This window comes from Acinetobacter sp. ANC_7635 (assembly GCF_056779945.1).
In genome coordinates, this window is record NZ_JBWYIS010000002.1 from 173,014 (window position 1) to 288,356 (window position 115,343).

Below are 115,343 nucleotides of genomic sequence, written 5' to 3' on the forward strand. Positions count from 1 at the left end.
GAGATTGATCTGCCGCATCCAATATTTTTGCAATGTCATTGTACATTTCCCCATTTAAAGCATTTTTTTGCTCGGGGTGATCAATTTTGATGGTCAGGATTCTATTCTCAATCGTGACATGAATAAAAGGGTTTAGTGAATCTAAATTTTTTAACATGGCGGCATTCCTTGTCGCAAATTAAAAAAGCTCAGTAGACACGATTGTATACTGAGCTTTTGTTCGTGCCTTATTGGCATTAAAGTCGATTTAAAATTTGCTCAGCATCTGAATAATTCATGTATTTTGGTACGGCATAAATTCCATGGGCTTCAGTAAAAGCAGATTTAATCATCTCTGGGAAATCTTGCTTTTTTAAATTCGGAATCTCAGTATCGATTTTCAAATCTTTGAGTAATTGCTTTACGCTTTGAATGAATATATTTGCGGCTTGTTCATCCGAAGTGTGTGACGAGCTTAAACCAATTTTCTTCGCTGCTAGTGCTAAGCGTTTTTCTGATGCTTTACGATTAAATTCTAGAACATGAGGCAAGATAATGGCATTAGCGCGTCCGTGTGGGATTTGATATTGAGTCCCTAATTGATGCGCCAAAGCATGTACATAGCCAATTCCAGCACTATTCATTGCCAAACCAGCATAATGAGAACCGAGCGCCATTGCTTCACGTGCTGCAATATTCTGACCATCTTCAAATGCAGTTTTTAAATTTTCCATGATCAATTTCATGGCTGCACTGGCGTAATAATCTGATTGTTTGTTGGCGAATCCGCTTACCCACGATTCAATTGCATGAGTAAGGGCATCAATACCAGTGTCAGCAGTGATAGCAGGTGGCATGCCTTTCATGATGACGGGATCTAAAGCAGTTGCTAATGGAACGACTTTGGGATCAATAACTAAGCCTTTAATATGAGTTTCACTGTCTGAAATAACTGCGGCAATGGTAACTTCAGAACCTGTACCTGCGGTGGTCGGAATCACGAACAATGGATATGCAGGTTTACGGCTTTTTAAAATTCCAAAAAGTTGTTTAGGCGATTTATGGTTTGCGGCTGCGAGCGCTAATACTTTTGCTGTATCAATCGTCGAACCACCCCCTATACCCAATACGCTATCGCATGCGGTATTTTTAAACAGTGCTAGAGATTTTTCGACAATTTCACAAGTTGGATCAGGTTTTACATCAGAGAAAATAACAACTTCAATCCCATTGTGCTGTAATTGATCTTGAATGGGTTGTATGACACCTAATTTGACCAATACTGCATCAGTCACAATCATCACTTTTTTCATGCCGAGCTGAGCAATATTGCCACACAATTGCATTGATGAATCTTTACCCGCAAATACGAGAGGATGTGATACTGGGATTGCAAGGGTGAGGGCTTTGACAGCCATGAGTTGAGTTTTTGCACGTAAAATAGTGGCAATCTGAGCCATAATGATCAATCTCTATCCATGAGTTTGATTTAGTTATAGGATAATCATTGTCCAAGTACATTGGCGATAATCATCAACACATTGGTCTTAAATTACAATTTTATCAAAAATATAGCGCTATTAAACTGAGCAAAATAATGGTTGGATTTTGATCAGAATTCATGATAGAAAATAGAAAATAATTCGAAAATTTAAATCGTAAAGCTGTAGTTTTTACTCGGCAATCAGGAACTCAGGACGAGTTTAAAACGATTAAATCAGCTTTCGGTTATGAGTCATTACATAACAACAATGATGCGTTATTGGGAGTCATTACACATGGAAGTAAATCAGAACAACAACCAATTTGAGTTTTTACCGACTCATATTCACTATTTAATGTATTGGGAAAAGAAATCGCCAAACCAAGATTTCTTGGTTCAGCCTTTACCAAATGGTCAGGTGATTAAATACACTTGGGGAGAAGTGGCCAGTCAAGTCAAAAAAATGGCTGCTTATTTACAATCTTTGAATTTGCCTGGTCGTTCTCAGATTGCAATTTTTGGTAAGAATAGTGCGCATTGGATTATGGCAGATCTTGCAATTTGGATGGCAGGTCATGTGTCGGTTCCTTTATATACGACTCTCAATGGTGAAGGAACCAAATATGTTCTAGATCATAGTGAAACTAAGGCTTTGTTTATCGGTAAATTGGATGGTATTGGAGACAGTTGGAACGATGTGAAACAAATCATCCCGCAAGATATGCATTGTATTAAATTGCCATTGGCACCTGACTATAATGCGCCAACATGGGATGAGATCACTGCGAAAACAGCACCAACCAGTGAGCCTTATTTTCCAAACGAGGATGAGCTTGCGACCATTATTTATACCTCGGGCAGTACAGGTCTACCTAAGGGCGTTATGCAAAGTTATAAGACCTTGCTCTCACCTGCGAGTGAGCTGAAATCTACGTTTGGTGTTTCAGAAAAAGATCGTGCTTTATCTTACTTGCCGCTAGCGCATGTTGCAGAGCGTGTATTTATTCAATCATCCGTCATGATTTGTGGTTTTACCGTTTATTTTGCTAATTCATTAGATACATTTATTGAGGATCTTAATCGTGCAAAACCAACGATCTTCTTTTCTGTGCCACGTTTATGGACCAAATTTTATTTGGGGATTAATGAAAAAATTCCACTTAATGTACAAAACGTGTTGTTTAAAATCCCATTCTTGGGCAATAAGATTAAGCAAAAACTCTTGGCAAAATTGGGTTTGAATCATGTTCGTTATGCTTTAACGGGTTCTGCACCTTTACCCGTAGATATTATTAAATGGTATCGTAATTTGGGCTTAGAGTTGCTTGAAGTTTATGGAATGACAGAAAACTGTGGATACTCGCATATCACACGTATGGGTGAATATATGAGTGGATATGTCGGACATGTTCAAGCACGAGTAGACTGCAAGATTGATGAGAATGGTGAGATTTTAGTCAGAAGCCCAGGAACAATGTTGGGTTATTACAAAAACCCAGAAAAAACAGCTGAAGATTTGACTGAGGATGGTTATTTAAGAACAGGTGACATGGGTGAAATTGATGCGACTGGCCGTCTAAAAATTACTGGACGTGTAAAGGACATCTTTAAAACTCAGAAAGGTAAGTATGTAATGCCTGTACCAATTGAACAAAAGATTGGTAATAACCAAATGATTGAATCTGTCTGTGTTGGTGGTGCAAGCCATAAACAGCCGATCGCCTTTGTGATGTTGGCAGAAGAAATTCGCAATAAATTACAGCAAGATAATAAACGTGATGATATCGAAGCAAAATTAATTGAGTTGAAGAATGAAATTAATGAAAAGCTTGAACCGCATGAAAAAATTGCATTCTTTGTGGTCATCATGGATTTGTGGACGATGGATAATGATATGTTGACGCCGACTATGAAGATTAAGCGTAATAAAATTGAGGCGAAGTACGAAGCATTTATTCCAACTTGGGTTGCTCAAAATAAAGAAGTAATTTGGGAAAAGTAATAAAAAAGCCCTTCAACTGAAGGGCTTTTTTACATTCAATATTCATTCTTTCAGATGACGTGCGCCTTCTAAAATCATTCGGATCATCGTCATCGTTTGTTCAGCTACAACTTTTCTTTCATCGTGTGGCATGTTGATTAATTTAGCACCCATAGTGAATACCAATTGAGTAATCGCTTTTGCAGCTAATTCTGGATGCTTGATTTTATGAGGGTTATTTTGCTCAAGGCGAACAAGATCATCCATGAGTTCTTGCTGAAAGTAATTGAGCTGTTTTTCAACCGCCTCTTTATAAGAGGCAGAACCAGTATAACCTTCACGTAACAACAAGCTCAGATTACCTTCGTCAGCATCTAACTGTTCAATAAATACTTCAACTGAACTACGCACAATACTTGAATTACGAACTGCTTTTAAGCGGGCTTGATGCAAGATTTGACGTAAAACAATACCTGAGCGATCAATCAATTCAATGGCAAGTTCATCGATATCTTTGAAATGTCTATAAAAGCTGTTGGGGGCGATTCCTGCTTCACGAGCAACTTCGCGTAAGCTTAAAGATGCGATGCTTTTTTGAGGTCCGATAAGGTTGAGAGCAGCTTGGAATAATTCTTCTTTCGTGATTGTGGCTTTTCTTCCGACTGTACGTGCAGTTGGATGCTCCAAAATGGATGCGGATTCACTGGCATGCAGAGGAGAAAGGGGAATCGTAGAGCTGCTCATAAATATCAGATGTTTACAGTTAGAGTTGCATTATATCGCTCTGTGTCAGGATATGGAAATCAATAGATGATATACAAGTGTCTATACAAATATATATACATGTGTATAATAATTCTAAACCCACTGTGATGAGCCCATAATGCAAGCAGTTAAGCAACCTAAAAATTTGATTAGATCCGCAGTAAATGCTGTATTTGATCCGAATGCTGCCAATTTTTGGTTGCAAAAGATCGATCCAATTTGGTCGGTGAATCAATCATTAGGCAAAATTGTTGAACGTACACAAGTTGCAAATGATACGGTCAGCTTAAAAATTGCGGTTAATCGAAAATTTCAGTTTGGTGAAGCAGGGCAACATCATCCAGTTATTGTCACGACACGAGGTCGTTGTTTTGAACGTACCTATAGTTTGACCAAAATCGACACTCAACATGTATTGTTGACTGCTAAGAAAGTCGATCAGGGTGTAGTCAGTTCTTGGATTAACGATATGGCTGAGGTAGGCGATATTGTTGAGTTTGGTGCACCCTATGGAGATATGACACTTGGAAGTGTAAATACACCTCTATTAATGCTGGCCGCAGGGAGTGGTATTACTCCAATGTACAGCTTAATCAAGGCATTATTGCAGCAAGAAAAAAAATTAGTTCAGCCAGTTAAATTGATGTACTGGGCAAAAAAAACAGAAGATTTAGCATTTCAAACAGAGTTGATTGCTTTGGCGAATCAACACTCAAATTTTAATGTTAAATTTTTTACCACTCAAGATGAAGTGGCTGATTCCCGTTTAGAAGATTCTCATTTAACTGCTATCGAATCCTTAGATCAATATACGGTTTATGCATGCGGTCCAGCAGGATTTGTGCAAGTTGCTGAACAACTAACTGATACTCGTGTTCATAAATTTAAAGGTGAAGCATTCAGTGTTGAACCATTCATTAGTGATGAAACTGGTTTTGTTCAGGTCACACTTACGAAATCAAATAAGGTCGTCACGATTCCAAAGGGACAATCAATACTTGCAAGTTTAGAGCAACAAAATATTCGCCCACAGCACGGTTGCCGCATGGGGGTATGTAATAAATGTGCATGCCATAAAGCGCAAGGTGCAACTAAAAACCTCGTCAATGGTGCAGAAAATACTGAGCCTGGAAATCTGCTCAAAATCTGTATCAATTCAGCTCAGTCTGATCTCACTATCGACCTATAAGCGAGAATAATCATGAATATGCCAGTTCAAGCACAATATTTCAAAAACCCAAAAAATCGTGAACTCACTGATGCACAACTTGATGAACTCGCACGTGAACTTGATGCAATTAAGCAGGAAGTTCTTGATGATTTAGGTGAAAAAGACGAAAAGTATATTAAGCGAGTGTATGCAGCGATTCGCTACAGTTCAATCCTTGGACGTGCATGCTTATTTGCTGGCTGGTTTCCTCCAGCATGGCTTTTAGGCACAGGCTTGCTTGGTTTTGCCAAAATCATGGAAAACATGGAGTTGGGCCATAATGTGATGCATGGTCAATATGATTGGATGAACGACCCTAAATTTAAAGGGACAACTTACGAATGGGATATCGTCGGCACATCTGATGATTGGCGCCAAACCCACAACTACAAACACCATACCTATACCAATATTAAAGGTATGGATGATGATATTGGTTATGGAATTCTTCGTTTGTTCCCAGAGCAACGCTGGAAAAAAGGATATTTATTACAACCACTTTACAGTATTCCATTCTGTTTGTTATTCCAGTGGGGTGTAGCGATTCAGAACTTAGAAATTGGTAAGCGCTTAAAAGGGCGCATGAGCAAAGAAGAATTTCAACAACGTTTGAACCCGATGAAAAAGAAAATGGGGAAACAGTTATTTAAAGATTATGTTTTTTTCCCACTCATTGCAGGTCCTGCAGCATTACCCGTTTTAACAGGTAATTTAGTCGCTAATAGTATTCGTAATATTTGGACATTCAGTATTATTTTCTGCGGTCATTTCACCAAGGATGTGGAAGTTTTCCCGAAGTCAGTTTTAGAAAATGAAAGCCGTGGCCATTGGTATATGCGTCAAATTCGTGGGTCTTCTAATCTCACAGGTTCTGAAGGATTCCATATTTTGACGGGGCATTTGAGTCATCAGATTGAGCATCATCTTTATCCAGATATTCCTGCTCGACGTTACCGTCAAATGGGGCCTAAAGTGAAAGCGGTGTGTGAAAAATACGGCTTGAATTATAATAATGCGAGTTTATTTAAACAATATGGTCAGGTTTTGGGGCGTATTGTGAAATATGCATTCCCATTTAAAAAGTAAAATCATTAAAAAAAGCCACTTATTGAGTGGCTTTTTGAACTTTAATAGCAAACTATTTTAATTGAATTGATCCATTTGCATTGACTGTGATTGTTGATTCTCCAGCAGCCATATTTTGTGAGTCTGCAACGGGTGCACTCTCTACAACCATTGCGGCACGTGCCATGGCCAATGGTCTTGGTGAATAATTATTGGTGTTCATATTCAAGTTAACCAAGTTATAACTAGAACGATTCCAAGCTTTAGTGAGAACCTGAGCGCGCTGTTGGAAATTTTGCGTGGCTTCAGTCAATAACTCATTTTCAACCTGCTTTCGTTTTTCAGTGGAAACAGTGAAATTAATCGATTGTGTTTGAAAATCTTGTTGTAACTCGCTAATTAATTGGCTCGCTGCTTTAAAATCTTTGCTTTCAATATTCACTTCAGCGCGGCCGCGCCATTCCTTCAGTTTTGTTGAATTGTTGTTGTCATAGACAGGGTAAGTGGTCTGAGAACCTGTTTCGACCTTAACTTGGGGGTATTTTTTACTGATGTTGATGGCCTGATTCATCAATTGGGTCATTTGTGTTGAAAGTTGTGCAGGCTGTTTATTACTTTTTTCAATAAATAGAATGGCGTGCATTTCGTCATTAGAGACTTGTTTAGAAGCGTCTGCTTGAAGATTAATAATATTAGTTTTAGGTTCTGTGTCAGCAAGTACCGAAAAGCTAATCCCGGTAGCTAAGATCAATAGTGGCAGTTTTAATAATTTCATTGTTATCTCTGTATCTTCACCTGATGAATATTCTACAGAATATTCTAATCTTTTTTGATGGAGAGAAAATGTGATTATTTGGTGATGAGATAGTAGCAATTGTAATATTCAACACCGATTTTACGACTTAAGTCGCCTTAACAAGGCTTTTAAAATGTATTTTAATTGAATTGTAGTTGAACAATAAAAGAATATAACTTGTCTTTGGATTAGTGCATTAATAATTTGTAATTCATGGATAATTCTATTATCAATGGTCTAATAAGTAGTATTAGAAATAGATTAAACATTCTGTATATTTAAATAATAAAATTTTAAAAACATGTAAAACAATAAGATAGTGTCTTCATTTGATAAATTATTTATAGTCTGAAACTATTGTCATAAAGAAAATAAGTATTGGCATATAGGTCAAGATTTTTCCATTCTAGCTCTCATCAGAGATGCAGGTATCTCTCTAAAAGAATTTGTCCTTTAGAAGGTTGTTTTCAAGCAATTTCCTAAGGTCAAATAGATCATCGAATGAAGTTGAAGGAAGTCTTGATGTCTAATTCTGCTGTAGTTGAATCAGTAGCACAAGCGTTACGAACTGCTGAATTATCACAAAGTGCAATCGCACCAATTCGCCCAACGTTGGGTGGTGAAGCTGCTGATGTAGATATCGCTTACGCTGTACAAGAAGTGAATACAGCGCGTGCCTTATCAGAAGGTCGTCGTTTAGTTGGGCGTAAAATCGGTTTGACATCAAAAGTGGTTCAAGCACAACTCGGTGTAGATCAACCTGACTTCGGTATGCTGTTTGCAGACATGGCTTATGGTGATGGAGAGGTGATTCCTGCAGGTCTATTGATCCAACCTAAAGTAGAAGCGGAAATCGCTTTGGTGATCAAACAAGATTTAACGAAAGAAAAACACACTTATGCTGACATTATCAGCGCGACTGATTATGCACTTCCTGCTGTTGAGGTGGTGGATAGTCGAATTGAAAACTGGAAGATCAGTTTGATTGACACTGTCGCAGATAATGCATCTTCAGCTGCATTTGTATTGGGTTCACGTCCTGTAAAACTCGATAACCTTGATCTAGTGAATTGTAAAATGATCATGACACGTGGTGAAGAAGTCGTGTCTCAAGGTGTTGGTAAGGCTTGCTTAGCAAACCCTTTAAATGCAGCTGTCTGGCTTGCTGATGAAATGGTACGTCGTGGTCGTCCATTGTTAGCTGGTGACATTATTTTAACAGGTGCATTAGGCCCTATGGTTGTAGCAAACCCAGGTGATGAATTCAAAGTTGAGATTGAAGGCTTTGGTTCAGTGACTGCTGCTTTCGCTGCTGAATAAGTCGGAATTTTGAGAGAGTACGTTAATGAAAAAGATTAAATGTGCAATGATCGGACCAGGTAACATTGGTACTGATTTGCTTTACAAACTTCAACGTAGCGAATGGTTAGAGCCAGTTTGGATGGTGGGTATCGATCCTACTTCTGAAGGTCTTGCTCGTGCTGCGAAAATGGGTTTAAAAACCACTGCAGAAGGGGTTGATGGTCTTCTTCCTCACGTCATTGAAGATGATATCAAAATTGCTTTTGATGCAACGTCTGCATATGTACATGCTGAAAACAGCCGCAAGTTAAATGAACTTGGTGTACTGATGATTGACTTAACACCTGCTGCAATTGGTCCTTTCTGTGTTCCACCTGTGAACTTAGAAGCTTTACTTGCAGAAGGTGAAGTGCCTAACGTGAATATGGTAACGTGTGGTGGTCAGGCGACAATTCCTATGGTTGCAGCAGTTTCACGTGTTCAACCTGTTGAATATGGTGAGATCATCGCGACTGTGTCTACAAAATCTGTAGGTCCTGGTACACGTAAAAACATCGACGAATTCACACGTACAACTGCGGGTGCTATTGAGAAAGTTGGTGGTGCGAAAAAAGGTAAAGCGATCATCATCATTAACCCTGCTGAGCCACCACTTATGATGCGTGACACAGTACACTGTCTTGTTGAAGGTGAGCCAGATCAAGCTGCGATCACTGAATCAGTTCACGCGATGATTAAAGAAGTGCAAAAATATGTACCAGGTTACAAACTTGTAAATGGTCCAATTTTTGATGGTAACCGTGTTTCTATCTTCTTGGAAGTAGAAGGTTTGGGTGATTTCTTGCCGAAATATGCAGGTAACCTCGACATTATGACAGCTGCAGCTGCTCGTACAGCAGAAATGTTTGCTGAACACGTATTCAACAAAGAAGAAGCTTAAGGAGCAACCGCATGTCTAAGATTATTGTTCATGATATGACTTTACGTGATGGTATGCATCCGCAGCGCCATCAAACGACTGTTGAGCAAATGATTGCAATTTCAACAGCACTTGATGATGCAGGCGTACCATTAATTGAAGTCACTCACGGTGACGGCCTTGGTGGTTCATCAGTAAACTACGGTTTTGCTGCTGCGACTGACGAAGAATACTTGTCTGCTGTTGTACCGCGTATGAAGAATGCAAAAGTTTCTGCACTTCTTCTTCCTGGTATCGGTACGGTTGACCACTTGAAAATGGCACATGAAATCGGTGTATCAACGATTCGTGTTGCAACTCACTGTACTGAAGCTGACTGTTCTGAACAGCACATCACCGCTGCGCGTAAATTAGAAATGGACACAGTGGGCTTCTTAATGTTGGCTCACATGGCATCTCCAGAGCGTCTTTTAGAAGAAGCGAAGAAGATGGTGTCTTACGGTGCAAACTGTATTTATGTGACTGACTCAGCAGGTTACATGCTTCCTCAAGATGTAATTGATCGCGTTGGACACTTACGTCAACACTTGGACCCAAGCATTGAGTTGGGTTTCCACGGTCACCACAACTTAGGTATGGGTGTATCAAATACTGTTGCTGCTGTTGAAGCAGGCGCGGTACGTGTTGACTTGGCATCTGCAGGTCTCGGTGCGGGTGCAGGTAACACACCACTTGAATTGTTCATCGCTGTTGCAAATCGTATGGGTATGGACACAGGCGTTGACTTGTTCAAAGTACAAGATGTTGCTGAAGATCTCGTGATTCCAATGATGCACAACCCAATTCGTGCAGACCGTGATGCAGCTACTTTAGGTTATGCGGGTGTTTACTCTTCATTCCTATTGTTCGCTAAACGTGCTGAAGCGAAATATGGCGTATCTGCGCGTGAAATCTTAATGGAGCTTGGTCGCCGTGGTACTGTTGGTGGTCAGGAAGACATGATTGAAGATCTAGCTTTGACTATGGCTAAAGCAAAAGAACTTAACGCATAATTTAAAAGTGATTTGAAAGAGCACTCTTAGGAGTGCTTTTTTTATGAATTTAGAAAAGATACATATAAAAAAACAATTGCGTGAGATGTTTGGGTGCTTATATTGAGTGATTTGGTGTAGAGCGTATCGTGATTGTTAAACTTAAAAACTATTAAATAAATGGCAAAATGCTTTTGGGTTAATTTGTAAGATATTAAAATATAATAAATTATCCATAGTAAAAGTTAATTTGCTTAGTTACTGAGCAATTATTAATTGTTTATAACAATGAGAGTTTTTAAAGTATTGTTTTTCATCGGAAAAGTCTAAATTTTTTTTAGACTCTAGTCTGATTTCTTCAGAGTGCACAATTTAGCAATATGCTCATCAACGCTGATTTGAGTATAGGATGAAGCCATGCGTCATCAAAAATTATGGCTAGCAATGATTGCTGCAACAACTCTAGGGACAACTGCTGCTCACGCGAATTTTGTGGCTGATTCAAATGTTCAGCTTAAATTTAAAAATTTCTATTTAGAACGTAATTACGATACAGCACCAAATCTAGATTATGGTAACTGGACGCAAGCAATCACTTTAGATGCTAAATCGGGTTATCACGATATTGGTGCAGGCATTCAAGTTGGTGCAGATCTCTTGGCTCAATATGCAATTGGATTGAAATCGCGTGATTCTGTAAATGACATTCATATGCCATATGATAACAGTCAAGGTCGTACAGAACGCGATAATGCTAAATTCGGTGCGACTTTAAAAGTTAAAGTTTCTGAAACTGAACTTAAAGTAGGTGATTTATTGCCGATGTCACCAGTTATTTTCTTCGATCCATCACGCCAATTATTAACTACTTATAGTGGTGCATGGTTAGAGTCGAAAGATATTCAGGATACTAAATTAACCTTAGCTTATATTGATGGTATTAATGCGCGTTACGATAATCAGTATCAAGATTTGACCTTATTCCCAAACAATGATTTTGCGAAGGCAGAAGCTCAAGGTCTCACAACTGATGATGGAATGTATATTGTTGGTGTTGATCACCAGTTTACATCAAAGATTGGTGGTAGTTATTGGTTCGCTGATTTAACTGACATCTTCAAGCAACATTATGTTGCTGCAAGCTATAAAACTAAACTTGATGAAAAAACGAATTTAGATGCACATATTCGTTACTTCGATAACAGTGAAACTGGCGATAAACTTTTTGGTGAAATTGATAGCCAAGCAATTTCTATGGGGGCGAAAGTCAATCATGGTATGCATACTGTTCAATTGGGTTATCAAGAGATGTTTGGCGAGCATGGAGATAAAGCGACACTATTCCCAACATTGGGTGGTTGGGTGCCACAACCTTATTTAGATAACTGGTCAGTCGCGAGTTTTATCCGTAAGGATGAGAAATCTTGGAGTGTAGGTTATACCTATAATTTTAAAGAAATGGGTGTACCAGGATTATCTGCCACTGTACGTCATTTCCAAGGTTGGAATATTGATACGGCAACACCAGGTCGAGGTCGCGAGAATGAAAATAACATCATCGTGAACTATGTTGTGCCAGAAGGTAAGTATAAAGGTCTTGGTTTCAACTATATGTTCATTGATACTAATTATAACAACATCAATGTTCCAGGTACCTTGAGTGATTTAGAAGAGCATCGTGTGGCGTTAAGTTATAGTTATAAATTCTAAAAAATGAAATTGATCTCGATATGATGAGCAAGGATCATATCGAGATCTTATCAAGTCATATTAGAGGGTGAATATTGATTTTAAAAAAATAAGAAAAAACAGTAATTTATTTAATTGGTAAAAAGATGGATGCAATCGTAAATTTGTATCAGTTGAAAGGTACAGAGCAGTTAATATAAGACTGTAAAACTATCATTTGTAAACATCAACTGATGATTGTTTCACAAATATATGATCAGTTATAGACAGTTAGAGGACTATGATGAGCACTGTTCAAATTCCAGAATATAAAACGGATTCATTCTTTGGTTTAGAAGATAAATGGATCGAAACTGCTGAAGGTGAGTTAACCCATTATCATGAAATTGGTGAAGGCACGCCTATTTTATTCCTTCATGGTTCTGGTACTGGTGTATCAGCAGCTGCTAACTGGTGGTTGAATTTACCTGCAATTGGTGAGCAAGCGCGTTGTATCGCAATTGATACCATTGGTTATGGTCAAACTGTCGTTGCACCAGGAACTCAATACGGTATCCGTGCATGGGTTGATCATGCAATTCGTACTCTTGATGCACTTGGTATTGAAAAAACATGGTTAGTAGGTAATTCGCTAGGTGGTTGGTTAGCATTCCAATTGGCACTTGATTATCCAGAGCGTGTACTCGGTATTGTTTCAATGGGTACAGGTGGTGCAAAACAAACTGCAGCCCTAAAAGCGCATGCAAACCCAGTTTTAACAGAAGAAGGTATTCGTAAGACACTTTCAATGTTCGTTGTAAATAAAGACTTAATTACAGATGAGCTGGTAAAAGTACGTTTTGATTCTGCGGCGAATGACTATGCATCTGATCGTTTAATGGATGTTGTGGGTGCGCGTGACCGTGATCGTTTCGAGTTCCCATTAGACTTTGAAAAAATGAAAGATATTACAGTTCCTGTATTATTGATTCATGGTACTCAAGATGTGGTGATTCCTGTGTCTCGTACTTGGGACATTTTAAATATCGTTCCTAATGCTGATGCACATATTTTCAGTCAGTGCGGTCACTGGTCACAAGTTGAAAAAGCAGAAGAATTTAATACGGTGATCAAAAATTATCTAGCAGTTCATGGTGTTAAATAATTTCAGATCCTAAAAAACTAAAAAAGAGGATGATTTAATCATCCTCTTTTTTAAAACTGAAAATACAGAACATGTGTTTAATACGTTTAAATCTGCATATTGATAATCAATATTGAGCATTGATCTGTTTTAATTCATTAGACTTAAGTGGTAGGGCAAGTCTAGTTAGTTAATGGGTTGTTTAAAAATTAGTCTATTCTAAAGCCTGAATTCATACAATTTATGATGATATTCGTAAAACTTTATTAGACTAAAGTCTAAGACTGATGGTTGAAATAAAAAATAAAAATCACCGCTATGTTTAACGGTGATCATTAATTTGAAAAAAAATTAATTAATGACGATTAATATCAAGGTAAAAAACAGAGCTCAATAAGTCCATAAATTTTTTGACGCCTTCTGAGTTAGTACTTTTTCTATAGCTTGCAAATAAATCGATTGAAGGTAATTCCACGTCTAGCGGGCGAATCACGGTGTTGTTCATCGTCAGTGGTGCGATATATCCAGGTAGAAAAGTACAGCCCAGGTTCATGCCAATAGAATTAATGTTAAAGAGGATATTGTCTGCAGTTTGAACAATATTTAAATTGATTTGATGGTATTTTGCAAAATCTAGAATGATCTTATTTAGGGTTTGAGATTGCTGTTCAGAAGGAATAATGAAATCGATTCCATCGAGCTCTTTTACTGGAATGCGATCGTATTTAGCGAGTGGATGATCTTTGGGGAGTAAGAAAATCAAAGGTTCTCGTAAAACAAATTGACTTTCGATTTCATCACTAAATAGATTTTGACGAGTAAAAGCGATATCAATTTCGCCTTTTTTTAACATTTTTGACTGATCGGAGTTGTTTAAGCTTAACAATTCAATCTTTAAATCCCGGTTTTGAACACGAAGATTAGGGAGAACGTAAGGAAAAATTTTCATTTCAACGACGGGAACAAAGCCGATACGTAACAATTGCTGTTTAGATTTGGCAATCTGACGAGTCATTGCGACTGCTTTGTCTGCTTGGGCTATCGTGAGGCGAGCTTGTTCAAGGAAGACTTGACCCTCCTCAGTGAGTTCTACCTTACGTTTTGTACGATAAAGCAAAGGGACGCCAATTTCATCTTCAAGATCTTTAATCTGCTGGCTCAATGATGGCTGAGCAGTATAAAGGCGCAAGGCTGCTTTGGTGAAGTTGAGTTCTTCTGCCACAGCAATGAAATATCGTAGGTGTCGTAGTTCCATAAAAAATCATCCAAAGATTGATTCATATAATGTCTAAATATGATCAAGTGCGAGTATAGTTCACAAATGGATATTCGGTGAAGTGGGGCTGAGCATATTGAAATATCAACGTTATTATTAAAATATGGTAAAATTCACGTATTCAGCGATTGATTAATTTATCGATAAAACATCTTGATTCAAACAAAAAAAATATTTCCCCAAAACTCGTTCAAAACTCATTATCTCTGCAAAGTTGAGTCTATTAGTTTGTGTCTAATTTAGTCACAGGAGAGCTTTTCATGAGTGGGAAAATTGATGTGCGCGAAATCGATGCTTTAGTCGATGCACAAAATGGACGTATCACGCCATCTATTTATACAGATCCAGATATCTATGAACTAGAACTTGAACGTGTGTTCGGTCGTACATGGTTATTCCTTTGCCATGAAAGCCAAATTCCAAAGGCTGGTGATTTCTTCAATACCTATATGGGTGAAGATCCGATCATCGTGGTACGTCAAAAAGACGGTTCAATCAAAGCATTGTTAAACCAATGTCGTCACCGTTCAATGCGCGTGAGCTTTGCTGACTGCGGTAACACTCGTGCATTTACATGTCCATACCACGGTTGGTCTTATGGCGTAGACGGCTCTCTTAAAGATATTCCTCTTGAAGATCGTGCATTCCCTCAAGGCGCATGTAAAGAGAAGTGGAGTTTGATCGAAGTAAACCGTGTGAAGTCTTATAAAGGCTTAATCTTCGGTTGTTGGGATGAAACAACTCCAGACCTTGAAGAATACATGGGTGATATCGCTTGGTACTTAGATGGCGTATTAGATCGTCGTCCAGGTGGTACTGAGATCATCGGTGGTGTTCATAAGTGGGAAATCGAATGTAACTGGAAATTTGCGGCTGAACAGTTTGCATCTGACCAATATCATGCATTGTTCTCTCACGCATCTGCGATTCAAGTATTAGGTGCTAAACCTGATGACGAATCTACTAAGAAATTAGGTGCTGCGCAAACTGCACGTCCTGTATGGGAAACTGCGAAAGACGCGATCCAATATGGTTCACGTGGTCACGGTTCAGGCTTCTTCTTTACAGAGAAACCAGATGCAAACGTATGGGTTGATGGTGAAGTAGCGAACTATTTCCGCGAAACTTACGAAGAAGTTAAAGAGCGTCTTGGTGAAATTCGTGCGTTACGTCTTGCTGGTCATAACACTATGTTCCCAACATTGTCTTGGTTAAACGGTACAGCAACACTTCGCGTATGGCACCCACGTGGTCCAAACAAAACTGAAGTATGGGCGTTCTGTATTGCGGATGCTGAAGCGTCACAAGAAGTGAAAGAAGCGTTTGAACGTTCTGCGACACGTGCATTTGGTCCAGCTGGTTTCTTAGAGCAAGATGACTCTGAAAACTGGATCGAAATTCAAAAAGTATTACGTGGTTACAAAGCGCGTCAAAACAAACTCATTATGGAAATGGGTCTTGGCAACGAGAAAATTCGTGAAGATGGTATCCCTGGTATCACCAACTACATTTTCTCAGAAACTGCGGCACGCGGCATGTACCGTCGTTGGGCAGACTTGCTAATCCATGAAAAATGGGAAGATGTTGAGAAAGCAGCTGACGAATATGAGAAGGAGCTTATGAAATGAGTCAAGTGAGTTTAGAACTTCACCATCAAATTAGCCAATTCCTCTATCGTGAAGCGAAATTGCTTGACGATTGGAAATTCCGCGACTGGTTAGATACGTTAGCTGAAGATATTTCTTACACGCTACGTACAACACCAAATGCTCAAACACGTGACCGTCGTCGTTCAATTGAACCACCTACAACTTGGGTGTTCAATGATACGAAAGATCTTTTAGAGCGTCGTGTTGCTCGTCTTGAAACAGGTATGGCTTGGGCTGAAGAGCCTCCATCACGTACAACTCATATGGTGAGTAACGTGATCGTAGAAGCTACTGAAGTGGAAGGCGAATACGATGTATACGTTACATATCTTTTGTACCGTACACAAAAAGAGAAAGATGTCACGATTTACTGTGGTAAACGTCATGACAAGATCCGTAAAGTTGAAGGTGGCCTAGGCTTCCAAATTTTCAACCGTAAGATCACGCTTGATCAAGTTACCTATAACTCTCACAACCTGAGTGTATTCTTCTAATGAATAAGATTTTTGTTTGCCAAGTTGACGAATTAGACGAAGGCGAAGCGTTGAAAGTAGATTGCGGCGTTAACGGTATCGATGCGCTTGCAGTGTTTAACAATGGTGGTGAGTTCTTCGCAATGAATGACCGTTGTTCTCATGGTAATGCTTCAATGTCAGAAGGTTATCTTGAAGACGATGGCACTGTCGAATGCCCATTGCATTCAGCTCGCTTCTGTTTAAAAACCGGTCAAGCATTATGTTTACCAGCGACAGATCCAATTCAAACTTTCCCAGTGATTGTTGAAGATGGTGCGTTATACGTTGAGATGGCAGGAGAGTAATCATGGGTTGGCTTAAAGGCGAAGTTGCACTGATCACAGGTGGTGGTTCTGGTTTAGGTTGGGCTTTAGTTGAACGCTTCCTTGAAGAAGGTGCACACGTTGGTGTGTTACAACGTTCACAATCTAAAGTCGATGCTTTAAAAGAACGCTTTGGTGATCAAATTGTTGCAATCGCTGGTGATGTTGCCAACTATGAAGACAATGTCCGTGCTGTAAAAGCAACTGTTGAGCGTTTTGGTAAGCTTGATTGCTTTATTGGTAATGCAGGAATCTGGGATCACTACGCAGATATCGTCAATTCTTCAGGTGAGCAACTTGATAAAGCGTTTGACGAAATCATGGGAATTAATACGAAAGCATTAATTCTAGGTGCTAAAGCTGCACTTGATGAGTTAGTAAAATCTGAAGGTTCGATAATCTTCACACTATCTAACTCAGCATTATATTCTGCGGGTGGTGGTCCAGTTTACACAGCATCTAAGCATGCTGGCGTAGGCATCATGAAGGAATTGGCGTACGAGCTTGCACCCAAAGTTCGTGTGAATGCTGTTGCGCCGTCAGGTATGAATGTAAACATTAAAGGTGCTGCATCATTAGGCCAAGAAAATCTAGGTCTTTTAGATGCGCGTGATCCTGAGAAAATCGCGCGTGGTATGCCGTTGAACTTCTTACCTGAGCCTGAAGAAATGACAGGTTCTTATGTGCTCTTGGCATCTCGTCAAAATAACCGACCTTTAACTGGTGTTCTGATCAATGCAGAATGTGGTTTGGGTATTCGTGGTCTACGTCAACCACGTGCTGGTTTCTTTGACGAATAAAATCTAGTCTAAAAAAATGGACTTATCGGCAGCCTGTTCTAAGGCTGCCTTCCTTTTAAGGAGTCTCTCATGGCCGTTAAACTTATTTGTGCTTCGCACAGTCCTTTAATGGAATTTGCTTCACCTCAAGATCAGTCAAAAGAGCAAAAAGTACGTGCTGCTTTTGAACAATTATCTGCTGAAGTAAAAGCTTACGATCCAACACTGATCATTACTTTTGGTCCAGACCATTTTAACGGTTTTTTCTACGACCTTATGCCAAGTTTCTGTGTCGGTATCCGTGCTACGGCTGCTGGTGACTGGGATTACGGTAAAATTGACAATAAAATCGATGTTCCTGAAGACAAGGCTTTGGCACTTGTGCGTCAAGTTCTAGATGAAGGTGTTGATGTTGCATACTCATATCGTATGCAGGCTGACCATGGTGTGACTCAACCATTACACTTCCTTTGTGATGGAAAACTTGATCGTTATAAAACGATTCCAATATTTATTAATGGCGCTGCCGCACCAATGCCAACCACAAAGCGTACCATTGCTTTAGGCCGTGCGGTTGGACAATATATTAAGTCACTTAATCTTGAAAATGAGCGTGTACTTGTATTGGGTACAGGTGGTTTGTCTCATGATCCACCAACACCTCAAATGGGTTCAGTGCCACCAGAAGTTGAAGAGTTTTTAATTGCTGGCCGTAATCCAACTGAAGAAGCACGTAATGCGCGTCAAGCGAAAATTATTGCAGTTGGTCAGAAACTTGCTGCTGGAGATACATCAGTTGCAGTACCGCTGAGCCCTGAGTGGGATATTGCATTGCTTGAGAAATTTAAACAAGCAGATTTTGCTGCAATGGAAGCGATGACTGAGGCAGAAATTCGTGTCGAAGGTGGTCGTGGTGGTCAAGAAGTGCGTTGCTGGATGGCAGCATTTGCTGCACTGAGCGAAGTTGGTGAGTATGAAATGACAACTCACTGCTATGAAGATATTAGTGAGTGGATTGCGGGCTTCGGTATCGTATCTGCGGAATTAAAAGGTTAATCCCATGAGCAATGTAAACAACATCGTCATCGTTGGTGCGGGTCAAGCAGGCGCAAGTGCGATCCTTGAGCTTCGTGCAAACAAATATGAAGGTAAAATCACATTAATTGGTGATGAAACGCATCTTCCTTATGAGCGTCCACCACTGTCTAAAGACGTGATTTTAAAACCTGAAGAAACCAAGATTGAAATTTTATCTGAAGAAAAATTAGCAGATCTTGGTGTGACAGCAATTCGCGGTAATGGTGTCGTGAAAATCAACGCTGAAGCCAAAACTGTCGAACTTCAAAATGGTGATGTTGTTGCTTATGACAAATTGCTGATTGCAACTGGCGGTGCAGCACGTCGTCTTCCAAACTTCGATGCACTTGGCAAACATGTTTACACGCTGCGTAATCTTGAAGATTCACAAGCCCTTGTATCAGTGTTACAAAAAGGTCAACGTATCATCCTGATTGGTGGTGGTGTAATCGGTCTTGAGCTTGCATCATCTGCACGTTTCAAAGAATGTGAAGTCACTGTCATTGAAATGGGACCAATGGTGATGGGGCGTTCATCGCCACGCATCTTGAGTGAATTCTTGCTTGAACAGCAAAAATTGGCAGGTGTGGATGTTCGTCTTTCAACTTCAATTGCAGATTGCAAGCTTGATGGCGAAGAAATTGTGGTGACTTTAGCCGATGGCGAAGAACTTCGTGCGGATGCTGTGGTTTACGGTATCGGTATTGTGCCAAATGCACAGTTGGCAGTTGATGCTGGTCTTGACGTTGATCTCGCGATCAAAGTAAACGAAAATTGCCAAACCTCGAATGCTGATATTTATGCGGCAGGTGATGTGGCAACTCAACTTCGTGACTGTGGTAACCACCGTCGTGTTGAGACTTGGGAAAATGCCAATCTTCAAGCAGGTATCTTTGCACGCCATGTGATGGGTGTAGAACATCCTACTCCTAATCCAGCATGGTTCTGGACAGATCAGTTGGACATTAACTACCAATTCGTAGGTGATATGGCAGCAGCTGAGTGGTTAGTACGTGGTGAAATCAATCCTGAGCTACGTGCAGAATCTTCATTTGTATTGTTCGGTGTGACTGACGGTATTATTGTTGGTGGTATTACGGTAAATGCGGCTAAAGAAATGCGTCATCTTAAAAAATTGATTAGCAAACAAGCTGCATTTGAAGCAGATAAATATTTAGATCTTAGCCAAGACCTTCGTAAACTTGTGAAGTAAACTTGGTGAGATTGTGCAACAGACCTAGGGTAACTTAGGTCTGTTTTTTATGTGCCTAAGAAAATATTGATTTAATTTTGAGCAAATTATGAATTCTAGTTCCTCAAATATAATGGTCGTTGCGAGTATATATGCCTTATTGGTATTGATATGGGCTGCAACACCACTTGCCATTGTATGGAGTGTTGCAGAAATTCATCCAATGTGGGTGCTCATCATTCGATACTTTGGTGCATCTATAATTGCTTTGGCGTTGCTCAAAATGATGCGTGATCCACTCCCGTTTGATCATGTATCGCTGAAAAGTTATGTGGCTGGTAGCCTAAATTTAATAGGTGCGCAGTTATTTATCTACTTAGCAGCAAATTATTTAACGTCAGGCTTAATGGCACTGATCTTCGGATTTTCGCCATTAATTGCAGGTCTCATTGGACATCTCATCCTAAAAACACATAAGTTGTCTATTTTACAATGGAGTGGAATGGTCATTGCCGTATTGGGTCTCACATTTGTTTTTGCAGAATCTGCAGATGAGCGAGTCAATCCTTGGGGTGTGGTTCTGATGCTGATCAGTATGGTGTCGTATATCAGTTCAATTTTTTGGGTCAAACAAATTAATGCACCTTTAAGCCCCATGAGTCAGGCAACAGGTTCATTAATCTTTTCAGCTTTAGGATCACTCTTAATCATTCCATTCATTTGGCAACAAATCCCAACTGTGCTACCAAGTACGCAAGCGATGGTGGGTTTTTTGTTCACAATGATCATGTCATCAATTGTTGCGATGCTGTGCTATTTTTGGTTAATCCGCCGCTTAGCAGCGTCGACAGTGTCTTTGAGTAATGTCATGACGCCAGTCATCGCCCTAGTTTTGGGGGCATCCTTAAATAATGAAATTATTCATAATGACGCCTTGTGGGGGATTGTCGTTGTGATGATGGGGTTGCTGATGTATTTTAATCGAGAGCTCTTGAAACTATTCTTAAAAAAATGAGTGAAAAAAGTGGTTTTAATCACACACGTACAACTACATGAATATATAAGATTCATAATGTTACAAAACTATGCTTTAGCCCAAGCTCGAATTTAGGAATACTGAAAAAGTCAGTTCAAATCAGCAAAAAAAATTGAACATTTTTTGCATAATTTGGACTGTTTTACTTTAGCTCAAGTTCAAACTTATCTAAAATAGAAGTGGTACAGTTTGAAATCTATACAAGTTATCAATTTGTCACATTAATATTTTAGAATCTGCTGGTGAAAACGATAGAAATCTATTTATTTTATTTCAAAATTCGTTATCATCGCGCCCTCTAGTTATAACTCTACACAATAGGCTAACTAGAACTCTATAAAGCACCGAGTCAAAGGACCGCAAGTCACCCGACTTATTTCTATTAACCCATATCAGAGATGGTAATTCGATATGAGCGTTTCTTCTGTAAATCCTGCACCTAATTCTACTAACGAATACTATTTGACTCGCCAAAGTCAGATGGAATCTAATGTTCGTAGCTATCCACGTAAATTGCCGTTAGCGATAGCAAAAGCACAAGGTTGCTGGGTTACTGATGTTGAAGGTACAGAGTACCTCGATTGTTTAGCTGGGGCAGGAACATTGGCTTTAGGCCATAATCATCCTGCGGTCATTCAAAGTATTCAAGACACTTTAGCGAGTGGTCTTCCATTACATACTTTGGATTTAACGACACCTTTAAAAGATGCTTTTACTGAAGCTTTACTTGCTGAATTACCGGGTGGTAAAGAAGAGTACTGCCTACAGTTCTGTGGTCCATCTGGTGCAGATGGTACAGAAGCAGCAATTAAACTTGCAAAAACATATACTGGCCGTGGCACTGTGATCAGCTTCTCTGGTGGCTACCATGGTATGACTCACGGCTCATTAGCAATGACAGGTAATTTGTCTGCTAAAAACGCTGTGAATGGTTTAATGCCAGGCGTTCAATTCATGCCGTATCCACATGAATACCGTTGCCCACTAGGTTTAGGCGGTGAAGCGGGTGTTGACGCGCTTACTTATTTCTTTGAAAACTTCATCGAAGATGTTGAAAGCGGTGTGACTAAGCCTGCTGCAGTTATCCTTGAAGCGATTCAAGGCGAGGGCGGTGTGGTTACAGCACCTGTGAAATGGTTGAAAAAAATTCGTGAAGTGACTGAAAAGCACAACATCGTTTTAATTCTTGATGAAGTACAAGCTGGTTTCGCGCGTTCAGGAAAAATGTTTGCCTTTGAACATGCGGGTATCGAACCTGATGTTGTAGTGATGTCGAAAGCAGTAGGTGGAAGCTTACCACTTGCAGTACTTGGTATTAAGCGTAAGTTTGATGCTTGGCAGCCTGCAGGTCACACGGGTACTTTCCGTGGTAACCAATTGGCTATGGGTACTGGTCTTGCTACGATCAAAACGATTAAAGAGCAAAATCTTGCGCAAAACGCACAAGAGCGCGGTGATTTCCTTCAAGCTGAATTGAAGAAATTAGCTGTAGAATTCCCATGTATCGGTAATGTACGTGGCCGCGGTTTAATGATCGGTATCGAAATCGTTGATGAGCGTAAACCTGCTGACCATATGGGTTCACTTCCTGCAGATGGTCAATTGGCTGCTGCAATCCAAGCAGCGTGTTTCAACAACAAATTGTTGTTAGAAAAGGGTGGGCGTAACGGTACAGTGATTCGTCTACTTTGCCCATTAATTATTAACCAAGCTGAATGTGAAGAAGTAATTGTGCGCTTTAAGAAAGCAATTTCTGAAGCATTAGTTGCGGTACGAGGCGCTTAATTCATGGTAGATTTTGCAGAACACCGTAAAGCTTTGCTCTGTAATGATGCTGCATCCATTGCTGACTATACGTCAGCAATGGATCAGGCAACTCAAGCAGTAGCAGCTTGGTTACAAAATGACAAAATGTACACAGGCGGTAGCATTAAAGAGCTACGCAGTGCAATTGCATTTAATCCTTCTAAAGAAGGATTGGGTGTGGAAAAGTCATTACAGCGTATGGTTGAGCTATTCCTTAATAAGAGCTTAAAAGTACATCATCCTCATTCTTTAGCGCATTTGCATTGTCCTACTATGGTGACTAGCCAAATCGCAGAAGTACTCATTAACGCAACTAACCAATCGATGGACTCATGGGATCAAAGCCCTGCAGGTTCATTGATGGAAGTTCAGTTGATCGATTGGCTTCGTCAAAAAGTTGGTTATGGTGCAGGTCAAGCAGGTGTGTTCACCTCTGGCGGTACGCAGTCAAACTTGATGGGTGTATTGCTTGCACGTGATGCATGTATCGCGAAAAACTGGAAAGACGAAAACGGCAATCCGTGGTCTGTTCAGCGTGATGGCGTACCTGCGGAAGCGATGCGAAACGTTAAAGTCATTTGTTCTGAAAATGCTCACTTCTCTGTGCAAAAGAACATGGCGATGATGGGAATGGGCTTCCAATCTGTAGTGACTGTGCCTGTCGACGAAAATGCGCGTATGGACATGGATGCACTAGAGAAAACCATGGCACACCTTCAAAATGAAGGCAAAATTGTGGCATGTGTGGTTGCAACTGCAGGTACTACCGATGCGGGTGCAATTGATCCTTTAAAGAAAGTCCGTGAAATCACCAACAAGTACGGCGCGTGGATGCATATCGATGCAGCATGGGGCGGTGCTTTAATCCTATCTAATAATCACCGTGATTTGTTAGATGGTATCGAGCTTTCTGATTCAATCACACTTGATTTCCATAAGCATTACTTCCAAACGATTTCTTGTGGTGCATTCTTACTTAAAGATGAAGCGAACTATCGCTTTATGCATTATGAAGCGGAATACTTAAACTCTGCTTATGATGAAGAGCATGGCGTACCAAACCTTGTTTCTAAATCTCTACAAACTACACGTCGTTTTGATGCGTTGAAATTGTGGATGACGATTGAAGCACTCGGTGAAGAGCTTTACGGCTCTATGATTGACCACGGTGTGACTTTAACGCGTGATGTTGCAGATTATATTAAAGCAACAGACGGTTTAGAGTTATTGGTTGAGCCACAATTTGCATCAGTCTTGTTCCGTGTAATTCCTGAAGGTTACCCAACAGAATTACTCGATACATTGAACCAAAACGTTGCGGATGAATTGTTTGCACGTGGTGAAGCGAATATTGGTGTGACTAAAGTCGGTCAGGTTCAATCATTGAAAATGACAACTTTAAGTCCAGTAGCAACTTTAGACAATGTGAAGAACTTGCTTGCGCTTGTACTGGCTGAGTCTGATCGCATCAAAGCTTCAATTGCTGATGGTACATATACGCCACCAATCGATTAATAGATTGTTTTAAAAAAAAAGCGCTCAATTGAGCGCTTTTTTGATATTAAAAATTCATAACTTTGACATATTTTTAGATCATGATTGAAAAAATCTTTATGCAGAATTAGGGAGATAATTATTAAAGAATAAGTAGGTAATAAAAACATCAGTATTTAACCGTAATTATTATAAATTGTTGAAATATAATTAAAAAATAAATAAGCAGGTTGGTGTAATAAAAATAATAAAATCGTAATAAAGCTGTAACCTTATTGTCATATTATCAAATCAAAATGCATGTATCGAAATAAGTACAATACTTCAATAAAAAGTAGCGTACTCCAAATTTGCATAAATTGAGAGATAACATGATGCGCTTTACAAATATTGCAATTGCATTAGCACTTTCTGGGGCAGCTGTAGCAACAACCGCAAATGCAGCACGTGACACAATTCAAATTGCGGGTTCTTCTACAGTATTGCCATATGCAAGTATTGTGGCTGAAGAATTCGGTAATAACTTCCCTCAATTTAAAACACCAGTAGTTGGTTCAGGCGGTTCGTCGGGTGGTTTAAAACAATTTTGTAATGGTGTTGGCGACAATACGATCGATATTGCTAACTCATCTCGTGCAATTAAATCGAGCGAATTGGCTGAATGTAAGAAAAATGGCGTTAACCAAGTATTAGAAATTAAAATCGGTTACGACGGTATCGTATTTGCTTCAAATGCTAACAAAGCAGCTTATAAATTACGTCCACAACATGTATTTGCAGCTTTGGCAGCTGAATTGCCTTCAAACGGTAAAATGGTAAAAAACCCATATACACGTTGGAATCAAATTGATAAATCATTACCAAATGAGCCAATCACGCTTGTAATCCCAGCTTCGAATCATGGTACACGTGAAGTCTTCCAGGAGAAAATGGTGGACGCTGGTTGTGAATCGTATGCTGCTATTAAAGCTTTAGATAAAGATGCCAAAAAGAAAGCTTGCACAACGTTCCGTAAAGATGGTCGTGTTGTGGAAATTGCGGGTGACTATACAGAAACACTTGCACGCTTAAAGACTTCTCCAAGTGCTGTTGGTGTGTTTGGTTTAGGTTTCTATGATCAAAACCGTGACCGTTTACGCGTTGCAACTGTGAACAATGTGGCACCGTCTGAAAACACGATTTTAAATGGTTCTTACCCTGTATCACGCCCATTATTCTTCTATGTAAAAGGTGAACACTTGAAATCAATCAAAGGTTTAGCACAGTTTACTGAATATTTCTTAAATAAGCGTGTTTCAGGTAAAGGTTCTAAGTTAGAAAAAGCGGGCTTAATTTCACTCTCTGACAAAGAACGCGCATCAATTTTGGCAAACTTTAAAGCAGGTAAAGCTGTTAAGTAATCAAACGACAAACTAATGGCAGGAATTATCCTGCCATTGGTTTTTTCATTGAAAAAAGTTTTTTCAAACCATGAAAATTGAAAAGACAGTGGAGAATACATGAATCTGCTACTTATAGGTGTGTTATTGGCGATCATCGCCATTGCCTATCAAATCGGATTACGCAAAAGCCGTAACTTAGCAGGTCAGGGAAATAACTCTGCCGCTTTGCATTCACGTCCTGGTTACTATGGGGCATTAGTTGCGTTGTGGTGTGGTATCCCTGCATTTTTAATTTTGATTGTTTGGAATTTGGTTGAGCCAACGATCTTGGAGCAGGTGGTACTTAATCATTTGCCACAGGATATTAAAGCAAGTCTAGATCCAGCAAGCCTAAACGTAGTTGTTGACCGTGTTCAAGCGATTGCGTCCGGATTTGGTGTCAGTGACACAGCAACGTCCTATGAAGTTGCAGCTGCAGAGCAACTGAGTAAATTTTCAACTATTGGCTCTTTTGCAAAATTAGCAGTTGTCATTTGCGCTGCATTGGCAGGGTTAGTATGGGCAAAAAAAAGAATTAGCCAAGATTTTAGAGCGCGTAATCAGGTCGAGAAAGTCATCAATGTTGGCTTAGCTTTATGTTCTGGTGTCGCAATTCTTACAACACTTGGAATTGTAATGTCGATGTTTGGAGAAGCGATGCGCTTCTTCAGCTTTGTTAATCCTTTTGATTTCTTCTTTGGAACAGAGTGGAACCCGGGTTTCAGTACTTCGGGGAGTGCAGAAGGAAGCTATGGTTTACTTCCATTGTTGTGGGGTACGCTCATGGTCAGTGGGATCGCACTATTGGTTGCTGTACCAGTAGGTTTAATGATCGCGATTTATTTGGCTGAATATGCTTCTCCTCGCTTCCGTTCTTGGGCAAAACCGACCATTGAAGTTTTAGCTGGTATTCCAACGATCGTTTATGGTGTATTTGCACTCATGATTATTGGCCCATTTATTAAAACTGTAGGGGCAATGGTTGGTATTGATATCAACGCAACGAGTGCGCTCACTGCAGGTTTTGTCATGGGAATCATGATCATTCCTTTTGTGTCTTCTTTATCTGATGACATTATTACTCAAGTGCCTCGAGCATTACGTGATGGATCTTTAGGATTAGGGGCGACCAAATCTGAAACGATTCGTAAAGTGGTCATTCCAGCAGCGTTGCCTGGCATTATTGGTGCATTTTTATTGGCTGCTTCCCGTGCAATTGGCGAAACTATGATCGTAGTTCTAGCAGCTGGTAACAGTCCTCTTTTACACGCAAATCCATTAGAAGCTGTTTCGACCGTAACGATTACGATTGTTAATCAATTAACAGGTGATACTGACTTTGCAAGTCCGCAAGCATTAGTCGCTTTCGCACTAGGACTTACATTGTTTGTGATTACTTTAGGTTTGAACATTGTTGCACTTTACATCGTGCGTAAATACCGTGAGCAATACGACTAATGAGTACTTCTAATCCTAATACTCTCGAGACAGTTGATTCAGCAACAGCTGAGCAGCTTAGAGAAAAGCGTAAGAAGACTATTCAGAATTCTTTAGCTAAACGTCATCGTAAAGAAAAGACGTTCCGTTTCTTCGGTTTTTCAGCAGTGATTGCTGGCTTATTCTTCGTAGTATTGCTATTCGGTAGTATTTTAGCGAAAGGCTTGCCTGCTTTTTGGCAAAGTAGCATGAATTTGCCAATCTATTTCGATCCAAAAATTATTGAAGTTGGTCCAAAACCTGTACTGGCTGAAGGTGAGAATCCAGCTCAGTATGAAGAACGCTTTATTGAGTGGCAGACTGAAGTTGGCATGGTGGATTGGGATGCATTGATCATCAATGCAATGATCAAACAAGATCCTCAACTTGAAGCACAACGTGATGATTTAAGCTATATCTATACGAGCTCTGAAGCATATCGTATCCGTGATATGGTGATGAATGATCCAAGCTTGGTTGGTAAAACAGTCGATGTAAAAGTCCTTGCTGATGCAAATATTGATGTGTGGCTTGCAGGTAATATTGATCGTTCTTTGCCAGATGAACAGCAACAACTTAGTCCTGAGATTCGTCAAATTGCTGATGAACTCAAGGCTAAAGGTGTCATCGAAAATTCATTTAACACGAATATTTTCACGAGTCCTGACTCACGTAGTTCACCAGCGACATCTGGTTTAGCTGGTGCATTCATGGGCTCATTGTTCATGATGTTGATTGTAATTTTTATTTCGATTCCAATCGGCGTTGCATCTGCGATCTATCTTGAAGAGTTCGCGCCAAAGAACTGGATTACAGATATTGTAGAAGTCAACATCAATAATTTGGCTGCTGTTCCATCGATTGTATTTGGTTTGCTTGGTGCTGCAATTTTTATTGGTTGGATGCATTTACCATTATCTGCCCCTTTGGTGGGTGGTCTTGTGTTAAGTTTAATGACATTGCCAACGGTGATTATTACGACACGGGCTTCTTTAAAAGCCGTTCCACCTTCGATTCGCCAAGCTGCATTAGGATTGGGTGCATCAAGACTGCAAACTGTTTTTCATCACGTCCTGCCTTTGGCATTACCAGGTATTTTAACAGGTGCAATTATTGGTGTTGCTCAAGCTTTGGGTGAGACAGCGCCGTTATTGCTGATTGGTATGAGTGCTTTTGTAGCCAGTGTTCCAGCAAGCCCATTCGATCAATCTACAGCGCTGCCTGTACAGATTTTCTTGTGGCAGGGTAATGAACTTCGTAACTTCTTTGAAGGTCGTACTGCTGCAGCCATTATTGTTCTCCTTGCGATGATGATTAGCTTAAATAGTTTAGCGATCTGGTTACGTAAGAAATTTGAAGTCCGTTGGTAGTCGGAGCAAAATATGAATACAGTAACTTCGCAAGTAACTCAAAATTCCTTAAAAAAGGATCAATCAGTGAATTCAGATCAAACACAATTTACATCTCAAGATGCAAATCAAAAAACGTCAACTTCGTTTGTTTCACAATTTGACACGCAAAGCGAAAATAAAAAAGAAGCAAAATCGGATGTTGTAAAACTGAGTACAACTGATGTTCATGTTTATTATGGTGAATCTGAAGCGATTAAAGGCATTGATCTTAATATTTATCAAAATGAAGTGATTGCTTTTATTGGTCCATCTGGATGTGGTAAGTCAACATTCCTACGTACTTTAAATCGTATGAACGACACGATAGATAGTTGTCGGGTAACGGGTAAAGTCATGTTGGATAATCAAGACATTTATGATCCTAATCTCGACGTAGTACTACTTCGTGCGCAAGTGGGTATGGTGTTCCAAAAGCCAAACCCATTCCCAAAATCAATTTTTGAAAACGTTGCATACGGACCTAAACTCCATGGTTTAGCACGTGACAAATACGATTTAGAAGAGATCGTTGAAAATAGTTTACGTAAAGCGGGTTTGTGGGATGAAGTTAAGGATCGTTTGAATCAGCCTGGAACTGGTTTATCAGGCGGTCAACAGCAACGTCTGTGTATTGCTCGAACTATTGCAGTTTCGCCAGAAGTGATTTTAATGGACGAACCTTGTTCAGCACTTGACCCGATTGCGACGGCTAAAGTTGAAGAGTTAATCGCTGAGCTTTCAACACAATATACTATTGCAATTGTTACGCACTCAATGCAACAAGCTGCACGTGTATCAGACCGTACTGCCTATTTCCATTTAGGTGATTTGATTGAAGTGAATTCGACAGAAAAAGTTTTTACGCAACCTGATCATCAATTGACTGAGGCATATATTACGGGTCGATTCGGTTAATTAAAAATTTAGCAACATAAATAGAAAGAGTCTTCGGGCTCTTTTTTTATTACAAAAATCTGTGGATATAATAAGGTTATTCTCTAAAATGGAATTCTTAATAAACTGATATCCACATGACAATGAAAAAAATACTTTGTTTAACAGCATTAATGACCAGTATTTTTATGTTGAGTGCTTGCTCACATACACCAAATCAAAATCAACAAGTAACTACTAAAAGCAATACTTCGAATTCGATCGAACAACGTCTCATGAGTCATCTTAGCGCCTTAGAAAATATTGCAGCAGCTCATGGCGGTAATCGCGCAGTTGGAACGGATGGTGGTAAGGCTACTGCAACTTACATTATTGCAGAGGCAAAAAAAGCTGGTTTACACGCTCAGATGTTGCCATTTGAAAATCGTAATAAGCTCGTAGGTCAAAATATTATTATCGAAATCAAAGGTAAAAATCCTGATTTAGCTACGATAATCGGTGCGCATTATGATTCTGTGACCACAGGGCCTGGGATCAATGATAATGGTACAGGTGTAGCCGTTCTATTAGAGCTATTACAACATTATTCAAAATCTGAAAATCATCCTCAAAATACAATTTACCTTGCATTTTGGGATTCTGAAGAAGATGGTATCGGAGGTTCGCAAGATTTTGTTGCTAAAATGACACCTGAACAGCTGAAGGGAATAAAGGCTTATATCAATGTTGATATGGTCGGTACAAAAAATCCGAATATTTTGGTTGCTGATGTAGATAAATCTTCATTAAAAGATTTAGAAGCCCAGTTTAAGTCTGCTGGATTATCTGAATCTGACTATAAACCAATGATTGATGGTTTAAAGTCTTTACCTAGTCATCAAGGGGATACTGCGCTTGAAGAACATTTAAAATCATTCTTTAAAGCAAAGAACTTAACCATCAAAGAAGACATTACCACTTTAACAGCAAGTGACACAGCACCATTTCTAGGAAAAGTGCCGGTCACATCGATCATTTTATTTAATGAACAAGAACGTCCAGGTGCAAACGAGGGCGAAATAATTTTAGATTTTGCACCATGTTATCACCAAGCTTGTGATAGCAAGGATTTAGTTGATCCAAAATCTATGATTATGGCTCTAGAGGCGATTCAACATCTGTTAAAAGTCACCAACACTCAATAGTTGAGATGACTAAAGAATTATTTAGGTGTATCTCATTTGAATTGCATCATAGGGTGCAATTCAATTTTTTTTACTGAATAAAAAAGATTTATTCGTAAACTCGATCGAAAATATGTCTTAAAGCAGTTTTGCTATCTAGCTGAATTTTGCAATACACAGTAGAATATGCGCTCTCTTCAAGTCACATTGTGGCATGGTTCAAAAGACCATCCCGTGGAGCCAAAATCAGCATGTTTATCGTGGCCGGTGCACCAGCACACTCTTCTTTTAAGCAAACGCAACTATTAACTCGTTTACAGTCAATTAGTTCGGTTCAATCAATAGAAAGTCAATGGGTTTATTTATTCGACCAAGCGCTCAACGAGCAACAACAGCAATCCGCTTTACAGCTTCTAAATGATGGTGCGTCATTTGAATTACGCCAAGCAGCCACAGATGAGATTCAAATCTTAGTCACTCCACGCGTAGGCACAATTTCGCCGTGGTCTTCAAAAGCGACCGATATTTTCGCGAACTGCAACACACCGGTTCATCGTCTTGAACGCGGTGTTTTGTTTACTTTGAAGGGTGTAAAAGACGTTTCAAATGAAATTAAGCAAATTCTGCATGACCGAATGACAGAAAGTGTTTTCAATCAAATTGACGATGCTGCTGCTTTATTCACTGAAACTGAGCCAAAACCGCTGAACTCGATTGATATTCTAGGTCAAGGTAAAGAAGCGCTCGTTAAAGCAAACTCTGAATTTGGTTTTGCTTTATCGGATGAAGAAATTGATTACTTAACTGATGCATTTATCAAGTTAGGTCGCAATCCGCATGACATTGAACTCATGATGTTTGCACAAGCGAACTCTGAGCATTGTCGTCATAAAATCTTTGGTTCAGAATGGACAATTGATGGTGAAGTCCAACCATTGTCATTGTTCCAAATGATTAAAAATACCTATAAAGAATCACCTACAGATGTATTGTCAGCATATAAAGACAATGCTTCAGTGATTGTTGGTTTTGATACGCAACGTTTTTATCCGAAAAAAGATGAAAACGGTCATTATGTTTATAAATATAAGAGCCAAGCTGCCCACATCTTAATGAAAGTGGAAACCCACAATCATCCTACAGCGATTGCACCATTTGCAGGTGCGGCAACAGGTTCGGGCGGTGAAATCCGTGATGAAGGTGCAACAGGTCGTGGTGGTAAGCCAAAAGCAGGCTTAACAGGTTTCACTACATCTAACTTGAATATTCCAGGCTTCGAACAGCCATGGGAAGAAAACTACGGTAAACCATCTCGTATGGCATCTCCACTTCAAATTATGATTGAAGGTCCATTGGGTGGTGCTGCATTTAACAACGAATTTGGTCGTCCTGCGTTAAATGGTTACTTCCGTACATTTGAGCAAAATGTAAATGGAGATGTAAAAGGTTTCCATAAGCCAATTATGATTGCTGGTGGTTACGGTAACATCCGTCCTGACCATGTTGAAAAAGATGCGATCCAACCGGGCGATTTATTGATCGTGCTTGGTGGTCCTGCAATGCTCATCGGTCTTGGTGGTGGCGCTGCTTCTTCTGTAGATAGCGGTACAATGGGCGAAAGCTTAGACTTTGCTTCTGTACAACGTGAAAACCCAGAAATGGAACGCCGTTGCCAAGAAGTCATTGATACTTGCTGGCGTATGGAAGACCACAACCCAATCGTGTCTGTACATGACGTAGGTGCTGGTGGTATTTCAAATGCGATGCCTGAACTGGTAAATGACCACGAATTAGGTGCAAAACTTGATCTTCGTAAAGTACCATCATTGGAGCCAGGTATGGCGCCAATGGAAATTTGGTCAAATGAAGCACAAGAGCGTTATGTATTGGCGATCCGTCCATCTTCATTAGAATTATTTGAATCAATCTGTGCGCGTGAACGTTGTCCGTTTGCCGTATTAGGTGAAGCGACTGAAGCGCGTCATTTAACGGTTGAAGATCCATTGTTTGGTAACAACCCAGTTGATGTACCAATGCAAGTGATCTTAGGTGGTACGCCACGTATGAGCCGTGCGTATGACTGTATCGAACGTCACGGTGATGACTTTGATGCGGCTAAAGTGACTGATCTTAAAGATGCGATTTACCGTGTGATTAAGAACCCAACAGTTGCGTCTAAATCATTCTTAATTACCATTGGTGACCGTTCAATTACAGGTATGGTTGCACGTGACCAAATGGTTGGTCCATGGCAAGTGCCTGTAGCGGATGCTGCGGTAACAACAACAAGTTTAGTGGGCTACACAGGTGAAGCAATGGCAATGGGTGAACGTCCACCTGTAGCATTGTTAAATCCTGCGGCATCTGCGCGTTTAGCAGTGGCTGAGTCAATCACGAACATCATGTCTGCAAAAATCGAGAAAATCAGCGACATTAAATTGTCTGCGAACTGGATGGCTGCAGCAGGTCAAGTAGGCGAAGATCAAGCATTATTCGAAGGTGTAAAAGCCATCGGTATGGAAATGTGTCCTGCGCTTGGTATCGCAATTCCTGTAGGTAAAGATTCTTTATCGATGCGTACCACTTGGAATGAAGATGGTGAAGACAAGTCTGTAACTTCTCCAATGTCAGGTGTGATCACTGCATTTGCACCAGTGACTGATGTGCGTAAGACATTAACACCAGAATTGAAAAACTTAGATTCAGTACTTGTGCGTATTGATTTGTCTAAAGGTCAATTCCGTCTTGGCGGTTCGATCTTGGCTCAAGTGTACAAAGCAATTGGTTCTGTGACACCAGATGTAGATAGCTTCGATGACTTCAAAGCATTCTTTGCATTGGTACAAGATTGGAACAACCGTGGCTTAATTAAGGCGTATCATGACATCGGTGATGGTGGTTTAATCGCAACTGTTGCAGAGATGATGTTCGCTTCACGCTTAGGTGTGGCTTTAGAAGATCAGTCTGTAGCAAGCTTATTTGCTGAAGAAATTGGTGCGGTATTACAAATTGCTAAAGCTGATTGGGATGCACTACAAGCTGAAGTCGCAGCATCAAGCTTAAAAGATGCGATCAGTGTCGTTGGTACAGTGAATACTACTGATACGCTAACGATCAATGGTTTAACGCTAGATCGTGTTGAACTGCAACAAGCGTGGACTGAAGTGTCACATCAGATTCAACGTTTACGTGACAACGTGGAAACTGCAGATCAAGAATATAGTCTAATTGCGAATAAAGATCATAAAGGTCTTATTGCAAAAGCGACATTCGATTTGAATGAAGAAATTGAAGCACCGTATATCAATACACGTCGTCCGAATATGGCAATCTTGCGTGAGCAGGGTGTAAATGGTCATGTGGAGATGGCAGCTGCATTCGACAAAGTTGGTTTCAATACGATTGATGTCCATATGAGTGACCTACTCGCTGGTCGTGTAAGCCTTGATGAATTTGAAGGTTTAGTGGCATGTGGTGGTTTCTCTTACGGTGACGTTTTAGGCGCTGGTGGTGGTTGGGCGAAGTCAGTATTGTTCAATCCTAAACTTCGTGATCAATTTGAGAAATTCTTTAACCGTCAAGAAACATTCTCACTCGGTATCTGTAACGGTTGCCAAATGTTGTCTCAATTGGCTCCACTCATTCCAGGTGCTGAAAACTGGCCACGTTTCCATCGTAACGTATCAGAAATGTTTGAAGCGCGAGCTGTAAACGTTCGTGTTGAAAAATCTAAATCTGTACTGTTAGAAGGTATGGAAGGTTCGATTTTACCAATTGCTGTGGCGCATGGTGAAGGTCGCGTTGTTGCAGCGGACAGCTCTATTGCTGCATTGAATGCGGGTAATCAAGTGACTTTACGTTATGTCGATAGCCAAGGTAATCCAACTCAACATTACCCATTGAACCCGAACGGCTCACCTGAAGCAATTACAGGTGTGACTTCAACTGATGGTCGTGCAACGATTATGATGCCTCATCCAGAGCGTAACTTCCGTGCGATTCAGCACTCTTGGAAACCTGAAGATTGGGATCAAGATGGTGCATGGTTACGTATGTTCCGTAATGCTCGTAAGTTTATTGGTTGATTAAATCAATAGATTGAAAAAGCCACCATAAGGTGGCTTTTTCATAAGTAAATTATTGTTTTGAAGATGTAGAATTGAGTTGAAAACAAATAAAGAGTTCTCAAATGTCTGGTTTAATTGAAAAAGTATTACACTTGCGTGAATTGCTAATAGCTAGGGCTACAGATAGTTATGAAAAAGGTGCCTCAGAGGCATTTAAAGAGCTTAGAAAAGAATTGCTGATAAAAAAAAACCTTTATGGATATATTCCATTTATTGTTAAAGATACAAATACCTTAGATGAGTTTGAAGCGAGAATTAAATGGGATTTTAAATCTTATGTGGAACGTGAGAATTATATTTATTCAGAATTTAAAGAGTTATTGAGTGTTTTAGAAAGACGAAATACTTCTCCCTTAGATCAAGTAGTGGAGTTGAGAATTAACGAATTAAGTTCTGATTATATTCATCAAATATGGCAGAAAGCATTAGAGCGGAGAGTAACTGATCCTGATGGTGCTATTACATTAGCAAGGACACTTTTAGAGTCGACTTGTAAATATATTCTTGATGAACATCAAGTTGACTATGGAAATGCACCTGATATTAATCAACTGTATAGATTAGTCAGTAAAGAATTAAATTTAGCGCCTTCTCAACACACAGAACAAACTTTTAAACAGATTCTTGGAGGATGTAGTTCAGTGATTGAAGGCTTAGGATCATTGAGAAACAAAGTAGGGGATGCACATGGTCAGGGCAAAAAGAATTTTAAGCCTGCATCGCGTCATGCTGAATTGGCAGTCAATTTAGCTGGATCAATGTCGGTTTTTTTATTTTCAACGTGGAGCTTAAAAGAAAAATAATGAATAAACTTATTAATAAAAAGCATTGTTAAATAGTATCTTAAATTTACCTTATGGAAAAATAAATGTAGATTCGCTAACATGAGCTTATTCGGCCACCATTTTGGTGGTTTTTTCTTTTATAGATTTGGTTTCAAAATCTTTCTCCCACTGGACTTGGTTTGGTTTTTGCTTTTATATAGAGGTTAGGACAAGTGTATTTATTGGACATATAGCTAACCATAATAAGTAAGAATTTAATGCGGTTCGTTTTTAACTCAGGTATGAGGTGACGATATGACCAGAACAATGATGATACTGAACAAACACGAGTTGAGGCAAAAAGGCTGGAAGCTATTTGCTTTTGTGGCCAGTCTTCAAATCCTATTTTTAATTGCAGGTTATTTCTTAACTGCGTAAAAAAAGCCACCTTAAGGTGGCTTTCTTTAAATTCGAATTTAAAGCTCAGTTAATGAATCTTTAAGTTGATGCTGATCGAATAAATGATTACAAGCTACGACATTGTCCTTCTTTGTCCCCCTTAACGCGGTTTTGTCCGCCTTTTGGAGTTTGGCTATTTGACTCACATTTTAAATTACCATCGACCTGATTTGCAGTAACCTGAATGCTTGAACGATTTTCTTTAAGTTCAATATTGCCATCTACACGGTTATTGTGCAGTTGGATCGTTTTACCTTTTTCAAGTTGAATATTGCCGTCAATGCTATTGTTTTTAGCCGTCACTTGACCAAAATTTCCTTTAGATTCGAGGTTACCGTCAATCGTGCTATTTAAAATAGTTGCTTGCGCATTTGAATAGAGCATTACATTGCCTTTGACCGTAACTTGATCAAGCGTACATGGTTGTTTCACTTTTATATTGTCATCAATGGTTTTATTCTTAATTACACCGTTACAATTAAAGTCAGCGAGCGCTGGAACAGACAAACCTAAAAGTAGGGATGATAAAATTAACTTATTCATTTTAAACTCCTTTCATTATAATATGTTCATAATTGAACCATGTCATGATATGAAAGAAATGTGACAATCCTTTGAATACTCAGCTAATTTTTTTGCTTTAATGATAATTTGTATAAATAAAACTTAATAATGACTATTTTGTTTAATAACGGAATATATCCAAACAGTCACTCACAAGTAGTGAGGCAGATTTTTATCAAAAGCCCTCTATAAGTTAATTCTACTATTTCAATAAACAATTAAATAAAGCATTTTGTAGAGTAAAATTTTTTTTAAATTGTAGAATTTATATGAATAATATATTTGGAGCTAAAAAATACCTAATTAAACTGAGTAACTATTATTTAACTTTAAAACTCAATCGAGTCATCAGATTGTTCGTGGTTTTAATGTTTTATAAATTTTAGATTTTAGAATAGTCACTATGAAAAAAATATTGATCTTAACAGGCTTGGCACTTATGTGCAGTCATGCTTATCCAACAAATATTACAGTTGATAAACTGATGAATTTAAATTCTTTAAACTGTCAAGCGTCAGCGCAAATCTTTCAAATTTCAAATGATTTTAATGAACAAAAAAGCGTGGAATTTAGGTAAATCAGACAAACCACGAATTAAAATTAGCCCATAATATTTATAAGGGTGTTTATGCTTATAAAAATTATAAAACCAAACATATGGTTCGAGATGATTTTGCTGTGAACTTTAAAAAGTATGGTGTGCGAGTCATCAAAATTGCATTTCAAGCAATTAAAACTTCAGAGAGTGAATCAGGCGCTTATTATTTTATTTTTGAAGGTTACCCATCGACCGTACTGTATCAACTTAAAAAATACTTTGGTGAAAAGTGGGAGAGTGAGCCGAGTTTTGATGAAACATCTCAAGGGAATACCAAGCTAAGCTGCGTTTATATCGGATAAAAAGATTCAAATAAACGTATCCAACAAATTTTGACTACCATCATAAAGTCCTTTCTTCACTGATGCTGATATTCGTATGAAATTTCATCCAAGTTAGCAAGCCACCGTTTGGTGGCTTTTATTAGTTAAATGATCAATTGAATCTGTTTCAGTACTGCTCTCAGAGTATTTTCAAAATCAAAAGATTCATTGGTACTGTCTTGATAACGCCAAGCAACATAGCCATCTGGACGTACTAAAACAGCACCAGACTCATGAATTTCAGACTTCGCATTCCATGTACCATAGACATCACGATAATCTCTTGAACCGATTTGAATAACATCTAAATACTCAAGATTAAGCTGTTCAGCAGCTTGTTTCCAGCCTTTGCCTGAGAGGCCTGTGAGTAAGGTAAAATGACCTTTGCCCGTAATATCTAAAGTTGAAACTTTTTGACCTTTAGCATTGATGAGCCAAGTATGCGGTACTTTTGCTCCTGGGCGTGTAGTGGCTTGAAGGTAAAGTTGTTCATCTTGTTTAAAGACTTCAGGTTCTGATTCAGAGATGACAGCGTTTGAGTTATAACGCTGATTCAGTTCAACACCTTGAGCATTAAATTCAAAATTTTTGATTGCTAATGCGTTGTAGAGTTTTGTACGTATTTCAGCGCCTTGCTCATTTTCTGCAAAAATACGTTCCAGCATTTGCTTTTGGGTCGTTACACCTTGATCAAAACCAAAAACTTCTTTGAGGTGTTTATAATCAAATCGTGATTGGTTGGCTCGCGCAACAATTTGCTTACCTACAGGCGCACGTTCAACGGTATAAGAATCGAGAAGCGTAGGTTGAGACCAACCTTTAACTGCATATGCAAGTTTCCAACCGATATTAAAGGCATCTTGCATGCAGGTGTTTGAGCCTAAACCACTTGATGGTGGGTGACGATGCACTGCATCACCACCACAGAATACACGACCTTTCGAATATTCAGTTGCCCATCTTTGGTTCACGTACCAATAAGACAATTTTTGAATTTCAACATCTTCAACATGCTCACCAACGAAGGCATCTAAACGTGCGCGAACTTGCTCTGCAGTTACTTGAGGCTCGCCTTTAGAAATATCGAAGCCCCAACCCATAATCCACTCATTCCATGGGGTGATGGCACGCAATAGTCCCATACCTAAATCACCAAAACTTGCTTCAGGATTGACAATCCATTGCAAAATCGCAGGGCGATGCTGTACGTATTTAGATAAGTCCGCCTTAAAGGTCACATACACTGTACCTGCCCGTGCCATCACGCCTTCAAGTGGTAATCCCAATTGTTCAATAACTTTTGAACGTGCACCGTCCATTCCCACCAAGTATTTTGCACGTAAACTAAATTCGGTATTGGTAATATGATTGAGGAATGTTGCAGTCACGCCGTGTTCATCTTGTACGTGAGATAAATATTCAGTATTGAAGTTAAAAATAGCGCCTCGCTCAGCCGCATTTTTAACGAGTAGCGCTTCCATTTTAGGTTGGATAAGATCTACTAAAGGGCATGGACTTCCTTTGATATAATCGCCATGACGTTCATCGCCTGTACCCCAAGCACTGATACGAGCAATTTCTTCACCGACTAAACTGGTTGTGATCAGGCTTTCACCCATGTGTTCCCAGGGCGTTGCGATTTGCTTCACCTGTTCTTCGATACCTAAATCACGGAGGACTTCCATGGCACGTTGATTAGTAATATGTGCACGAGGACTGTTGGCTAACCAATTAAACTGGGTAAACAATTGAACTTTGATGCCATAATTGGCAAGTGCAAGCCCCAGAGTTGAACCAGCAGGACCAGTACCAATGACAAGAACATCAGTGTCAAAATGTTGAGACATGCTTTTTCCTAAATGAATTGAATACATGGGGAGAGTTTTTGAATTGAGTCAGTCTAGAAAAAAAGTGCAGTGATCTATAGTCGTATTCATATAAACTATCGATCTATATAAAATTCAAAGTAATGAACGTGCACTTATGCACGATGGGCTGATTGAGATATGGAATTACGACATTTACGGTATTTTATGACTGTTGCTCAAGAGCAAAGCTTTACTAAAGCTGCCGAAAAGCTCTATACCGCACAACCATCACTCAGTCAGCAAATTAAAGATCTTGAACAGGAAGTCGGTGTTACTTTATTTGATCGGACCACTCGTAAAGTTAAACTGACTGATGAGGGGGAAGCATTTTTAAAATACGCAGCTTTGACGCTGGACAATGCCAAGCAAGCTGTAGCTGCAGCTAGACAGGTCGCTCAGCAAAAGAATAATCAGATTCACATTGGATTTTTGAATGTGGCTGAACTGAAACTGATGCCTAGCATTCTGGCGCAGTTAAGAAAGAATATTCCTAATCTTAAAATTCATTTACACAGTTTGACTTGTACTGAGCAAATACAAAAACTTAGAAATGCTGAACTTGATATATGTTTTACTCGATACAAAATGGATCATTCAGATTATGAAGATATCCATATTTTGACAGAACAAATTTATTTGGTGGCTGCAGACAATCTTCATCCTTCAGAACGGACATTGAAACTACAAGAATTAAAAAATTCATCAGTCATTATGTGTGAACAAAATGCTTCACCAATATTCTATGACAAATTAAATGTTCTAGTTCCCTTCGAAAAGATGGATGATCAAATGCTGTGGGTGACTAATGTATTACAGCATATCAATCTGATTAATTTGGGAATGGGATTTAGTTTTGCTCCCGAATACCTCCTGAAGTTTTTAAATCATAATATCAAAATTGTGAAAACAGATGAGCAATTACCACAGCTTGGTCTATATGCGAATTATCATCGTCATTCAAACAATATTGCATTGAAAATGATTACGGAAGCCCTTATGCAAATGACAACAGAGCGGAATAGAGTGGAAGAGGTTATTCATGCTTAAACTGATCTATTTTGTACCAGAATCACATCTAGAGTTGACGAAACAGGCAGTATTTGAAGCAGGTGCAGGCGGGATCGGTGATTATGAGCAATGCGCTTGGCAGGTCAAGGGCTTAGGTCAATTTAAACCTGTCAATGGGGCTCAACCATTTATAGGTCAAGTCGGAGAGCTTGAACAAGTTGAAGAGTGGCGTGTAGAAACTATTGTGCCTGAAGATAAAGCCATAGAAGTGGCACGTGCATTAAAAGCCAGTCATCCTTATGAAGAACCAGCTTTTGAATTCTTACACATTATTTCTATTGACCCATGATAGGTTGAATTTTGTATGCGCTGACGATACGAGGATGGAGATTCTCCTGTCCAATATTTGAAGGCTCGAGAAAAGGCTGATGGCTCTGAAAACCCTGTTAAATAGACAATTTCATCATGTTTGAGTGCGGTTTTCGCTAGTAACTGACGAGCAAGTTTTTGTCTGAATGACGTTAGAACATTCTCGTAATTCGTTCCAATATCTTTGAGTGAAATTTGGATTTTACGCGGGGAGAGTTTAAGAATTCTTGCGATATCTTCTAGAGCGAATTGTCTTAATTTTAGTTGTTCGCCTAAAGCCTCTTCAATTTGAATGACTAGTTCATGTTTATCTACAAGTTCAATGTGCTTCTCAATGATAGCTTGATGTAACAGAAATAAATCAGGCTGAGCAGACGGAGAGGCATATTCTAGAATTTCTGCTTTGAATTTTATACAACCATAAGGCTGATTAAAATAAACTGGGCAATGCCATAGCTCATGATATAAGTCCTGAAATTCTGTATTGTCGTAGCTGAGCCAAATTTCTTGTGCTTGAAATTTTCCCTGACTGATATAATCAAAAAAAGATAAAACAATGGTAATCGTACATTCTAAATAATGACGGACAGGGTGATGAAAACCTTTTAGGGTAACGGTGTCATCTTCTATGTGAAGTTCAATGTCCAATCCTGTAGTGAAATATTGATAGTATTTCATTGCTATTTTTAATGCATCGCCAAAATTTGCACTACTTAAAAAAATGTATTCAAAAAGTTGACCACGAAAAGTGGGGAGATGGTGACCGACAGTTAAACCAATATTGGAATTTTGTGTAATAACTTCTGTGAGTTCCCAGAATTTTTTTTGAACACGATTGTCATATCTTAAATCGCGTTGAGGATAGTCGATTGGATGTTGTAACGCATTTAATTGCGAAAATATTAAATCCACATCAACGCCCATATTTTGCATTGTCTCGTATACCATGCTTGGAAAAATACCAGCATCGGTTCTGATTTTACTTTTTCTTGCGCTCATACCGATATTCAAGACTCAAGTCATGCATTGGAAAAACTAAGGATGCTCTATCCTCAGTTTAAAATGCTGAAATTATAATGTTGAAATGAGTTTAGAAATAATTTGAATGAATGAACATGTCTTTAAATGTCAAAGCCCCATCTCATGAGGCTTAATTATTGAAAGTTTATTTTGAAGCGCTTAATTGCTTATAGGATCAATATACTCAATATAACCTCGACCCTGAATATGCTGACCTTTGAATTGACCTGAATATTGGTAACTACCTGCATAACCGCCAGCCATACCATATTTAAAGTCGCCATTAGCCTTGCCATAAATAGAAATCAGAAGATTGCCTTGATCATCATTGACTTTCCATTCAAAGACTCGAGGTAAACGCATTTTAATGCCATTTGGTGTAGTTACAGGTTCAGGCTCATATTCATGCACCACAGATTCAAGCCCTCGTTCGTATATTCCTCCATGATGATCTACAGAACGAACGTAAACACGACTTTGCAAAACTAAGCCCATTGGACCATGAGTGTCCACAAATAAGACTTGAGTGTGGTTATTAATATTTAAGATTTGATAAGTAAAAAATCGAATGGGAATGTTGATATTGACACCACGTGCATATTCGAAGGTGCATAGACCTTGAACTTGAGTTTTCTGTCCATCGATTTCTAAATATCCTTGGTACTCACAAAGCAGTGACCAATGTTCATACATGCTTCCGGCGAGTTTAACGAAATGTGCGATTTTATCAGTCGCTTTTAATTTAAGTTCATAATTGAAAGCATGACCTTGGCGAGTTGCTTTAATGTCTGGGTAGTTAACCTCTATAACTAAGTCATTACCGAATTTGAGATATTGACCATTAGTCGCCAGTAAACATTCATGCTGTATACTATATCCAGAAAATAAATTAGGCTGCGTTGCAGCAGTACCAATTAATAGATTTGCGGTATCTAAATCTGAAGTTTTTATTAAATGAGAATTTCTGAATATTTTAACGAGAGGTTGTCCTGCAACCACAATCATATTTAAGAAGTTGAATGGGGCCGGTAGATTGGGAATCATGATCCCGTAGTGTACACAGGTATATTTTCCGAGAGGTGTGTGGATCGCAGTGTTTGGATCAAAAGCTTGACCATTTACTAGAGCTGAATGATCTATATGTTTAACAATGCTTGAGGGAAGTTTAATTTTCATCTTATTCTCAATTAATATTTTGGCTTAAAATCATTTTTGGAAAAATACAATCAAAAATATAAATCGAGATAAAAGAAAAAAATTGACACTACAAACAGTAAGCAATTGTTTGAAGTGTCAACACGAAAAATAAGTCATCAAAAATGTGTGATATTACATTTAAACTTTTTGAATAAATAAGTCTCGATCGAAACGATATTGTGGGAAGAACACACCATCTTCAGCACGCTCTCCCGCACCAATGACCATAATTGGAAACTCTTTAGCATTGAGCCCCAATGTTTTACATACTAAAGGTTCGTCAAAACCTTCCATCATACAACTGTCGAATCCATAAGCTCTGAGCGCGAGTACAAGATTTTCGCAGGCTAAAGCTGTTGTCTTCGCTGCCCAAAGTTTGGCATCCGCAGGTGTAAAAGCGGTAACAGGCATTTGTTTGTCAAAAGTACGTGCTACTTTGAAAGTTACTTTCTTAAAGTTACCAATTGCATTTAAGTAACCCGTTTTATAATTCAGTGGAATATAGGTGTAATATTTTTTGACGAGTGGAGGAATCTCAGGAAATGGAAATTCTTGAATATTCAGCTTTGCCATTTCATTAATTCGATCTGTACGTGCGACACAGACAATCAATTCAGCCGCTGTGCGCGCAGCCCATTGATTTAGACACGCTTTTACAATCTTTTGTTTCTTTTCAGGATTTTGGACAACATAAAAAGTCCAAGGTTGTAAGTTAGATGAATTAGGGGCCAAGAGTGCTAAATCTAAACATTGATCGAGGATATCAGACGGTATAGGTTTTTCTGTAAACTTCCGAACAGATCGACGACTGGTCACGACCTTTTTGAAATTTTCAACATCAATGCCTTGTGGTGCAGGTTCGTAGTAGCGTTTTTTTTCAGTCGTCATGATCCATTCCTTAGATAGAGAGTATTCACCGAGCCGTGAGACTCGGATCTTTTAGCTTAATTAAATTGTGTGAAATCAGGTTTACGTTTTTGCATAAAAGCTTGTACAGCTTCCATCATTTCTGGAGAACCGACGCGCCCCATAAAGATTACTGCTTCATGATCAATCCAGGACACGATCTCATCAACATCATGTTTCATTAAGGCTTTAGATTGCACTAGAGAAGCAAGTGGTAGTGAAGCCAGTTGAGTGGCTTTTTGAGCGGCAATTGCATAAACGTCAGATTCAATACTGTTGATCAAGTTTGCAGCCAATGCTTTTTCACTGTCGAATTTATCAGCAGTTAATAAAAGTTCTGCTGCTTTCACATGACCTGCTTGACGTGCTAGTAATTTACTAGATGCGCCTTCAGGTGAAAGACCTAAGCTTACAAATGGAATTTGGAACAAAGCAGTGTTATCTGCATAAACTAAGTCACAATGCAATAAGATCGTTACGCCAATACCAATTGCGACACCACGTACCGCAGCAATCAGTGGTTTAGAAAATTTAGCAGCAGATTTTAAAAGCACAAAAGGAGGACCATCTTCTGGACGAATTTGATCTTTCATCGCCGCAGATTTCATGAAGTCTTGCATATCATTACCAGCACTGAAGTCTGCATCTTCGCCACGTAAAATGACCACACGAACGGATTGCTCTTTGTCTGCTTCATCAAAGGCTTTGGCGATCCATAGGTATAATTCGCCGTATAATGCATTTTTGGCTTTAGGACGATTAATCGCCAAGGTCAGCACACCATCTTCTAATTTTGCATTTAAATGCTCATGAGGTTGTTGAATACAACTTAATGACATCGTACTATCCTTGCTTTCAATTAATATAGATTTTATGAAATCTATTATGTCGTATTCTGGCGAAGAGTGACATAACTGATCAGTTCATAAACGTGACTTGGCGATGAATTATAAATTTGATTATTTGGTTTATATCGGACGTTTTCAGCCTTTTCATTTGGCACATATGGAAACCATTAAAATTGCGCTAACGCATAGCCAGAATGTTATTTTAGCGCTTGGTTCTGCTCAATTAGAGCGGAATATAAAAAATCCATTTTTAGCTATTGAACGTGAACAGATGATTTTGTCTAACTTTTCTCCTGATCAACAGGCAAGAATCAAATTTGTACACGTCATTGATGTTTATAATGATAAAAAATGGCAAAAATTGGTCAAATCTTTAGTGGCGAGTGTAGTACAGCCAAATGATCAAGTTGGCTTAATCGGTCACTTTAAAGATGACTCATCCTATTATCTAAAATTTTTCCCAGAATGGGAGATGTTGGAACTTGATAGTTTAAAAGGTGCAATTTCTGCAACACCACTTCGCGAAGCATACTATCGGGGGGAAATTATGGAAAAAGAACTTCCCCACGGAACCATTCAATTTTTACAAGCGTTTCAAAATTCAGAAATTTACCAACAACTTAAAACTAAATACCAACGTCAAGACAGTACAAGTTTGAGTGCATCAATTGAATGATTGTGTTTAACACAAGAAAACCGAGGGAAATCGTGCGTACTATTACACAAATGAGTTTGGCCACAGTGCTATTGTCTGCTTCTGTTTTTGCTCAAGCGCAAACATGGACACTATCACCTAGCAGTAAGATCAGCTTTGATATCCGATCTGCAGGAATGTCGATTGTAAATGGGCAATTTCAAAAGTATCAATCACAGATGAATTTTGATCCGGCACAGCCTAATCAAGGTTCAGCTAAATTTGTGATGGATGTGAATAGCCTTAAACTGAGCAAAAACTCTTTAAAGGATATGGTCTTTGGTGACAGTTTCTTTCATGCAAGCAAATATAAAACTGTGACCTTTCAAAGTAATCAAATTCGTGCTTTAGGAAATAATAAATACAAATTTGATGGACAACTCACTATGCGTGGTGTGACACGTCCAGTTTCATTTGAGACAACTTTAACTCCAAATGCATCGAATCCAAATGTGTTGAATGTACAATCTTCAACAGTCATCAACCGTAGTGATTTTGGTATGCGCAAAGCGATTGGTGGAATTGGCGAAAAAGTGAATATCAAGCTTGAAGGGCAGTGGAAAGCCAACTAAATCGATGAAAAGAAAGCAGTGATTCACTCACTGCTTTTTTAGTGTCATGAGTATGTCAGTAATATGTTTGAGTTGTGGGGACTGCTGTTTCCAATGATGCCAATATAGATCAACGTCTTGTGTTGCCTCAGGCAACAAACAAATCAATTGTCCTTGATCGAGTAAGTCTTGAATTTGCAGTTCAGGCACCATGCCATAGCCTAAACCGAGTTGGATTGCATCGACAAATGACTTTGAGGAGGGGACATAATGATATGGATAACTAGATTGCGGTAATCCAAATTGATTGAGTAGAACCGTTTCATGTAAATGATCTTTATCATTAAAGATGACCGCAGGCGCACAGCGAAAGGAATCGCGATTTAGTCCGTTTTTAAACCATGCTAATTTGAATTCTGGCGTACACACCATTTGATAACGCATCGTGAACAAAAATTCTGAGTGGCAACCTGTCATGGGTTGGGATTCAGCGCTTATACATGCATTTACATAGCCTGATTCCATTAATTGATGCGTATGATCCTGATCATCTATTCGAAGTTGTATTGTGATTTTATGCTCTATTAACTTTTCAGCAATCGCAGGCAAAAGCCAAGTTTCTAATGAATCTGCATTCGTTCCAATGATAATTTTATAAAACTCAGAATTTTGACTTTTTCCCTGAATAAGCTGCAGAACATTTTCTTCTTGACGCTTTTGCCTTAATAAATGTTCAAGCAATATTTCACCTGAATGTGTCACACGACAAGGTCGTTCTCTCAGGATTAATGTTTGCCCAATCTGCCGTTCTAATTGTTGGATTCGAAGAGTAATTGCAGCCGCAGAGAGACAAAGCTTTTTAGCAGCCAGATCAAAACTTCCAGTTTCCGCCACGGTGATAAACGCGACACAGTCTTTATAATTGAAAATCATGATTTAATAAAACTTAATGAACTTAATATTAATTTAATAATACTCAATTTAAGATTGAATTGTTCATAATCCGCCTAATGATAAATATTAGGTGTTTTATGTCTTTATTCGTACTGTTTAATGGCTTTGTAACGAGTTTAAGTTTGATTATGGCGATAGGTGCTCAGAATGCTTTTGTGCTTAAACAGGGCTTAAAAAAAGAATATGTTTTATCCATTTGCCTCATTTGTGCCTTTTCAGACTCACTTCTAATTTTGGCTGGCGTATTTGGATTTGGGAAGTTTATCTCAGGCCATCCACAAATAATGACGTATGCACAATGGGGTGGTGCCGCATTTCTAGTGGTATATGGTGCCCATCATTTTTATCAAGCATTTTCGACCAAAAAATCGATGTGTCTTGATCATCATACGGCTGTTTCATGGTTTAAAATTATTCTCTTTTGCTTGGCATTCACATGGCTGAATCCCCATGTGTATCTAGATACTGTCGTGCTTGTAGGCGCAATATCGACGCAATTTGAAGATCACTTATTATCGTTTGCCATAGGTGCGATCACGGCATCATGGTTATTTTTCTTTAGTTTGGGTTTTGGTGCGCAATATCTATCAGCTTACTTTCACAATCCCCGCGCATGGCAAGCCTTGGATATTTTGATTGCTCTAATCATGTGGTACATCGCCTATAACTTAATTATATGAATATTGATTAAATAAATTCCTCTAAAGCTTGTACGTCGTTAGATAACAACATTTAATGAACAAAAACTCACATAAATATAATAATGAGAATCATATAATAATGATTCTCATTATTATTAATTGTTCCGAAAATGAAAAATTACAGTATCAAATTACTCTCTCAATCTGTAAGTGTTCTTATGATGAGTGGCGGTATAGCGACTATCACATGGGCAAATGATCAAAACCAACTTCCTACGATTACAACACAAGCTGAAGCGATAAATGCATATGCAGATGGAAAATTAAGCAATGTATCTAAGTTGGGTGCTTTAGGTGAAAAAAAATTAATCGATACACCATTCACTGTAACGCAATATGAGGAGCAATTAATACGAGAAAGACAGGCATCCACCGTAGGTGATGTTTTAAAAAATGATGCCAGTATTCGACTGACGACAAATCAAGGTCATTTAAACGAAAACTTCAAAATTCGTGGTTTTGACTTAAATCATGAGGATATGAACTACAACGGATTTTATGGTGTTGCACCATACGGAAAAGTGCCGACTGAATTTTTAGAATCAGTGACAGTTTTGAAAGGACCAAATGCAATTGTCGCTGGTATGGCACCGAATGGAGGCGTTGGTGGTGTGGTCATTGCCAACTCTAAACGCGCTGACAAAGACATCACAAGACTAAACACAGAATACCAAGATGGCGGCTACTATCAATCAGGTATTGATGTCTCAAGACGATTTGGTGCAAACCGTGAGTTTGGTGTCCGGGTCAATGGTACATATGGTGATGGTGAACATATCATTAATGATATGAATGATCGCCTAGTTCTTGGTTCCATCGCTGCGGATTACACTACGGATAAACTTAAAATTAATTTTGATAGTTATGCTATTAAGCAAAATCGCGATGGTGGGTCACCAACAATGGTTGCACTGGGTGGAAAAGATACAGTTAACAAAGTCATTGCACCGCCTAAAGGTGGCCAAAACTATTTTCCGTGGTTAGAAGGGAATTCTGACAGTAAATTTGCTAGCTTATCAGGTGAATATCAATTTACTCCCTATTTGAAAACCTTTGCTGGTCTAGGATATGCTGAAAAATCATATGATGGTCATTTATTCGGTACACGAATGATCGTAAAGAATGAGGACGGCGATGCCTCTTCCCAATATTACCGAGTGGGTGCAAATGAAAAAAATAAAACAGCACACATTGGGGTTGAAGGAAAATTTGATACTGCTGGAATACAGCATAATGTTGGATTGCGTGCAGATTATTTAAATAAAAAATCGGATCAACATAAAGGACGTGGAGCTCCTCCTGTAGATTTTAACACCAATCTTTATGACCCAAGTAAAAAAGGCAATATGCCTTTACAGCGTCCAGAAATTGCACCTTTAGCAGATAATAAGTACATCAGTTATACATTGACTGATCAAATTTCATTATTGAATGATCAGCTTCAATTGATTGTAGGCGCTCGTTATCAAGATATTGAAACGAATAATTTACAGACCAAAAAAAATTACCAAGAAGACCGTATTTCACCAAGTTTAGGGATCGTCGTTAAACCTTTTGGTGAAGACTTGTCACTATATGCAAGCTATGTAGAAGGGTTATCAGAAGGATCGACCGTTGATAATGTCAATGATGCAAACGACAAAGTCACTTTTGCGCCGTTTGTGACAAAGCAATATGAGTTAGGTGCAAAACATCAGCATGGAACTTGGCTGAATACGCTGGCACTTTATCAAATTGAAAAACCAAGCACGATGAGCAAGTCGATTGAACCTTATACAGAAAATGGTGTAACAATTAATCAAATTACAACAGATGGTGCTGAAACTCGATCACGCGGCATTGAGTGGTCATTTTCTGGAGCGATTACTGAAGATTTAAACCTAATGGGAAGTATGGCTTATATTGATGCAAAATATTCCAAAGCTCAAATGAATCAAGGAAATCAAGTTTTTGGTGTACCTGATTTTACTGCAACGCTTGGGGTGGATTATGATGTCCCACAACTCGAAGGATTAAATTTAAATGCCAGAGCAAGTTATGTCAGCGAACAGTATTTAAATGATACCAATACCTTGCAACTTCCAGATTATACCGTCATCGATCTAGGTGCACGTTATAAGACCAAGCTTGGTGGCGTGAATACGACGTTCTTAGCTAATGTTGATAACATTACAGATAAAAAATATTGGGAAGGTGCTTTTAACTCGAATTATGCGCTGATTGGTGGATCAAGAACTTATAAACTTGGCGTAAGCTTTGATTTCTAATTGTAGTTAAAAAAAATTATAAGTAGATGAAACCCACGTCAATCGTGGGTTTTTTTATTAGTTTTGCAAAGCTTTTAAATCTTCAAGCACTTGTTCAGCATGCCCTGCAGCTTTGACTTTACGATATTCTTTAACGAGTTTTCCTTGTTGAAAAATAAAAGTTGAGCGCTCAATCCCCATCACTTTTTTTCCATACATATTTTTCTCTTTAATCACATCAAAGTGTTGGCAAAGCACTTCTTCTTTATCGCTAATCAAATCAATTGTTAAAGATTGCTTTTCGGTGAAGTTTTGATGGGCTTTCACTGAGTCCCTAGAAACACCGAAAATAGTGGTATGAAGCGCATCAAACTGATCTTTCAAACATGAAAAACCAACAGCTTGCGTTGTACACCCAGGCGTTGAATCTTTTGGATAAAAATAAATGATGAGCCAATCTGTATTCAACTCAGTTAAATTCACAGAACCTGTAGTCGTTGGGAATGTTTGATTGGGTAAACTAATCGTTTCCGTAGACATTATCTTTTCCTCAAAATTTGTCACTACATTTATAGGGGAATTCAAAAAAAATAGCCACACGAGGTGGCTATCTTATGTAAACTGCGATTATTTTTTAGCTTGTGCTGCTTTCATTGCTTCCTCTGTTAACGACTGTAGCTTAGACGTTAACTGTGGGCCGAAGCATGCTTGAAGATCAGCGTTCTGTTTCTTCACGATAGCTAAAGTAGAAGGGCTTTTCTTTTGGTTAATCGCACTTTGGATTTCCCATTTTTGAGCATTAGTTAGCTTGCCGTCTGCTTCAATTGCACATGTACAATATTTGCTGACTTCAGTAGCAGAAAGCTTGTTCCCTTTAGCAGTTTCTTCCTTACAAACATTAATCAGTGCAGATTTTACGTTAGTACTTTTGTAGGCTTGCTGCATTTTATTATTCGGCTCATTTGCTTGAGCTGCAGAACCGAAAAGTGCTGCAGCAGAAACAATCGCTGAAAGAATAATGTTTGATTTTAAATTTTTCATATATGGCACCCTGTTATTACGGTATATAACGAGTTGGGTCTTCAACGCCAGCATCTGCAAAACCTTGTTTACGCAAACGACAGCTGTCGCATTTTCCACAAGCTCGTCCTTGGTCATCTGCTTGATAGCATGACACCGTTTGACTGTAGTCTACGCCATGTTCGATGCCTAAGCGAATAATATTTGCTTTGGATAATTGTAGTAAAGGTGTTTCAAATTTAAGAGGTTTTCCTTCCACACCTACTTTTGTCGCTAATCTTGCCATATTGGCAAATGCTTCAATAAATTCTGGTCGACAATCTGGATAACCCGAATAATCTACCGCATTAATTCCAATTACGATGGCTTCTGCGTCAAACACTTCTGCTGCTGCAAGTGCATAAGACAGGAAAATCGTATTACGTGCTGGAACATAAGTGACAGGGATCCCTTCTTGTTCTTGATCAGGAACATCAATGGAATGATCAGTTAATGCAGAACCACCTAAATTACCCAAATCTATATTAATCACGCGATGTTCAACGCCTGCTTGTTGTGTCAGTTTACGTGCAGCATCCAATTCAGTTGTTGAGCGTTGACCATACATAAAACTTAAAGCGATACATTCATAGCGTGCTTGCGCCCAAGCCAAGCAAGTCGTTGAGTCTAAACCACCTGATAACAATACAATGGCACGAGGGCGCATAGGAGAACTCCAAAAAATTAAAGTAAATAAAAAATGAATTATAACTGATTATATAAAGAATAATGGGGTATAAATTTTTTGAATATATAGATCTGCATAAGTCACAAAACTAAATGAGATCATTATAAAGAACACGAAATGTTCGTTTTAGAAGATGAGATAAAACTCTCTTTTGAGTCGAATAAAGTTTAAACAGTTGTTGTTTTTGTTTAAATATTAAATATAATTTAACAAATACTTGATTAAAACTTACAAAAATAATTTTTACGGAATGAAAATGAATCAAATTAATACTTTAATTTTAACCACTGCTGCGTTGATCAGTACAAATTCTTTTGCATTTGAGGAGCTTTCAGATCAAGAATTGTCAACATATGCAGCACAAGATGGTATTACGATTAGCCTTTTACCAGGTGGACCCATTCAAGCTGATTTGATTTGGCACGATAACAGTGGATTCGGGCCAGATTACAACGAAGGAAACACAAAAGCAGGTGCCTTAATTTTCGGTACAGCGAATGGTCGTAGTAAGAATCCATTATCACTTTCTTCTGGTTCGGCAGATATTAGTATTACCTTAAAAATCGATGCTCAAGGAGGGAGTAGTACTACAGGCCCTTTTCTGAATTTAGGTGTATTTGTTCCTGAAGATATTATTATTAATACCGGTGATATTTGGGTGGGTAAATCGGGTCAAGTTAGTCCAACAGGACGAGGCTATAGTGACCCCGTTAAAATAATGGATAATATGAAATTTTATGTATCTAATCTCTCTACCAATATTCAGCTCGGTTCAGCACCTCAAGGCAGTCTTTTAAAACTGAATGGAATATTTAAAGACGGCTTACGTTTAGAGGGCTTCAAAGTCCACGATCATGATGGTGGTGGCGCATTCGGAATAGAATTTATTAATTTAAAAAATACTCAACCAGGGCGTTTCGGCATCAATAATCTTGATTTCGATGTTGCAGGTTCGATACGTACAGATGGACTGGAACTCAAAATAAATCGTCTTGGAGATCAAAATGGTTTTAATGCCATGTTATGGGGGGTAGGCGTTGGGGATGCATCAACAATAAATAATAAGATTGGGGATATTTCAATGAAAGGGATTAATTTGAATGGCACGACCATTAAAGTGTCAGCACACTAAAAGATCATTTTGTCTCAAACAACAGTACAGAAAAGTGCTGTACTGTTTTAATTTGAGCTATTTTTTTACGTTTTAACGACCTGTTTCGTCATTCCAGAGCAACTTATGTAATTGAAGCTGGAAACGAACTGGTAAGTGATCCTCTAAGATCCATTGTGCTAAATCACGCGCAAGTTGCGGTAACTTTGCAGCACCTTTTTCTACAGCAAACGCAGGTGAGAACCAAACGGTACTTACACGCTTGTGCAATTCATATTGATTCACTTGTTGTTTAGACCATTCATAATCTTCACGATTGCATATGACAAATTTAATCTGATCATGTTGAGTTAAATGGTCTAAATTACTCATTAAATTACGTGAGTCTTCACCTGAAGTTGGTGTTTTTAAATCTAAGACTTTAGAAACTCTACGATCCACTTTTGAAACATCTAGCGCTCCACTCGTTTCAAGTGAAACTTCACAGCCTAAATCTGCTAGACGCTCCATGAGCGGTAATGCATTGGGTTGGGCTAATGGTTCACCACCAGTAACACAAATATAAGGTGTTTTAAAATCAAGCGTGGTCTGGATAATATCCTCTAAAGACTGACGTTCACCGCCTTCAAAAGAGTAGGTGGTATCACAATAAGTACAACGCAGTGGACAACCTGTTAAGCGTATAAACACTGTAGGTAAGCCTGAAGTGTTGGCTTCACCTTGTAATGAATAGAAGATCTCCGTAATACGTAACCCCGCAGACGGATCAGAAACAGGAATAGCGGAAGATCGCAAATTACTCATATCGACAAAACCAAACTAAAATAGAGATTATATAAAAGAAAAATCTCTACGATTATTACTAACCGTAGAGATGTGGAGTGTAACTCCAAATACTATAAAGTATAAAAAAATTAGTCAGCGCGTAATAAGTCGTTCAAACTTGTTTTAGCACGAGTCTGAGCATCGACTTTTTTCACAATGATTGCAGCATACAAGCTGTATTTACCGCATTTAGAAGGAAGGCTACCAGAAACTACCACTGAACCTGCTGGAACACGACCGTAGTGAATTTCACCTGTTTCACGGTCATAAATCTTAGTTGATTGACCAATGTAAACACCCATTGAAATCACTGAGCCTTCTTCAACGATTACACCTTCAACGATTTCAGAACGTGCACCGATAAAACAATTGTCTTCAATGATCGTAGGGTTCGCTTGAAGAGGCTCAAGTACACCGCCAATCCCAACACCACCAGAAAGGTGGACATTTTTACCAATTTGCGCACATGAACCTACAGTCGCCCATGTATCAACCATTGTACCTTCATCAACATAAGCACCAATGTTGACATAAGATGGCATAAGTACAACATTCTTAGCTTGATAAGAACCTTTGCGTGCAACTGCAGGCGGTACAACACGTACACCAGCTGCTTTAAATTGCTCTTCAGTCCAACCTGTAAATTTAGTGTCTACTTTGTCATAGAATTGGAGATCGCATGATTCGATTGGTTTATTATCATTAAGTTTGAATGACAATAGAACAGCTTTTTTTAACCATTGATGAACAACCCATTCACCATTAATCTTTTCAGCAACACGTAATGAACCATTATCTAAGCCAGCAATTGCTTCCTCGACTGCTTGGCGAATTTCAGCAGGGCAATCTGTAGCTGTGAAGTTTGCACGATCTTCAAACGCTTGTTCGATGATTGACGAAAGCTGAGACATAATCTTCTCTTCCAAAAAAAATTTCAAAGATTTTACACTAAATTGATTATAAAAATTACAATTAATCCTGAAAAAATGTCCGACAATAATGACTATTCTTTATAAGTATGTTAATAAAAGTTAATAAAAGACTTAAGTGCAAATTATTTATAAAACAACAACTAAATCAAAATTGTATCAAAAAATAACAAAAAAGCATCAATTTGAATATTAACCAGCTTTGAAATCTCCATTAAGATGCTTCCGAGTCGAACACATTAATGATTAAAGAACAACTCATTTCTTTGAGGAGAAAAAAATGAAAGTGTTAAAATTACTCGCTGTTACAACAGCATTATCTGTTTCAGGCTTCGCTATGGCGGACACTCAAGTTGTACGTACAGGTAATGTATTTGAAGCTAATCAATTAATCCCTACTGGTGTTCGTGCTGAAGTTGGTACAACTGGTTACGGTGGTGCATTACTTTGGACTGCTAACCCATACGTTGGTCTTGCTTTAGGTTACAACGGTGGTGATATTTCTTGGACTGATGATTTGTCTATTGATGGTACGAAATATGATCTAGATATGGATAATAACGTTGCTTATTTAAACGCTGAAATTCGTCCTTGGGGTGCGAGTGAAAATCCTTGGGCTCAAGGGTTATATATGGCAGCGGGTGTAGGTTATGTCGATACAAAATACGATTTAACTAAACGTTCATCTGACGGCACTATTGAAATAAACGGAACTAATTATTCTTACAATGGTTCTGTAAATGGTAAACTTGATTATCAAAATGATATCGCTCCTTATGTAGGTTTTGGCTTTGCGCCAAAAATTACTAAAAATATAGGTGTCTTTGGTGAAGTTGGTGCGTTCTATACCGGTAATCCGAACGTGCAATTGGATAAAGATGGAACATTCGTAAATGCAGCGGGTGGTAATGCTTCAGCTGACTTACGAGCTGAAGAAAATAAAATCCGTAATGATGACAAATACGAATGGCTTCCAGTTGGTAAAGTGGGTGTGAGCTTCCACTGGTAAGATCCAATTAAAAAAACGAGCTTCGGCTCGTTTTTTTATGCAAGTTAATGCAAATAATAAAGGCGCTATAGGCGCCTTTATTATTTGTAGCTTGTTAATCTTCAGGATAAGCCACACGCTTTAACGCTTTGATATCAGCACTAGGTGCACATAGCGAAATAAACTCGTAACCGTATCCACGTAATAAATGACCTTTACGAACAGCAATCCAAGTGGTATTTACCCCAAATAAATCAGTATCAATTTGTTTTAAGCGATGATCTCGTTCTGTATCGTATGCTACATCGTTGACAATCCCAACACCCATACCTAATTCAACATAAGTTTTGATTACATCAGCATCAAGCGCAGACATCACTAAATCAACATCAAGTCCTGAGTCTTCAAAGGCTTTATCAATCTTTGAACGTCCCGTAAAACCACCGTGATAGGTAATAATCGGATACTCTGCCAAATGTTCTAAGCTAATCTCTCGTGATGCTATTTGAGTAAGTGGATGACCTTGAGGCGTAATAATACTGTGTTTCCAGTTATAAAAAGGAACACTTGCTAAGTTTTCTTCAGTAGTCAGATTCTCAGTAGCAATACCAATATCTGCATCGCCTAAAAGTAACATTTCAGTGATTTCAGTTGGACTTGCTTGTTGCAAAATCAAATGGACTTTCGGAAATAATTTTTTGAATGAATTTACGATTGGTGGTAATACATATCGCGCTTGAGTATGAGTGGTTGCGATGGTTAATGTACCTTCATCTACACGATTAAAATCATCGGCTAATCTTTTAATATTGTCTGCATCGACCAGCATGCGCTCCACAATACCGAGCAAAGCTTGACCAGGTTCAGTTAACCCTAATAAGCGTTTACCTTTTCGGATAAATAGTTGAACACCTAATTCATCTTCTAAATCTTTAATATGTTTACTTACGCCTGATTGAGACGTGTAAAGGGCAGCGGAAGCTTCCGTTAAATTAAAATTTTGTCTGACGGTTTCTCGAATAATTCTTAATTGTTGAAAGTTCATAGTCTTTGTTACCTTTAAAATGATGGGGCTATATAAAAGCCCCATCTACACATTTTTATGCGTTTTCTTGTGCAAATAAGTGCAATGTATTAGTCGTTAACCAAACCGATTGATTTGGGCGGAATTCATGCAGTTTAGCTTCATCTGGAGTAAGTAGAATTTCGATGAGATTGCCATCTTGACCTTGAAGTTCGGCAACCACTTTTCCTGCAATCCAAACTTCACGTAAGAACGTTGCTTGAATTGCATTGTCTGTAGGTTGAGCGTGAATTTGGAACTCATCTGGTCGAATGAAGGCAATCACTTTACCTTCAGGGGCATCTTTAGCTAAAGGCAGTTGAATGCGATCATTTCCGATCTGTACGATTCCCGCTTGATTATGACCTTCGAACTTATTGGCTTGACCTAAGAAGTCAAATACAAAAGGCGTTGCTGGTTTTTCATAAACTTCACGAGGTGAGCCAATTTGTTCAACATTACCTTTATTCATTACAATGATTTGATCTGCAACTTCAAGCGCTTCTTCTTGATCGTGGGTTACAAAAATCGAGGTGATGTGGAGTTCATCATGTAAAGTTCTCAGCCAGCGACGTAACTCTTTACGAACTTTTGCATCAAGTGCGCCAAATGGCTCATCCAGAAGTAGTACACGAGGTTCAACTGCAAGCGCACGTGCAAGTGCAATACGTTGACGCTGTCCACCAGACAATTGTGCTGGATAACGATCTGCTAAGAAACCTAATTGAACTAAATCGAGTAGTCGTGTAACCCGTTTTTTTATTTCAGATTCTGAGGGGCGTGTAGAACGTGGACGAACACGTAAACCAAAAGCAATATTGTCAAATACTGTCATATGACGGAATAAAGCATAATGTTGGAATACGAAGCCAACTTGACGTTCACGAACATGAACATTCGTTGAGTCTTGACCTTCAAGGATCACTTGACCGCTGTCAGCAGATTCAAGACCAGCAATAATGCGAAGTAAAGTCGTTTTACCGCAGCCTGAAGGTCCTAACAATGCAACGAGTTGACCATCAGGAAAATCTAGGGAGATATTGTTTAGTGCATGGAAAGCACCAAAGTGTTTTTCAATATTTTTAACTTGAATACTCATCGGATACTTCCTTTAAACTGTAGAATCTTCATTACGTTTGCTTAATTTCTCTTGGCGAATTTCGACCCATGTTTTAAGAATCAATGTCACAATCGCCAATAAAGCCAAGAGGGATGAAACAGCAAATGCTGCACTAAAGGTATATTCGTTGTAGAGAATCTCTACATGCAGTGGCAATGTATTGGTCTCTCCACGAATATGACCCGATACTACAGAGACTGCCCCGAATTCACCCATTGCACGTGCGTTACAAAGAATAACCCCGTATATCAAGCCCCATTTAATATTTGGAATCGTGATTTTCCAAAAAGTTTGCCAGCCTGAAGCACCTAAAACGATTGCCGCTTCCTCTTCTTCTGTACCTTGAGCTTCCATCAGTGGAATGAGCTCACGCGCCACAAAAGGAACTGTAATAAAGATGGTTGCTAGTACAATTGCTGGAACGGCATATAGAATCTTAATGTCGTTATCCATCAGCCATCCACCGAACCAACCTTGCGTACCAAACATCAATACCAACATCAGACCTGCGATTACGGGAGATACTGAGAAAGGCATATCAATAATCGTGGTCAATATGGATTTACCACGGAAATTAAATTTCGCAACAGACCAAGCTGCAGCCACACCAAATACTACGTTGAGCGGTACAGCAATTGCAGCTGTTAGTAAGGTGAGCTTTACAGCCGACAACGTGTCTGGATGAACTAAAGCTTGCGCATAAACGCCGATACCCTGTTTGAATGCTTCAACAAAAACTAAAATCAAAGGCAGGATTAAGCAACTGAGGAAGAAAATCATGGCAATGACAATGAGTGTATAACGAACCCAAGTCGGTTCACGCGTCGCATCACGAGATTGCAATTTTTCCGCTAAAGCATTGCTATTTGTATTCAAACTCATTGTGCAGTTCTCCCTGTACGACGACTCGCCCATGCTTGTAACAAGTTAATCAAGAACAAGATAGCGAATGAAATAAGGAGCATGACAACGGCGATCGTTGTTGCACCTGCATAGTCATATTCTTCCAATCGAGAAATAATCATTAATGGCGCAATTTCAGTTTCGAAGGGTTGGTTACCTGCGATAAAGATGACCGAACCATATTCACCCACGCCACGGGCAAATGCGAGAGCAAATCCTGTGATTAATGCAGGGAAAAGAATCGGTAAAATCACTTTGGTTACAATTTGCAGTCGATTTGCACCCAATGCTGACGCTGCTTCTTCAAGTTCAGTCTCTAAGTCACTTAGTACAGGTTGTACTGTACGAACCACAAAAGGTAAGCCAATAAATATCAGGGCTAATGTAATCCCAATAGGGCTATAAGCGACTTTAATTCCTAAGGGTTCAAGATATTGACCAATCCAGCCTGTCGGAGCATATAAAGATGTTAATGCAATCCCAGCAACAGCTGTTGGTAACGCAAAGGGTAAATCAACTAATGCATCAACAATTCTTTTACCAGGGAAACTATAGCGCACGAGACACCAAGCGAGTAATAAGCCAAATACCACATTAATGAAGGCAGCAATAAGTGCAGCACTGAAACTTAGTTGTAATGATTTTAAGATACGCTCAGAACTTAAAATCTCCCATAAACCTTCCCAGCCAATACCTAAAGACTTAATAAAAACAGCCGACAAGGGTATGAGCACAATTAAAGATAAATATGCTAGGGTAAAGCCTAGAGATAGACCAAATCCTGGCAGCACTCGGGATCGCTGCGACATGACTACTCCTCAAATGAGAGAAAAAGCTTACCGTAATCAATAAGCAATTGAATTGAAAAATTTATCAAGAATAAGTGGCGAACTTTAAATTGCAAATTTGTAATACAACTTGCCATTATCAATACTATTGATATAGTTCGACAACTTTTCATGAATCAAAAAATCGAAGATCTCTGGAAATGGTCCAAATCCTGAATCAACATTAATATGACCGACTTGACCTAAGTTAATCGGCTTTACACCCCATGATTTTGCTAGTTTTTTTGCATCATCAAAACCTAACCACGGATCATTTTCACTGATGATCATTTTTGTGGGAACGCTAATCTTAATTTGATGAAAGTAAAAACTATAATCAGTCAAACTCAAACGAGCAAAACCATTCTCACCAAAACGACTTGGATTGGCTGGAGCAACTAAAACCAGTTGTTTAACCTTCTGTGCTATTTCTGGGTGTTGATGCAAAGCAGCGACTGACGTTAAACAGCCAAAACTATGTGCAACAATCTGTACGGGTTCATCAATCTGCGAAATTTTTTCTACAAAACGATTGATCCAATCTGAAAGTAAGGGAAAGTTCCAATCATCTTGTTGAACACGTGAGCATGGCATGACTTGACGTTGCAACCATGATTGCCAATGATTTTCATCACTTCCGCCGACGCCGGGTACAATGAGTGTATGTATCATGTCATGCTCCACTGATTATTTTTTTGTGTTATTGGCTTCGGTAATTTGGTCAAAAATACCATTATTCTCAAAATGAGCTTTTTGTACTTTCGCCCAGCCACCAAACTCTTGATCAATTGTGACCAATTTCAATGGCTTAAATGTTGATGAATATTGTTTTAATACAGCTTGATTACGCGGACGATAGAAATTCTTCGCGGCAATATGTTGTCCCTTAGGTGAGTAAAGGAAATTCAAATAACCTTGCGCCAAATATTTATTGCCTGATTTTTCTACATTTTTTTCAACGATCGCTACAGGTGGTTCAGCAAGTATAGAAAGTGTTGGCGTCACAATTTCAAATTTACCTGGTTGTTCACGCAGTGCTAAATGAGCTTCATTTTCCCAAGCAAGCAAAACATCGCCAATACCGCGTTCAGCAAAAGTTGTAGTTGAGCCACGAGCACCTGAATCTAAGACCTTAGTTTGTTTATAAATTTGCTGAACAAATTGTTGTGCTTTGGCGTCATTTCCACCTGGTTGGTGTTTGGCCCATGCCCAAGCCGCTAAATAATTCCAACGTGCGCCACCTGACGTCTTAGGGTTTGGTGTAATAATGTCCACACCCGGTTTTACTAAATCACCCCAGTCTTTAATATTTTTTGGATTTCCTTTTTTGACGAGGAAAACAATTGTGGAAGTGTAGGGTGTTGAGTTATGTGGGAATTTTTTCTGCCAATCTTTTGGTAATAAATTAGTTTTTTCAGCAATCGCATCAATGTCAGCTGCAAGTGCGAGAGTCACGACATCTGCATTTAAACCATCAATGACTGCACGCGCTTGTTTACCTGAACCGCCATGTGACTGACGAAAGTTGACGTTTTGCCCAGTCCGAGATTTCCAATACGCACCAAATTCTTTATTTACTTCTACGTAGAGTTCACGAGTAGGATCGTAAGAGACGTTTAATAAATCTTTAGCGGAAGCGCTAAGCGAAGCAGCCGAAACAAAAGCTGCGAGAACCCCAAGTTTTAATTTAGCTGAAAAGCGCATGGCAACCTCAAAAGAAAATATTCTGTTACATGGCGCTAGAATAAATCTAATCTTTATGCATAAAAAATAATTAAAAATGAATTTTATATGAAAAAAAAAGATTTAGGTGTGTTGTTAAAAAAATGCCGATCATGAATATGATCGGCAAGCCATAAGTTAAAGCTTAAATCTTAATTTATTTATTACTGTTTGCTTTGACAATTTGATCGAATATCCCGCCATTATCAAAATGTTGTTTTTGGACTTTTGTCCAACCTCCAAACTCTTTATCAATCGTGACTAATTTTAAAGGTTTAAACACGGATTGATATTTTGAAAGTACCGTTGCATTTCGTGGTCGATAAAAGTTTTTGGCAGCAATGGTTTGACCAGCTGGAGAATACAGATAATTCAAATAGGCTTTTGCTACATTGAGGTTGCCATCTTTTTGCGCATTTTTCTCAACAATTGCTACAGGGGGCTCAGCAAGAATGGAAAGTGTTGGTGTAATGATTTCAAATTTTCCAGGTTGTTCACGAAGAGCTAAATGTGCTTCATTCTCCCAAGCTAGGAGTACATCTCCAATGCCACGCTCTGCAAAAGTTGTTGTTGCACCACGTGCACCAGAGTCTAGCACTTTAGTATTTTTATAAATTTTTCGTACAAATTCTTGTGCTTTAGCATCGTTACCGCCGGGTTGGTGTTTTGCCCAAGCCCATGCTGCTAAGTAATTCCAACGCGCACCACCTGATGTCTTAGGGTTTGGCGTAATAATTCCAACATCATTTTTAATCAAGTCTCCCCAGTCTTTGATCCCTTTGGGATTGCCTTTTTTGACTAAAAACACGATGGTTGAGGTATAGGGTGTAGAGTTCTGTGGAAATTTTTTCTGCCAGTCTTTTGGTAATAAATTGGTTTTTTCAGCAATCGCATCAATATCTGCTGCGAGTGCGAGAGTCACGACGTCTCCATCTAGGCCATCAATTACCGCACGCGCTTGTTTACCAGATCCACCATGAGATTGTTTAAAATTCAAATCTTGACCAGTCTGCTTTTTCCAATATGCTCCAAACTCTTTATTAAAGTTGTCATAAAGTTCGCGAGTTGGATCATATGAAACATTTAAAAAATCTTTTGCGAGTGTAGAAACAGAAGTGACTGAAAGTAAAGCTGCAATGACCCCAATTTTAAAAGAACGCATCATTATTCCTATGTGTTTGTCGTTTTTTGATGATTTGAGCATAGGGAAATTTTTTAAAATAAAAAAATAAGAAGAAATGAAAAAGTTATGATCAAAACAGCTATTCATTTTGTGAGTGACTTTTTACACTATGAGAACGGAATGAGGTTGCTTGAAATGATCTGTTTAAAAAATGCCAAGCCAATGGATGCAATATCTATTTTTGATCGAGGCTTCCATTATGGAGATGGCTGTTTTACCACGGCGAGAATTCGAAATAATAAAATTGAATTATTTGAACGTCATTTAAAAAGATTGAATACCGCCATTGAGCGATTGTCACTTAAAGCTAATCTTGACTATATTTCTGAGTCTATCCAGTATTTACAGCAAAAGTATGATCAATTAAACGGGACCATTAAAATTGTACTGAGTCGAGGCGAGGGGCAACGAGGATACAGTTTACCTCATCATTCAGCAGATCTTTGGTTGTATTATTATCCGCAAAACGTGACTGATCATCACTATGAAGTCATTGTGAGTGGTTTACTTGAGCGAGCGATGGGTTTAACCATGCCACAATTGGTGGGAATTAAATCACTGAATCGGTTAGAACAAGTGTTACTAAAGCAGGAAGCTGATGAGAAGGGTTTTCAAGAAGCCTTAGTTACAGATGTGCAAGGCTATATTGTTGAAGGAATCAGCAGCAACTGCTTTATACGATTGAATGATACGTGGATTTGCCCTGAACTTCGTTATAATGGCGTTCATGGGGTGATGCGTGCTGAAATTTTGGAGCGCATGAATCATTATGGTATAACGTTCCAAAAAAGAGTAATTGATTTGAATGAGCTTCCTCACATTCAAAGTGTATTTTATTGTAATGCGCTCCACCCAATGAAAATCGCCTCTTGCCTTGATGATCGTCGATTAGATACACAAGCGTGTATTGATCTTTTTCACCACCTTCAACTTAATCAGATTTAAAGCTTATGTCCTCTCCTCAGAAATCAACAAAGAAAAAGAACAGCAAGACATCCTTTAAACCTAAAGCGCTTTTACTCATTATTGCAGGCCTAATGTTGCTTGCAACCATGATTCTATCTACAAGTCTATGGAAGGATTATCCTGTAGAGGGTAAAAAGCAAATGCTCGCGATTAATCATGGTGATACTTACTCACAATTTATTGATCGTTTAGCTCAAAATAAACAAGTTTCATTTCCCATTATTTTAAAGATTTATCAACGATTGATGATTCATGACAGCATGAAAGCTGGAGTTTATGAAGTTAAAGAGGGAATGAGTGTCCGTCAAGTTCTAGACATGATTTCGAATTCTGAAAATGCACAACTGAATCGAATTTTGGTCATTGAGGGGACAACATTTAAGCAGTTAAAAAATGCACTCAAAAATGATGAATTGGTGACGAAAGAGCTGGTTCATTTGAGTGATGCAGAAATATTAAAGGAATTGAATATTCCATTTTCACATCCAGAAGGTTTATTTGCGCCTAATACTTATTTTTTTGCGAAGGGTGAAACAGATCGTAAAATTTTAACTGATTTGTATCAACATCAGATGAAGGCACTAGATAAAGCCTGGGAAAATCGAGCTTCTGATTTGCCTTATAAAAATAAATATGAAGCGCTCATCATGGCATCAATTATTGAGAAAGAAACCAATGTTGATCATGAGTTAGATAAAGTCTCGGGCGTATTCGTTCGTCGATTAAAAATAGGTATGCGTTTACAAACTGATCCAACCGTAATTTATGGCATGGGCGATCAATATACGGGCAACATTACCCGTAAAGATTTAAGAACGCCGACACCATATAACACATATACGATTTACGGATTGCCACCAACACCGATCGCATTACCAAGTGATAAAGCGATCGAAGCGGCAATGCATCCAGATCATTCTGACTATATTTATTTTGTGGCGACTGGAAATGGAGGTCACAAATTCAGTACCAATCTAGATGACCATAATCGCGCTGTTCAAGAATATCTTGCTGTGATTCGATCTAAAAAATAAGGGGTAAAATAGACGTGTTTATTAGCTTTGAAGGCACAGAAGGTGTTGGCAAAACGACATTGATCCATAAAATTCGTGACTACTTCCTTGAGCAATCAAAGCAAGTTGTTCTAACTCGTGAACCAGGTGGTACTCCGCTCGCTGAGCAAATTCGTTCCGTACTTCTGACGGTGAATCATGAAGAAAGAATGAGTAATGATACTGAACTATTATTGATGTACGCAGCTCGAGCGCAACATTTGCAACAAGTCATAATACCTGCACTTGAAAATGGTTCGATTGTGTTATGTGACCGATTTTGTGATAGCAGTTTCGCGTATCAGTGTGCAGGTCGTGGGTTAAGCCGTGAAAAATTAGCGATTTTAAACCAAAACTTTGTTCTAAAAATGCCTGACCTGACATTTTGGTTGGATGCTCCGACTGAACTCGGAATGCAACGAGCGCGTGCGCGTGGAGCATTGGATCGGTTTGAACAAGAAAAAGCAGCTTTTTTTGAAAAAGTACGCGGAGGATTTGCTGAATTACATCAGTTAGAACCCAATCGTGTTAAGCGTATTGATGCAACACGAAGTCCTGAGCAAGTATTTAATGATGCAATTGAACGAATTAGTTCATGGAAAGCTGAGCATAAATGCTAATTAAAAGATGCAAATATGATTTATATTGAGTCATTGTTTATGGAAGAATGATTAGACTCAATATGATCAGTAATAAAGAAGAAATACTCAAATTCCTACAAACCGAATTTCCACAAAGTCTCCAAAAATGTGAAATAGTGTCAGTAGAGCCACGTGGTGCTACAGTCATTTATCATGTTGATGAAAATGATTTAAGACCTGGAGGGACAGTTTCAGGTCCGACCATGATGACAGCTGCCGATTATGGGTTGTATATCGCAATACTGGGAGAAATTGGTATTGTAGGTCTTACAGTGACAACCAATATGAATATTAACTTTCTTAGAAAACCCAAAGGTGGTTGTGACATCAAGGGTGTTTGTAAATTAATGAAAGTTGGCAAAGCTCTAGTTGTCGGAGAGGTTTACTTGTACTCTGTTGGGGATGATGAGCCGATAGCGCACGTTACTGGGACTTACTCAATTCCTCCCAAAAGGGCATAAAAAAGCGAGTATGAACTCGCTTTTTTATTTTGAACTTAAACCTCAACTAAAGGTGTTTCCACTTCAAAATTTGGTGGGGTGAGTACGGTTTTTCGTAATTCTTGCGAAGGCTCAGGATAGTCCAAAGTGTAATGTAATCCGCGTGATTCTTTTCTTTGCATCGCACAACGAATAATCATCTCAGAAACGAGTACAAGGTTACGAAGCTCAATTAGATTTTTACTGACATGATAATCTTGATAATATTCGGTGATTTCATGTTTCAGCATTTCAACGCGGTGTAATGCACGTTCTAAACGTTTGGTCGTTCGTACAATACCTACATAGTTCCACATGGTCTGACGTAACTCATCCCAGTTTTGTAAAATGACAACGTCTTCATCAGGATTCATGACTTGAGAAGCATCCCATTCAGGGACTTCATAGTGATCTATAATATTTTGATGTTGATCTTGAATATGCTTTGCTGCACTCATGCCATATACAAAACATTCTAAAAGTGAGTTACTTGCCATACGGTTAGCGCCGTGTAAACCTGTATAAGACGTCTCACCAATCGCATATAGACCTTGAATGTCCGTTTGACTATGTTCATCGACTACGACACCACCACAGGTGTAGTGCGCTGCTGGCACAACTGGGATCATATCTTTGGTAATATCAATACCCAGCTCGAGTAGGCGAGCATACAACGTGGGGAAGTGCTCTTTAATGAACTCAGGGGTTTTGTGGGTAATATCTAGCCATACATGTCGTATACCCAATCTTTTAATTTCGTAGTCGATAGCTCGAGCTACAATATCACGTGGTGCTAACTCTGCACGTTCATCGAAACGAAGCATGAAGCGTTCGCCGTCAGGTAAACGAAGATAAGCGCCTTCACCACGCATTGCTTCAGTAATTAAGAAGGAACGTGCTTGAGGATGATATAAACAGGTTGGGTGGAATTGATTAAATTCCATATTGGCGACGCGGCATCCAGCACGATATGCCATTGCAATACCATCGCCTGTAGCGATATCAGGGTTAGAGGTATATAAATATGCTTTCATGGCACCGCCACATGCCAGTGCAGTAAATGGTGCTAAGAAAGTATGCACTTGCTCGGTTTGCTCATCTAAAGCATATAAGCCTAAAGCACGATTTTCCTGATTCAAATGCCCCAGCTTATGCGCTGTAATGAGGTCAATCGCAATGTAATTTTCAAAGATGTGAATATTGTTTTTTTCTTGTGCCCGTTCAACTAAAGTGGTTGAAATTGCTTTCCCTGTTGCATCTGCGGAATGAATAATGCGGCGCTGAGAATGCCCACCTTCACGTGTGAGATGCAAGTTATCTTCATCATCTAGTGTGAATTTAACACCTTGTTTCAGTAAAAAATCAACAGAGGGTTTTCCTCCTTCAACCGTGTGTTGAACAGCTTGTTTTTCACAGAGATAAGCACCTGCATTTAGCGTGTCATCAATATGTTGTTGAATAGAATCAGCCTCATCAAGAACAGCTGCAACGCCTCCTTGTGCATAATACGTGCTGGCATCTTTCAAATGAGATTTTGCTAACACTGCGATATTAAAATGATCAGGTAATGAGAGTGCTAGACTTAAACCCGCACCGCCACTGCCCACAATAATCACATCAAATTGATGCGTACTTGTATTTTTCGGCATTTCCATTCGCAAACTGAATTTTAAAAGTGCGTTAATATGGCTCTTTTTCAAAGCAAAATTCAAGAGTTTGATTGATCAAATTTTTTTTTATGCACTTGAACTAATAGTTTTTAATCATATTTTAAGTAAAGTATTGTTTTCTATTAATATAGAAACATTTATTTACGCACAGAGAATTTTGATTGTGCTAAAAATTATTTTATCCAAGAATCATAAATGAGAGTTCACTTAACATGAAAAATCGCGTTATAGCATCAGGACTTTTTGCTGCAGTCTTTACTGCGGCAGTGCAAACTCAAGCGGCGGCTACTGTTGACTTTTCAAATCTTGTAGAGCGAGTAAGTCCGGGTGTCGTCAGCGTGAATGTTGTTAAGAAAATGACACAAGAAGAAATTCTTCAACAACAAGTACCTGAACTACTGAAACGATTCTTCGGCAATCAAATTATTATTCCGCAGCGCCAAGCTCCTCAAGAGAAAACGGGTTTTGGAAGTGCATTTTTTATTAGCCGTGATGGTTACCTGATTACCAACCATCATGTTGTAGAAAATGCTTCACAAATCACCATCATGTTAAATGATCGTCGCGAGATTGATGCCAAAGTTATTGGTAGTGATGAACGTACTGATGTGGCATTACTGAAAGTTGAAGGTACGAACTACCCAGCACTTTCGACTGGGAATATCGACCAATTAAGAGTTGGGGAACCTGTTCTCGCCATTGGCTCACCGTTTGGTTTTGAATACTCGGCCTCTGCAGGGATTGTCAGTGCCAAATCAAGAAATATGTTGGGTGAAACATCAGTTCCGTTTATTCAAACCGATGTCGCATTAAACCCTGGTAACTCTGGGGGACCATTGTTTAATCAACAAGGTCAAGTGATTGGTGTGAATTCTCGTATTTTCAGTGGTACTGGCGGATATATGGGATTGTCATTCTCCATTCCAATCGATGTGGCGATGGATGTGGCGGATCAATTAAAGAAAAATGGTAAAGTCAGTCGCTCATATCTTGGTGTTCAATTACAAGAGATTGATCGTAACCTCGCAGAAGCTTATAAATTACCAAAACCTGAAGGTGCTTTAATTACAGAAATTGCGCCAAATTCCCCAGCAGAGCGCGCTGGCTTAAAGCAAAATGATATTATTTTGAAATACAACGGAACTGCAATTTCAAGAACGAGTGAGCTATTAAATTACTTAAATAGAACACAGCCAAATCAAAAAATTCAGTTAGAAATCTTGCGCGATGAACGTGTACGTACGATTTCAGCAACACTTGCATCAGCACCAGATGAAACACCTGCACAAGCGCAAAATGTAAGTGAAGCTAAAAAACGCGGACCTACATTAGGTGTTGCGATACGCGAACTTGCACCTGTTGAAAAAACACGCCTTGGTGTTAAAGGTGGTGTCTACATTCAAGAGGTTGTACGCGGAGGTTTGGCGGCACAATCTCGTATTATGGCTGGTGATGTGATCACCTCGATTAATGGTAAGAATGTAAGTACAACACAAGATTTTGTGGAAGCGGTGGCTAATCTTAAAACGAATACAGTTGCACGAGTGGGTATCATCCGTGAAGGGCGAAATGCCATGATCGGATTAAGAATCAAATAAACATAAATTGAATAAAAGGCCTTGCGACAGCAAGGTCTTTTTTATTTAACCCTAAAATTATATTAAACTCTTTTCGAATGTTGATGATGAATACGCAATACAAGGGAATACAGTGAGTACAATCTTTGACCTTAAAATAAAAGCAACAGCACAAGACATTGATATTTTAGGTCATGTGAATAATGTGGTGTATGTAAAATGGATGCAAGATGTTGCAACAGCACATATCGAACAACTGGGTTTGGGGGTTGAGCAATATCTAGAACTCAAACATGCCATGGTTGCAGTTGAGCATCACATGAATTACAGAAAGGCGTGTTTTGAAAATGATGAAATTATTTTAAGAACTTGGCTTAATGATTTGAATGCGATGTATTCATTCCGTCAGTACGCTTTTTTTAGACCTTCAGACCAATCATTATTATTTCTGGGAAATACCAAATGGGCCTGTGTAGAGATTGCGACAGGCAGACCTAAACGATTATCGCCAACATTTACTCAAGCTTATCAGCCTATTTCTGAGGTATTAAATCCTTTGGATTTCACTCAAGATTATTCTTTACCCGCTAATTAAAGAATTGCTTGAGTCGGACGAATTAAATATTTCACCACATGGTGTTCATTATTATGAATACTTTGAAAAATCCATCTGCTATAATCGTCCGCAATTTGTTAAACAGCTTTTGCTATGTAGTTTTTATTTCATGCATAGCGCAATTTATTGTTCAAGGTAACCCATGGCGCAAGCTAAAAAATCCGTAAATATCAAAAATATACGTAACTTTTCGATCATTGCTCACATTGATCACGGGAAGTCAACTTTAGCTGACCGTTTTATTCAGACCTGTGGTGGTTTGCAAGATCGCGAAATGCAAGCGCAAGTTCTAGACTCAATGGAGCTTGAGCGTGAGCGCGGGATTACCATTAAAGCTGCATCTGTGACGCTTTATTATACACACCCAAATGGCGAAGAATATCAACTGAACTTTATTGATACACCTGGGCACGTTGACTTCTCATATGAGGTTTCGCGCTCGCTTGCTGCTTGTGAAGGTGCACTTTTAGTTGTTGACGCAGCTCAGGGTGTTGAAGCTCAGTCAGTTGCAAACTGTTATACAGCTATTGAGCAAGGTCTTGAGGTTCTTCCAGTACTTAATAAAATTGATTTACCTCAAGCTGAACCAGAGCGTGTTATTCAAGAAATTGAAGACATTATCGGAATTGAAGCAACTGAAGCACCTACGTGTTCAGCTAAAACTGGATTAGGAATCGAAGGTGTTTTAGAAACACTTGTGAATACCATTCCTGCTCCGACGGGTGACCGTGAAGCGCCGCTTCAAGCTTTAATTATTGACTCATGGTTTGACAACTATCTAGGTGTTGTATCCTTAGTTCGTATTAAGCAAGGTCGTGTGCGTAAAGGCGATAAAATGTTGATGAAATCAACAGGTCAAACGCACATCATTACCTCTGTCGGTATTTTCAATCCTAAACATACAGAAACTGATATTTTAGAAGCAGGTGAAGTCGGCTTTGTGATTGCTGGTATCAAAGATATTTTTGGTGCGCCAGTTGGTGATACGATTACACTTGCTACAACGCCGGAAGTAGAAACTTTACCTGGGTTCAAAAAAGTTAAACCACAGGTATATGCTGGTTTATTCCCAATTGATTCGAGTGAATTTGAACCTTTCCGTGAAGCATTACAAAAACTGCAAATTAACGATTCAGCATTATTCTTTGAACCTGAAAGTTCAGATGCATTAGGATTTGGTTTCCGTTGCGGTTTCTTGGGTATGCTGCACATGGAGATTGTTCAAGAGCGTTTAGAGCGTGAATATGATCTAGACCTGATTTCATCGGCACCGACTGTAATTTACGAAGCTGTCATGAAGAGTGGTGAGACAGTTTATATCGACAGTCCATCAAAAATGCCAGATGGATCTACTGTAGAAGACCTTCGTGAGCCGATCGCAGAATGTAATATCCTTGTGCCACAAGAATATCTTGGCAATGTAATGACGTTGTGTGTTGAACGACGTGGTGTTCAAAAAGATATGAAGTTTATGGCAAACCAAGTAGCCATTACATTTGAGATACCAATGGCTGAAGTCGTGATGGATTTCTTTGATAAATTGAAATCATGTTCACGTGGTTTTGCATCATTAGATTATAACTTCATCCGTTTTGAGTCTTCTTCTCTTGTAAAAGTAGATGTCTTGATCAATGGTGAAAAAGTTGATGCATTGGCAATGATTTGCCACCGTCAAGATGCGCGTCATCGTGGTATTGCACTTGTAGAAAAAATGAAAGATTTGATTCCTCGTCAAATGTTTGATGTGGCGATTCAAGCTGCGATTGGTGCTCAAATTATCGCGCGTTCAACAGTAAAAGCAATGCGTAAGAACGTATTGGCAAAATGTTATGGTGGTGACGTTTCACGTAAGAAGAAACTTCTCGCTAAACAGAAAGAAGGTAAGAAACGTATGAAGCAGGTGGGTAGTGTAGAGATCCCGCAAGAAGCTTTCTTAGCTGTTTTAAAAGTAGAGCGATAACAACAAGGAATATCCCATGGATTTTGATTTTAACCTCATTCTCGTACCTGCAACCCTAATCTTTTTTGGATTATGGTTGCTGGATAAATTGGTGCTCAAACAAAGAGCAACCAAAGGAAAAGGGAATGAAAATTTCATTATTACATGGGCATATGATTTTTGGCCTGTACTTGCAGTCGTGTTAGTGCTGCGTTCATTCTTCTTTGAACCTTATAATATTCCATCTGAATCCATGGTTCCAGCATTGGAAACGGGTGATTATATCTTGGTGAACAAATATCAATATGGTGTTCGTTTACCGATTAGTAACACCAAAGTGTTGAATGTCAATGAGCCTGAACGTGGTGATGTGGCGGTATTTAGATATCCACCAAACCCATCAATTAGCTATATCAAGCGTATTATTGGTTTACCTGGTGATCATATCGTTTTTGAGAATAATCAATTAACCATCAATGGTGAAAAAGTTGTAACGGAATCGGCTGAATTTAATCGTGAAAAAGATGTTTCAGACACGCCAAATTCAATTTATCATTATGAAACTTTAGGTGATCATAAGTATTTGGTTCGTAATTTGGAAGGTCAAAACCCGATTATTGCGCATTTCAATTATGCACAAACCAAAGAAGATCTTCCTTATGTTGCCACTGCGAATGATCGCTTTGTAAGAACAAATGGTCAAAGCTGGGAAGTAACTGTTCCGAAAGGATATTACTTTGCCATGGGTGACAACCGTGATCAGAGTGCTGATAGTCGAATCTGGGGATTCGTACCTGAGGCAAATTTAACAGGACAAGCAATTTATGTATGGATGCATAAAGAAGCTGGTTTGAAGTTGCCATCATTCAGTCGTAATGGTCAAATTCAGTAATCTTCAAATATATGGATAATAAAAAATGCGTAACACTCAACGTGGTGCATCGTATACAGCGATTTTATTAGGGGTAATTGTTGCGGCATTTGGACTTAAAGTGCTCGTAGCATTGTGGCAGCCTTATTGGGATGACCGACTAATCAATCAATTGATTGAAGAACAAGTTGCAATCAGCTCAAAGGCGACAACACCACAACAGTTTGCTTCAACAATGGGGCAGAAATTTAGCATGAACAATATCCGTGACATTGAGTTCAAAGATATTGCGACTGTCAAATCTAAACAAGGTTTACAAGTGACAAAGAAATATGAAGTAAGAAAGCCATTCTTATTTAATATTGATTTAGTCCTCACATTCGAGAAAAGTTTTGATCAAAGGTCAGTTCAAAGTAAGTGATTCTCGCTTACTGAGTCGCATCGGTTATCAGTTTAAGAAAATTGAATTACTTCAACTTGCATTGACACACCGATCGGTTAGCCATAAACATAACTATGAACGCCTAGAGTTTCTAGGCGATTCATTGTTAGGTATGATTATTGCCAATTACCTTTATCATGCTTATCCACATGAAAACGAAGGTCGTCTGACGCGTATGCGAGCTACTTTGGTTCGACAAGAAGCGTTAGGCAAAATTGCAACAGATTTGAAACTTAGTCAGAGTTTAATACTCAGTACTGGTGAATTAAAATCTGGTGGTCATCATAGAGAGTCGATACTCGCTGACACAGTCGAAGCGATTATTGGTGCAATCTATACTGATAGCCAAGATTTAAAGTTGTTAGAATCAATTGTGTTGAAATGGTATGAACCTTATTTAGATCATATTGAACCAACAGATCAATTGAAAGATCCTAAGTCCCGTTTACAAGAGTATCTTCAAGCTCGTAAAAAACCTCTCCCAGTGTATGAGGTTGTTGATATTCAGGGTGATGCACCCAACCAACATTTTAAAGTGGAATGTATGGTTGAAGGCTTGCCAAAATGTATGGGTGAGGGTTCAAGTCGTCGTTTTGCTGAGCAAGCAGTAGCGGCGGAAATTTTAAAATTTTTGGAGCAAAAGTCTTCATGACTACTCATTCCGATCACATCGATGCTGATCACGAGTCGCAAGACAGCGGCAATGATTTAATCAATCAATTTTTTAGTTCTCAAGGTACTACAATTCCCTCAGACTACAAAAGTGGCTTTGTAGCAATTGTAGGTCGTCCGAATGTAGGTAAATCTACATTAATGAACCATATTTTGGGTCAGAAGCTTTCGATTACGTCTCGTAAGCCTCAAACAACTCGACACAAGATTGTGGGTATTGATACGCGTGAGAAATCTCAGGCAGTATTTGTTGACACCCCTGGAATGCATAAGAAAGAAGTCCGTGCTATCAATAAAATGATGAATCGTGCAGCTCATTCAGCCTTGCGTGATGTAAATCTTGTACTGTTTGTTGTAGACGCTGACAAATGGACTCAAAATGATGAATTAGTCCTTGAGAAGCTCAAAAATGCCGAAATGCCTGTCATCTTGGTCATTAATAAATTGGACACATTTGAGAATAAAAATCAGGCATTACCACTAATTCAAGAACGTACTAAATTAATGAATTTTGCTGAGATCGTTCCGGTATCGGCATTGCGTGGCGCTAACCTTGATCATCTTCGTGATACGATCGAAAAATACTTACCGTTTCAACCACCATTGTATGCACTAGATCAACTCACAGATCGTTCTGAACGCTTCTTAGCTTCTGAAATTATTCGTGAAAAAATCATGCGTCAACTGGGTGAAGAGCTTCCATATGATTTAACGGTTCAAATTGAATCGTTTAAAACAGAAGAAGCGACTCTAAATGAGAAAACTGGTCGTCTGAAGCCCGCTTGTACCTATATTGATGCTACGATTTTTGTTGATCGCCCTGGGCAAAAAGCTATTGTCATCGGTGAAAAAGGATCAAAATTGAAAAAAATTGGTATGGATGCACGTGCTGATATGGAAAAAATGTTCGAAGAAAAGATCATGCTCACCCTTTGGGTTAAAGTCAAAGGCGGTTGGTCTGATGATGAGCGTGCATTAAAAAGCCTAGGATATAGTGATATCTAAGGATTAAACGGTTATAGGAGCTGATGATGATGAAGATGGTTGCGATAATTGTATGTGCTTTGGTTTTACAAGGTTGCATTCATAAAGTTGTCACAGTTCCTGTAAAAGTTGCGTATAAAACCACCAAAGGAGTCGTCAAAGGTACTGCAGCAGTAGTTGGGGCTGTTATTCCCGATGGTGATGACGATGATGAAAAAGAACTAAAGAAAGATAAATAATAAGATTAGTCGATGCGAAATGAACTTTTGCATGGATACTTAATCCATCATCGAAAGTATCGAGAGCGGAGTCATATTGTCCATTTATTCACTGAAGAGTATGGACGAGTTGACGGCATACTAAGACAACCTCCACCACCGCAATATCAGCCTATCGCACTCCAAGCGACAGGTAAGTCTGAATTAAAAAATTTCACAAAATTAGAAATTGTTAATCATCCTATTTTTTTTCATGGAGATGCATTCTTTTCAGGATTTTATTTAAATGAAATCTTATTGAGATTATGTCCATTAGAAGAGGCAATGCCAGATACTTTTGCACAGTACCACAAGACATTAGAAAGTTTACAAAAATTAGCTCAACATTCAAATCCTAACGAATTCTTGAAGCAAATTCTTCGTCAATTTGAATACGTACTTCTAGAAGAGCTTGGTTATGCGATTGATTACTCGATAGATGCACACCAAAATGAAATATTAACTTCACAAAAATATCAATTTCAATTAAATGAAGGATTCGTACCAGTTCATTATTTAAGCGCTGCTACATTGACAGGTGAGCAAATTCGAAGCATGTTAAATTATGAAAATGGTACAGATTTCAACGCTGAACAGTTACAATTACTGAATAAATTATATCGTCAAATGATTACTTCATTATTGGGTGATCGCCCACTAAAAAGTCGTCAATTGTGGATTCAAAACGCTCAATCAAAATCAAATTAGGAAAATGTTATGGCTGCATTGCTTGGTGTGAACATTGATCATGTTGCAACTCTAAGACAGGCTCGAGGCACACGCTATCCGGATCCAGTACAGGCAGCACTAATTTGTGAAGAGGCTGGGGCTGAAGGCATTACATTGCATTTACGTGAGGATCGTCGTCATATTCATGATGATGATGTCCGTCGCATGCGCCCTGTACTTAAAACACGCATGAACCTTGAAATGGCAGTGACAGATGAGATGGTGGCATTTGCTAAAGAAATAAAGCCGCATCACGTGTGTTTTGTGCCTGAAAAGCGTCAAGAAGTCACGACCGAAGGTGGCTTAGATGTTGTTGGTAATTTTGAGGCTGTTAAGTCTGCTACACAGGAATTAGCAGCGATTGGATGTGATGTATCGTTATTTATCGATGCTGATATTGAACAAATTGATGCTGCAATTGCCTGTGGTGCGCCAACTATTGAGATTCATACAGGTGCTTATGCAGATGCTGAAACAGAAGAAGCACAGCAGGTAGAGTTACAACGTATTATCCGTGGAACAGAATACGCTGCTGCTAAAGGTTTGGTCGTAAATGCTGGGCATGGACTTAATCTTGACAATGTTGCTCCTATTGCAGCAATTCCTCAAATACACGAATTGAATATTGGACATTCTCTGATTGCCGATGCTGTTTTCAAAGGACTTACGCAAGCAGTTCAAGATATGAAAGCAGCAATCAAAGCTGCACGATAAGATTGATGAGTACTATGTCAAATATTGATTATGATGAATTAATGAAGCCTGTCATAAGCTTCCTTGGTTGCGAAACTCCACAAGCTTGGTTAGATGAGGCTGTAAATAATCTTGATATTTTGATGCAAGATCATGCGAACTGTGAAAAGAAAGCAGCCAGTACAGCCATGAATCTCATGTTTAGATACAGCTTTTTTGTAGATTTACAAGTTAAGCTCGCTCAATTAGTGCGTGAGGAAATGCTGCATTATGAGCAGGTTTTAGAGTTTATGAACAAGCGCGGGCAGCAATGGGTCGGTTTAAGTGCTGGGCGTTATGCGGGTGGCTTACGCAAAGAAATTCGGACGTATGAACCAGAAGCGCTAATTGATGTTTTAATTATTGGTGCGTTTGTGGAAGCACGCTCATGTGAACGTTTTTATGCATTAGCGCCTAGAGTCGATGAGGAATTAGGGCGCTATTATCGCTACTTACTAAAATCTGAATCACGCCATTATGAGGATTATTTGGCTCTAGCTCTGGATGTGGCTAAAACTGCGAAATTGAAAGATCCTGAGGAGGATATTCAAAGTCGTATAGAGCACATTCGTGAAGTTGAAAAGCAACTCATCTTAACACCTGATGAAACCTTCCGTTTTCACAGTGGAGTTCCAGCAAAAGCAGCTTAAAATATGGTTGAGAAAATCCTCCCAAGTGGGGGATTTTTTTGGCATAAAAAAAAGCCCAAGTCTTAAACGCTTGGGCTTTTTTGTATTTGGCTCTCCAACCTGGGCTCGAACCAGGGACCTGCGGATTAACAGTCCGTCGCTCTACCGACTGAGCTATTGGAGAATCTGAATGCGATTATAAGGGGATTTAAGATTGGGTCAAGTGTAAATTGCCATACAATTGTCACTTTTGAGCCGCATGTTGTTTATTTGCTCAAATAAAATGTTTTTTTTAAATTTACTTGCCAATTTAGAATGAGCTTGTTAGATTTATTTAACAACAGAGCGCTTGAAACAGAGTTTTAAGCAGTGTGGATTTATACCAACTTGCCAGCACTAAATGGCTAAAATAGGAGAAAGCGAATGAATACGCTTACCATTTCTCAGATCTTTTCTAATCTTGAGTTCTATAAACAAAATTACCTGTCTATCTTGAATTCGCCTAGTTCTTATTTCATTGAAGTCGAGGGCGCGGTAATTGATGTATTTCCTTTTAAAAAACATCATCTGGTTTTGGGTGAGCTATTACAGCTGTGGTTTTCTGAAAAATGGTCTGTTGATTACGATCAATCATGCACGCTTGAACAATATTTGGCAGCAAATGACTTAACACTTAACATAAATAAACTCTATATCTACTCCATAAAAGGGAATGCCATTCTTGGCACGAATAAATCGTTTGCTTGGGTAAATGAGTCGAATGCGGTGAGCGAGATTTTATTAAAGTCACCACTTAAATATTATGTTGAATGCCTAAGTTGTTCTCGTCCTTCAAAGCATTTGTTTAATAAACAGCTTGCAGTTTAGGCAAATTTTCACAAGTCAAATCTGAAATTGTTGAATGAATTGATTTTTTTTAAATATAGTCCAAGTTAGCCTGTGTCATTTTATCTTCTTTAGTAGGGTGAATTGGTGTTTCTAGAAGTTTTTTTTTATTAATTAAATCCTATATTGTGGTTGCTTAGATCGGTTTTATCTTCTATATGATGGTGCAAAGCATATCTATAAATGGGATTTTTCAGTGATAAATATGATCTTTCAGAATGAGCTATCGATACTATGAATAGTGTTTAAATTTCAATATTTTCAATATTCTATTTGGATCACTGTTGGATCATGTTTGAGTTGCTTTTTAAAAAATCTCTGACTTTTATCCAATCCTAAAAGCACACTTTTTTCGCTTCAGTGAGAGAGCGTATTAACCAAAAGGTTTTATGTTGCGTATTGGGTTATGTAGGTGCATGAAGGGGTTTAGATTTAATAAAAAAAAACCCGCGAAAATCGCGGGTTTTTGATCTGATTAATTTATCAGATTATTTTTCAGCTGCGATAGAAGCAATTGCTGCATCTACGCCTTCGATTGAGTCAGCTGCTTTTTTGATACGTGCAAGCGCATCAACCAATACTTCATCTGCTGTTGCATATGAAATACGCATATAACCGCCTAAACCGAATGCATCACCAGGAACAACCGCAACACCAGTTTCTTCCAATAACCATGCAGAGAATTCTGTGCAAGATTTTAAACCTTTTGCACGGATCAATGGACGAATGTTTGCATAAGCATAGAATGCACCGTCAGCAGGTAAGCATGTAATGCCTTTGATATCATTCAAGCCATTAACAACCAAATCATGACGGCGTTTGAAAGCTTCAATCATTGGTTTAAGTACATCTTGAGGACCATTCAATGCAGCTTCTGCCGCAACTTGCGAAATTGAAGTTGGGTTAGAAGTAGATTGTGATTGAATTTTCTTCATTGCGCCGATTAATTTAGCAGGACCTGCTGCATAGCCGATACGCCAACCTGTCATTGCATATGCTTTAGATACACCGTTGAGAACGATTACGCGATCGTAAAGATCTGGTGCAACTGTAGCAATGTTATAAAACTCGTCGTCCCAACGAATTGGTTCGTACATATCATCAGAAGCAACATATACTTCAGGATATTTACGGAGAACTTCAGCTAATGCTTCTAATTCTTCTTTGGTATAAATCATACCTGTTGGGTTAGAAGGGCTGTTTAAAACAACTAGGCGAGTTTTATCAGTAATTGCAGCTTCTAATTGAGCTGGTGTGATTTTGAAACGTTGTTCTTCACCACATTTAACAATAACTGGCACACCTTCTGCGATGATCACCATATCTGGATAGCTTACCCAGAATGGAGCAGGGATGATTACTTCATCGCCTTTATTTAACAATGCAAGCGCAAGGTTAAAGAATGATTGCTTACCGCCACAAGAAACGAGAATCTGGTTAGCAGCATAATCAAGGTTATTATCACGTTTTAATTTAGCGATAATTGCTTTTTTAAGACCTGGCGTACCGTCAACTGCGGTGTATTTAGTAAAACCGTTGTTAATCGCTGCAATTGCTGCATCTTTGATGTGTTGTGGTGTATCGAAATCCGGTTCACCTGCACCTAAACCAATAACGTTTTTACCAGCAGCTTTAAGTTCTGCAGCTTTATTGGTCACAGCAAGCGTTGGGGACGGTTTGATGGCATTGACACGATCAGAGAGACGTACGTCCACGGCAGTATTCCTTCTTATAGGGATTAAAAAATAAAAAGCACACTATCTTAGCTTAAATTGAATGTTTTAGTCGTCCAATATCTAGGCAAATTAGCAAAAAATCACGAAATTCATCGAATTTTAATGCAATGATACATATCCATATTAAACAACGTGGGTCGCATAAAAAAACAAATTTCCGTACAATAGCGTTAGATTGAAATGAGTGGTCTCAAATGAGTTCGGAAAATTCTCCCAAAAAGAAGCCTGTAGTGAATCTTCCATTTCCTATCAAGCAAGTGAATGACGCAAAGCAAGCTGATGAAGAAATCGAAGATCTACGTCCAAAGCCTCAGCGCTATGCTGATCGCACATGGATGCCGCCACGTGGTACACGTCGCTCAATGGGTAAAAGATAAAAAAATAGGTGCTTTAAGCACCTATTTTTTTGCGGGAAAGAATTACACGTAACTTAAGCTTTGATCTAGAGTCAGTAAGTTGAATGTAGAACCGTCTTTAAATACGATTGATTCAACTTGATGTGCTTCACCTTTTGCCCAATCTTTAATAGTGATTTGATCAGAAGAATCTTTAAGTTTGATGATACGATCATTCCCAGAGTCTTGAACGAGTAAATCATCAATTGAGATACCAGCACCAAATTGAATGGTATCTTGACCACCTTTTTCATAGATTGTATCTACTCCAAAGCCTTGATCAAAATAGTATGTCTCGTTACCAAGATCGCCATACAATTTGTCATTACCAATACCACCATTTAAGATGTTAATTAGACCCCCGTTTGCGATTAAGGTGTCATCTCCAGCGAGGCCTTTTAATTCGTTATTTACGAATTTGCTACCTGTGATAATGTTGTCAGATTGGTTACCCGTACCACTTTGTTGAATTTCTGATCCAGCAATCAAAAGTTCTTTGATTGGATTGATCAGCGTAAGGTTTTCAACATTTTCAGTTAATTGATACTGATCTGCAGAACTTATGACGGTGTCTGTACCTTCATAGTTGTGTTCAAGTACGAAATCATATTTTGATTGCACATAATAGGTATCGTCACCACGACCACCTACAAGGACATTGATGCCTTCACCACCTTTAAGAATGTCATTGCCCCAACCACCAAAGAGCAAGTCATCACCTTTACCACCTACAAGCGTATCATTGCCGACACCGCCTTTAATGATGTCATTACCATCTTTACCATTTAAGGTACGTCCTAAAACTGAGTAAGTGGTAATAATGTTGATGTTAGGGTTAAATAAGTTTGTCGCTACTGCTACAGAACCAGCTAAATCACCTGCATATGCGTAAGCAAGTTGAGTCAATGTATTTACAAGTTGATCACGTGAAGAGAAGCCATCATCAAATATTTCACCTTTGATGAATTGTCCAACGAAGTTTAAGCCCTCAGTCACGATTTGATTCACAACATCAAAGATACTCGCACCAGCTTTTAAGTTCGCTTTAACCACATCACCTAATAGCTCTAAATACCAAGTAAACGGACGGCTATCACCACCGTTCAATTGTGAAGTATCCACACCTAAATAGTGATCAAGAATACTTAATGGTGTGATACCTGTCCAATCACCTAGCTCGCCACCCAAGTTTTCAAGAGCTTGAGTTGCATCCATAAGTACCAATCCAAACTTACCATCAGAGCTTGGTAAATATCCTGCTGGAACAACAGTCTCGCCATCAGCATTTTTAACGCCATTCAAGAAATTGTCAGCTAAAGTTTTGATCAATACATTTGATGCTTGCCAGAATTGTTCATCCGTAATATAGATGCCTTTATCTGCGAGTGATTTACCTGTTCCTAAGCGAACGTATTGATAAAGGAAGCTCTGAGGATCAGCTATTGCAACAGCTTCAGCAACTTTTAACCAGTTTTTAGTACCCTGATCAACTGCATCATTTGATGCTAAATCTTCTTTGATCACGGTATAAATAGGGCGCCAGAAATTTTTACCTTGTAAAGAACCAGTTGAGATAAACTTGTTATATAGTTCTTGAACTTGTTTAAATGCAGATTCACTTACACGGTAACTTAATTGATTGTCAATTTTGTAGAATTTAGGACGACCGTCATCTGATGGATTAGATTGATCTGGTTGTTTTGGTTGCCCCCATTCTCGATCAAAATGTGAGTCTGAAGGTGGAAGAGTGGCACCAATATCCTTACCAATATTTACGATAATGTCTGAAATTTGATCAATGATTGCATCACCGGCTTTATGAATTTCTTCGAAACCAGGAATGAATTTATCACCAACTTTAACCAATGGCGCAACGCTATCTAATAAATCATTCACGATGCCATCTTTGCCGATAATCAAATTACCAATTAGTTCACTTGGAATTTTTAAAATTGAATCAAGGCTAAGTTCGCCATCTTTCCATTCATTTTTGTGGTGTGTATCTTTTGCTTCTACATTTGAGCCGAGGGCCTCACCAGCACCACTGAGTAAATTCGATGCTGCATCGATAATGCGGTCACCTAACTCATGAACAACTTCAAATGGTTTACCAAGTAGAGCATTACCTGCTAGGCCAATAGGCGAAGCCACATCTAAAACTGTATTGACTAAATTTGCTGTCGTGACTAAACCATTACCTAGTAACTGAGCTGGAATAGAAAGTACTGAGCTAAATTTGAAATCAGGAACATAATCGAAAATAGGTTCAAGTGCATTTTCAACTTGATTTGCAACTGTATTCACAATTGATTTTAGGTTTTCAGTAGCTGATGGAAGCTCTTGAGACCATTCATTATCATAATGAGTATCTTTAGGTTCAATTGTCCCGCCAATCGCTGAGCCAATGTCATTAGCCACATCAGAGACAGCATCAATAATCGTATCACCAGCTTTATGAACAACATCAAAACCAGGGATAAGCGCATTTCCTGCAATAGCAATCGGTGCAGCAGCATCAAGAATATCATTGGCAATATTGGTTGCACCGATAATGGTGTTTCCAATTAAATCCTCAGGAAGGCTTAAAATGTTATCTAAGCTGAGTTCTTTGTCTTCCCACTCATTTTTATGATGAGTGTCATTCGGTTCGATGGTTGCACCAAGTGCTTTACCCACTGAATTCACTGCATCTGAAGCTGCATCAATAATTTTATCACCAAGTTCGTGCACTGCTTCGAAAGGTTTGCCAAGTAAAGCATTACCTGCTAAACCAATAGGAGATACTACATCAAGAACAGTATTCACAGCATTGGTGGCAGCGATTAGACCATTACCAACGAGTTGAGCTGGAATTGAGAGAACTGAACTTAATTTAAAGTTAGGTAAGTAATCGAATGATTTATAATTGAACAAAGCCATTGTTATAGTCTCTTATAAAAATAAAGTGTTTTTAATCATTGTTTGTGATTAAAGTGTGATGAGAATCACATTTTATTAATTTAAAATCAATTGCTTTTGTTAGACAAGATCATGAATTTTTTGTCATAATTTAATGAAAAATATAGTAAAGCTTATATGAGAACTGAATAAGATTGATTTTTTTCAAAAAAAAACACCAGTGCAATGACTAGTGTTTCAAGGGCAAATAAAATGTATGATCTAAAAATATAAATATTGTAAACTATTGATTTTTATTGGATAAATATTTGTAGTATTGTCTCTTGTGATCATACATGGATTGATCTGCACGCTTTAACATATCCTCAATTGTTTCATTCTCAAGGCTTGTAGCAAATCCCATTGATGCACTGATGATATGGTTAGAATAATATTGATTATCGATATTCAATAATTCTTGAATGGTCAAAATCGTCGACTGAACGGTAGTTTCATTTGCACCTTGCATCAGGATAACAAATTCATCACCTCCAATTCGAGAGGCTGTATAACTGGTATTGTGAATCGTTCTACTTAAGATATTACCCATTCTGCGTAAAATCTCATCACCTACATCATGACCAAATTGATCATTAATCGGTTTAAGGCCATTCATATCTAGAAAAATTGCAGAAACTGGGCGAATAAGTGCGCGTTCCAATCGATGGATTTCTTCAGTGTAGAACGAGCGATTTTTGAGTTTTGTTAAAACGTCGTGTTTACCTAAATATTCTAAATAGCTCTCAGCTTTTTTTCGCGCTGTAATGTCCGTTAGGGCAAGTTGTACAAGTCCCCAATCTTCTTCATAACCTGGAAACACAGTGAATTGAAGTAAAACATATCGAATTGAACCATCCAAAGCATAGTTGATCGCTTCACGACTATGATGAATTTTCCCATTCCATAGTTCGATCAATTGTTCCTTAAAAGTTTGATGCATTTCTTTCGAGAAAACTTTTTTTAGATTTTGAAATAAATCTGATTTCGTCGATGCCTTGAACAAATCCAATGTTGCTTGGTTGACGTCTAGTAATACAATGTCTTCAATGCATTGTTTTACGAAATCCTGATGGACATCTAAAAAAATTCTGAAATCATCAATACCAATTGATTTAAGATGATCGAGTCTTAATTTAATGCGACTAAAGTCTTCAACCCATAATGATGTGGGTGAATAACTAAATCTTGCTTCAGCTAATCGACGATTTTTTTCTTCTAAACGCCGAGCTTGCATATAACCACTAATATCTTCTGTAGTAAGCAAAATACGGTCTAAACTTTGTTCCGAACCAGGTAAAACGACAGCTCGCAGTTTTATGTCTAAGGGTTGACCACTCAGGGTGAAATTAGTGGTTGTACTTGTAAACTCTAATTCACCCTTCCAAAGTGCAACTAATTCCGCTACATGTGCATCAAACATTTGATGTTGGAAAATGGTGCTTAAATTTTGTGTGAGATGTTTAAGGCTTTGTGCTTCAAAAAGATCGAGAGTTTTTTGATTTACTTTAACAATCTTAATTTGATGTGCGCATAAAGTCACAAGATCTGGATTTTGCTGCAGATGTAAAGCTAAATCAGTGACCCCATCACTACGCCATTGGTTAAAGATGGTTTGAATGGCACTAAAATCTTCCAACCACATTGGGATAGGAGATAAATCAAAAATTGATGAATCAAGTATCTCCATAACTATCCTTGAACTTTTCTTTTAAAACAATAAATTGTGGATAATATAGCACTAAATTATTTTGATATAAAATTCAAATTTTTTATTATTTACGTGATTTAAGACACTTTTTTAAGCTAAGCTAACATTGAGCTAAATCCTATGCTTAATTCGTTAGATTTTTATTTTGGTAAAAATGATGCTTGTTAATATACATGCATTTATCTGCACGGCGTAACATATCTTCTAAGGTTTCTCCTTTAAGTCTTGTGGCATGTCCGAGTGAAACGCTGATAGAAAGATGAGGGTGATCTAGATTATGTTGATGTATTTGACTTTCAAGATCATGAACTAGGATTTTAACTTGCTCAACATCGGCATGAGGCATTAACAATACAAATTCATCACCACCTATCCTAGAAATTGAAAAATCTTTTTTGTGGGTGACAAATTGAAGAATTTCGGCAAAGTTTTTTAGATACTGATCACCGACATCATGTCCGAACTGATCATTGATGATTTTTAAACCGTTCATGTCAATGTAAATACAAGACACTGGATAGAGATCAAGTTGCTCAATCCGTTCAATTTCTTCATTAAAAAAAGTTCTGTTATGTAAATCCGTTAAAATGTCATGTTGACCCAAATAATGTAAGTGATTTTCTAATTTTTTTCGCTCAGTGATATCTGTAAGGGCGACTTGTATCACCGCCCAATCATCTAAATTATGTGGAAAAATATTTAATTGTTCTAAAACGAAGATTTGTTCTCCATTCGCGTTGTAGAAACTACTTTCTCGCTGTTGATATTCTTCATGATTCCACAATTGTAGTAACTGGCTTTTAAAATTTTCCAAACGTTTAATATCAAATAAATCATGAGAATGATGTAAAAATTGAGATTTATCTTTCACAGCAAAAAGTTTGAGCGCCGCTTCATTGACATCAATGAAATTTATTTGCTCAAAGCATTCCACAACAAATTCTGGATGTTGATGAATGTGTTGGTCTAAATTCTCAATGTTTTGCAAACGGAGCAGCTCAAATCTTTTTTTAATTTGGCTAAAATCCATGATCCATAGTGCTGTTGGATTATAAGTAAATAAAGATTCGGCAAAATGACGTGCTTTTTGATATTGGGAAATATCTTCGGTGGTCATGAGTAGGCATTTCCAATTATCCTCATAACCTTTTAATTTCATACCGCGTAATTGAACATCTAAACGCTTTCCATTGGTCGTATAATTGATCACTGGAATATGATGTTCAGTATTTTTCCAAAGTGATACGAAAAATTGGATTTGGAAAGTGCTGACTTCAGGATGAAGGAACTTCTGAAAACTTTCTAAAATTTCTTCTAAGTTTTTTGCTTCATACAGTTTAAGCGTACTTTGGTTAACACGTAAGGTATGAATCGTACTCAAGCAAAGGTGGAGACGACTGTGATCCTCCATCAAATATGCTTCAATATCTTCAATACCTTCAGCAGTCCATTGTTCAAAAATTTGTTTAACACCGCTGAAGTCTTGTAGCCACATCGCAATTGGAGATAAATCAAAGATGGTCAGATCTAAATGATCCATAGATGCGAGCCTTGGTGTTTAAAATTCATTCATTTATACAATATAAGTGAATGAATCTTATAAAATCAACATCTTATTAAACTGATTTTTTTGCTCGATGCTCAGGTTTTGGCGCAGAAATTGACTTAAGCCCTTGCCAAACATCAACAAAATCTTGTTCATTCATTTGGTAGAGTTCAAGTAAAGCCAATACCACACCACCCATCATGAATGCACGATCGGACTTAGGTTCATATTGGAAGGTTTGATCTTTTAGATGATAGAGGATATCTTCGATTTCAAATATGCGTTCACGTCCATTACTGTCCACGGGGAACATCGGCGTTTCGATCAAAATATTGGCTAGTTTCTTTTCAGATTCATTTAAATTAAGTTGCTCAAATGCCGTTTCTAAAGAATCTGCGAACAGTAGTTCGGAAGAAAAAATGGCATGTAATAAAGGTTGGCTTAATTTAGGAAAGGTTCGTTCAACGAAAGGTTTAAATGAAATCGGGAAAATCACATTTTTTGATATACCTTTGAACATGGGTGCTATTTCAGCAACTTTGTAACCTGCTACACCACAACCAACGGCTGTAATAAAATACTTAATCTTGGGGTGGTTTTTTGTATAGATCTTAAAATCATTGATGTAGTGTTCAATCTGGGATAGAGGCATTTGTTGCAAATGCTCATTCATGGTGGGTATTGCATAGCTCTGTCCAGCCCAGCCGCGGCCAGCACCTTTAACCGCACCGAAATGTTGAAGTGCAATTTTTGCAGCACCACCTGCATGCGTGCCTGCTAAATTACTACCAAATACAAATACTGTATCTTCATTTAAACTGTTGATAATCGTTTCATCGTGATATTGGTAAGTCATAGTTTTTTACATCAACATGCAATTTAAGTTCATGGTGCAATTGATTGCTGTAAGGGTCAAGTAAAATTGATTGAATTTATGGTTTTCACCCTCATCATCAGATGAGTAAATCATAAAGATTTGAGCAAGCAAGCCATGCATTACCAGTGTTATTGCATATTTTTATCATCTGTATAGCGAGAATTATCGAGTGAGTGACAGTCGTCCATTTGAATTAGTAACTAATTACGAGCCTGCAGGAGATCAACCTCAAGCAATTGAGAAACTTGTTAAAGGAGTACAACAAGGTTTTAAGGATCAATTGCTATTAGGGGTAACAGGCTCTGGTAAGACCTATACGATGGCGAATGTGATTATGCAATTACAACGTCCTACTATTGTAATGGCACACAACAAAACCCTTGCGGCTCAACTCTATGGAGAATTTAAAGCTTTTTTTCCACATAATGCTGTTGAGTATTTTGTAAGTTATTACGATTACTATCAGCCAGAAGCATACGTACCATCATCTGATACTTTTATTGAGAAGGATTCTGCTATTAATGATCACATCGATCAGATGCGGTTGTCCGCAACGCGTGCTTTGCTTGAGCGTAAGGATGCCATTATCGTTGCTTCGGTGTCCGCCATTTATGGTTTAGGTGATCCTAACGCATATATGAATATGCTCTTACATATTGTGACAGGTGATCGAGTCAGCCGTGATGAGTTGATTCGTCGATTGGTAGAAATGCAATATACGCGTAATGAACTCGAATTTTTACGAGGTACTTATCGAATTCGTGGAGAAATTCTTGATATTTTCCCCGCAGAGTCAGAACAAAATGCAGTGCGGATTGAGCTATTTGATGATGAAGTGGATTCGATCCGCTGGTTTGATCCTTTGACTGGAAAAATGATTCGTAAAGTCCCACGAATCACGATTTATCCTAAAAGTCACTATGTGACGCCTAAAGATAACTTGCAGCGTGCCATCGAAACGATTCGTGAAGAACTCAAAGAGCGCTTGGCATATTTCAGAGCTGAAGATAAATTGCTTGAAGCTCAACGTATCGAACAGCGTACTCGATATGACCTTGAGATGATGCAACAGCTTGGTTATACCAATGGTATTGAGAATTACTCGAGACATTTATCAGGTCGACCAGCTGGAGAGGCCCCGCCAACGCTTTTCGACTACTTGCCTGAGGATGCATTACTTATTATTGATGAATCGCATGTTACGGTTCCTCAAATTGGTGCGATGTATAAAGGAGATCGATCACGTAAAGAAAATCTAGTGAATTATGGTTTCCGCTTGCCAAGTGCATTGGATAATCGACCAATGAAGTTTGAAGAGTGGGAACGTATTATTCCTACTACAATTTATGTCAGTGCGACGCCTGCCAATTATGAATTAGAAAAATCAGAACAAATTGCCGAGCAGGTGGTGCGTCCAACAGGTTTGATTGACCCCGTTATTGAGATTCGTCCAGTATTGACTCAGGTGGACGATGTCCTTTCGGAGATTAATCAACGTAAAGATAAAAATGAACGTGTCTTGGTCACAACGTTAACCAAACGCATGGCTGAAGATTTGACGTCATATTTAAAAGAGTACGGGATCAAAGTGGCTTATCTGCACTCTGATATCGATACTGTTGAACGTGTGAAGATCATTCATGAATTACGAACAGGTGTCTACGATGCATTGATTGGAATTAACTTACTCCGTGAAGGTTTAGACATGCCTGAGGTATCTTTAGTCGCAATTTTAGATGCCGACAAAGAAGGCTTTTTACGCTCAGAACGTTCACTTATCCAAACCATTGGTCGTGCTGCTCGAAATGTTGAAGGAAAGGCTATTTTATATGCAGATCGGATTACGGATTCAATGCAAAAAGCAATTGATGAAACGGAGCGTCGCCGTACCAAACAAATTAATTTTAACTTAGAACATGGCATCACTCCGCGTTCAGCAGTCCGCCAAGTCATCAAAGAAATTGATACTGGTGAAGAGTATGATGATGAGTCAATTGATGAGAGTGTATCGGGACAAGCACGTGCATTAAGTGCGGATGAGCGCCATATAGTTTCCGATCCAAAACTATTGGCAAAACATTTGGCTAAATTAGAGAAGGAAATGCTCAAAGCTTCGAAAGAGCTTCAGTTTGAGCAAGCAGCGCGTTTCCGTGATGAGATCGTGCGTTTAAAAGCACAGTTAATTCAGTGATTTAATTTACAGAAAACACTGTAAAATCATCACATAACGTAACATTAAGCCGAAAAATAACCGTTATTGTTGAAGAGTAAATTAATACTCACAAACAAATTCAATAAATAGGGGTTATTTAGATGATCAAGAATCTCCCATCAGCTGGTTTCAATGTTAGCAAGATTGTATTGGGTGGTGCCTTATTGGTTGGTTTAGGGGCAGCAACGATGGTTTATGCTCAGGACAAGCCACTCAATACTGTTGAAAAAGTTGAACTCGATAAATACTTAGGTGTTTGGTATGAAGTAGCACGTAAGCCACTTTATTTCCAAAACAAGTGTGATCGTGATGTGACTGCGACATATACATTAAATGAAAATGGTAATGTCAATGTTGATAACCGTTGTTTTACTGCTGACGGTAAAGTTACTCAGTCAGTGGGTGAGGCATTTGTACAAAATCAGCCATTTAATACAAAATTGAAAGTTAGTTTCTTGCCGAGTGCTATTCGATGGTTACCAGTTGGTCGTGGAGATTATTGGGTGCTGAAACTGGATGAGGATTATCAAACTGTACTTGTGGGTGAGCCTAAACGTAAGTATATGTGGGTGCTTTCTCGCACGCATAATCCTGATCAAGCAGTTGTGAATGAGTATCTTGATTATGCTAAATCCGTTGGTTATGACTTAAGCGATGTGATACGTACAAAGCAAACGGGTCAAGCACCTGGTTCAACAAAATAATGTTGAAAATGATGAGAACCACGCTAAGGCGTGGTTTTTTTATGCATCAACATCTATTGCTACGAATTCTAGCTATAATATCGTTTGGTAAAATTTAGGTTCAGATATGTTAAAAGGTATAGCATTGTCAGTTATGGCATCAGTGACATTTGGGGTGCTATATTTTTATACGTATTTTCTTAGACCACTAGACAGCGAGCAAACCTTTGCTTGGCGAATGTTAGCCACGTTACCTTTCTTAACGCTGTTTATGTGGTGGTCGGGTGATCTAAAATATGTTCGAGAAATTTATAATAAAATTTGCAAACAACCATCTATTTTAATTTGGCTCTTGATCAGTTCATTTTTGTGTACAACTCAACTCTGGTTATTTTTGTGGGGGCCAATCAATGGTCGGGGGCTTGAGGTTTCTTTAGGATATTTTTTGTTGCCTCTGGTGATGGTTCTCTTTGGTTGCGTTCTTTACAAAGAAAAGCTCTCAAAGTGGCAAATTGCAGCTGTGTTTTTTGCAATTCTTGGTGTCAGCCATGAAATCTGGCGCATCGGTACTGTGGCATGGGAGACCATGTATGTTGCTGTGGCTTATCCGATCTACTTTTTTTTAAGAAGAAAATTTGGAACAGATCATTTAGGTGGATTCTGGTGGGATTTATTGCTGGTGATTCCAGTTGCTATTTTTCTAGCATTTTTTTATTCAAACACATTGCCCCTGATTATTGAGTTTAAATATCTCATTTTAGCCGTACTAGGTTTAGGTTGCTTAAGTGCCTTAGGGCTTGGAAGTTACATCTTGGCGAGCAGATATCTTCCATTTGTGATTTTTGGGTTATTGAGTTATTTAGAGCCGATTTTGTTGGCAGGAGCATCAATGGCAATGGGTGAACGCGTGGAAGCAGGAGAATGGTTGACTTATATTCCAATTTGGTTTGCTGTATTGCTCCTTATTTTGGAGGGTGCAATTTATCTCTATCGTCAAAGAAGAACTGAAAAGTTACTTCAATATCAACATAAGAAACTACAATCGCGTCTAGCCCAAAATGATGAGCACTAAGTTTCATATCATTACATAAGGATGAGTTGTACATAAGAGTTTTTGACTGAATGATAAGAATAATTACTTATTCTTTAAAAATATTTGTGACACAATTAACTAAAATATAAAAATGTGATAAATTTATTAAATCAATAATAATTCTAATTTAACAATCATGATTCAGTACCAAACAAGAGCAGCATTATTACAGATGGAGCCTAGTCTGGATTTAAACTGGCAAAGACTCTTAGAGCGTATATTTCAACATTCTGATAGTGATGTTCGCGAAGAAATTGATCGTCAAATTCTAAAACCTAAAGATATATTTTGGAATCGTGTGAATAACACGTTCGAATATAAAGTCACGACGTCGCTGGGAATTTTAAAGCACAGTTTTTCTAGTGAAAGAATGCGCTCCATTGCAGCAAAGTTATGTCAATCTATCCAATGGTTGAAGGAGATGACGGATTGCGTACAAGTGGCGGACTATTTGGAAAATGCGCTGTATCAAATTGACCAGATTGCTGTTGAGGACAATTTAAAATTACAACGCGAAAAAATGTTAATGCGTCGGGTTTTTTTGCAAGATGTTGCTAAGTTAATTCGTGAATTAAATCTTGAAACACCAGTTGGAGCTCGTCAGTTAACTTCAGCTCAGATTAAGAGCTTTATGATAGAAGTATTTATTAAGCAACAATTATTGGGGTATTGGTTTAAACCCCTTCTACCTAGAAGCTCATCGATCATGGAGCATCCTTTTTTTGCACAATGGTTGCTGAAAGAACAGTCCATTCGACACTTTGATATTGTTAAAACCTCTGAATTTCTATTCGTCATCGCACCAACCAGTCAGTTTGAACAGAATCCATTTTCGATCCGTCGTTTTTTATTTGAAGATCGAATGGAATACAACCAGCAAATTTATCTCAATGGGTTGGTTTTGGATATGCGCCGTTACAATGAAGAGGGGTATATCAAACAGTTTATGGAACACGTGCAGATGATGGTTACTATTCAGCATCAAGTGCATAAAGATGTCATTCAAATTGTGCAAGAATTTGAAGATGTTGCTGAACAGAAGATATTACCGCTTTTGACACAAAATTTAGGGATGGCTGGAAGTAATAGTGATTTTGTAGCCAAACAGCATTTACGGAAGATTGAGCAAGCATTGACTGTCGAATTGCTACAACCTCTCGTGGTGGCTTTAGAACAGCATTTATCACATATTGAAGAATATGAGCATCTGTTTAAAAGTGTGCATCGCATATTTTCAGATATTCTGGCGAATTATAAAGATTTTAAACAACAGCCTTCATTATTTTTTAATTCCTCAGTTCAATTGTTTGAATACAAGTTGTTAGCCTATTTAAAACTACTTGAAAAGCGTAAAGATGAAATATTTGTACCATTGAATATGTATGAGCGTGGAGTCATGCATGAGCGCTCCAAGAAACCGTTAAATGCATTACAAGAAGATTTAAGCCAACATATTCAAGATTACCGAGAAATGCTGTCTCATACGATGCGTTTGAAACGAGATTATGCTGAAGTTCAAGGCTCATTTTTAAAAAGAATGGTGGCTGGAGAAAAGTTAGAAAAAGAACTTCAACAAACTTCATTGGCCATGGTGAAAATCAAGAAGCAGGCTTATCTAGATATTTTAAGTGTGCCTAAAAACTATCGAAAATATAGTGTATTTATTGAATTTGAAAGTTTTTCAGCTACAAGTGAGTTTGAACGACATTATGCATTCCCTTCGGGGCAAAATGGTTTAACTAAGCTTCCAGTATTGGTCAAACTCCCAGAAAACTTAGAAGATTTTAATTTAGAAGATTTAAATATGATGTTGAGTCAGGATATTTCGGCTTCACCAGTATTTAGTTGAACAGGATGTAACTCAGTGACGAAATTGGATTTGTAGGCTTAATGATCAGTATTTGATATCTAAATGAAATCATTTATCCAAAAAATTATTTTGTAATTCAATTGCTAAAATATATTTTTTACAAAGAGAAAATTGCTTTAGTAAAAAATAAAACGAGTTTTCATTTCAACTCTGAGTTAATTCCTTTACAATTATGGGGTTTTGAAATTTATGCTTAGATTTACAATTAATTAGAGGACGTATCTGTGAGCAAAGACACTATCGTTGCCCTACATGCAGAGCACCAAGGTCGCTGGAAAAACCGTGAAGAACTCGCGGAACGTATGATTGCCCTTGTTGGTCAGTTATACCGTGAAAAAAACATCGTAGCTACAGTATACGGTCGCTCTTTAATTAACCGCTCGGTTATCCAAATTCTTAAAGCTCATCGTCGTACACGTGTTTTAGACGTTGAACTTTCTGCTGTAGATACTTTCCCAATCCTCGAAGCATTGGTTAAAGTACAAAATATCGGCACAGCTGAAATCGATTTAGGCAAACTTGCTGTAGAATTTAAAGCAAAAGGTGGCGATGTAGATGCATTCGTTGCTGACGCTGTTAAATCACTACAAGGCAATGCTGCATCTGTTGAGCATAAAGATGTTGTGCTTTATGGTTTTGGTCGTATTGGTCGTATCCTTGCACGTCTTATGATTGGTCAGTCTGGTCTTGGTCGTGGTCTAAATCTTAAAGCGATTGTTGTTCGTAAATCATCAGATGGTGATTTAGAGAAACGTGCTTCTTTACTTCGTCGTGACTCTATTCATGGTCCATTTGCAGGTACGATTTCTGTAGATGAAGAGAACGAAGCAATTATTGCGAATGGTCAATTCATCAAAGTGATCTATGCATCTAATCCATCAGAAGTGGATTACACTGCATATGGTATTGAAAATGCATTGGTGATTGACAACACTGGTAAATGGCGTGACGCTGAAGGTCTTGCTCAGCACCTTAAATGCCCAGGCGCTGCACGTGTAATTTTAACTGCACCTGGTAAAGGTGATATGAAGAACGTTGTGTTTGGTGTTAACCAAGCTGACATTCTTGATGAAGATACAATCATCTCTGCTGCAAGCTGTACTACAAACGCGATTACACCGACGTTGAAAGTACTTCATGACAAATATACAGTGATTAATGGTCACGTTGAAACAGTTCACTCATTCACGAATGACCAAAACTTGATCGACAACTACCATAAAGCTGACCGTCGTGGCCGTGCTGCAACGTTGAACATGGTGATCACTGAAACGGGTGCTGCTAAAGCAGTTGCTAAAGCACTTCCAGCGCTTAAAGGCAAATTAACTGGTAACTCTGTACGTGTTCCAACACCTAACGTGTCTTTAGCAATCCTTAATCTGACTTTAGATAAAGAAGTTGATCGTGATGAAGTGAACGAATATATTCGTCAAATTTCTATCAACTCTAATCTACAAGGTCAAATTGGTTATACAAACTCTACTGAAGTTGTATCATCTGACTTTATCGGTTCACGCACTGCAGGTGTTTTTGATGCGCAAGCAACAATTACGTCTGGTAACCGTTTAACAGCATATGTATGGTACGACAACGAAGTAGGTTATAGCTGCCAAGTTCTGCGTATTGCTGAACAAATGGGCGGCGTAAGCTATCCAAAAGTTCCTGCTGAAACAAATGCATAATTTGTAAGACATAAAAAGAGCCTCTTTCGAGGCTCTTTTTTATTTGCCTAAATTTACGTAATTAAGACTTTAGAGCAATATGGTTTCTTCAAAATAAGTGGTTTAATATTGAAAAATTGTGTATTTGTTCACATAAAATATGGATTGTGAGCAGGTGATTAAAAAAATAAGTGTTAAAGGATTATATTTTTGCGCATCAAATATCTTGTCATTGGCTTCGTGCTGATTGCTTTGGCTGCCGCGAGTGGTATAGCAATTGCCTTATGGGTTTTTCAACATTTTAAAATTTACATTCCACTTGAAGATCAAGCCGTGAATATTGATCTTCAAGAGCCATTGCAAGCGAAAGTTCAAATCCATGATGCTTTGGATGTGAATGTGACAGGTCGTGTGAAAACGACCATTCCTATACGTGAAAATCTTTCTATTCCTGTACAACAAACATTGGATCCTATGGTTCATTTCGACAATCAAGTACCAATTAAAACGGTTATTCCAGTCCGTGAAAATTTGATTGTGGATCAAAATTTAGCAGTAGATACTAAAGTTAAGGTTCGCATTTTGGGCAAAGATATTACACTGCCATTGAAAGGGACGATTCCAATTAAACTTGATGTACCTGTTGAAATGGATGTTCCCTTAGATCAAATGGTTCACTTGAAATTTCAAGCACCTGTTCAAGCGGATTTAAAAGAGAATCTACGCATCCCATTAAATAAGGATTTAGATGTGGATATACCAGTACAAGGTCATTTGAATGCACCAATTAAAACTGCGTTAGAGGCTTCAGTCAACGTACAAAATACTTTGCCAATTAAAATACAAAAAGGTGAGTTGGTTATCCCACTCAATACCTTAACATTACAAAAAAATCAAAAAGTGGAAGCAGCATCACCCATTAAAGTTCAGAAGGATGATCAATCTGCTGAATCGGTGAAAGCCCAGTGAGCTCGAGAAGCATGAGTGCTAAAAAAATCGTGGGATATGGTTCGCTCTTGTTTATTATCGTGGCAAGCATTGTCGCCGTAGGTTTTTGGCTATATCTCAATATTCAAGCATCCATTCAAGTCACTGCGAAGAATGCAAGTGTACAATTATCAGAATCATTGCCGACCAAAATTGATGTTGGGAATTATCTTGAGGTACAAGCGATTGGTGCGCTAAATACACAAATTAAAGTGCAGGAAAATATTGATTTAGATTTGCAGGGTAAATACAAAACCAATCTCAAGTTTAAAGTCGAAGTCCCTGTTTCTGTGAGTGTGGATTATCAAACGAAAGTAAAAATCGATCAAACGATTCCAATTAGTGCAACAACAGATTTGGTGTATAAAACACGACTTTTACCTAAATTTCCGTTAAATTTAGATTTGCCTATTCAGCTTGAAGTTCCATTTCATTTAAAGCGTACTTATCAGGTTCCGATTACGATTGATTTTGATGGTCCTGTCTATTTAGATTTGCATGAGCAGCTTGATGTGGATATTGATCATGTTTTCAAACCGGTATTGCATTTAAATGATCCAATTTTGATGAAGGATATATCTAGTTTTAGAGCAACAATGTATAACTTGGAGCGAGAAACAAAGGCGAATTTAGATATGAACTTGGATTTACCCCTTCGCAATATTAAAAAGTAAAAACTCCCCTTTAAGGGGAGTCTATCCTCTAAGCATTCAGGGCTTGCTGAATGCTTTCACGAATCGATGTGGTTTTTCGACCAATTAAATGTTCAAGATCTTTGTGTTCACTGTACATCGCACCATGGGAAGTGTGAAGATCTGCATCTACAATGACGTCAATGAGACCTACTGGTAAACCAGCTTGAATTAATCCTTGACGATAATCTTCTGGAGATAAGTTTTGATATTTCACAGGCTGTTGTGAAAACTCAGAAAGTAGGGTCGCAAAATCTTTTAAGCTAAAGCTTTCGCTACCAGCAAGCTCGTAAACTTTATTGAAATGTTGAGTGGATTCATCATTTAATATTTGAGCTGCAGCAGTGGCATAATCCAAACGAGAAGCTGAACTAATTAAACCATCTTGAGCCGCTCCGTACACAATGCCTGTCTCGATTTGATGGGTGAGCGCAGATAAATAGTTTTCGCTATACCAATTATTTCTTAAAAAGGTGTAGGTAATAGAACTTTCACGTATTAATTTTTCCGTTTCTCGATGTTCATTGGCTAATCCAAGCGGAGAATGATCTGCGTTCAGTAAGCTGGTATAGATTAAGTGAGGAACTCTAGCTTGAATCGCAGCATCAATAACAGCCTTATGTTGTGGAGTGCGACGACCAATTTCATTGGCAGAAATGAGCAGGAGTTTATCAACATCCTGAAGGGAATTTGCGAGATCATCTGGCTGATCATAATCAAATTTGCGTACTTGAATATCTTCAGAAAATAAAATTTTAGCTTTTTCTGGGTTGCGAACCAAAGCAATAATTTCATGCTTGCTATGAAGTTTTTTAAGTTCTTGAACAACTAAACGACCTAATTCACCAGTTGCACCTGTAATCGCAATTTTCATTTTAATTTCCTCTCATTGTGGCTAAAAAATAAACTTGATGAAGGCATATTAATCTGTTAACTTACTTAATGAAAGTACGTACCTAAAAGTAAGTTATTAACTGTTAAGAGAAAAATGATGAATACATATGCGCATAGTGATTTATTAGGTCAAGTTTTATCCAGTGAATGTCCTTCTCGTGAAATTTTGGAGCATCTCACCAGTAAATGGTCAGTTCTCGTCCTAAGTTGCTTGAGTGATGGTGTGCATCGTTTTAGTGAGCTAAAACAAAGAATTGAGGGGGTGAGCGAAAAAATGTTGGCTCAGACACTAAAAACCTTAGAAAAAGATGGTTTTATTTTGCGCACTGTCTATCCAGTAGTTCCTCCAAAGGTGGAGTATCAACTCACTGTATTGGGTTCAAATGCAGCGATGAAATTAAATGAGTTGATCCATTGGATTGAGCGAAATTTACCCGAGATTTTGGAAAGTAAGGCAATTATTACGCGATAGTTATATTTCATCATTTCGTTATCGCTCAGTTTAAAGTGTGTACTGAGCGAGATGTTTATATGGTTTTCATGATCTTAAAATCATAACGATCAATACATAAAATTAAAATTGAGAAAAACAATCCCAAAGCAACGCAACCAATCCATGCATAATGTTCCCAAGCATAGACAGCACCTAAAGAACCTAATGCAGCGCCTGAAAAGTAAATGGTCATATATACAGCATTAATTCGTGAGCGTGCTTGACCATCAATACGATAGACTAGATTTTGATTCAAAACATGAAATGCCGTGAGACCAAAATAGCTCATCAACACGCCAAGTGCATAAATGAAGATGTTCTGTTGCGCGAAATATAATGGAATACAAGAGAACAGCATCAAGGTGATACATAATTGAGCGACAAATTCTTCTTTCCCTTTGCCAACCGTTTTACCAGACCAACTCGAGGAATAAATTCCGATAATACCTAACAGACCAAATAGACCAATTTGAAAATCAGTAAATTGATATGGGGCACTCCCTAAAACAAAAGTCATCGATGTAAACACCATTGAGAGAATGCCAAATCCTAGGGCACCCGCGCAGGCACGGCGTATGAGATGCGGATTATGCTTTGCGATGCTCCAAAGTGATTTGTAAATATCGGTGACTTGTAAATGCGAAGCAGGTTGAGTGTTGGGGAGTTTTTTCCACATTAAACATGCAAAACATAAAGTCAAAATACCACTAATGAAATAAACGCCTTCCCAAGACCAATAAGTTGAAACAAAGCCGGCAAATGTCCTAGATAAAATAATCCCCATGACCAATCCGCTCATGAGTTTACCTACAACTGCCGAGCTTAATTCCGGTGGGCTAATGGAAGAAGCAAATGGAATTAATACTTGTGCTGATATGGCTCCAAATGTTGCACAAAGGGTAAAGATATATAAAGTGCTAATATCTGAGCTGAAAGACAAAAGGATCTGCGAAATTGCCGCAAATATCATTAAACTCACAATGAGTTTTCGTTTATTAAAAAAATCTCCAAGGGGTACCAAAAGCATGAGTCCGAGCATATAACCCACTTGAGCGATAACCACGGTAAATCCAGCTTGGCTGGTCGAAATTTCTAAACTTCTTTCGATTGAATAAATCAGTGGTTGATTGAAATAGGCTGAACCTGCACAGACACCACAGGCCAAAGCCATAATAAGCACGAATTGTGAGGATAAAGGGGTAGCAGAGCGATCCATGTCAAAATCTTAGAGTGCAATTTAATGCACTATAGGCATTATTTTGTGGTTTCAGAAATAAATAAAACCAATGATGTTATTTGATAAAACAATGAGTAATGAATAAATCAAATTTAATGCAGTGATACACCAAAATATTAAAGACTCAATTTATGAAAAAAGTCGCTAACTTATTCTCAACCAGCATAAATATAGTCGAGAAATACTTTAAAATATGGCAGAATAGGCGGTTTTAAAGTTTTTAGAGGATTGGCATTATGCGCTTTGTTGATGAAGCAGTCATTACCGTAGAGGCTGGCGACGGTGGCAATGGCGTAGCCAGTTTTCGCCGTGAAAAATTCGTACCATTTGGTGGTCCAGATGGTGGTGATGGTGGTCGTGGTGGCAGCGTATATATTCAAGCTGATGACAACACCAGTACGCTTGTAGATTATCGTTATACCCGTAGATTTCGTGCTGAACGTGGTAAAAATGGTGCTGGCGCAAACTGTGCAGGTCGCGGTGGTGAATCCGTAACACTATATGTTCCAGTAGGAACAACAATTGTAGATACTGAGTCTGGCGACATCATTGGTGATTTAATTGAAAATGGTCAACGTGTTCTTGTTGCTCAAGGTGGTGACGGTGGTTTAGGTAACACTCACTTTAAGTCATCAACGAACCGTGCTCCACGTAAATGTACACATGGTAACAAAGGTGAGTTCCGCGAAATTCGCCTAGAGCTGAAAGTTTTGGCAGATGTTGGCTTATTAGGTATGCCAAATGCGGGCAAATCAACATTTATTCGTGCTGTCTCTGCAGCAAAACCAAAAGTAGCAGATTACCCATTTACAACTATGGTACCTAATCTTGGTGTTGTAGATGCAGATCGTCACCGTTCATTTGTAATGGCTGATATTCCAGGTTTGATCGAAGGTGCTGCAGAAGGTGCAGGTCTTGGTATTCGCTTCTTAAAACATTTGGCGCGTACTCGTATTCTTCTACATATCGTGGATGTACAGCCAATTGATGGATCAGATCCAGCTTATAATGCTAAGGCAATTTTAAATGAACTTTTAAAGTTCTCTCCAACATTGTCAAAACTCCCAGTGGTGTTGGTTTTAAATAAAGTAGATCAGTTGCCTGAAGACTCAAGAGATGAGTGGTGCAATCACATCCTTGAAGAGTTGAAATGGGAGGGTCCAGTATTTAAGACTTCAGGCTTGATGTCTGAGGGAACCAAAGAAGTCGTTTATTATTTAATGGATCAAATTGAACAACAGCGCGAACGCGAAGTTGAAGATCCAGAGTATGCAGCAGAAATGCAAGCATTCCGTGATCAGCTTGAAGCTGAAACACGTGAACAAACCATTGCAGCTAAAGAGGCTTATCGTGAAATGCGTCGTAAACAACGTCTTGCCAGTCAAGAGGATGACGATTTTGACGATGATGAAGATGATGGCGAAATGGAAGTGTACTACGTACGTTAATCTCTTTATATAAGAGACAGAGGACAAGATGATAGAAGTGGTAGATGGGCAACGTCAGCTCAAGGGTTGCAAAAGAATCGTTGTTAAAATCGGATCATCTTTACTCACAGCAAACGGAAAAGGTTTAGATATAGATGCAATCTCGCATTGGGCGGGGCAAATTGCAGATCTACACAATGCAGGGCATGAGATTATTCTCGTGTCTTCCGGTGCTGTGGCTGAAGGTATGGTTCGAATGAAACTTGAGAATCGACCCACGGATCTACCCAGTCTTCAAGCTTGTGCTGCCATTGGTCAAATGGGGCTGATACAAACTTGGTCTAGTGTATTGTTGAATCACAATATTCAGTCTGCACAAGTTTTATTGACTCATGATGACTTGGCTGACCGTCGCCGTTATTTGAATTCTTGTGATGCTTTACAACATTTAATCGATTGGAAAGTGATTCCAGTGATTAATGAAAATGACACTGTATCTACTGATGAGATTCGATTCGGAGACAATGATACTTTAGCTGCAATGGTTGCAGGCCAAGTTCATGCTGATTTATTGATTATTTTGACAGACCAAGAGGGGATGTTTGATTCAGATCCTCGCTCAAATCCTAATGCGAAGTTGTTTCATACAGTTCGCGCATTAGATGAAAGTTTGTTTGATATGGCAGGTGGTGGTGGTAAGTTTGGTCGAGGTGGAATGCTGACCAAAGTACGTGCTGCTCGTTTAGCTGCGAAATCAGGATGTCCTACACTGATTGCCAGTGGAGACAGTAATCATGTGTTAACTCGATTAATGTCGGGTGAGATGCTAGGTACGTTGTTTATCACTGATAATGATCGAATCACTGCTCACCAACAATGGTTAGCTGCGCATTTGCAGACTGCAGGGCGATTGGTGATTGATGATGGTGCTGTGAAAGCGATCAAAGAAAATCATCGGAGTTTATTGCCTGTAGGTGTGAAAGCAGTTGAAGGGCATTTCGAGCGTGGTGATGTGGTGGAGTGTGTGGATCAGCAACGGCATCGCGTCGCAGTTGGTCGTGTCAACTTTAGTTCACGTAGCGCTGAAATTGTCAAAGGCTTACCCTCAGATAAGGTACACCAAGTTCTAGGTGAAGCACGTTCATTAGAAATGATCCATCGCAATCATATGGCGATCTATTAATTTCTTATTTAATAAAAGCTCGCTTAGGCGAGCTTTTTTTGTGGGTCAAGATCGGGTAATTGATGAGATGATCCGACCATATAAGGATAATCAGCCATATCCAACATCGCTTGATCCTCATAAGAATTTCCATAAGCATAAATTGATTGAAATTGGTCTACATCATATTGCTTGAGTATGCGCTGTCTTTTTTCTTCGCCACTACAATCAGGAGAAGAATAATGACCCGTATAAAACTGATTGAGCACTTCAGTTTCAGTACAAATCAAATCTACATTTAAAATCTGAGAAATGGGTTTTAAATAAATATCAATGGATGCAGAGACAATCGCAATGCGGTCACCACGGAGTTGATGCTTGATCAATTGTTCATAAATGGGTGAGTTTAAGTGTTGTTGTAATGAATGGGCGTATTCAAGTGCAATCGGATCTGCATCAGACCTAGAAAATCCAGTAAACATTGCCTTGAATAGCTTAGGGCGCATTGCGTGCGCGGGGTAAATATTTAAAAAATAGGCTTGAATCCAAGGCAGGGTTTTTAGTCCTTGCTTAACAATATGTCGTTTTGATAAGGCGTAAAAGATAAAGCTCGTAAAACTATCTTTTTCACACAGTGTTCCATCAAAATCAAATAACGCTAGGTTTTGATTCTTTTTGCTTTCTGCATACATGTTTGATATCGACCGTTAACTCGCGTAGCAAACCAGTTGGTATTGTAGTCGCGACTAAGCTTAGGACCTGAAATAACCACTTCAGGCATAATGGCATAAAATTTTTCTTTTCCAATTTTCTTTTCGTAAAGCTCAGTCACAGCTTTATAGGTTTGCGTATCTTCAAACTTTTTCTCTTTTTCTTTCTTTAAATCAGCTCGAATTTGACGAGGTGTAATAAATACATTATTTGCGGCAAATACATTGATAAGTTCTTGTTCAGATTGACTCTTTTCAGCTTTTGGATTGCCATTTTTATTGTACAGTAATAAGTCTCCATCAAGCGTTAACTCCGCTGCTGTTAATTCATTGAGCATGCTTTGGAAAGCGGCGTTACGACTTGAATACATGCCTGAATTGTAGTCTGCAAAGCGATATATGGGTTGATCATAATCTGCTGGATACATCATCAGGCGGTGAATACCATAATAGAGTCCGCCATATTGACTATAAAGGTCTGATCTTAGATCTGCGATACTTCCACCTTGGCGCTTATGATCTTTTGCATAGCTAATATGAACTTGCATAGAGCCTAAAGTGGTAATGGGATTTAGTTTTTCACCAATATCTTGACCAACGAGTTTAGCTGCACCAGTGAGTGCACTGACATGGTAGTGTTTTGCCATGTGAGCAAAAATCTCACGATACAATTCATCTAATTCTCGTTCGGTGGAGACTTTTCGCATTTGTTTTAGATAATTGTCTTCAGGTGTAGGTTGATTTTTTAAGACTTCTTGGAAATACCCCGCAACGGTGCCTCCGATACTATCTCCTAATTTATCTTTAAATTTTTCATCTAAACGATCTTCAATTTCTTTAACTGCTTTGGCACCTAGTCCGGGTACATGGGGATCTGCAACAAAATTAGATTCTTGATCGACTACAGCAATAATGGTACACACATTTTCTTTCGTTTGGGGTATACCGAGTTGCTCGGTTATTTTATAAATATCCTCGGCCCATGAACCACGATTATTAACGCGGCCAGGAATGAGTTTTGAGATTTGTTCTGCATCAATCGTTTTATCTTGTGTGTTCCACCATGATGAGTCACCACAAGCACTCATGAATAAACTTAATGTAGCAACACTACAGGCTTTAAAAATTACATTAGAGCGAAAGCTATTTTTCATAAATGCAAAGTATCAGGGATAAAGATTCTAGCGAAGTATACTATTTCATTCACGATTTGTGAGAACTTATATGTATACAAGATAATGGCAGCATGCTTCAAATATAAATCTAAGTGTTGAGCTTAAGTTCATCCATTAACATTCAAGCAAAATGAGATAAAACATATTTTTAGTTTCAAACGTTATATAATTTAATGCTTGTATCTAATTTCAATCTCTCAATGAGTGCAGATTTAAAAAGTTAAGCATTCTGAAACTGTTTCATCATCATTGGTATTATTCATGTCTCAACATCCTGTGATCCGTGATTTATTTGATCGCGAAAAAACAACTCCTGTTTTTGTAGCACCCATGGCAGGTGTAACGGATCGACCATTTAGAACCTTGTGTAAATATTTTGGTGCAGGACATGCAGTTAGTGAAATGATGACTTCTGACAAAACGCTGCGTATGAGCAAGAAAAGTCTCTACCGAGCCAACTTTGATGGTGAAATTGCTCCAATTTCAGCACAAATAGCAGGATCAGACCCACGGGATTTAGCTGAAGCTGCACGATATCAAGTGTCAAATGGTGCTCAAATCGTTGACATCAATATGGGTTGTCCAGCGAAAAAGGTGTGCAATAAATTAGCAGGTTCTGCACTGCTACAGGATGAAGACTTGGTAGCCAGAATTTTAGATGCGGTGGTCGAGGCAGTGGATGTCCCTGTAACACTTAAAACGCGCTTAGGATTTTTAAACGGACATGAAAATATTATGCGTGTGTCGAAGCGCGCAGAACAAGCGGGTATTGCAGCTTTAGCATTGCATGGTCGTACACGGGAAGATATGTATTTAAATACTGCACGTTATGATCTAATTAAAGAAGTGAAGCAAAATATCTCTATTCCAGTCATTGCAAATGGAGATATTGATAGCCCAGAAAAAGCCAAGTATGTATTAGATCATACTGGTGCTGATGCCGTGATGATTGGCCGAGCAGCACAAGGTCGTCCATGGATTTTTAGAGAAATTGCTCATTATTTAAAAACGGGACAGCCACTTGCAGCGCCATCGATTGCTGAAGTGAAAGAAGTTCTATTGGGACATCTGAATGAGCTATATGAATTTTACGGTGAGTATTCAGGCTGTCGCATTGCACGTAAACATATCGCGTGGTACACCAAAGGTCTCCACTCAAGTAATGAATTTCGTCAGAATATGTACAAAGTAGAAAGTACAGTGGAACAAGCCAAAGTCGTAGCCAATTATTTCGATTTACTTTTGTCAGAAGGGCAAATTATGAGTGATGTTCAAGTGGAATCTGTGGATTTATTAAAATCAGGTTGAGTTTCTATATGTCAGCACTCAACTGAGATAAGTTATTCATACATTCTACTGTTGAGATTCAAGAGGTTGTAAATTTACTTGAGAATCCGATTTTTTCTCTTCAGGAGATTGTTATTGATCTTAATTTAAAATTTGAGCATCTAACTGCTCAACATTATGTTGAGTGGACTGATCTTTATCTTGAGCATGTGAATAGCTGTCTATTCCAAATCCAATCGCCACAAGTGCTAATAATACAAAACCCATACTTTTCGCTACATAATTTAACAATTCATTGTAAATAAAAAAACTTCAGTTCGGTATGGGTTTTATCGATTATTTAAGCATCATATTGATCAATTTCTAATATGATTTGATTGATTAAATCAGGTGCTTCTAAAACTCTGATTTGATTTACATTACTTCCTGCCCAGAATGCACCAAAACTTTCATCTTTGTTGGTTAATGCTGCTGCATTTAGTTGTTTACCTAAATCATATGCATAAGGGTAGGGAGCAACTAACTCACGCTGAGGTAAATCTACGAGAGTTGACCAACTGTTGATTATCCCTCTCGCTGGTCGCCCAGAGATGCTTGATGTAATTTGAGTTAAAGGCTTACTTAATAATGCATTACGATAAGCTGCATTTGCAGCTGAACTCTTGCATTGTACAAATGCAGTACCGAGTTGTACGGCTGAAGCTCCGAGATTCATCATATATTTAGCTTGAAAGCCATTCATGATTCCACCAGCTGCTACGACAGGTATCTTGCAGGTAGGAACAAGTAATTTTATTAAATCTGCTGTTTTGATTGCACTGTCAAAATGCTCATTAAAAATACCACGGTGTCCTCCCGCTTCAATACCTTGTGCAATGATGATATCAATCCCAGCGTCTTCAATTGCTCTAGCTTCCGCTAAGTTCGTTGCTGATACCATCGTAATAATACCAGCCTCTTTGAGGGCAGCTATTTGATGTGCATGAGGTATCCCAAAGTGAAAACTCACCGCCTTAGGTCGAGTTTCTAAGACTAAATCTAAAAAATCATCATTATCTAAAAAACTGGGGTAAATACATTTTAATTCTTTGGGTGGTTCAGTATTAAAGTTATCAAAGTGGGGTTTTAGATAATTTATCCAGTTTTGATTACGTTCAGAATCAGGTTGAGCTGGTTTGTGGCAAAAGAAATTAACCTGAAAGGGTAAATCTGTTAATTTTTGAGTTGCAAAAATTTGTTGTCGAGCACTTTCGATACTGGCAGCACCTAAACCAAGAGACCCTAAACCACCTTGATTGGATACTTCAGCTGCCAGTTCTGGTGTGGATACCCCAGCCATTGGCGCCAAAAAAATGGGATGCTGAATGGATAATTGTTCGAGTAAAGACATAATCAAGCTCCATGATTTAATTTCACTTTGCACAATCATGATCGGAGAATCAAATTATATTCATTATTTAGTGCGAAAATGCAAAGCGTCAAACTGTGTCGCATGAATGATCAGCGACATTTAGTAGAATAAATAAACAATTATAATATTCGAAATCTCATTGTTTCCCCTTACATATATGTCTGATCGTATCCGTGAAAAATTACAGATTTTAGCTGATGCTGCCAAATATGATGTGTCTTGTTCCTCAAGTGGTAGTAACCGCAAGAACAAAGATAAAGGTCTTGGTAATACAGGTTCCGGAATTTGCCATAGTTATACCGAAGATGGTCGCTGTGTTTCATTATTAAAAATTTTATTCTCAAATGTCTGTATTTATGATTGTGCGTATTGTGTCTCTCGCCGTTCAAATGACGTAAAGCGAGCAGCATTTACCGTCCAAGAAGTGGTAGATCTGACCATTAATTTTTATCGTCGAAACTATATAGAAGGGTTATTTTTAAGTTCAGGAATTTTTAAATCCGCGGATTACACCATGGAGAGAATGCTTCAAGTCGTAAAAAAATTAAGACTGGAAGAAAATTTTAATGGGTACATTCATCTCAAAACTATTCCGGGCGCTTCGCAAGAAATTATTCATGAGGCTGGACTGTATGTCGATCGGATGAGCATTAACTTAGAAATGCCGACAGAAGAAGGCTTAGTGAAATTTGCACCTGAAAAGTCGCATGCAGAAGTGCAGAAAGATTTAGGTATTGTGAGAGACCGTTTGATTGAATTGAAAGATGAGAGAAAACTAATCAAGTCGGTTCCTAAATTTGTGCCTGCTGGTCAGACAACACAAATGGTGGTCGGTGCGCATCACGAAACAGATCGTGATGTAATCTTGATGGCTGACAAGCACTATAAAGATTTTAAATTAAAACGGGTGTATTACTCAGGATATATACCTATCAATCCAGAAGAGTCTGCTTTACCTGCTGTAGGTTCTGCACCGCCGTTATTGCGAGAAAATCGCTTATATCAATCAGATTGGTTAATGCGTTTTTATGGATTTGAAGCCAACGAAATTGTGGATGAAGCACATCCCAATTTAGATTTAGAGGTTGATCCTAAATTAGGTTGGGCTTTAAGACATCCAGAGCAGTTTCCAGTGGATATTAATACTGCTGAATATAAAATGATTTTACGTGTTCCTGGCATTGGTGTGAGATCTGCTAAGAAAATTGTACAGGCTCGCCGTTTTGGAAAAATTCATATCGATCAGTTAAAGCGCTTAGGCGTTGCTTATAATCGTGCTCAACATTTTATTCGATGTGCTGATACACCTAAGTTTAAAAGAGAACAGCACGCTCATCAGATCCGCCAGCAAATTTTACAAAGTGGGCAATCAAAATATGTGAAACAACTGTCACCTCAACTAGGATTTGGGTTTTAAATGGCTGTGTATGTTTTTGATGGTACCATGACTGGGTTGCTGTGCTGTGTTTTTAGAGCTTTTCAATTCAAAGAGTTCGACGTAAAAGTTCAAACTGAAGGAAACGCTCACCAGAATTTGTTTGATGAGTCAGTCCGAGTTTACAGTGAAGAAAAGCAAGCTGAACGAGTCTGGCAAGGTTTAAAATCTAAAATTTCTGCTTCAAGTTTACGTAATTGGTATTTTACTTTTTTGTCTGAGCAGGAAGTGGCATACCAACATCTATTTGATTATTCCATTTATATCTTTAAGCATCAATACGCCGTTGAAAAAAATTTCGGTCATCGTGATGTTTTAGCGCTTGCACAATGGGCTAAACAAGTTGGTCGTGAAAAGCACCGAATGGAGGCATTTGTTCGCTTTAAAAAGTGTAAGGATGGTTTATTTTTATCATTAGTAAGACCAGATTTTAATGTTCTGCCATTAATCTCTAAGCATTTCAAAGCACGTTATCAAGACCAGCGTTGGTTAATTTATGATGAAAAGCGACGCTACGGAATTTACTATGATTTGAAGCAAGTCCATCAAGTTAATTTGAATGCAGCCGAAATTGATCAAAATATCCATATAGGTTCTAGTCAATCATTCATGATTGAACTCGATGATCAAGAAGAGCTATATGATCAACTTTGGAAGGATTATTTTAAGAGTGTAAATATAGTGGCACGTGATAATCCTAAGTTGCATGTTCAATACGTACCTAAAAGGTATTGGAGATATATGAATGAAAAGCAGGTTTAGTACGATTTTTTAAAAATAAGTTATTGAATTTATTTGATAAAATATAATAAAAACAATTTTGTAAGAGTGTTTTAAATTTATACTACTAAAATTATTAATATTTTTTGATTATATTTCTTTAAGGGTTATTTACATAAGATATTGAATTATATATTTATATATATTGTTCTTAGATTGCATTGAAATTTAATTATACTTTATAGGTATATATTGGGTCATAAAATAAAATTATTTGTATTTTTAATATTCAAAATTAACTTATGAATTTTTAATTTTCATTTTTTTTCTAAAAATATCAAAACTTAATTTTATATGAGTTAATTTTATGACGATTCATATTTAGTCATCTCAGCCCAATTGGACTCTATAAATCTTTTTTTCTTAGACTAATAGTTAAGCCCGACTTTTTCATTCAAAAAGTGAATGTCACTAGAATTTCGACCTTTGAAATTATTTAACGCGCAATTCATTTTTGAGTGTGAAATTTATTGCATTTAACAATGGATTCACTTTTTTGAATTAGAAGGGTCTTCCATGGATATTCACGTTGATGAGCAATCTCAACCACCTAAGAAGCAAAAGTTTTATCAAATTTTATATGTTCAAGTCATCTTTGCAATTATTGCGGGTGTCACACTTGGACATTTTATGCCGGAGTTGGGGGCAAGTTTAAAACCTCTTGGCGATGCTTTTATTAAAATCGTCAAAATGATCATTGCACCCGTTATTTTCTTGACTGTGGTCACGGGTATTGCTGGTATGACGAATATGGGCGCAGTGGGGCGAGTGACGGGTAAAGCAATGGCTTACTTTTTAACTTTCTCTACGCTTGCGCTGATTGTGGGCATGATTGTTGCCAATCTTATTCAGCCGGGTAAAGGTCTTAATATCGATCCTGCTGCTTTAGAAGGTGACAAAGTTTCAACTTATGTTGAAAAAGCTCAGGATGCCTCTATTGTTGACTTCTTCATGAATATCATACCAAAGACTTTAATCAGTCCTTTGGCGGGTGGTGAGATTCTTCAGGTTTTATTTGTTGCTGTTCTATTTGGTTTAGCGCTTGCAGCGGTGGGTGAAAAAGGGAAACCAGTTACAGACTTCTTAACGACACTGACCGCTCCGGTATTTTACCTTGTCGGTATGTTGATGAAACTAGCTCCAATTGGTGCATTTGGTGCGATGGCGTATACGATTGGTGCTTTCGGTATTTCGAGTATTGGAAATTTACTATTATTAATCGTAACGTTCTATATTACTTCACTTTTATTTGTTCTGCTTATTCTGGGAGCAGTTGCACGATACAATGGATTTTCTATCATTGATCTCATCCGCTATATCAAAGATGAATTATGGTTAGTATTAGGCACGAGCTCTTCTGAAGCTGCACTGCCAACGCTGATGAATAAAATGGAAAAAGCGGGTTGTGAAAAGTCGGTCGTTGGTTTGGTCATTCCAACTGGATATTCATTTAATTTAGATGGTACAAATATCTATATGACGATGGCTGCTCTTTTTATTGCTCAAGCCTGTAATATCGATTTGACCATTTGGGAACAGATCACAATTTTGTTGGTTGCGATGATTAGTTCAAAAGGGGCTGCAGGTGTAACGGGTGCGGGCTTTATTACTCTGGCAGCTACATTATCCGTCGTTCCAGCATTACCTGTTGCAGGGATGGCACTTATTTTAGGTATCGATCGTTTCATGTCTGAATGCCGCGCATTAACTAATCTTGTTGGCAATGCTTGTGCAGCAATCGTTGTAGCACGTTGGGATAATGCATTAGATAAAGAACAATTAGAAGCAACTTTGAAAAAGAAAGTAGAGGCTTGACTTCACTTTTAATATCTAAATCTTAAGCCCATCTTCGGATGGGTTTTTATATAGATGATGCAGCATTTAACAAACTCAAAGTAAGCACATTAAGACTTATTATAAGAACAAACTTTGGTGACTTAGCTGATTTCAATCGGCTGAAATTTAATACTCCTTTCTTTTTCTTATTCTATTAAGTGGTTGTAATTGCACTATAGAAAGATAAAAACGCCCAATTGAAATTAGGCGTTCTCAAATATCGATATTTGCTGATTAGCAACCTGTAAGTTTTTCAGGCTGAGGCTTTTCATTCGGGAAAAATAGTGGACGAAGTTTCACACCTATACCATTACCAATAAAAGCGAAAATCAGCCATAACCACCCATGTAGACTGCCTGATGCAATGCCGCTGAAATAAGCACCGATGTTACAACCGTATGCTAATCGAGCGCCATAACCCAACATGATCCCCCCAATGACTGCTGCTAGAATTGAGCGTTTAGGGATATTGAGACTCGGTGCAAATTTTCCAGCGAGACCTGCTGCAAGTAAAGCGCCGAGCATGATGCCAAAATTCATCATAGAGGTGATATCAAACCACAACGAATTTGCTAAAGCTTTAGCATTTCCAGGTTGTTGCCAATAGTCCCAAGCTGTTACATCAATTCCGACTAATGTTGCACCTTTCGCTGCCCATACTGCGAGTGCAGATGTGACACCCCATGGGCGACCAGCCAATGCAAGCGTGGCGAAATTAAGCAGGGTGAGAATAATACCACCCCAAATTAAAGGCCATGGTCCCTTTAAGAAACGTTTCCAGCCTTGATGTGCTGCAACAGGTTCTTGTTCAAGCTGACCGTGGCGTTTTTTCTCGAAGTAGACTGTTGCTAATGCGATCAAACCAAATAGCACGAAATTGAGTATTAGCGCTGGAATAACACCAAAGCTTTGTACTACTGAAATAGGGGCTAAGTGTGGCAGTGCAAACCACCATTCAATATGTGAAGTAGCGATCAGTGAGCCTAAACAGAAAAAGAATAGAGTGATCAGCATACGTGAGCTTCCACCACCGACTGTATAGAGCGTCCCAGATGCGCAACCACCACCCAGTTGCATGCCAATTCCGAAAATAAATGCACCAATCATCACGGACATCGATACGGGATTGACGTTGCCTTTAACGGGTTGACCAAATAATTCACCTGCACCTAAAGCTGGGAAGAAGAGCAGCACTGCCAGTGCGAGCATAATCATTTGTGCACGTAAACCACGACCTTTGCGTTCTTTAATAAAAACGCGCCAGCTCGATGTAAAACCAAATGATGCATGGTAGAGCGTCATACCAAGCGCACCACCAATAAGGAATAACAGGGCTTGATTAATTCCCACAATTTGATAAGCACCAAGGGTGCCTACAATCAATAAAACAATAGCGATCCAGACCGATGAGTGTGATCGGTCAGATTGAGCTGCAATAATGGACATGAAGATAAGAAAAGCTGATAAAACACATCAGTATTTTAATTGATTGATTGTGGGTTGATAGTCCTACACTGCATTTATGCATTAAATGCTGATGAGTAATATTGATTTTATATATTTGTAATTCTTATATGTTAGCCGACATGTACATTAAACAGTGAGCCAATCCAACTTGAAAATGCCATCGCTGCGATTCCCCAAAGCGTAATTCGCAATGCAGATTTTACTTTAGACGTTCCAGCAAAATATCCAGATAAAGCCCCTAGAATAAATAACGCTAAAATGCAAAAAAAGGCAACACTGTATTCTAAATATGCAGGAGGACTGATCAGTATAGCGATCATAGGGCAAGCTGCACCTATTGAAAAGGCGGTGGCAGAAGACCAAGCGGCTTGAAAAGGTTGAGCTGTTGTATTTTCATGAATACCAATTTCATCGCGTGCATGTGCAGCTAACGCATCATGCTCGCTCAGTTGTATAGCAACTTGATGAGCAAGTTCGGGTGATAATCCTCTTTGTACATAAATATGCGTTAATTCTTTCAGTTCGATTTGTGGATTGCGTGCTAACTCACTTGCTTCAAACTTTAGATCAGCTTCTTCAATATCAGACTGAGATTTTACCGAAATATATTCACCAGCTGCCATGGACGTTGCGCCTGCAATCAAACCAGCAATACAAGTGATTAAAAGGGTATGTTGATTCGCGCCACTTGCTGCCATCCCCATGATTAAACTAGTGACTGAAATTATACCGTCGTTGGCACCAAGAACAGCAGCTCTTAACCAACCAGTGCGATGTATATAATGTGGTTCTGTATGATGTGAATAGCTCATAGGATTTTGTCTTATTATCTGAAAATGTTATTCAAAAAAGAGTTGTTATTCATACAGTATAGGCTTGATTCGTATCTTGGGGCTGTAAAATTGCTCTGTTAGAGAAAAAATTAAAGCCTCTAAAGAGGCTTTAATTGGTAGAACTCAAATTATTGTTGAGCTTTTTCTTTTACATTCGCTGCACCTTCTTCTACAGCTGCTGCTGCATTAGCAGTTGCTTCTTTAGCCGCTTCTGAAGCGTTGTGCGCAGCATTTTCAGCATGTGCAGCAGCATTATCTGCAGCTTGCGCTGTCGCATCAGCAGCATTGTCGACTGCAGTTGCAGTTGATTGAGCTGCATCTTCAGTCGCATTCTGAATATCTGCACCTGCTTGTTCAGCGGCATTTTCTAAATGTTCACCAGTTGTCGCGCCAGTTTCAGGAGCTTTATCCTTATTACACCCAACCAAAGCAACTGTAGCAGCAAGACCTAAAGCAACAAGAATCTTATTCATTTTATCTTCCTTTTTTAATTCAATGATTATCCAAGTAGCATGGATGAGAACAATATAAGCAGATTTTAAATAAAGTTTTATTCAAAAATTGTAAAGATAATATTGGCTTATAAAAAAGCCCCGAGAAAGAGTTTTCTCAGGGCTACACTTTAATGCGGTATGTTAAGGCTGAAATTACTGTCCAGAACGAATAATGTAATCAAACGCTGACAGTGATGCTTTCGCGCCTTCACCAGTGGCAATGATGATTTGTTTATAAGGTACTGTTGTACAGTCACCCGCAGCGAATACACCTTTTACATTGGTTTCGTTGCGATCGTTAATCACAATCTCACCACGGTTGGTTAATTCAACTTGAGTTTCTTTTAAGAAATCCGTGTTGGGTAACAAACCGATTTGTACGAAGATCCCCGCCAATTCGACAGTGTGTTCTTCATCCGTCGCACGGTCTTTGTATTTCAGTGCAGTGACTTGTTTGCCATCACCCACAACTTCTGTAGACAACGCATTTTTGATGACAGTCGTGTTAGGTAAGCTGTTCAATTTATCTTGAAGAACTTGGTCAGCACGTAGTTTGGTATCAAACTCAACTAAAGTGACATGCTCAACAATACCAGCCAAGTCAATTGCCGCTTCAACACCAGAGTTACCACCACCGATCACAGCCACACGTTTACCTTTGAACAATGGGCCATCACAGTGTGGGCAGTACGCAACACCACGGGTTTTGTATTCTTGCTCACCGGGTACATTCATTTCTCTCCAACGAGCACCTGTAGACAGGATGACCGTTTTCGATTCAAGTTTTGCACCATTCTCTAAAGTCACTTCAACTAAACCGTTGGCAGTTTCATCCGCACCTTTGATGTCAGACACACGTTGTAAGTTCATGATGTCGACACCGTATTCACGAACGTGTGCTTCCATTTCAGCCGCAAACTTAGGACCTTGCGTCTTTTGCACTGATGTAAAGTTTTCAATGTCCATGGTGTCCATGACCTGACCACCCATGCGCTCAGCAACGATTCCTGTACGGATACCTTTACGAGCCGCATAGATTGCAGATGTGTTACCTGCAGGACCACCACCGATCACAAGCACGTCAAATGCATCTTTGGCATTGAGTTTTTCAGCATCTTTCGCTGCAGAGTTAGTATCGAGCTTCGCAACAATTTCTTCCAATGTCATACGACCTTGACCAATATGTTCGTTGTCTTGGAACACCATTGGGACAGCCATGATTTTGCGTTCTTCAACTTCGTCTTGGAAGAATGCACCATCAATCATGGTTGCAGTTGTGCCAGGGTTGTAGATTGCGATCAAGTTAAGTGCTTGAACCACATCTGGACAGTTATGACAGCTTAAAGATACGAATACGTCAAAGTCAGATTTGATTTCTAAAGCTTTGATGGATGCTAATACTTCATCAGTTACTTTTGGTGCATAACCAGAAGTTTGTAGCAATGCCAAAATCAAAGAAGTGAACTCATGACCCATTGGTAAGCCTGCGAAGAAGACACGCGGTTCTTCACCTGCTTTTGCAATACCAAAGCTCGGCGCACGTTTATTTTGACCATCAAAACGAGCTGTGACGAATGGAGAAAGTGCAGCCACTTCTTCCACAAGTTCTTTGATTTTTGCAGATTTGTCTGAATCATTTAAAGTCGCAACCAATTCGATTGGACCTTCAAGGCGTTCTAAAAGCGTTTTTAATTGAGCTGAAGTATTTTGATCTAACATTGCTAACGTCTCCAAAGGAGTAATAATTCATTCGATACAGGTATACTAAGATAACTGATTGAATAGATAAAACAGTTTGTTTTTATAAATTCAATCGGAAAAATAAATTTTATCAAGATCATTGATGTTGATGTATGAAAATATTGAGTTAAAACTTGAATTTTCAAGTATAAAAGCAATTTAAATTCAGATATTTACATTGAAATTATTGTAATAGATATGAGCGAGGACCAATTATGACCTTAGAAAGAGGTATTTATAAACACTATAAAGGACAACTTTATCAGGTTCTTCATGTAGCGACGCATAGTGAAACTCAAGAAAAGCTTGTGGTCTATCAATGCCTTTATGGAGATTATTCAATATGGGTAAGGCCATTATCGATGTTTACGGAAAGCATTTATCTAGAAGATGATGATCGTGAAATTGAACGTTTTAAAATGATTCAAAAATTATGATGATTGTCATAGTAAAGACTTTATCTTTGATTAGTTTATAGAAATCGATTCAATGAGAATATGTCATGAATGCTGAATTTCTAAGTCAAATGCAAAGTTTATATCAGCAGTTAATTCAACATGATGCATATCAAACTGATCGCGATCTGAGATATCGAAATATAAAACCAGAATCTGCCCATTATATTTCGATGCTTATTAAGATCCAGACCTCTAAACGAATTCTTGAAATAGGAACTTCGACAGGATATTTAACATTATGGATGGCGGAGTCGGTTTCGGATCATCAGGGTCGAGTGACGACGGTTGATATAAACTCAAAAAGAACAGCACTTGCGACTCAGTACGCCAAACAGTTTAGTTTAGGTCACCTTATTGATTTTATCAGCAGTGATGCAATTGATTTATTAATTAATGAAGGCGATGTGTATGACTTAATTATCTTAGATGCGAATCGACATGCATATCCTGATTATTGGCAATATTTAAAAAAGGTACTACATCCTGAACATGGCGTAATACTTGTAGATAAAGTGA

The 115,343-nt window shown here is 38.6% G+C and carries 107 protein-coding genes and 1 tRNA gene (2 of these 108 only partly in view); 67 read left to right on the forward strand and 41 right to left on the reverse strand.

Going from position 1 to position 115,343, the window contains the following annotated elements; translation table 11 throughout:
• Window positions 1–157 carry the beginning of an enoyl-CoA hydratase-related protein gene (locus AC1M89_RS04780; RefSeq protein ID WP_481608817.1) on the reverse strand. It extends 647 nt beyond the left edge of the window, so the window shows 157 of its 804 coding nt (coding positions 1–157); the start codon lies at window positions 155–157; its stop codon lies beyond the left edge, outside the window.
• Window positions 158–236: 79 nt separating this feature from the next.
• A complete protein-coding gene (locus tag AC1M89_RS04785; protein WP_481608818.1) occupies window positions 237–1,439 on the reverse strand; it encodes an iron-containing alcohol dehydrogenase in 1,203 nt (400 codons plus the stop codon).
• A gap of 318 nt (window positions 1,440–1,757) precedes the next feature.
• On the opposite strand from AC1M89_RS04785, the gene AC1M89_RS04790 reads away from it, so the two are divergent.
• The gene (locus AC1M89_RS04790) at window positions 1,758–3,464 is read left to right on the forward strand and encodes an AMP-binding protein (RefSeq protein WP_481608819.1); all 1,707 of its coding nucleotides are present in this window, start codon (window positions 1,758–1,760) and stop codon (window positions 3,462–3,464) included.
• A 42-nt stretch (window positions 3,465–3,506) separates the two neighbouring features.
• Here the strand turns inward: AC1M89_RS04790 and fabR are convergent, their stop codons facing one another.
• Entirely contained in the window at window positions 3,507–4,187 is a 681-nt protein-coding gene (gene fabR, locus AC1M89_RS04795) for an HTH-type transcriptional repressor FabR (RefSeq protein WP_481595942.1), read from the reverse strand.
• A 139-nt stretch (window positions 4,188–4,326) separates the two neighbouring features.
• Here fabR and AC1M89_RS04800 point away from each other — a divergent pair, with 139 nt between their 5' ends.
• Window positions 4,327–5,397, forward strand: a complete 1,071-nt coding sequence (locus tag AC1M89_RS04800) for a flavin reductase family protein (RefSeq protein WP_481613986.1) — start codon at window positions 4,327–4,329, stop codon at window positions 5,395–5,397.
• Window positions 5,398–5,409: 12 nt separating this feature from the next.
• Window positions 5,410–6,504 (forward strand): fatty acid desaturase family protein, encoded by a 1,095-nt coding sequence (locus tag AC1M89_RS04805; RefSeq protein WP_481613987.1) that lies wholly within the window; start codon window positions 5,410–5,412, stop codon window positions 6,502–6,504.
• 52 nt (window positions 6,505–6,556) lie between these two features.
• Here the strand turns inward: AC1M89_RS04805 and AC1M89_RS04810 are convergent, their stop codons facing one another.
• A complete protein-coding gene (locus tag AC1M89_RS04810) occupies window positions 6,557–7,258 on the reverse strand; it encodes an SIMPL domain-containing protein (protein ID WP_481591387.1) in 702 nt (233 codons plus the stop codon).
• A gap of 543 nt (window positions 7,259–7,801) precedes the next feature.
• Here AC1M89_RS04810 and AC1M89_RS04815 point away from each other — a divergent pair.
• The 5 genes from AC1M89_RS04815 (at window position 7,802) to AC1M89_RS04835 (ending at window position 13,364) form a co-directional block, all read left to right on the forward strand.
• On the forward strand, window positions 7,802–8,599 hold the full coding sequence (locus tag AC1M89_RS04815) for a 2-keto-4-pentenoate hydratase (RefSeq protein WP_481608822.1): 798 nt from the start codon (window positions 7,802–7,804) through the stop codon (window positions 8,597–8,599).
• Between the two features lie 25 nt (window positions 8,600–8,624).
• On the forward strand, window positions 8,625–9,521 hold the full coding sequence (locus tag AC1M89_RS04820; protein ID WP_035267137.1) for an acetaldehyde dehydrogenase (acetylating): 897 nt from the start codon (window positions 8,625–8,627) through the stop codon (window positions 9,519–9,521).
• A gap of 11 nt (window positions 9,522–9,532) precedes the next feature.
• On the forward strand, window positions 9,533–10,552 hold the full coding sequence (gene dmpG, locus AC1M89_RS04825) for a 4-hydroxy-2-oxovalerate aldolase (protein ID WP_092767099.1): 1,020 nt from the start codon (window positions 9,533–9,535) through the stop codon (window positions 10,550–10,552).
• 396 nt (window positions 10,553–10,948) lie between these two features.
• Window positions 10,949–12,241 carry an OprD family outer membrane porin gene (locus AC1M89_RS04830; protein WP_481593471.1) on the forward strand — a complete coding sequence of 431 codons (1,293 nt, stop codon included), beginning with the start codon at window positions 10,949–10,951 and terminating at the stop codon, window positions 12,239–12,241.
• A gap of 262 nt (window positions 12,242–12,503) precedes the next feature.
• Entirely contained in the window at window positions 12,504–13,364 is an 861-nt protein-coding gene (locus AC1M89_RS04835) for an alpha/beta fold hydrolase (protein ID WP_035267132.1), read from the forward strand.
• 334 nt (window positions 13,365–13,698) lie between these two features.
• On the opposite strand, the gene hcaR is transcribed toward AC1M89_RS04835, so the two are convergent.
• Entirely contained in the window at window positions 13,699–14,598 is a 900-nt protein-coding gene (gene hcaR / locus AC1M89_RS04840) for a DNA-binding transcriptional regulator HcaR (protein ID WP_481595945.1), read from the reverse strand.
• A 281-nt stretch (window positions 14,599–14,879) separates the two neighbouring features.
• Between hcaR and hcaE the strand changes: the two genes are divergently transcribed.
• The 17 genes from hcaE (at window position 14,880) to AC1M89_RS04925 (ending at window position 36,164) form a co-directional block, all read left to right on the forward strand.
• On the forward strand, window positions 14,880–16,247 hold the full coding sequence (gene hcaE / locus AC1M89_RS04845; protein WP_092767097.1) for a 3-phenylpropionate/cinnamic acid dioxygenase subunit alpha: 1,368 nt from the start codon (window positions 14,880–14,882) through the stop codon (window positions 16,245–16,247).
• On the forward strand, window positions 16,244–16,762 hold the full coding sequence (gene hcaF / locus AC1M89_RS04850; protein ID WP_035267127.1) for a 3-phenylpropionate/cinnamic acid dioxygenase subunit beta: 519 nt from the start codon (window positions 16,244–16,246) through the stop codon (window positions 16,760–16,762). Before hcaE ends, hcaF begins: the two co-directional genes overlap by 4 nt.
• Window positions 16,762–17,088 (forward strand): 3-phenylpropionate/cinnamic acid dioxygenase ferredoxin subunit, encoded by a 327-nt coding sequence (gene hcaC, locus AC1M89_RS04855; protein ID WP_005181999.1) that lies wholly within the window; start codon window positions 16,762–16,764, stop codon window positions 17,086–17,088. Before hcaF ends, hcaC begins: the two co-directional genes overlap by 1 nt.
• A 2-nt stretch (window positions 17,089–17,090) precedes the next feature.
• On the forward strand, window positions 17,091–17,906 hold the full coding sequence (hcaB, locus tag AC1M89_RS04860; RefSeq protein WP_481613988.1) for a 3-phenylpropionate-dihydrodiol/cinnamic acid-dihydrodiol dehydrogenase: 816 nt from the start codon (window positions 17,091–17,093) through the stop codon (window positions 17,904–17,906).
• 69 nt (window positions 17,907–17,975) lie between these two features.
• Window positions 17,976–18,941, forward strand: coding sequence for a 3-carboxyethylcatechol 2,3-dioxygenase (locus AC1M89_RS04865; RefSeq protein ID WP_481591390.1), 966 nt, complete (start codon window positions 17,976–17,978; stop codon window positions 18,939–18,941).
• A gap of 4 nt (window positions 18,942–18,945) precedes the next feature.
• Entirely contained in the window at window positions 18,946–20,175 is a 1,230-nt protein-coding gene (gene hcaD / locus AC1M89_RS04870) for a 3-phenylpropionate/cinnamic acid dioxygenase ferredoxin--NAD(+) reductase subunit (protein WP_481608823.1), read from the forward strand.
• 88 nt (window positions 20,176–20,263) lie between these two features.
• A complete protein-coding gene (locus AC1M89_RS04875; RefSeq protein WP_481608824.1) occupies window positions 20,264–21,169 on the forward strand; it encodes a DMT family transporter in 906 nt (301 codons plus the stop codon).
• A gap of 432 nt (window positions 21,170–21,601) precedes the next feature.
• On the forward strand, window positions 21,602–22,975 hold the full coding sequence (locus AC1M89_RS04880) for a diaminobutyrate--2-oxoglutarate transaminase (protein WP_481591392.1): 1,374 nt from the start codon (window positions 21,602–21,604) through the stop codon (window positions 22,973–22,975).
• Between the two features lie 3 nt (window positions 22,976–22,978).
• The gene (locus AC1M89_RS04885; protein ID WP_481595949.1) at window positions 22,979–24,511 is read left to right on the forward strand and encodes a pyridoxal phosphate-dependent decarboxylase family protein; all 1,533 of its coding nucleotides are present in this window, start codon (window positions 22,979–22,981) and stop codon (window positions 24,509–24,511) included.
• 353 nt (window positions 24,512–24,864) lie between these two features.
• Complete coding sequence (locus AC1M89_RS04890) at window positions 24,865–25,890, forward strand: substrate-binding domain-containing protein (protein ID WP_481608860.1); 1,026 nt, start codon at window positions 24,865–24,867, stop codon at window positions 25,888–25,890.
• Between the two features lie 99 nt (window positions 25,891–25,989).
• On the forward strand, window positions 25,990–27,369 hold the full coding sequence (gene pstC, locus AC1M89_RS04895) for a phosphate ABC transporter permease subunit PstC (RefSeq protein ID WP_092767091.1): 1,380 nt from the start codon (window positions 25,990–25,992) through the stop codon (window positions 27,367–27,369).
• Window positions 27,369–28,757 carry a phosphate ABC transporter permease PstA gene (gene pstA, locus AC1M89_RS04900; RefSeq protein WP_481591394.1) on the forward strand — a complete coding sequence of 463 codons (1,389 nt, stop codon included), beginning with the start codon at window positions 27,369–27,371 and terminating at the stop codon, window positions 28,755–28,757. Before pstC ends, pstA begins: the two co-directional genes overlap by 1 nt.
• Window positions 28,758–28,769: 12 nt before the next feature.
• Window positions 28,770–29,693 (forward strand): phosphate ABC transporter ATP-binding protein PstB, encoded by a 924-nt coding sequence (pstB, locus tag AC1M89_RS04905; protein ID WP_035267112.1) that lies wholly within the window; start codon window positions 28,770–28,772, stop codon window positions 29,691–29,693.
• 116 nt (window positions 29,694–29,809) lie between these two features.
• A complete protein-coding gene (locus AC1M89_RS04910) occupies window positions 29,810–30,856 on the forward strand; it encodes a M20/M25/M40 family metallo-hydrolase (protein WP_481608825.1) in 1,047 nt (348 codons plus the stop codon).
• 230 nt (window positions 30,857–31,086) lie between these two features.
• Window positions 31,087–34,920 (forward strand): phosphoribosylformylglycinamidine synthase, encoded by a 3,834-nt coding sequence (gene purL, locus AC1M89_RS04915; RefSeq protein WP_481613034.1) that lies wholly within the window; start codon window positions 31,087–31,089, stop codon window positions 34,918–34,920.
• 104 nt (window positions 34,921–35,024) lie between these two features.
• Entirely contained in the window at window positions 35,025–35,765 is a 741-nt protein-coding gene (locus AC1M89_RS04920; RefSeq protein ID WP_481613033.1) for an abortive infection family protein, read from the forward strand.
• A 291-nt stretch (window positions 35,766–36,056) separates the two neighbouring features.
• Window positions 36,057–36,164 carry a KGW motif small protein gene (locus AC1M89_RS04925; protein ID WP_373687177.1) on the forward strand — a complete coding sequence of 36 codons (108 nt, stop codon included), beginning with the start codon at window positions 36,057–36,059 and terminating at the stop codon, window positions 36,162–36,164.
• Between the two features lie 87 nt (window positions 36,165–36,251).
• Here AC1M89_RS04925 and AC1M89_RS04930 read toward each other — a convergent pair whose 3' ends face one another.
• A complete protein-coding gene (locus tag AC1M89_RS04930; RefSeq protein WP_481613032.1) occupies window positions 36,252–36,728 on the reverse strand; it encodes a hypothetical protein in 477 nt (158 codons plus the stop codon).
• Window positions 36,729–37,427: 699 nt separating this feature from the next.
• Here AC1M89_RS04930 and AC1M89_RS04935 point away from each other — a divergent pair.
• Complete coding sequence (locus tag AC1M89_RS04935) at window positions 37,428–37,649, forward strand: hypothetical protein (protein ID WP_481613989.1); 222 nt, start codon at window positions 37,428–37,430, stop codon at window positions 37,647–37,649.
• A gap of 125 nt (window positions 37,650–37,774) precedes the next feature.
• Here the strand turns inward: AC1M89_RS04935 and AC1M89_RS04940 are convergent, their stop codons facing one another.
• Window positions 37,775–39,517 (reverse strand): FAD-dependent monooxygenase, encoded by a 1,743-nt coding sequence (locus AC1M89_RS04940; protein WP_481613990.1) that lies wholly within the window; start codon window positions 39,515–39,517, stop codon window positions 37,775–37,777.
• Window positions 39,518–39,676: 159 nt separating this feature from the next.
• Between AC1M89_RS04940 and AC1M89_RS04945 the strand changes: the two genes are divergently transcribed.
• Both AC1M89_RS04945 and AC1M89_RS04950 read left to right on the forward strand, forming a co-directional pair.
• Window positions 39,677–40,585 carry a LysR family transcriptional regulator gene (locus AC1M89_RS04945; protein WP_481613029.1) on the forward strand — a complete coding sequence of 303 codons (909 nt, stop codon included), beginning with the start codon at window positions 39,677–39,679 and terminating at the stop codon, window positions 40,583–40,585.
• Window positions 40,578–40,895, forward strand: a complete 318-nt coding sequence (locus tag AC1M89_RS04950; RefSeq protein WP_092767083.1) for a YqfO family protein — start codon at window positions 40,578–40,580, stop codon at window positions 40,893–40,895. Before AC1M89_RS04945 ends, AC1M89_RS04950 begins: the two co-directional genes overlap by 8 nt.
• Here the strand turns inward: AC1M89_RS04950 and AC1M89_RS04955 are convergent.
• The 4 genes from AC1M89_RS04955 to AC1M89_RS04970 all read right to left on the reverse strand — a co-directional run bounded on the left by AC1M89_RS04955 (window position 40,844) and on the right by AC1M89_RS04970 (window position 44,877).
• Window positions 40,844–41,926, reverse strand: coding sequence for a helix-turn-helix domain-containing protein (locus tag AC1M89_RS04955; protein WP_481613991.1), 1,083 nt, complete (start codon window positions 41,924–41,926; stop codon window positions 40,844–40,846). The two genes, AC1M89_RS04950 and AC1M89_RS04955, sit on opposite strands and share 52 nt — an antisense overlap.
• A 168-nt stretch (window positions 41,927–42,094) precedes the next feature.
• Window positions 42,095–43,111: a DUF6670 family protein gene (locus tag AC1M89_RS04960; RefSeq protein ID WP_481613992.1), complete on the reverse strand. Its 1,017-nt coding sequence runs from the start codon at window positions 43,109–43,111 to the stop codon at window positions 42,095–42,097.
• 159 nt (window positions 43,112–43,270) lie between these two features.
• Window positions 43,271–44,020 carry a nitroreductase family protein gene (locus tag AC1M89_RS04965; RefSeq protein WP_481589018.1) on the reverse strand — a complete coding sequence of 250 codons (750 nt, stop codon included), beginning with the start codon at window positions 44,018–44,020 and terminating at the stop codon, window positions 43,271–43,273.
• Window positions 44,021–44,076: 56 nt separating this feature from the next.
• A complete protein-coding gene (locus tag AC1M89_RS04970) occupies window positions 44,077–44,877 on the reverse strand; it encodes an enoyl-CoA hydratase-related protein (protein WP_481613026.1) in 801 nt (266 codons plus the stop codon).
• A gap of 103 nt (window positions 44,878–44,980) precedes the next feature.
• Here AC1M89_RS04970 and AC1M89_RS04975 point away from each other — a divergent pair, with 103 nt between their 5' ends.
• On the forward strand, window positions 44,981–45,562 hold the full coding sequence (locus AC1M89_RS04975) for a nicotinate-nicotinamide nucleotide adenylyltransferase (RefSeq protein WP_481597373.1): 582 nt from the start codon (window positions 44,981–44,983) through the stop codon (window positions 45,560–45,562).
• A 32-nt stretch (window positions 45,563–45,594) separates the two neighbouring features.
• On the forward strand, window positions 45,595–46,152 hold the full coding sequence (locus tag AC1M89_RS04980) for a YceI family protein (protein WP_481591406.1): 558 nt from the start codon (window positions 45,595–45,597) through the stop codon (window positions 46,150–46,152).
• Between the two features lie 27 nt (window positions 46,153–46,179).
• Here the strand turns inward: AC1M89_RS04980 and AC1M89_RS04985 are convergent, their stop codons facing one another.
• A complete protein-coding gene (locus AC1M89_RS04985; RefSeq protein WP_481614022.1) occupies window positions 46,180–47,061 on the reverse strand; it encodes a LysR family transcriptional regulator ArgP in 882 nt (293 codons plus the stop codon).
• 101 nt (window positions 47,062–47,162) lie between these two features.
• On the opposite strand from AC1M89_RS04985, the gene AC1M89_RS04990 reads away from it, so the two are divergent.
• A complete protein-coding gene (locus AC1M89_RS04990) occupies window positions 47,163–47,765 on the forward strand; it encodes a LysE/ArgO family amino acid transporter (RefSeq protein ID WP_481613993.1) in 603 nt (200 codons plus the stop codon).
• 131 nt (window positions 47,766–47,896) lie between these two features.
• Window positions 47,897–50,053, forward strand: coding sequence for a TonB-dependent receptor (locus tag AC1M89_RS04995; protein WP_481613994.1), 2,157 nt, complete (start codon window positions 47,897–47,899; stop codon window positions 50,051–50,053).
• Window positions 50,054–50,110: 57 nt separating this feature from the next.
• On the opposite strand, the gene AC1M89_RS05000 is transcribed toward AC1M89_RS04995, so the two are convergent.
• The 3 genes from AC1M89_RS05000 to queC all read right to left on the reverse strand — a co-directional run bounded on the left by AC1M89_RS05000 (window position 50,111) and on the right by queC (window position 51,758).
• Window positions 50,111–50,572, reverse strand: a complete 462-nt coding sequence (locus tag AC1M89_RS05000; protein ID WP_481613995.1) for a peroxiredoxin — start codon at window positions 50,570–50,572, stop codon at window positions 50,111–50,113.
• Window positions 50,573–50,659: 87 nt separating this feature from the next.
• On the reverse strand, window positions 50,660–51,073 hold the full coding sequence (locus AC1M89_RS05005; RefSeq protein WP_481590297.1) for a hypothetical protein: 414 nt from the start codon (window positions 51,071–51,073) through the stop codon (window positions 50,660–50,662).
• A gap of 16 nt (window positions 51,074–51,089) precedes the next feature.
• Window positions 51,090–51,758, reverse strand: a complete 669-nt coding sequence (gene queC, locus AC1M89_RS05010) for a 7-cyano-7-deazaguanine synthase QueC (RefSeq protein WP_180028449.1) — start codon at window positions 51,756–51,758, stop codon at window positions 51,090–51,092.
• A gap of 277 nt (window positions 51,759–52,035) precedes the next feature.
• Here queC and filA point away from each other — a divergent pair, with 277 nt between their 5' ends.
• Window positions 52,036–52,911 (forward strand): putative pilus system protein FilA, encoded by an 876-nt coding sequence (gene filA, locus AC1M89_RS05015; protein WP_481587782.1) that lies wholly within the window; start codon window positions 52,036–52,038, stop codon window positions 52,909–52,911.
• Between the two features lie 72 nt (window positions 52,912–52,983).
• Here the strand turns inward: filA and queE are convergent, their stop codons facing one another.
• A complete protein-coding gene (queE, locus tag AC1M89_RS05020) occupies window positions 52,984–53,694 on the reverse strand; it encodes a 7-carboxy-7-deazaguanine synthase QueE (protein ID WP_092767073.1) in 711 nt (236 codons plus the stop codon).
• Between the two features lie 110 nt (window positions 53,695–53,804).
• Window positions 53,805–54,626: a 2,3,4,5-tetrahydropyridine-2,6-dicarboxylate N-succinyltransferase gene (gene dapD, locus AC1M89_RS05025; protein ID WP_035267212.1), complete on the reverse strand. Its 822-nt coding sequence runs from the start codon at window positions 54,624–54,626 to the stop codon at window positions 53,805–53,807.
• Between the two features lie 298 nt (window positions 54,627–54,924).
• On the opposite strand from dapD, the gene carO reads away from it, so the two are divergent.
• On the forward strand, window positions 54,925–55,653 hold the full coding sequence (gene carO, locus AC1M89_RS05030) for an ornithine uptake porin CarO (protein WP_481609884.1): 729 nt from the start codon (window positions 54,925–54,927) through the stop codon (window positions 55,651–55,653).
• Between the two features lie 94 nt (window positions 55,654–55,747).
• On the opposite strand, the gene AC1M89_RS05035 is transcribed toward carO, so the two are convergent.
• The 7 genes from AC1M89_RS05035 to AC1M89_RS05065 form a co-directional block, all read right to left on the reverse strand.
• Window positions 55,748–56,677 (reverse strand): CysB family HTH-type transcriptional regulator, encoded by a 930-nt coding sequence (locus tag AC1M89_RS05035; RefSeq protein ID WP_481591412.1) that lies wholly within the window; start codon window positions 56,675–56,677, stop codon window positions 55,748–55,750.
• Window positions 56,678–56,732: 55 nt separating this feature from the next.
• A complete protein-coding gene (locus AC1M89_RS05040) occupies window positions 56,733–57,794 on the reverse strand; it encodes a sulfate/molybdate ABC transporter ATP-binding protein (RefSeq protein WP_481609883.1) in 1,062 nt (353 codons plus the stop codon).
• Window positions 57,795–57,806: 12 nt separating this feature from the next.
• Window positions 57,807–58,697, reverse strand: a complete 891-nt coding sequence (cysW, locus tag AC1M89_RS05045) for a sulfate ABC transporter permease subunit CysW (RefSeq protein ID WP_481589027.1) — start codon at window positions 58,695–58,697, stop codon at window positions 57,807–57,809.
• Window positions 58,694–59,527, reverse strand: a complete 834-nt coding sequence (cysT, locus tag AC1M89_RS05050) for a sulfate ABC transporter permease subunit CysT (RefSeq protein ID WP_035267202.1) — start codon at window positions 59,525–59,527, stop codon at window positions 58,694–58,696. Before cysT ends, cysW begins: the two co-directional genes overlap by 4 nt.
• 84 nt (window positions 59,528–59,611) lie before the next feature.
• Complete coding sequence (locus AC1M89_RS05055; RefSeq protein WP_481613996.1) at window positions 59,612–60,217, reverse strand: alpha/beta hydrolase; 606 nt, start codon at window positions 60,215–60,217, stop codon at window positions 59,612–59,614.
• Window positions 60,218–60,232: 15 nt separating this feature from the next.
• Window positions 60,233–61,249, reverse strand: a complete 1,017-nt coding sequence (locus tag AC1M89_RS05060) for a sulfate ABC transporter substrate-binding protein (protein WP_481613997.1) — start codon at window positions 61,247–61,249, stop codon at window positions 60,233–60,235.
• Window positions 61,250–61,424: 175 nt separating this feature from the next.
• Window positions 61,425–62,432, reverse strand: coding sequence for a sulfate ABC transporter substrate-binding protein (locus tag AC1M89_RS05065; protein WP_481595967.1), 1,008 nt, complete (start codon window positions 62,430–62,432; stop codon window positions 61,425–61,427).
• Window positions 62,433–62,585: 153 nt separating this feature from the next.
• Between AC1M89_RS05065 and pabC the strand changes: the two genes are divergently transcribed.
• The 4 genes from pabC to AC1M89_RS05085 all read left to right on the forward strand — a co-directional run bounded on the left by pabC (window position 62,586) and on the right by AC1M89_RS05085 (window position 65,570).
• Window positions 62,586–63,395, forward strand: a complete 810-nt coding sequence (gene pabC, locus AC1M89_RS05070; RefSeq protein WP_481614023.1) for an aminodeoxychorismate lyase — start codon at window positions 62,586–62,588, stop codon at window positions 63,393–63,395.
• Window positions 63,396–63,400: 5 nt separating this feature from the next.
• Window positions 63,401–64,450 (forward strand): endolytic transglycosylase MltG, encoded by a 1,050-nt coding sequence (mltG, locus tag AC1M89_RS05075; protein ID WP_481595968.1) that lies wholly within the window; start codon window positions 63,401–63,403, stop codon window positions 64,448–64,450.
• Between the two features lie 14 nt (window positions 64,451–64,464).
• Window positions 64,465–65,088: a dTMP kinase gene (gene tmk / locus AC1M89_RS05080; RefSeq protein ID WP_481613998.1), complete on the forward strand. Its 624-nt coding sequence runs from the start codon at window positions 64,465–64,467 to the stop codon at window positions 65,086–65,088.
• A gap of 62 nt (window positions 65,089–65,150) precedes the next feature.
• The gene (locus AC1M89_RS05085) at window positions 65,151–65,570 is read left to right on the forward strand and encodes a PaaI family thioesterase (RefSeq protein ID WP_092767063.1); all 420 of its coding nucleotides are present in this window, start codon (window positions 65,151–65,153) and stop codon (window positions 65,568–65,570) included.
• Between the two features lie 35 nt (window positions 65,571–65,605).
• Here AC1M89_RS05085 and nadB read toward each other — a convergent pair whose 3' ends face one another.
• Window positions 65,606–67,237, reverse strand: a complete 1,632-nt coding sequence (gene nadB / locus AC1M89_RS05090; protein WP_481613999.1) for an L-aspartate oxidase — start codon at window positions 67,235–67,237, stop codon at window positions 65,606–65,608.
• A 233-nt stretch (window positions 67,238–67,470) separates the two neighbouring features.
• On the opposite strand from nadB, the gene AC1M89_RS05095 reads away from it, so the two are divergent.
• The 11 genes from AC1M89_RS05095 (at window position 67,471) to AC1M89_RS05145 (ending at window position 76,727) form a co-directional block, all read left to right on the forward strand.
• A complete protein-coding gene (locus tag AC1M89_RS05095; protein ID WP_481591417.1) occupies window positions 67,471–68,856 on the forward strand; it encodes a Do family serine endopeptidase in 1,386 nt (461 codons plus the stop codon).
• Between the two features lie 112 nt (window positions 68,857–68,968).
• A complete protein-coding gene (locus tag AC1M89_RS05100) occupies window positions 68,969–69,430 on the forward strand; it encodes an acyl-CoA thioesterase (RefSeq protein ID WP_481614000.1) in 462 nt (153 codons plus the stop codon).
• A gap of 163 nt (window positions 69,431–69,593) precedes the next feature.
• Entirely contained in the window at window positions 69,594–71,411 is a 1,818-nt protein-coding gene (gene lepA, locus AC1M89_RS05105; RefSeq protein ID WP_035267184.1) for a translation elongation factor 4, read from the forward strand.
• Between the two features lie 16 nt (window positions 71,412–71,427).
• Window positions 71,428–72,282 (forward strand): signal peptidase I, encoded by an 855-nt coding sequence (gene lepB, locus AC1M89_RS05110; RefSeq protein ID WP_481614001.1) that lies wholly within the window; start codon window positions 71,428–71,430, stop codon window positions 72,280–72,282.
• Between the two features lie 25 nt (window positions 72,283–72,307).
• Window positions 72,308–72,682, forward strand: coding sequence for a DUF4845 domain-containing protein (locus AC1M89_RS05115; protein WP_035267180.1), 375 nt, complete (start codon window positions 72,308–72,310; stop codon window positions 72,680–72,682).
• On the forward strand, window positions 72,654–73,355 hold the full coding sequence (gene rnc / locus AC1M89_RS05120) for a ribonuclease III (protein ID WP_035267179.1): 702 nt from the start codon (window positions 72,654–72,656) through the stop codon (window positions 73,353–73,355). Before AC1M89_RS05115 ends, rnc begins: the two co-directional genes overlap by 29 nt.
• Window positions 73,352–74,380 (forward strand): GTPase Era, encoded by a 1,029-nt coding sequence (gene era, locus AC1M89_RS05125; protein WP_481614002.1) that lies wholly within the window; start codon window positions 73,352–73,354, stop codon window positions 74,378–74,380. Before rnc ends, era begins: the two co-directional genes overlap by 4 nt.
• 26 nt (window positions 74,381–74,406) lie before the next feature.
• Complete coding sequence (locus AC1M89_RS05130) at window positions 74,407–74,598, forward strand: NF038104 family lipoprotein (RefSeq protein WP_180028433.1); 192 nt, start codon at window positions 74,407–74,409, stop codon at window positions 74,596–74,598.
• Between the two features lie 12 nt (window positions 74,599–74,610).
• Window positions 74,611–75,324 (forward strand): DNA repair protein RecO, encoded by a 714-nt coding sequence (gene recO, locus AC1M89_RS05135; RefSeq protein ID WP_481614003.1) that lies wholly within the window; start codon window positions 74,611–74,613, stop codon window positions 75,322–75,324.
• Window positions 75,325–75,333: 9 nt separating this feature from the next.
• Window positions 75,334–76,059 (forward strand): pyridoxine 5'-phosphate synthase, encoded by a 726-nt coding sequence (gene pdxJ / locus AC1M89_RS05140; protein ID WP_035267175.1) that lies wholly within the window; start codon window positions 75,334–75,336, stop codon window positions 76,057–76,059.
• 14 nt (window positions 76,060–76,073) lie between these two features.
• Window positions 76,074–76,727 carry a MiaE family protein gene (locus AC1M89_RS05145; RefSeq protein ID WP_180028430.1) on the forward strand — a complete coding sequence of 218 codons (654 nt, stop codon included), beginning with the start codon at window positions 76,074–76,076 and terminating at the stop codon, window positions 76,725–76,727.
• A gap of 87 nt (window positions 76,728–76,814) precedes the next feature.
• Here AC1M89_RS05145 and AC1M89_RS05150 read toward each other — a convergent pair.
• Window positions 76,815–76,890 (reverse strand) — tRNA-Asn (locus AC1M89_RS05150).
• A gap of 239 nt (window positions 76,891–77,129) precedes the next feature.
• Between AC1M89_RS05150 and AC1M89_RS05155 the strand changes: the two genes are divergently transcribed.
• On the forward strand, window positions 77,130–77,573 hold the full coding sequence (locus AC1M89_RS05155) for a hypothetical protein (protein ID WP_481614004.1): 444 nt from the start codon (window positions 77,130–77,132) through the stop codon (window positions 77,571–77,573).
• Window positions 77,574–78,079: 506 nt separating this feature from the next.
• On the opposite strand, the gene AC1M89_RS05160 is transcribed toward AC1M89_RS05155, so the two are convergent.
• Entirely contained in the window at window positions 78,080–79,306 is a 1,227-nt protein-coding gene (locus AC1M89_RS05160) for a pyridoxal phosphate-dependent aminotransferase (RefSeq protein ID WP_035265512.1), read from the reverse strand.
• 215 nt (window positions 79,307–79,521) lie between these two features.
• Here AC1M89_RS05160 and AC1M89_RS05165 point away from each other — a divergent pair, with 215 nt between their 5' ends.
• Window positions 79,522–79,704: a hypothetical protein gene (locus AC1M89_RS05165; RefSeq protein ID WP_179997905.1), complete on the forward strand. Its 183-nt coding sequence runs from the start codon at window positions 79,522–79,524 to the stop codon at window positions 79,702–79,704.
• 42 nt (window positions 79,705–79,746) lie between these two features.
• Here AC1M89_RS05165 and AC1M89_RS05170 read toward each other — a convergent pair whose 3' ends face one another.
• From AC1M89_RS05170 to AC1M89_RS05185, 4 genes are all read right to left on the reverse strand, one after another.
• Window positions 79,747–82,641: a calcium-binding protein gene (locus AC1M89_RS05170; protein ID WP_481614005.1), complete on the reverse strand. Its 2,895-nt coding sequence runs from the start codon at window positions 82,639–82,641 to the stop codon at window positions 79,747–79,749.
• A 262-nt stretch (window positions 82,642–82,903) separates the two neighbouring features.
• Window positions 82,904–84,346: a sensor domain-containing diguanylate cyclase gene (locus AC1M89_RS05175; RefSeq protein WP_481614006.1), complete on the reverse strand. Its 1,443-nt coding sequence runs from the start codon at window positions 84,344–84,346 to the stop codon at window positions 82,904–82,906.
• A gap of 145 nt (window positions 84,347–84,491) precedes the next feature.
• The gene (locus AC1M89_RS05180) at window positions 84,492–85,907 is read right to left on the reverse strand and encodes a diguanylate cyclase (RefSeq protein ID WP_481614007.1); all 1,416 of its coding nucleotides are present in this window, start codon (window positions 85,905–85,907) and stop codon (window positions 84,492–84,494) included.
• Between the two features lie 76 nt (window positions 85,908–85,983).
• A complete protein-coding gene (locus tag AC1M89_RS05185) occupies window positions 85,984–86,769 on the reverse strand; it encodes an A1S_2505 family phage non-structural protein (RefSeq protein ID WP_481608838.1) in 786 nt (261 codons plus the stop codon).
• Between the two features lie 190 nt (window positions 86,770–86,959).
• Here AC1M89_RS05185 and uvrB point away from each other — a divergent pair, with 190 nt between their 5' ends.
• The 7 genes from uvrB to AC1M89_RS05220 all read left to right on the forward strand — a co-directional run bounded on the left by uvrB (window position 86,960) and on the right by AC1M89_RS05220 (window position 95,970).
• Entirely contained in the window at window positions 86,960–88,981 is a 2,022-nt protein-coding gene (uvrB, locus tag AC1M89_RS05190) for an excinuclease ABC subunit UvrB (RefSeq protein ID WP_481591428.1), read from the forward strand.
• A gap of 122 nt (window positions 88,982–89,103) precedes the next feature.
• Complete coding sequence (locus AC1M89_RS05195) at window positions 89,104–89,706, forward strand: lipocalin family protein (protein ID WP_481591429.1); 603 nt, start codon at window positions 89,104–89,106, stop codon at window positions 89,704–89,706.
• A 106-nt stretch (window positions 89,707–89,812) separates the two neighbouring features.
• Window positions 89,813–90,757, forward strand: coding sequence for an EamA family transporter RarD (gene rarD / locus AC1M89_RS05200; RefSeq protein WP_481613013.1), 945 nt, complete (start codon window positions 89,813–89,815; stop codon window positions 90,755–90,757).
• Between the two features lie 157 nt (window positions 90,758–90,914).
• Complete coding sequence (locus AC1M89_RS05205) at window positions 90,915–92,627, forward strand: hypothetical protein (RefSeq protein ID WP_092767046.1); 1,713 nt, start codon at window positions 90,915–90,917, stop codon at window positions 92,625–92,627.
• 245 nt (window positions 92,628–92,872) lie between these two features.
• Window positions 92,873–94,330: a glyceraldehyde-3-phosphate dehydrogenase gene (locus AC1M89_RS05210; RefSeq protein ID WP_180028420.1), complete on the forward strand. Its 1,458-nt coding sequence runs from the start codon at window positions 92,873–92,875 to the stop codon at window positions 94,328–94,330.
• A gap of 189 nt (window positions 94,331–94,519) precedes the next feature.
• Window positions 94,520–95,278: an MFS transporter gene (locus tag AC1M89_RS05215; protein WP_481614008.1), complete on the forward strand. Its 759-nt coding sequence runs from the start codon at window positions 94,520–94,522 to the stop codon at window positions 95,276–95,278.
• 11 nt (window positions 95,279–95,289) lie between these two features.
• On the forward strand, window positions 95,290–95,970 hold the full coding sequence (locus AC1M89_RS05220) for a hypothetical protein (RefSeq protein WP_481614009.1): 681 nt from the start codon (window positions 95,290–95,292) through the stop codon (window positions 95,968–95,970).
• 28 nt (window positions 95,971–95,998) lie between these two features.
• On the opposite strand, the gene AC1M89_RS05225 is transcribed toward AC1M89_RS05220, so the two are convergent.
• A complete protein-coding gene (locus tag AC1M89_RS05225) occupies window positions 95,999–96,862 on the reverse strand; it encodes an SDR family oxidoreductase (protein WP_481614010.1) in 864 nt (287 codons plus the stop codon).
• A gap of 117 nt (window positions 96,863–96,979) precedes the next feature.
• Between AC1M89_RS05225 and AC1M89_RS05230 the strand changes: the two genes are divergently transcribed.
• A complete protein-coding gene (locus AC1M89_RS05230; protein WP_092767041.1) occupies window positions 96,980–97,354 on the forward strand; it encodes a winged helix-turn-helix transcriptional regulator in 375 nt (124 codons plus the stop codon).
• Between the two features lie 55 nt (window positions 97,355–97,409).
• Here AC1M89_RS05230 and AC1M89_RS05235 read toward each other — a convergent pair whose 3' ends face one another.
• Window positions 97,410–98,591 (reverse strand): MFS transporter, encoded by a 1,182-nt coding sequence (locus AC1M89_RS05235; protein ID WP_092767040.1) that lies wholly within the window; start codon window positions 98,589–98,591, stop codon window positions 97,410–97,412.
• A 257-nt stretch (window positions 98,592–98,848) separates the two neighbouring features.
• Between AC1M89_RS05235 and cgtA the strand changes: the two genes are divergently transcribed.
• Together cgtA and proB are read left to right on the forward strand one after the other, a co-directional pair.
• Complete coding sequence (gene cgtA / locus AC1M89_RS05240) at window positions 98,849–100,060, forward strand: Obg family GTPase CgtA (RefSeq protein ID WP_092767039.1); 1,212 nt, start codon at window positions 98,849–98,851, stop codon at window positions 100,058–100,060.
• A 28-nt stretch (window positions 100,061–100,088) separates the two neighbouring features.
• The gene (gene proB, locus AC1M89_RS05245; RefSeq protein ID WP_035265485.1) at window positions 100,089–101,222 is read left to right on the forward strand and encodes a glutamate 5-kinase; all 1,134 of its coding nucleotides are present in this window, start codon (window positions 100,089–100,091) and stop codon (window positions 101,220–101,222) included.
• A gap of 23 nt (window positions 101,223–101,245) precedes the next feature.
• On the opposite strand, the gene AC1M89_RS05250 is transcribed toward proB, so the two are convergent.
• Both AC1M89_RS05250 and AC1M89_RS05255 read right to left on the reverse strand, forming a co-directional pair.
• Window positions 101,246–101,893 carry an HAD-IB family hydrolase gene (locus AC1M89_RS05250; protein ID WP_481587802.1) on the reverse strand — a complete coding sequence of 216 codons (648 nt, stop codon included), beginning with the start codon at window positions 101,891–101,893 and terminating at the stop codon, window positions 101,246–101,248.
• Entirely contained in the window at window positions 101,860–103,065 is a 1,206-nt protein-coding gene (locus tag AC1M89_RS05255; protein WP_035265483.1) for a DUF1615 domain-containing protein, read from the reverse strand. Before AC1M89_RS05255 ends, AC1M89_RS05250 begins: the two co-directional genes overlap by 34 nt.
• Before the next feature lie 282 nt (window positions 103,066–103,347).
• On the opposite strand from AC1M89_RS05255, the gene dusB reads away from it, so the two are divergent.
• Window positions 103,348–104,394 (forward strand): tRNA dihydrouridine synthase DusB, encoded by a 1,047-nt coding sequence (dusB, locus tag AC1M89_RS05260; protein ID WP_481608845.1) that lies wholly within the window; start codon window positions 103,348–103,350, stop codon window positions 104,392–104,394.
• A gap of 120 nt (window positions 104,395–104,514) precedes the next feature.
• On the opposite strand, the gene AC1M89_RS05265 is transcribed toward dusB, so the two are convergent.
• Together AC1M89_RS05265 and AC1M89_RS05270 are read right to left on the reverse strand one after the other, a co-directional pair.
• Window positions 104,515–104,640 carry a hypothetical protein gene (locus tag AC1M89_RS05265; protein ID WP_481608846.1) on the reverse strand — a complete coding sequence of 42 codons (126 nt, stop codon included), beginning with the start codon at window positions 104,638–104,640 and terminating at the stop codon, window positions 104,515–104,517.
• A 73-nt stretch (window positions 104,641–104,713) separates the two neighbouring features.
• Entirely contained in the window at window positions 104,714–105,763 is a 1,050-nt protein-coding gene (locus AC1M89_RS05270) for an NAD(P)H-dependent flavin oxidoreductase (RefSeq protein WP_481614011.1), read from the reverse strand.
• 178 nt (window positions 105,764–105,941) lie between these two features.
• On the opposite strand from AC1M89_RS05270, the gene AC1M89_RS05275 reads away from it, so the two are divergent.
• The 3 genes from AC1M89_RS05275 (at window position 105,942) to AC1M89_RS05285 (ending at window position 109,814) form a co-directional block, all read left to right on the forward strand.
• Complete coding sequence (locus AC1M89_RS05275) at window positions 105,942–107,201, forward strand: putative DNA modification/repair radical SAM protein (protein WP_180028409.1); 1,260 nt, start codon at window positions 105,942–105,944, stop codon at window positions 107,199–107,201.
• Window positions 107,202–107,981, forward strand: a complete 780-nt coding sequence (locus AC1M89_RS05280) for a TIGR03915 family putative DNA repair protein (RefSeq protein WP_481597344.1) — start codon at window positions 107,202–107,204, stop codon at window positions 107,979–107,981.
• A gap of 534 nt (window positions 107,982–108,515) precedes the next feature.
• Window positions 108,516–109,814, forward strand: a complete 1,299-nt coding sequence (locus AC1M89_RS05285) for a dicarboxylate/amino acid:cation symporter (protein ID WP_481614012.1) — start codon at window positions 108,516–108,518, stop codon at window positions 109,812–109,814.
• A 255-nt stretch (window positions 109,815–110,069) separates the two neighbouring features.
• Here AC1M89_RS05285 and AC1M89_RS05290 read toward each other — a convergent pair whose 3' ends face one another.
• The 4 genes from AC1M89_RS05290 to ahpF form a co-directional block, all read right to left on the reverse strand.
• A complete protein-coding gene (locus AC1M89_RS05290) occupies window positions 110,070–111,281 on the reverse strand; it encodes a YeeE/YedE family protein (protein WP_481608848.1) in 1,212 nt (403 codons plus the stop codon).
• A 131-nt stretch (window positions 111,282–111,412) separates the two neighbouring features.
• A complete protein-coding gene (locus AC1M89_RS05295; RefSeq protein WP_180028406.1) occupies window positions 111,413–112,114 on the reverse strand; it encodes a VIT1/CCC1 transporter family protein in 702 nt (233 codons plus the stop codon).
• Window positions 112,115–112,263: 149 nt separating this feature from the next.
• The gene (locus AC1M89_RS05300; protein ID WP_035265393.1) at window positions 112,264–112,608 is read right to left on the reverse strand and encodes a hypothetical protein; all 345 of its coding nucleotides are present in this window, start codon (window positions 112,606–112,608) and stop codon (window positions 112,264–112,266) included.
• 174 nt (window positions 112,609–112,782) lie between these two features.
• Window positions 112,783–114,348 (reverse strand): alkyl hydroperoxide reductase subunit F, encoded by a 1,566-nt coding sequence (gene ahpF, locus AC1M89_RS05305; protein WP_481614013.1) that lies wholly within the window; start codon window positions 114,346–114,348, stop codon window positions 112,783–112,785.
• A 236-nt stretch (window positions 114,349–114,584) separates the two neighbouring features.
• On the opposite strand from ahpF, the gene AC1M89_RS05310 reads away from it, so the two are divergent.
• Window positions 114,585–114,806 carry a DUF1653 domain-containing protein gene (locus AC1M89_RS05310; RefSeq protein WP_481608849.1) on the forward strand — a complete coding sequence of 74 codons (222 nt, stop codon included), beginning with the start codon at window positions 114,585–114,587 and terminating at the stop codon, window positions 114,804–114,806.
• Between the two features lie 65 nt (window positions 114,807–114,871).
• A protein-coding gene (locus tag AC1M89_RS05315) for an O-methyltransferase (RefSeq protein WP_481608850.1) crosses the window boundary here: on the forward strand, window positions 114,872–115,343 show its 5' portion. The gene runs 113 nt beyond the window's last position; only the first 472 of its 585 coding nucleotides appear in the window; its start codon is at window positions 114,872–114,874; its stop codon lies beyond the right edge, outside the window.

Coding starts and splice junctions, on each gene's coding strand:
- AC1M89_RS04785 (WP_481608818.1), bottom strand. CDS start 1,439: ATGGCTCAGATTGCCACTATTTTACGTGCAAAAACTCAACTCATGGCT.
- AC1M89_RS04790 (WP_481608819.1), top strand. CDS start 1,758: ATGGAAGTAAATCAGAACAACAACCAATTTGAGTTTTTACCGACTCAT.
- fabR (WP_481595942.1), bottom strand. CDS start 4,187: ATGAGCAGCTCTACGATTCCCCTTTCTCCTCTGCATGCCAGTGAATCC.
- AC1M89_RS04800 (WP_481613986.1), top strand. CDS start 4,327: ATGCAAGCAGTTAAGCAACCTAAAAATTTGATTAGATCCGCAGTAAAT.
- AC1M89_RS04805 (WP_481613987.1), top strand. CDS start 5,410: ATGAATATGCCAGTTCAAGCACAATATTTCAAAAACCCAAAAAATCGT.
- AC1M89_RS04810 (WP_481591387.1), bottom strand. CDS start 7,258: ATGAAATTATTAAAACTGCCACTATTGATCTTAGCTACCGGGATTAGC.
- AC1M89_RS04815 (WP_481608822.1), top strand. CDS start 7,802: ATGTCTAATTCTGCTGTAGTTGAATCAGTAGCACAAGCGTTACGAACT.
- AC1M89_RS04820 (WP_035267137.1), top strand. CDS start 8,625: ATGAAAAAGATTAAATGTGCAATGATCGGACCAGGTAACATTGGTACT.
- dmpG (WP_092767099.1), top strand. CDS start 9,533: ATGTCTAAGATTATTGTTCATGATATGACTTTACGTGATGGTATGCAT.
- AC1M89_RS04830 (WP_481593471.1), top strand. CDS start 10,949: ATGCGTCATCAAAAATTATGGCTAGCAATGATTGCTGCAACAACTCTA.
- AC1M89_RS04835 (WP_035267132.1), top strand. CDS start 12,504: ATGAGCACTGTTCAAATTCCAGAATATAAAACGGATTCATTCTTTGGT.
- hcaR (WP_481595945.1), bottom strand. CDS start 14,598: ATGGAACTACGACACCTACGATATTTCATTGCTGTGGCAGAAGAACTC.
- hcaE (WP_092767097.1), top strand. CDS start 14,880: ATGAGTGGGAAAATTGATGTGCGCGAAATCGATGCTTTAGTCGATGCA.
- hcaF (WP_035267127.1), top strand. CDS start 16,244: ATGAGTCAAGTGAGTTTAGAACTTCACCATCAAATTAGCCAATTCCTC.
- hcaC (WP_005181999.1), top strand. CDS start 16,762: ATGAATAAGATTTTTGTTTGCCAAGTTGACGAATTAGACGAAGGCGAA.
- hcaB (WP_481613988.1), top strand. CDS start 17,091: ATGGGTTGGCTTAAAGGCGAAGTTGCACTGATCACAGGTGGTGGTTCT.
- AC1M89_RS04865 (WP_481591390.1), top strand. CDS start 17,976: ATGGCCGTTAAACTTATTTGTGCTTCGCACAGTCCTTTAATGGAATTT.
- hcaD (WP_481608823.1), top strand. CDS start 18,946: ATGAGCAATGTAAACAACATCGTCATCGTTGGTGCGGGTCAAGCAGGC.
- AC1M89_RS04875 (WP_481608824.1), top strand. CDS start 20,264: ATGAATTCTAGTTCCTCAAATATAATGGTCGTTGCGAGTATATATGCC.
- AC1M89_RS04880 (WP_481591392.1), top strand. CDS start 21,602: ATGAGCGTTTCTTCTGTAAATCCTGCACCTAATTCTACTAACGAATAC.
- AC1M89_RS04885 (WP_481595949.1), top strand. CDS start 22,979: ATGGTAGATTTTGCAGAACACCGTAAAGCTTTGCTCTGTAATGATGCT.
- AC1M89_RS04890 (WP_481608860.1), top strand. CDS start 24,865: ATGCGCTTTACAAATATTGCAATTGCATTAGCACTTTCTGGGGCAGCT.
- pstC (WP_092767091.1), top strand. CDS start 25,990: ATGAATCTGCTACTTATAGGTGTGTTATTGGCGATCATCGCCATTGCC.
- pstA (WP_481591394.1), top strand. CDS start 27,369: ATGAGTACTTCTAATCCTAATACTCTCGAGACAGTTGATTCAGCAACA.
- pstB (WP_035267112.1), top strand. CDS start 28,770: ATGAATACAGTAACTTCGCAAGTAACTCAAAATTCCTTAAAAAAGGAT.
- AC1M89_RS04910 (WP_481608825.1), top strand. CDS start 29,810: ATGACAATGAAAAAAATACTTTGTTTAACAGCATTAATGACCAGTATT.
- purL (WP_481613034.1), top strand. CDS start 31,087: ATGTTTATCGTGGCCGGTGCACCAGCACACTCTTCTTTTAAGCAAACG.
- AC1M89_RS04920 (WP_481613033.1), top strand. CDS start 35,025: ATGTCTGGTTTAATTGAAAAAGTATTACACTTGCGTGAATTGCTAATA.
- AC1M89_RS04925 (WP_373687177.1), top strand. CDS start 36,057: ATGATACTGAACAAACACGAGTTGAGGCAAAAAGGCTGGAAGCTATTT.
- AC1M89_RS04930 (WP_481613032.1), bottom strand. CDS start 36,728: ATGAATAAGTTAATTTTATCATCCCTACTTTTAGGTTTGTCTGTTCCA.
- AC1M89_RS04940 (WP_481613990.1), bottom strand. CDS start 39,517: ATGTCTCAACATTTTGACACTGATGTTCTTGTCATTGGTACTGGTCCT.
- AC1M89_RS04945 (WP_481613029.1), top strand. CDS start 39,677: ATGGAATTACGACATTTACGGTATTTTATGACTGTTGCTCAAGAGCAA.
- AC1M89_RS04950 (WP_092767083.1), top strand. CDS start 40,578: ATGCTTAAACTGATCTATTTTGTACCAGAATCACATCTAGAGTTGACG.
- AC1M89_RS04960 (WP_481613992.1), bottom strand. CDS start 43,111: ATGAAAATTAAACTTCCCTCAAGCATTGTTAAACATATAGATCATTCA.
- AC1M89_RS04965 (WP_481589018.1), bottom strand. CDS start 44,020: ATGACGACTGAAAAAAAACGCTACTACGAACCTGCACCACAAGGCATT.
- AC1M89_RS04970 (WP_481613026.1), bottom strand. CDS start 44,877: ATGTCATTAAGTTGTATTCAACAACCTCATGAGCATTTAAATGCAAAA.
- AC1M89_RS04975 (WP_481597373.1), top strand. CDS start 44,981: ATGAATTATAAATTTGATTATTTGGTTTATATCGGACGTTTTCAGCCT.
- AC1M89_RS04990 (WP_481613993.1), top strand. CDS start 47,163: ATGTCTTTATTCGTACTGTTTAATGGCTTTGTAACGAGTTTAAGTTTG.
- AC1M89_RS04995 (WP_481613994.1), top strand. CDS start 47,897: ATGAAAAATTACAGTATCAAATTACTCTCTCAATCTGTAAGTGTTCTT.
- AC1M89_RS05000 (WP_481613995.1), bottom strand. CDS start 50,572: ATGTCTACGGAAACGATTAGTTTACCCAATCAAACATTCCCAACGACT.
- AC1M89_RS05005 (WP_481590297.1), bottom strand. CDS start 51,073: ATGAAAAATTTAAAATCAAACATTATTCTTTCAGCGATTGTTTCTGCT.
- queC (WP_180028449.1), bottom strand. CDS start 51,758: ATGCGCCCTCGTGCCATTGTATTGTTATCAGGTGGTTTAGACTCAACG.
- filA (WP_481587782.1), top strand. CDS start 52,036: ATGAATCAAATTAATACTTTAATTTTAACCACTGCTGCGTTGATCAGT.
- queE (WP_092767073.1), bottom strand. CDS start 53,694: ATGAGTAATTTGCGATCTTCCGCTATTCCTGTTTCTGATCCGTCTGCG.
- dapD (WP_035267212.1), bottom strand. CDS start 54,626: ATGTCTCAGCTTTCGTCAATCATCGAACAAGCGTTTGAAGATCGTGCA.
- carO (WP_481609884.1), top strand. CDS start 54,925: ATGAAAGTGTTAAAATTACTCGCTGTTACAACAGCATTATCTGTTTCA.
- AC1M89_RS05035 (WP_481591412.1), bottom strand. CDS start 56,677: ATGAACTTTCAACAATTAAGAATTATTCGAGAAACCGTCAGACAAAAT.
- AC1M89_RS05040 (WP_481609883.1), bottom strand. CDS start 57,794: ATGAGTATTCAAGTTAAAAATATTGAAAAACACTTTGGTGCTTTCCAT.
- cysW (WP_481589027.1), bottom strand. CDS start 58,697: ATGAGTTTGAATACAAATAGCAATGCTTTAGCGGAAAAATTGCAATCT.
- cysT (WP_035267202.1), bottom strand. CDS start 59,527: ATGTCGCAGCGATCCCGAGTGCTGCCAGGATTTGGTCTATCTCTAGGC.
- AC1M89_RS05055 (WP_481613996.1), bottom strand. CDS start 60,217: ATGATACATACACTCATTGTACCCGGCGTCGGCGGAAGTGATGAAAAT.
- AC1M89_RS05060 (WP_481613997.1), bottom strand. CDS start 61,249: ATGCGCTTTTCAGCTAAATTAAAACTTGGGGTTCTCGCAGCTTTTGTT.
- AC1M89_RS05065 (WP_481595967.1), bottom strand. CDS start 62,432: ATGATGCGTTCTTTTAAAATTGGGGTCATTGCAGCTTTACTTTCAGTC.
- pabC (WP_481614023.1), top strand. CDS start 62,586: ATGATCTGTTTAAAAAATGCCAAGCCAATGGATGCAATATCTATTTTT.
- mltG (WP_481595968.1), top strand. CDS start 63,401: ATGTCCTCTCCTCAGAAATCAACAAAGAAAAAGAACAGCAAGACATCC.
- AC1M89_RS05085 (WP_092767063.1), top strand. CDS start 65,151: ATGATCAGTAATAAAGAAGAAATACTCAAATTCCTACAAACCGAATTT.
- nadB (WP_481613999.1), bottom strand. CDS start 67,237: ATGCCGAAAAATACAAGTACGCATCAATTTGATGTGATTATTGTGGGC.
- AC1M89_RS05095 (WP_481591417.1), top strand. CDS start 67,471: ATGAAAAATCGCGTTATAGCATCAGGACTTTTTGCTGCAGTCTTTACT.
- lepA (WP_035267184.1), top strand. CDS start 69,594: ATGGCGCAAGCTAAAAAATCCGTAAATATCAAAAATATACGTAACTTT.
- lepB (WP_481614001.1), top strand. CDS start 71,428: ATGGATTTTGATTTTAACCTCATTCTCGTACCTGCAACCCTAATCTTT.
- AC1M89_RS05115 (WP_035267180.1), top strand. CDS start 72,308: ATGCGTAACACTCAACGTGGTGCATCGTATACAGCGATTTTATTAGGG.
- era (WP_481614002.1), top strand. CDS start 73,352: ATGACTACTCATTCCGATCACATCGATGCTGATCACGAGTCGCAAGAC.
- AC1M89_RS05130 (WP_180028433.1), top strand. CDS start 74,407: ATGATGAAGATGGTTGCGATAATTGTATGTGCTTTGGTTTTACAAGGT.
- recO (WP_481614003.1), top strand. CDS start 74,611: ATGCGAAATGAACTTTTGCATGGATACTTAATCCATCATCGAAAGTAT.
- pdxJ (WP_035267175.1), top strand. CDS start 75,334: ATGGCTGCATTGCTTGGTGTGAACATTGATCATGTTGCAACTCTAAGA.
- AC1M89_RS05145 (WP_180028430.1), top strand. CDS start 76,074: ATGTCAAATATTGATTATGATGAATTAATGAAGCCTGTCATAAGCTTC.
- AC1M89_RS05155 (WP_481614004.1), top strand. CDS start 77,130: ATGAATACGCTTACCATTTCTCAGATCTTTTCTAATCTTGAGTTCTAT.
- AC1M89_RS05165 (WP_179997905.1), top strand. CDS start 79,522: ATGAGTTCGGAAAATTCTCCCAAAAAGAAGCCTGTAGTGAATCTTCCA.
- AC1M89_RS05170 (WP_481614005.1), bottom strand. CDS start 82,641: ATGGCTTTGTTCAATTATAAATCATTCGATTACTTACCTAACTTTAAA.
- AC1M89_RS05175 (WP_481614006.1), bottom strand. CDS start 84,346: ATGGAGATACTTGATTCATCAATTTTTGATTTATCTCCTATCCCAATG.
- AC1M89_RS05180 (WP_481614007.1), bottom strand. CDS start 85,907: ATGGATCATTTAGATCTGACCATCTTTGATTTATCTCCAATTGCGATG.
- AC1M89_RS05185 (WP_481608838.1), bottom strand. CDS start 86,769: ATGACTTACCAATATCACGATGAAACGATTATCAACAGTTTAAATGAA.
- AC1M89_RS05195 (WP_481591429.1), top strand. CDS start 89,104: ATGATCAAGAATCTCCCATCAGCTGGTTTCAATGTTAGCAAGATTGTA.
- rarD (WP_481613013.1), top strand. CDS start 89,813: ATGTTAAAAGGTATAGCATTGTCAGTTATGGCATCAGTGACATTTGGG.
- AC1M89_RS05205 (WP_092767046.1), top strand. CDS start 90,915: ATGATTCAGTACCAAACAAGAGCAGCATTATTACAGATGGAGCCTAGT.
- AC1M89_RS05220 (WP_481614009.1), top strand. CDS start 95,290: ATGAGTGCTAAAAAAATCGTGGGATATGGTTCGCTCTTGTTTATTATC.
- AC1M89_RS05225 (WP_481614010.1), bottom strand. CDS start 96,862: ATGAAAATTGCGATTACAGGTGCAACTGGTGAATTAGGTCGTTTAGTT.
- AC1M89_RS05230 (WP_092767041.1), top strand. CDS start 96,980: ATGAATACATATGCGCATAGTGATTTATTAGGTCAAGTTTTATCCAGT.
- AC1M89_RS05235 (WP_092767040.1), bottom strand. CDS start 98,591: ATGGATCGCTCTGCTACCCCTTTATCCTCACAATTCGTGCTTATTATG.
- cgtA (WP_092767039.1), top strand. CDS start 98,849: ATGCGCTTTGTTGATGAAGCAGTCATTACCGTAGAGGCTGGCGACGGT.
- proB (WP_035265485.1), top strand. CDS start 100,089: ATGATAGAAGTGGTAGATGGGCAACGTCAGCTCAAGGGTTGCAAAAGA.
- AC1M89_RS05250 (WP_481587802.1), bottom strand. CDS start 101,893: ATGTATGCAGAAAGCAAAAAGAATCAAAACCTAGCGTTATTTGATTTT.
- AC1M89_RS05255 (WP_035265483.1), bottom strand. CDS start 103,065: ATGAAAAATAGCTTTCGCTCTAATGTAATTTTTAAAGCCTGTAGTGTT.
- dusB (WP_481608845.1), top strand. CDS start 103,348: ATGTCTCAACATCCTGTGATCCGTGATTTATTTGATCGCGAAAAAACA.
- AC1M89_RS05265 (WP_481608846.1), bottom strand. CDS start 104,640: ATGGGTTTTGTATTATTAGCACTTGTGGCGATTGGATTTGGAATAGAC.
- AC1M89_RS05270 (WP_481614011.1), bottom strand. CDS start 105,763: ATGTCTTTACTCGAACAATTATCCATTCAGCATCCCATTTTTTTGGCG.
- AC1M89_RS05275 (WP_180028409.1), top strand. CDS start 105,942: ATGTCTGATCGTATCCGTGAAAAATTACAGATTTTAGCTGATGCTGCC.
- AC1M89_RS05280 (WP_481597344.1), top strand. CDS start 107,202: ATGGCTGTGTATGTTTTTGATGGTACCATGACTGGGTTGCTGTGCTGT.
- AC1M89_RS05285 (WP_481614012.1), top strand. CDS start 108,516: ATGGATATTCACGTTGATGAGCAATCTCAACCACCTAAGAAGCAAAAG.
- AC1M89_RS05290 (WP_481608848.1), bottom strand. CDS start 111,281: ATGTCCATTATTGCAGCTCAATCTGACCGATCACACTCATCGGTCTGG.
- AC1M89_RS05295 (WP_180028406.1), bottom strand. CDS start 112,114: ATGAGCTATTCACATCATACAGAACCACATTATATACATCGCACTGGT.
- AC1M89_RS05300 (WP_035265393.1), bottom strand. CDS start 112,608: ATGAATAAGATTCTTGTTGCTTTAGGTCTTGCTGCTACAGTTGCTTTG.
- ahpF (WP_481614013.1), bottom strand. CDS start 114,348: ATGTTAGATCAAAATACTTCAGCTCAATTAAAAACGCTTTTAGAACGC.
- AC1M89_RS05310 (WP_481608849.1), top strand. CDS start 114,585: ATGACCTTAGAAAGAGGTATTTATAAACACTATAAAGGACAACTTTAT.